Raw genomic sequence first — 113,454 nt, 5'->3', positions numbered from 1 at the left:
GGTGCGGAGGCAGCCACGCCACCGCCGTCCGCGCGGTCGCCGGGACGTCCAGCGGTGCGGGCCCGCCGTCCCGCGCGCCGAACTCCAGCGTGGCCTCCACCCCGAAGTGGTCGGAGATGAACAGTCCGTCCGGGGCCGGGGCGTCCCCGCGCAGCGCGGCCCTCGTCACCCGCGCCCCCGTGGAGCCCAGCAGGATCCGGTCCAGCCGGGCCGCCCGCCCCGTCAGCGAGCCCACCGCGGCCAGCGGGTTGGCCACCGGATCGAAGGTCGGCGTACCGTCCGCCGCACCGTGTACGTCGCTCCAGGCGTCCCGCATGCCGAGCGCGGCCGCCGGCCCCTCGGCCCCGTGGCGGCCGTCGTTGAAGTCGCCGAGCAGCGCCACCGCGGCTTCGATGCCGCCGAGACCCTCGGCGAGCCGCGCCAGTTCGGCATCCCGCCGCACGTGCCCGTTCTCGGTGTGGTCGCTGGTCAGGTGGGTGTTGGCGACGACCAGCGGGCCGGCCGCGGTGTCCACCGTAACGGCGGTGACCGCCTTGTGCGGGCCGAGCAGATGCAGCCCCGCCTCCCGCACCGGCAGCCGGCTCAGCACCAGCAGCCCGCACTCGGCGACGTCCCGGCCGGCCGGATCCGTGCCGAGGGTGTACCCGGCCCGCACCCACTGCTCCGCCAGCAGCATGCGGACCAGCTCGGGCTCGGCCTCCTGCAGCGCGATGACATCGGCGTCGGCGGCCGCCAGATCGGCCAGGAGCAGGGGCCTGCGCCGGGCGGTGGCGATGCGCGGGGCGTCGTACCGGTCCCAGAGCGTGTTCCACGTCAGCAGCCGCACCGCGGCGGGGGCCGCCGCCCCGCTCCGGGGTCCCGGCTCCACGGGCCGCCAGGCGCCGCCGCCCGCGGGATCCCAGGCGTGCGCGGTCCGCGCGCTGAAGAACGGGGCCCGCAGCAGGCGCGGATCGCGCACCCGCCCCGCCGCGGTGACGTCGATCCGGTCCACGCCCGTGGCCCGGTCCCACACCAGCTCGCCGTCGGCTTCGACGAAGAGCACCCGGTGCCAGGGGATGTCGCCGCCGGGCACGAAGGAGGGCAGCGGGACGCGCTTGGGCGGCGCCCCGCGCTGGAGCAGCCCGAGCACGAACCGCGCCGGATCGAACCGGGCGTCCCAGCGGACCTGGTGGTAGAGCTCCTCGCTCGTGCGCATCAGTACTCCCCCCGTCCCGTGACCGGGCCGGCGTCTGTGAGGCCGCCGCCCGTCAGGCCGCCGCCCGTCAGGTCGCTGTCCGCGAGGCCGCCCGCCGTGTCCTCGATGCCGCCGCCCGCACCGATGTACCACGTGCGGTGCGCCTGACCGGCGTACGGCGGGCTGAACCGGTGCAGCTGCGAGGTCAGCACCTGCTGCGGCACCGGATGCGGGCGGACGGCGTTGCGCCGCAGCAGCTCGGCCTCCTCGACCAGCACCACCGCGTGGGTGACCAGCGCGCGCCGGCGCTGGGCGACCGAGCCGGCGAGCCCGCGCTGCTGGTCGGTGAGCGAGGTGGCGTCCCACACCACCGTCCCGCCGCGGGCCAGCGCGGCGTCGAGGCGGTCCAGGCCCTCGCCCAGCACCTCCGCGTTGGCCCGCTGGTCCGCCCGGGAACCCCGGGCGGTGCGCAGGTCGTCAAGACTGACGTACGCGTCCACGCCCGCCAGGCCGCGGCCGAAGGTGCTCTTCCCGCTGCCCGAGGGCCCGCACAGCTGCACCAGCCGGGGAAACGTTCCGTCGCGCCACTGCCACGTCGCCGCCACCGCCTCCTCGACGACGCCGCAGCTGACACCGGGACCCCAGCCGAGCCGCGCGCCCGCGATCCTGCCCTGGCCGAACGCCCGCCGGGCCTCCGCCCAGCAGCGGTCGGCCGCGTCCGCGCCGAGCCCGGCGAAGGGCTCCCGCAGCGCCGCCCGCAAGGACTCCAGCGGATCCGGGCCGCCCAGCAGCCCCGCCTCCTCGGCGCACAGCGCGGACCACTCCACGCACTCCCGCGCCTGCGGATCGTCGGCCAGTGCCCCGGCGAGCGCGTGCAGCACCCCGAGATCGGCCGCCGCGGCCATCCGCACCAGCCCGGCCCGCCGCTCCGCGTCGGGGAACGGCTGCTGCAGGTACGGGTACAGCCCGACCAGGTCGCCGACCCGCCGCGCGAGCCCCATTCCGACCGGCCCCGCCGCGAGCCGCGCCGCGATCCGGGCCCGCGGCTCGTGGCGCAGCACGGCGGCCAGCACACCGGCCAGCCGGTCCTCGCCGGTCCGCCCCGACCCGTCGACACGGGCGGCGACTTCGGCGACCGCGGCCACCTCGTCCGCATCGGCGGCACCGACGCCATCTGCGGCAGCGTCCGCGGGCATCCCGACGGCGGCGGACAACCCGGCCACATCAGGCTCGGCCCCCGAGCGCACCGCCCACAACGGGGCCGCCGGCCCGAGCCCGTTCGGCACGACCTGCGCGAACATCCAGTGCGTACTCGTCTGTACGTGGCCGCCCCGCACCCACTTGGCCAGGCACCGCCCGAAGTCCTCGCGCGCGAAGCCGGCCGCCGTCCGTACGACGTAGCCCTCCTGCCGTGCGGTGTCGAGCTTCAGCTTGCGCAGGGCGCGTTCGTCGAAGGTGCCGCGCCACAGCACGCGCGGGGTGGGCACGCCCAGGCCCCGCAGGAACCGTACCGTCCGGTCCCAGTCAAGGCAGTGGTCCCCGTCCCACACCGAGAACCCGTAGAACCAGCTGTCCAGGTCCTCGTAGGGGATCGAGTGCCGGGCGTACAGGTTCTCCCCGCACACCCGCCAACCGGCTGGGATCCCGGAGCCGATCCGGCCCTGGAGGCCCTTGACCCACGCCCGCGAGGGGTGGTGCGCCGAGTCGAGCGACCGCGCGTGCAGGCCGTCCGCGTAGAGGGTGGTGTTCTCCCCGTCGAGCTTCTCCGTCACGACGACCTCGCGCCCTGCCAGCCCGGCCAGACTCACGGCCCGGACGTCGTCCGCCGCCGCCCCGGGGGACCAGGGCAGATGCGGTGTACGGGGATAGTGGGTGCGCATGATCCGCTCCTGCTCGACGACGGCGTGCCTGGTCACTGTAGGTATCCGGAGCAGACACATCCACCCAATAACCCCGCCGTGCTCCGGGCGATGGCGGGCGCCTGCCGCGCCACATGATTCCGGCCGCTACCGAGGGCTCCAATGCCGTGACGCGGCACACCGGTTGACGCTGATCGTGCCGGTGGAGGCGCGGTTTCCGGGGCAGGTCTCTACCACAGCTGTCACTGAATCAGCCAGGATCCGGACGGTTGACGAGCGTTCGCCGCCCGTTGTCAGTGCGCCGGGATATCGTCCTTTTCAAGTCCCGGAGATCACGATCCTCAAGGGGGATATCCGCCATGACGAACACCGAGAGCAGCAGGCACGAGGGATTCACGGCCGAGGAGCGGGCCGCGATGAAGGATCACGCCCAGGAGCTGAAGACGGCCTCGCGCCGCAGCTCGAAGGCGGACAAGGCGGCGGAAGCGGAGCGGGAGGTGCTCGCGAAGATCGCCGAGATGAAGGAGTCGGACCGGATCCTCGCCGAACGCGTCCACGCCGTCATCGCGGCCAACGCCCCGTCCCTCGCGCCGAAGCTCTGGTACGGGATGCCCTCCTACGCGCGGGACGGCAAGATCATCTGTTTCTTCCAGAGCGCGGAGAAGTTCAAGGCGCGCTATGCGACGCTCGGCTTCAGCGACCAGGCGAAGCTGGACGAGGGCACGATGTGGGCCGCCGGTTTCGCCCTGACCGAGGTGACGGCCGAGGCGGAGGCGCGGATCGCCGCACTCTTGAAGCAGTCGCTGGGCTAGGGCAACAGCCGGGCCCACGGCCGCAGTACGTCACGGCGGCCGGTCGGCGTTCAGGGACTGCCGAGGTCGATGACGTACGCCGCTTCGCGTACCTCCGCATCCGGATGGCGGCGCAGGCTGCGGCAGCGGGATCCCGCCGTGGCGGAGGTGCCGGTCCAGCCGGCCGGCGCACCAGCCGACCAGGTTGCCCACCAAGCCAGGCGAATGCGACACGCACAGACGGGCTGGAGCCGGCACGAGCGACGGACCGAGAGCGGACCCGAGTCCTGAACCATCGGCCTTGATCACGCTGCATAGGATCCCTGGATGGCAATCACCAGTGATCTTCCGCAAGGGCCGAGGGTGGCGATACGTCACGTCCGCCGTCAGGACTACGACGAGCTCACAGCGCTGGCCCAGGAGAGCAGCGAGATGCTTCGCCGCTGGCTCGGTGCTCGCGAGAACACGGTGGAGGCGTTCGAGAGCTACCTTGAGCGGTTTGAACAGCCCACACATGAGGGCTTCGTGATCTGCCTGCACAGCACCGGCGAGATCGTGGGCGGTGTCAACATCAACAACATCGTCAGGGGCACGCTCCAAAGCGGGACCCTGGGCTATACCGCCTATGCCTCCACGACCGGTCACGGCTACATGACGGAAGGGTTGGGGCTCGTGGTCCAGCTCGCCTTCGGCCGGCTGGAACTGCACCGGCTGGAGGCGAACGTCCAGCCGGACAACACCCCCTCGCTGAACCTCATCAGGCGCCTGGGCTTCCAGCGCGAGGGCTACTCGGCCGCTTTCCAGTTCATCAACGGTGAATGGCGGGACCACGAGCGCTGGGCCATCACCGCCGAGACGGCACGCAACCACCGGAGTGAGCGAGAGCACCACAGGGGTTGTGATGGCCCTCTTCACCCTTCGGGCCGCTGAGCCGGCCCGGACCGCGCATGCCCCGGCCAATGCTCCCCCGGGGACGCCAGGCCCCGCCGCCTGCGAGCAGGCCCTCGCGTCGCAGGGTCCCTGATACGCCAGGGGGGTGAACCTTCCTTGTGAGGTGTCCAGGGGAGGGGCGTTTTGATGGGGTGGGTCAGAGGGGCGGCCGTGGTGCTGGTAGTGGCCGGGGCCGCAGGGTGTACTGGCGGCAGCGGCAGCGGCAGCGGCAGCGGCAGCGGCAGCGGCAGCGGCGGGTCGTCCGCTGCCTTGGGGAAGCCGTCGGTTGCGGCGCCACCGCCGCTGGTGATCACGCGAGCAGAGGCCGAGAAGGTCTTCAACCAGTTCGATTGGGAGCGCCGCACCCCGGCAGGGTGGAAGGGGGCTGACGCCCTCACCAAGGTGGCGACCGGTCCGCTGATGGCTGAGTGGAAGGCGGGCGCCGCCATCAGTGCGGTTCGGGGCCCCGCCCCGGACACGCCCAGGCTGGTGAATCCCTCGCGATTCCCGCAGAGCGGGACCAGCCGTCGTACCCGAGGTCTTTCGTCGTGTTCAGCAAGGCGAGCGGGCGGGAGGACGGGCAGGCCACGGCCGTGCACTACTTCCTGCAGGAAGCGCCCGGCGGGGAGTGGAAGGCGGCCGTGGAGACGTGGGCGTCCGTGCATCGCAAGGCGGAGGTGCTCCGCTCGTACTGGACGTACTGGGGAGCCCCGGCAGCGCGGCGAGGTGCGGTGCCGGGCAGCGCGGGCCCGGTAAAGATCCGAATGGCACGCCCTAGCGGCACAAGGCCACGATGGACGGTGACACCGTGCCCCGGGCCGCTTCGCACAGGGGGGTCATGTCGAACGTGCGCTGTGGTGCGGGCCGGGGCTTGGCCGGCGCGGGCCGGCGCTTGCGGGGCTTTGCCGGGGTCGCGCGCTTCGCCGGTTTCGCGGGGCTCGCGGGCTTGGCCCGGCGCGGCCGGTGTGGCTGGTGCGGCTGGTCGGCGGTCGTGGCCGGCCGCCGCGGTACCGAGACGGGTGCCGGCACCGGGTCCGGCTCCGGCGGGGCGGGTTCCGGCCGTGCGGGCTCCGGCCGTGCCGGCTCCGGCGGGGACGGGTCCGGTGGGGTGGGCGACGCCGGCTCCGCCGTCGGGAGCGGACCCAACGGCCATGCAGGGACCGTCGGTTGCCGCGGCAGCGCACGGGCCGCCGCGGGCGCCCAGTGCGGTGCGTCCGGGGGAGCGGCGGGATGCACCGTCACGCATCCGGTGGCCATGACGAGCGCGGCAAGGGTCAGGGGCAGGGCCCGGCGCAGCTGCATCCGCCCACCCTGCCGTACCGGCGCCGCGCGGGCCGAACCCGTCACACGGACGGGTGACCGGACAGCCCGTCAGCCCCGGCTCCACCCCCGCGTCGCCAGACGGAGCGCGTGCTCCACCGGGCCGCGGCGCAGCGGGCTGTCCGCCCAGACCCGCTGCCAGACCCACGTCAGGGCCAGCGCCGCGCCGCTGAACGCGACCCAGGCGGACCAGGACGCGGCGCCGTGGGCCGGGCCGGCCAGCACCAGCGCGTGGACGACGTACGCGCTCAGCGCCATCGCGCCGAGCAGCGTGAGCGGCCGCAGCAGGAGGACGCCCACCCCGTGCCGTGCGGCGAGTGCGCACAGGCCGATGAGGGCGCACCCCACGCCCGCGTTGCCGAGGGTCTCCAGCGGAGTCTGGCTGTAGGGGTCGGCCACCAGCAGCCAGTCCCAGGACGTGCTGGGCACGGCGCCGTACTGCCCGCCCAACACCTCCCGTATGGGGTCGGCGGCGGCCACGGCCTCCGGATGGTGGACGGCTATCGCCTCCAGCAGCCGCTCCCGGGCGCCGAACACGTGGGCGGCGAGCCAGGCGGCGCCGTACCCGGCGACCGCGGCCACCGTGCCCCACACCGCCATCCGCCGGGCCACGGCGCCCTCCCGCACGTCGCAGAGGCGGGCGAGGGCCATCCCGGCCAGGACGTACGGGAAGTAGGTGGCCAGCGGATACGCCCCTGTGAGCAGCAGCTCGCACAGCGCCGTGCCCAGCCCCGACCAACTCGTCAGATCGGTGGCCTCGGGGACCAGACCGCGCCCGGAGGCCTCGTACCCGAACACCGGGCCCAGCAGGAACGACAGCACCGGGCCCGCCACCACCGAGACGCCCGCCACGGCGGTGAGCACCGGGGTGGAGAGCCGGGTGAACGGCTCGGCCACCAGGAAGTACACGGCGAAGAAGGCCAGGATGACCAGGATCCCGGGCCACAACGAGGCCAGCCACAGGCCGAGTACGGCCAGCACGGCGCACCGGATCAACAGCGGACGCCAGCGCTCCGCCCAGCCGTCGGGCCGCTGCGCCGGGTCTTGGCCGCGCTGGGCGAGGACCAGGGAGAAGCCGGCGAGGAGCGTGAAGAGCGCCGGGGCGCGGCCGTCGGCCGCGACGAGCACGTATCCGGCGCCCTCGGGTTGCGGGCTGGGGCCGACGTGCACGGCGAACATGCCGAGGACGGCGAGTCCGCGCACGGCGTCGACCCCGGCCAGCCTGCCGGAACCGCCGGCCTTGGCGGAGCCGCCGGTCTTACCGGTCCCGCCGCCCACGTCCGCGGCTGCCTTGGCCCCCGCTGCCGTAGTCCCCGCCGTCCGTGCTGCCGTTGCGCCCGCGCCCGCGTCCGTGGCCGCCGATGCCCTCGCGTCCGCCCCCTTCACTCCCGCGTCCGTCCCTTTCACTCCCGCCCCCGTTGCCGTCACGTCCGCCACTTCCGTGTGCCCCATGTCCCCATGTCCCCATGTACGTCATGTACGCCGTGCACTCCTGTACTCCGTGTCCCCCGTGCCCCTCACGCGCCGCAGGTCACGTTGTCGCGCGGCGTGTAACGGGTCTTCATCGTCTCCCGCTTGACTTCCTTGCCACTCTGCACGAACACGCGGTCGACGGCCACGTCGAAGCCCTCCAGCGGGGACTGGGGTTCGCACTTCGGGCCGCTGCCGGTGCGGGTCGCCGGCTGCTTGACGTTGGTCCGCGGGCCCTGGACCGCGCGAACCTCCTCGTACTTCTTCGTGCCGAGGAAGGTGATGGTGATCGAGGTGTCCGTGGCCTCGGCCTGGATGTAGAGCGCCTTGCCCGAGTCGTTGGCGAAGCGCAGGTCGAGGCTGCCCCACGCCACGGTGGCCTCGCGGCCCTCGGGGTACCGCTCGATGTAGAAGGAGTGGGCGCCGTACTCGACGGGCTTGACGCCCGCGAAGAACATCGCGTTGAAGACGGTGGTCGCGACGGCCGAGACCCCGCCGCCCGCGGCCTTCTCGTACTGGCCGTTGTTGATGATCAGGCCGTCGACGAAGCCGTTCTCCTTCGTGCGCTCACCGACCGTCCGGTTGAAGCTCCAGGTCTCGCCGGGCTGCACCAGTGAGCCGTTGATCAGCTGGGCGGCCCGCCCGATGTTGGTCGTGCGGTACGCGGCCGGCTCGAAGCTGACCGTGAAGGAGGAGACCTTCTCCTTGATCCCGAGCTGCTCGACGGTGTCCTTGGAGAGCCTGGGAGCGGCGGCCTCGGTGGCGACCTCGCCAGTACGGGCGGACGCGTCGGCCCCGGTCAGCAGCGGCAGCACCGCCGTGCTCAGCGCCTGCTCGGTGACCTTCCGGCCGGCCCTGCCCTCCTCGGCGACCGTGACCCGGCCCGCAGTGTCGAGCCGCAGCCTTGCCTCGGCGGGGCCCGGGGCGGCCTGCCGCAACGGCGCGGCCAGGGCCGGGTCGGCGAGGAGCGCCTTGGCGTCGAGGCCCGGGGCGAGGCGGCCCTGGCCGTCGTCCTTGAGGCTCAGGTGCCGGGAGAGGACGGCGGGGGAGACGGATATGCGCTTGCCGGCGACCGTGAGGGTGACCGGGGCGGACATCGCCGGTTCGGCGAACTCCTGCAGGGCCCGGTCCGTCTCCTGCTGCCCGACCTCCGGCTCGGTCCGCTGTACGGGCAGGGCGAGCGGTTCGCTCCCGGTGCGGAGGTAGCCGGCGCGCAGCGCGCCCAGGGAGCCGTTCACGTCGACGGAGATTCCGGTGACCGGGGGCACCGCCTTGGCCTTGCCCTTCTCGAAGGCGACGGCGCCCTCGCGGGCCGCCTGCCCGGCCTTCTTCCCCAGGGCGTCCAGGGAGCCGCGGGCCGCCTTCTCGTCGAGGCGCACCACCGGCCGCAGGTCGGGATCGCTGGACGCGAAGAGCCGGCCGATCACGGTGAGCGGCCCGGAGCCGGAGCGTGCCGCACGCTCTACGGTCGCCGCGCTGTCCAGGGACAGGCCGAGCGAGGCCGGGTCCGCCTGCTCGGTGCGCTCGCCGATCCGCAGCGCGACCGGGGCCACGGCGGCCGGGCCGAGCTCCCGGTCCAGGGTCTGGCGGGCCTCGGCCCGGCTCATGCCGCCTATGGAGACCCCGCGCACCTTCGTCCCCGGGGCGACGTCCTCGCCGGCCAGGAGCAGCCCGGCGGCGTACAGCCCGCCGGAACAGACGACCGCGGCGCCCGCGGCCACGCCGCCGATACCCGCCGCGGTCCACCGCTTTCCGGTGTCCCGCCGGGTGCCCGTGGGGGAGGGGCGTCGCATGTGGGGGTCTCTCCTCGGTGGCCTCGGGCCCGGTCTGGCGGTGCGGTGCGGTGCGGTGACGTGGTCGGACCGGCGGTTTTCATGCCGCCAGTCCGCCCCTGGAAGGTACCAAGGCCCGCATAACCAGGTAATAAGGAGGTATAGGAATGGCAAAGGCGGGGGCCGGTGCCCCCGGCGCGCGGGTCGCCGTAACCCGGGGGCCGTGCCCGCTGTTGCACAGCCGGCGGGTCCACCCACGGTGAACGGAGTCCGATGCCGCAGCTGACCGACCAGGGCGCGATCGACCGGGCCGCGACGATCGAGGAAGGCGCGACCGAACAGGGCGCCGTCGTGCAGGACGCGGCCGACCCGCCCCTGACCGACGGGGCTGCGATCGGCCGACCCGGGACCGACGGGGCCGCGGCCGACCCGCCCGCGGCCGACACGCCCGGGACCGACCCGCCCGGGACCGACCCGCCCGCGACCGACCCGCCCGCGACCGACCCGCCCGCGGCCGCCCCGACGACCGTCGATCTCGAGCGGGCGGGGACCTGGATGACCCCCGAGGAGTACGGCGCCTCGCGGGCCGCCGTGTGGACCGCTGCCGTCGTCCTCGTCACCGACACCGACGGCCGGGTCCTCGTCCAGAGCGTCGACTACCGTGCGGACCGGCTGCTCCCCGGCGGAGCCGTGGACGCGGGCGAGGCGCCGTCCGCGGCGGCCGCCCGTGAGCTGCGCGAGGAGCTCGGCGTCGACGGCCGCTACCCGCGCGGCCTCGCCGTGGACTGGGTCCCGGCCGACACCCCCGGCTTCCCGCCGGAGATGCGGTTCCCCGGAGAGATCCTGCACGTCTACGACGGCGGCACCTGGACCCCCGACCGGATCGACGCCGTCCGCCTCCCGGACCAGGAGATCACCGGCATCCACTTCGTCGAGCCGGCCGACCTGCCGGCCCTGATGGACGCGGGCGACGCCCGCCGCGCCCTGTCCGCCCTGCGCGCCCGCATCAACGGCGGTGGCACCGCCCTGCTGGAGGACGGCCGGCCCACCACGCCGACCGCCCTCGACCGGCTCGGCGTGCTCCGCACCCGCCGGACCCCGCAACACGGAGCCTGGCACCCCGGTCCGGTCCCCGCGCAGCTGCCCCCGCGGGACCGCTCGGGCTGGCTGTTCGCCCCCGACGGCCGGGTCCTGCTCCTGATCGCCCGCGCCACCGGCGCCGCCCACCTCCCGCCCCCGACGGCCGGATCGACCGCTGGGGCGGTGGTCCCGCTCGGCTACCGGTACGGCGACCGGGTCGCCCACGCCCGCGACGCGGCCCGCCTCACCTGCCTTCCCCCGGCCTCGGACCCCGCGCACGCCCGCCTCCTGGCCACCCCCGAACAGGTCCGCGAACTGAGCGACTGGGGCCCGGCCGGCGCCGACGAAATCGCGGCGGTCCACACGGCCCGCGCCCGCCTCGGCCTCCCCGCCCCCGCCCGCACCCCGCTCACGGAGCTCCCCGAGGAGGGCATCCGATGGTGACCTGTCAGCGGCGCCTCGTACCGTCGCGCGCATGGGATTCACCAGCGCCTGGTCGATCAGCAGCCACGAGGACCCCGTCATCGGGGAGCTCGCCCCGCGGACGGCGGCGGCCATCGAGGCCGACCGGACGTGCCCGCGGGCCCGCCGCCGGTGGGCGGCCTGGCAGCGTGCCCCGCTCCCCGACCACCGCACCTGGTGGGCCGGCACCGCGGCCGACGACGACGCGATCCGCTCCTTCCAGAACCTGACCCGACCGGGCCGTCACGTCGACGACCTGTGCGTCGGCGCCGCCGACCCCGACTTCCACGTCATGGAGGACATCTGGGACCGGCAGCCGGATCCGGCGGCGATGTTCGTGTCCGTACACCGGAAGGAGTATCCGGTCAGCGCGTTGTTCCACGCCCTCGGCCCCGAGCGCGCCGCCCTGCTGCCCGGCTGGTGCGGGAACTTCCTGCTGACCGCCGCCGAAGTGCGGCGGTCGCTGCCGCAGGTGGAGCGGGCCCTGGGCTTCGGACCGGGGGAGCGGGAGCGGGCGGAGCAGCAGGACTGGCTGGACTACGGGGCCCGCGACGAGAGCGTCCTCGACGGCCCGCTGCGCGCCTGGCGGGCCGCCGCGCGGGCAGGGCTCGGCCTGTGCGGGGTGGCGTGCCACGTGTACTGAGCGACGCGGGCCGGTGGTGCGGGCCGGTGGTGCGGGCCTGTGGCGCAGCAGGCGGGCGGTGCGGGCCGGTGGCGTGGGCGGTGCCGGTCGGCGTCCCCGTCCCGGCCCGCGGCCATCGCCGTGACCGGGAAATCCGCCGTCCACGGTCCGCGGTCCCGCAGCATGGGGCCATGAGCGACAGCGCGATCACCTACACCCTGTACATCCAGGCCGATCCCGCCCGGGTCTGGCAGGCACTCACCGAGCCCGCCTTCACCCGCCGGTACTGGGGCCTGAGCTTCGAGACCGATTGGGCGGTGGGCTCGCCGATGGACTGGGTCGAGCGGGGGGCCCGCACCAGCGACCCCGAGCAGGTGGTCCTCGGCTGCGTCCCGGACCGCCTGCTCTCCTACACCTGGCACACCTTCACCTCGCAGTGGGCGGCCTCGGTGGGCGTCGGCGAGGAGCTGCGGGCCGAGCTGGCGAAGGAGCGCCGCACGAAGGTGACGTACGAGATCGAGCCGGTCGGCGACACCCTCGCGCGGCTGACCATCCTGCACGAGGGCTTCGAACCCGGCGGCACCCTGATCGGCATGTGCGGGCGGGCCTGGCCGATGCTCGCGTCGAGTCTCAAGACCCTGCTGGAGACCGGGGCTCCGCTGCCCGAGCCGGAGCACGAGACGGACCAGGGAGCCGGCGGGTACGAGGCCCACGAGTCCCGGCCGGACCGCGGGACGCCCGAGGTCTGAACCACGGCGCGGAGAGCCGGTGCACGCCCCACCACCGGTTGCCGGGAGCCAGGCTCTCCGCGCCTCCCACCACCCCAACTGCCCTGCCCCGGCCCGCACCTGAGATCATGTGTATCGACCACGAATCAGGAGCGCACCCATGGCACTCGAGCACCACCGCGTCGTCATCACCGCCGCCGGCCGCGACTTCGGGCGTACCCTCGCCCTCCGGTTCGCGAGCCGGGGCGCCGAGGTCCACCTGTCCGCCCGCACCCTCGAAGCCGCCGAACGCGTCCGCCAGGAGATCATCGCGCAGGGCCACGACGCCGATCGCGTCCACGCCTTCGCCTGCGACCTCACCGACCCCGCCTCCGTACGGGAGTTCGCCGCCGCGGTGGCGGCCCGCACCGGCCACATCGACGTGCTCGTCAACAACGGTGCCCGCTACCAGCACGGCGCGGACCTGCTGTCCGCCTCCGACGAGGACGTCGTCGACACCCTCGCCTCCGCCGCCACCGGCACCGTCCTGGTCACCAAGGCCTTCCTCCCGCTGCTCCTGGAGTCGGCCAAGCCGGACATCGTCACCATGGTCTCCGGCTGCGGTGAGACCGGCCACCACCGGTCCGACGCGCACAGCGCGTTCTACGCGGCGAAGAGCGCGCAGGCCGGCTTCACCGAGATCCTCTCCCGCCGGCTGCGCGACCAGGGCGTCCGCGTCATCTCCCTGTACCCGCCGGACTTCGACAACCACGACCCGCTGTCGGACTCCTGGGACGGAGCCCCGCGCACGGCGAAGGACCCGCTCACCGCGCAGTCGGTGGTGGACTGCATCTTCTTCGCGATCGGCCAGCCCCGCGACTGCTTCATCAAGTCGTTCTACTTCGAGCAGGTCTGACGGCCATGGGGCAGACCCTGACGGAGATCCTGGACGCGGCGGCCGCGGGACGGTTCCCGCCCCCCGACGGCGGCACGACCGTCGTTCCGCAGGAGAACGGGCGTGACGCGGGTGTCCTCGCCTTCACCGCGCACTCCGTGGTGTTCACCGACGAGGACCCGGACTGGGTGAGATCCACCCTCGCCGCCCTGGACTGCGACGCACTGGCCGCGACCATGAACCCCCGCTTCCTGGCCGCACTGCTGGACCGCACGGGACGCGGCACCGACACGATCGACCTGCTCACCGTGGCCGGCCCGCTGTCCGGCGAGCCCCCGCTGGAGCTCCGGGAGCTGGCCGACCCCGACCACCCCCGCGTACGGCGGGCCCTGAGGCGCCGCGACGACGTACGGGTCTGGTCGGCCGACGGGGGAGTCCTCGTCCTCGGCCGGGGCGTCGCGGGCCGCTGGGAGGCAGCGATCGAGGTGGACGAGGACGTCCGCGCACGCGGGCTGGGCCGGCAACTGGCCCGCGCCGCCCGCCACCTCGTCCCCGACGGGCAGCCGGTCTGGTCCCAGCAGGCCACCGGCAACGCACGCAGCATCCGTGCCTTCCAGGCCGCCGGCTACCGGCCGGTCGGAGCGGAGGCCCTGATGCTGGCCCCCGCACCCTGAGAAATGCCGGCCCCCGCACCCTGAGACCACGGGACGGCAGAGCAGCCGCCCCTACGCCGCGCCGGTCGCCCTGTGGTGGTTCGACCAGCCGGCCACCGCGTGACCTCGTCCGTCCGTCCAGGTCATGGGCAGTCTGCGCCCGGCGTACCGTACGGGCAGGGGCAGTTGACCGCTCGGGCCCGCCCCGCCGGCCCCGGTGCCGGGCCATCGCCCGGGGACGAGGCCGGACGGGGAACACTGCCCGAACGGCCTTTCAGCGCAGGGGGACCCGACGTGTTCAAGGTGGTCTCGTCCGACGGCACGGCTATCGCCTGCGAGCGGCACGGCGACGAGGGCCCGACGCTGGTCCTCGTCGGCGGCACCTTGATGACCCGGGCACGGCACGCACCGCTCGCCTCGCTGCTGGCACGTGACTTCAGCGTCGTCAACTACGACCGCAGGGGCCGCGGTGACAGCGGTGACCACCCCGTCTACGACGTGCAGCGCGAGGTCGACGACCTGGACGCGGTGATCGAGCGGGTGGGCGGGCCCGTGCTGCTCTTCGGGATGTCCTCCGGAGCCGTCCTGGCTCTGGAGGCCGTGGCCAGGGGCAGCGCGGTCTCGGCCCTGGCCCTGTACGAGCCGCCGTTCGTCGTCGACGCGACCCGCCCGCCGCTGCCGGTCGACTACGTCGACCGCATGAAGGCGGTCGTCGCGCGGGGCGACGCGACGCAGGCCCTCGGCTATTTCCTGTCGGTGGGCCTGTCCATGCCGGACGAAGCCATCGCCGGGATGCGGAACACCCCTGTCTGGGCTGCGTGGGAGGCCGCCGCCCCGACCCTTCCCTACGACGGCCAGGTGATGGCCGACACGATGTCCGGCCGGCCGTTGCCCCCGGACCGGTGGCGGCCGGTGAACATACCCGTCCTCGTCGGCCACGGCAGCGCGGGCGAGACGTACATGGCCAACGGGGCGAAAGAGCTTGCCTCCCACGGGGACAACTACACGCTGTGCACCCTCCCCGGCCAGGACCACAACGTCGACCCGCACGCCCTCGCGCCTGTACTGACGGCCTTCTTCACCGGCGTCCAGCGCGACGTGCGGTCCGGATCCGTCGTGGTCCGACCCGGCATCGACCCACGAGTGCCTCGCTAGACCGTCCGTTCAGCGGTGGCCGGCGCCGGCGCCTTGCCGGACTCGGCCCGCAGCAGCTTCTCGCGCACACCGCCGCCCGAGAGGCGGTGCAAGCCGTACGCACCGGGCTTGCGCGCCTCGTCGGCCAGGTGCTTGACGACGCCCTTGCACACGAACTCCTTGAGCTTCGCACCAGGGCGACCGGCGACGTGGAACCAGAGCGCGATGTCGTTCTTGTGGGCGAACTGGAAGATGCCGGCGCGACGGCCCAGGCTGATGCACTGGCCGGCGAACACCTGGTTGAGGGTCGACGGCTGCTCTCCCGCGATCCGGCTGAGCACCGTGTCGGCGGCCCGCGCGCCCAGCGGCATCGCGGCCTGGCAGCTCATCCGCAGCGGCAGGCCGGACGGCGCCGCCGAGTCGCCGGCCGCGACGATGCGTACGTCGTCCACGCTGGTCAGCGTCTCGTCCGTGAGCAGGCGGCCCAGGGCGTCGGTGCTCAGCCCGCTGCGCACGGCCAGGTCCGGCACCCCGAAGCCGGCCGTCCAGACGGTCACGACGCTCGGCAGTTCGCCGCCGCCGCTGAGCCGCACGGCATCGCGGGTCACCGCCGTCACCTTCGTGTCGGGGCCGTCGAGCACGGTCACGCCGAGCCCGGCCAGCCGCTTGGCGACCGCGCGCCGCCCCCGCCGGTGCAGGTACGGGCCGAGCACGCCTCCGCAGACCAGGGTCACGGTGCGGCCCGCCTCGGCCAGTTCGGCGGCGGTCTCGATGCCCGTCGGACCGGCTCCGACCACCGTCACCGCGGCCGTCGCGGGCGCTGCGTCGAGGAGCGGCCGCAGCCGCTGCGCCTCCTCCAGGCTGCCGATCGGGTAGGCGAACGCGGCGGCTCCGGGCACGGCCGGGTCGGCGCTGCCGCTGCCCACCGCGTAGATCAGGTAGTCGTAGGCGACCGTCGGGCCCGACGCCAACTCCACGCCGCGCCCGGCCGCGTCGATCCGGGTCACGGTGTCGACCACCAGCCGGACGCCCTCGTTGAGGACCTCCCGGTAGTCGACCACCGCGTCGTCGGTCCCGCCCACCAGCTGGTGCAGGCGGATCCGCTCGACGAAGGTCCGGCGCGGGTTGACCAGGGTCACCGTCACGTCATCGCGCTGCGTCAGTCGATTGGCCGCCATGACGCCGGCGTACCCGCCGCCGATGACGACCACCTCGGTGTTCTCGCTCATGATCTCTCCCCGTTTCCCTCGTTGTCGGCTGTCGGGCACAAGACACCGACGACCCGGTCCCTGTGACAGGCACGGCCATGTGACCTGCGCCATACCTGGCTCACAAGAGTGCAGTCACTGCACTGATGTGCAATGACTGCATGAAGATATACTCATGGGGTGGGCGGCCGTCAAGGCCCCTGCCCACTCAACCGACTTGGGAGCGACAGGACATGACCAGTGACGATCCGGTCCGCCGCGGCGGACGCGAAGCGCAACGGCGCCGCACCCGGAAGGCGATCGTCGAGGCGGCGGTCCGGCTGAGTGCGGGCGGAGTGACGCCGTCCATCGACGAGATCGCGGTGGCCGCCGACGTGTCCCGCCGCACCGTCTACGTGTATTTCCCGAGCCTCGACCACCTGCTGATCGACGCGACCGCCGGCGCGCTCAACGAGCCCCCGGTCGAGGAGGCGTTGACCGACCCCGCGATCGCCGACGACCCCGCCGCACGGGTCGACGCCCTCATCCGGACGCTGCTGAAGTACTCACCGCAGTCGCTTCCCCTGGGCCGCCGGCTGATCCGGCTGACCGTCGACCCGCCGACGGGCGTGACGGGTGACACCGGGGAGCCGTCCGGCCCGCGCCGGGGCCCCCGCCGGATCGAATGGCTGGAGCAGGCCTGTGCACCGCTCCGCGACACCCTGAGCCAGGAGGAGTTCCGGCGGCTGATCTCGGCCCTGACCATCGTGGTCGGCTGGGAGGCGCAGATCGCCCTGCGCGACGTGCGCGGGCTCGACCCGGAGGCCGAACAGGAGGCCATCACCTGGGCCGCGCGCGCCCTGGTGGAGACGGCGATCAGGGAGCACGAAGCGGGCAGCCCCTAACGGCACCCTGGCCGCCGGTCGTTCACGGCGGTCGTGTGGAATGGGTGCCATGGGGAGAGGGAAGAAGCAGCAGCGGCCTGCCATAGGCATGCCGACCCGGGTCCTGGTCGCGCCGGTGGCGGGCGGTTGGGCGCAGTCGATCGCCGGCGTCGCCTGCGGTCGGCCCGATCCCGCCGTCGCCGACGCCGGGCAGGCCAAGGCCGTCGCGGCCGAGACCGTGACGGCCATCGCCCGGGACCGTCACGGACGGACCGTCGAGATCGCGTGGGAGCCGCTCCCGGGCGGCGCCTGGGTCGGTCACGTCCGCGAAGGCGGCGCCTGGGTCGGTCACGTCCGCGAAGGCGGCGCCCGATGAGCCGAACCGACGCCGACCTGCCGCCCGAACACTGGCGCTACGGCCGCCACTTGGAGTTCCTGGCCCTGGCGCCGGGGGAGAGCGCCGAGGTCGAGGCCGAAGCCGAGGCCGTCGCCGCCGTGCTGCGCGATCCCGACCCGGTGATGGCCGAGAGCGCGGTGGTCACGCACCTCGACCGGCGGGCGGCGCGACTGCTCGCCGACGAGGGGTTCCCCGTCTGGGCCCGCGCCATGGCCGCCGCGCTCGACGGCCGCGCGTTCCCCGAGCGCCGGCTGCGGGAGTGGATCCTGCTCAAGGCCATCACCCGCGACGAGCCCTGGTCCACGGCGGAACTCACCGCCGCCTCCGACTGGTGCCAGCGCACCGCCGCCCAGTCCCTGAACTCCTACGAGGCCCTGAGCCTGCTCGCCACCGACGCCCGCACCCGCCGCGTCCGCAACGCCGCCGCCGAGCGCCTGCGCCGCCGTACCGCGGTCTGACCCGGACGGGTCGCGGCGCCGGCCCCGCCCTGGCGGTCGCGTCCGCTCCGGGCTGCCGGCGTACCCCTGCGCGGCGATCGAGGCCGGGCAGCCGAACGCCCCCGGCACACCACGCGAAGGGCGCTGTACCGGGGGCGTTCGTGACGCGTCAGACGCCGCGGCGGACGCGGGCCGCGCGGCGGGCCTCGGCCTGCTGCCGGGCTTCCAGCGTCTTGCGGGACTCCTTGGCCCGGCCGGGGCGGGTGCCCATGCCGCGGAAACCGAGGTCCGACCCCGAGGGCTTGCCCTTGGCGTCGGTGGGCGCGGAGCCGGCCAGCGGGACCCCGGAGGGGGCCTTCGCGCCGGTGATCCGGCTCAGCGCCGCCTCACCGGAGCGCACCTGCGTGATCGTGGGCCGGACCCGTGCGTCCGCCAGCAGCCGGACCATGTCCCGGCGCTGGTTCGGGGTGACGAGGGTGACGACCCGTCCGGACTCGCCGGCCCGGGCGGTACGGCCGCCGCGGTGCAGGTAGTCCTTGTGGTCGGCGGGCGGGTCGACGTTGACCACGAGGTCGAGGTCGTCGATGTGGATGCCGCGCGCCGCCACGTTGGTCGCGACCAGGACGGTGACGGCCCCGGTCTTGAACTGCGCCAGGGTCCGGGTGCGCTGCGGCTGGGACTTGCCGCTGTGCAGCCCCTCGGCCCGTACGCCCATGGCGCGCAGGTGCTTCACGAACTGGTCGACGCCGTGCTTGGTGTCGAGGAACATCAGCACCCGGTTGTCGCGGGCCGCGATCTCGGTGGCCGCCGAGATCTTGTCGGCCGCGTGGATGTGCAGCACGTGGTGGTCCATCGTGGTCACCGCGCCCGCCTGCGGGTCGACGGAGTGCGAGACCGGGTCCTTCAGGTACGTCCGGACGAGCTGGTCCACGTTGCGGTCCAGGGTCGCCGAGAACAGCATCCGCTGCCCCGCGTGGTGCACCTGGTCCAGGATCTCGGTGACCTGCGGCATGAAGCCCATGTCGCACATCTGGTCGGCCTCGTCGAGCACGGTGATCTTCACCCGCTCCAGGTGCACGTCCCGCCGCCCGACCAGGTCGCTGAGCCGCCCGGGGGTGGCCACCACGATCTCGGCGCCGGTGCGCAGGGCGCTCACCTGCCGGCCGATGGACAGTCCGCCGACCACGGTCGCCATCCGCAGCTTCAGGGCCGCCGCGTACGGATCCAGTGCCTCGGTCACCTGCTGCGCCAGCTCGCGCGTCGGTACGAGGACCAGCGCGAGCGGGCGCTTCGGGTCCGCCTGCTGTCCCGCCGTGCGCGCCAGCATGGCCAGGCCGAAGGCGAGGGTCTTGCCCGAGCCGGTCCGGCCGCGGCCGAGGACGTCCCGGCCGGCCAGGGCGTTCGGGAGCGTCGCGGCCTGGATGGGGAACGGCTCCTTGACCTCCAGGGAGGCCATGGTCTCCACCAGCTCAGAGGGCAGGTCGAGCTCCGCGAACGACGCCACCGGCGGGAGCGCCGGCGCCTTCGGCTGGTGCATCGTGAACTCGCCCTGCGGCCCGATGCTCCGGGGGGTCTTGCCGCCGGACTTGGCTCCGGCCTTGGCACCGCCCTTCACACCGAAGCGTCCATGAACTGACGGGTTCCTCATGCAGGGCCTTTCGAAACGAGGAAGGAGATGGTCAACCGCCCATGGTACCAGTGGGCGCTAAGGCACCTCCGTGTCCAGTTCTCCCGACCGCACCTGCGCGCAGTGGGCCCTGACCTCGACCGCGGCGCGCTCGAACCAGTCGGCGATCACGGCGATCTCGTCGGGCGTGTAGTCCGCGAACAGGGCGCCGAGCCGGTCGTAGAACGGCTGGTAGACCGCGACGACCCGGGCGGCGGCCGCGGGCTCCGCCACCACCCGTACCCGGCGCCGGTCGGCCGGGTCGGGCCGGCGCCGCGCGTAGCCGGCGCGTTCGAGGCGGTTGAGCACCCCGGTGACGGCGCCGGTGGTGAGGTCCACCAGCTCGGCGAGCTCACCGGCGGCCAGGGGGCTGTCGCCCGCTCCCAGAATGTGCCCCAGACAGGTCAGATCCGTGACGTTGAGGCCGAGCCGCTGCGCCACCTCCTGCTGGCCGACGACGCCCAGGGCGACGTACTGGTCCATGCGTGACATCGCCTCCGCGGCCGTGGCCGGGGGGCGGGTCTTGCCCTCCACGCACATACTCCTTAGCATCTAAGTAACTTAGCTCGTGAGATAAAAGGAACCTCTCGTCGAGCCTACTGCCGCACGTCCGAACGGGGAGAACCATGAGCGCGCACGGTCACGTCGACCTCGGCCACACGGTGGCCGGCTGGACCGGTACCACCGTGGCCCTGCTGGGCTTCGCCGGAGCGGGCGTCGCCGTGTGCGCGGCCTGGGCCCCCGGGATCTGGATCGGCCTCGGCGTCGTCGCCGCCGCGGGGATCGTCACCTGGCTGCTGCACCTCGCCGGCTGGGGCAAGCCGAGCGGGCCCCGTCCGGAAGCCGACTGGGACTGGCGGACCCGGGACGCCCTCGCCCGCACGGGGCACGCCGACTGCCTGGGCTGCCGCGTCGGCGGACCGCGCCGGGCCGTGGCGGCGGCCCCTGGGCCCCGGTCCGCCACCCCGTTGCCCGCGGCGGACGTCGGCGGGTGACGTGCGGCTGGAAACCCTCCGGGAGCACTTCGGGGGCACTCTCGGAGGGCCCCGCGAGGAGCGGCTCCCCCGTTTCGCGGACAACACGGCCACAAGTTCGAATGCGCGCCGCGCCCCGGTTGGCCGCGTTCAGCGTGTGCTGTGGGGGACTGTTGGGCAGGATCGAGACGGCCGCGCGTGCGGCCCGCAGTGGAACGTTGTGAAGGATCAGCCAGATGGCAACAGGCATCGTGAAGTGGTTCAACTCGGAGAAGGGGTTCGGCTTCATCCAGCAGGACGACGGCGGCCCTGACGTGTTCGTGCACTTCTCCGCGATCGAGAGCACCGGGTTCAAGTCGCTGGACGAGAACGCGCGCGTCGAGTACCAGGTCACCCAAGGCCCCAAGGGCCCCCAGGCCGAGCGGGTGGTTCCCATCGGGTAGTCCGCTTCACGAGCCACGCCCGTGAAACGAGCCCCGCCGGTGCGTCCGGCGGGGTTTCGTGCGTTCCGGGCCCGGCGGGGTCTTCGCCGCCCCCGTCTACGGGTGCGCGATGGCGCGGTGGAGGGCCAGCAGAAGCAGCCACAGGCGGTCCGCCAGCGCGTCCGGGCTCCCCGGGATGCCGTCGTGCAGCCAGTCCGCGAGGACGCCGGTGAAGGCGGCGGCGACGGCCGAGGCGACGAGCTCCGGGTGCGGGGCGCCCGCCGCCGCGCGCTCGGCGCGGGCGCGGGCGCGCAGCTCCCGGTGGAGGCGGTCGCCGAGCGGGCCGCCGCCGCCCGGCAGGAGCAGCGTCCGGTAGAGCGGTGCGCGCCCGGCGGCGCCCGCCAGGAACTCGGCCAGGGCGGCGGGGGGCCGCGCCGGGGGGAGCGGCGAGGGGCCGGTCTGCCAGGCGTGCAGGGCGTCGACCGCCGCGTGCACCACATCCGCGCACGCGTCCACGGCGAGCCCGGTGAGGTCCTCGTAGTGCAGGTAGAACGTGGCGCGGCCGACGCCCGCCCGGCGGACCACCGCCGACACGCTGACCTCGGCGAGCGGCCGCCCCGCGCACTCGGCCAGCAGGCTTTCGCGCAGCCGTGCCTTGGTCCGGGCCGTGCGCGGGTCCTCCGGACGCGGGTCCTTCCCGCCCTGGCTCACCTCGCGCCGGTCCTCCTCGCGCGGTCCGTGCGGGCTCACGCGGCCAGCAGCGCCGCGCCGAGGGCCAGGGCGCCGGGCAGGGCCTGGGCGACGAGGATCCGGCGGTTGGCGGTCGCCGCCCCGTACACCCCGGCCACGATCACGCAGACCAGGAAGAAGATCTGCGTGGCGAGCGAGTCGATGACCAGCGCCCAGACCAGGCCGGCGGCGAGGAAGCCGTTGTAGAGGCCCTGGTTGGCGGCCAGCGGCGCGGTGAGGCGGGCGGTGTCCGCGTCGAAGCCGGACAGGGCGCGGCCCGGCGGCCGCTGCCACAGGAACATCTCCAGGACCAGGAAGTACACGTGCAGCGCGGCCACGAGGCCGATCAGGATCTGAGCGACCGCATGCATGGCCGTCTCCACTTCTCGGGGGTCGGGGGTCGGGGGGCTGTCCGGGAACGTCACCGGGGATTTCCTGGACAACTGTACAGGAAATCCGACTGTCGGACGGCGCGGATACGCTGGCCCGATGACCGAGCACTCACCCCGGCCGACGCCCGCCGGACTCCTCTACGCGGACTTCGGCACCGGGCGCCACCGAGAGAGCTCCCTGGTCCGGCACGCCCTCGGCAGCACGCACGACGAGGCACTCGTCGCGGGCCTCGCCGGCGGGATCGGCTTCATGTACTTCGTCTTCGAGTACGCCGGCCACCCGCCCCTGCTCACGATCGTGGCGCAGGCCCACCCCGACCCGTGGGCGCGGTCGGCCCTCGACCGGCTCCGCGTCCCCTACGAGGTGGCCCACAGCTCCAAGCCCCGCTGGGACCGGGTGCACGCCGCCCTCGACGCGGGGCGGCCGGTGTTCTGCACGGTCGACCGGTCCGGGCTCCCGTGGCACGAGGACACTCCCGAGATGGCCGGTGCCGATCCGTACACCGTGGTCCTCGCCGGGTACGACGGCGACGTCCTGTACGTCGAGGACGGGGCACCCGCCCCGTACCGGATCGACGCGCAGGAGTTCGGCGCCGCCTGGTCCGGGCACCGCAAGGGCCGCCACCAGATGATCGTGCCCACCGGCCCCGCCACCGGCGCCCCCGACGTCGAGGGGGCCCTGGCCGCCACCGCCGCCCGCCTCACCGGACCGGTGCTGGGCAACAAGTTCGACGTCAACTTCGGCTTCTCCGGGATGGAGAAGCTCGCCGCGCAGCTGCGCGACACCCGCACCAAGACCGGCTGGGAGCGCCGCTTCGGCGCCCCGGAGGCCTTCCTCGCGGGGACCCGCCGGCTGTACGCGTGCCTGGAGGAGGAGTGGACCGCGCCCGGCGCCACCCGGCCGCTGTACGCGGACTTCCTCGACCTCGTCGGGCGGCCGGAGGCGGCCGCCCTGTTCCGTGCGTCGGCCGGGCACTGGTCCCGGCTCGCGGAGCTGGCGCGCGCCGCCGGCCCGGACGTGGACACCGCGGGGCGCCGGGCCCTGTTCGACGAGTGCGCCGGCCTGGTGGACCGCTCCCTGGACCTGGAACGCCGGGCCGTCACCCTGCTCTGAGCCGGGCGGCCCCCCGAGCCGGGCGGACCCTCAGGGGCGGGCGGACCCTCAGAGGTGGGCGTCCAGGAACGCCCGGAACTCCTCGCGCGTCATCGGCCCCGCCTGGCTCGCGACCGCCTCGCCGTCCTTGATGAGCACGGCGGTCGGCGCGCTCGTCACGCCGTAGCGCTTCGTCGGCTCGGGGCACCGGGTCATGTCGGTGCGGACGGCGGTGAACCGCGTCCCGTACTCCTGCGCCAGTTCGCCGACGACCGCGTCCATCGCGCGGCACGCCTCGACGGCCTTGGGCCAGGTGCCGCAGAAGTACGCGAGAACGGGCCCCGTCGTCATCGAGAGGATGAAGTCGAACTCCTGGTTCTCCAGTGGCTGGTGCACCCGACGTGCCATGCGTGTCGCTCCTCGCTCGTGCGCCCCCTCGGTAGGGAGGGCGGCCCCCATCATCGCCGCCGCACGGGGCGACGGCTGCCGGGCCCGTTGTCAGTGGTGCCTGTGAAGCTGATCAGCATGGACGACAGGATGCTCCGGCGCCGGGTCTACGGCGCCGACCACGAGGACCCCGACCCCGGCCCGCGCCAGGGCCATGTCTACGGCGAGCTGGTCGGCGGGCCGCTCGACGGGCTCCTCCTGGACATCACCGGCTGGAGCGCGCCCCAGCTCGCCGAGGAGGCCAGGCTCCCCACGGAGATAGGGCGCTACGGAGCGGGCGGCCGCGCCCACTACCGCCGTCGCGCGGGCGACCCGGGCCACTGGGACTGGACGGGCGACAGCCGCTGAGTGCGACGCCGGGTGGCCGCCTCCGGAAATTCTTCGAAGAATTTCCGGAGAGCCGTCGATCCGGGCGTCTCCCGTTCGACGCAGGGGTGAGAGGCGGGGAGAGTCCCCGCCCTCCGACCGAGGAGTCACCATGCCGCGCTTCCTGACGATGATCCGCATCAACGAGCAGCAACTCTCCCCCGAGACCCCGTTCCCGGCCGATTTCGAGCAGCGGATGGGCGCCCTGCACGAGGAGATCACCAAGGCCGGGGTCATGCTCGACACGGCGGGTCTGCTGCCCACCTCCGAGGGCACCCGGCTCACCTGGTCCGGCGGGAAGGTCAGCTACACCGACGGTCCCTTCACCGAGACCAAGGAGGTCGTCGGCGGCTACTCCCTGAGCCAGTGCAAGGACAAGGCCGAGGCCATCGAGTGGACCCGCCGGTTCCTCGAGATCCACCCGCCGGAGTGGAACGTCAGCGCCGAGGTCCGGGAGATCCAGGAAATGTGATCCCCGCGCGCCCGCGCCGCGTTTGCCCTGCATCGTCACGGCTGCTCTGATGGGTGGCCGTGACGGCAGTGAGTGCGGCCCAGGCGGTCGAAGCGGTGTTCAGGATCGAGTCCGCGCGGATCATCGCCGGTGTCGCCCGTATCGTGCGGGACGTCGGCATCGCGGAGGAGATCGCCCAGGACGCCCTCGTCGCCGCGCTGGAACAGTGGCCCGAGTCGGGCGTCCCGGACCGGCCGGGCGCCTGGCTCACGGCCACCGCCAAGCACCGCGCGATCGACCTCGTCCGCCGCAAGGAGACGTACGCGCGCAAGCTCGCGGAGGTCGGCCGGAGCCTGGAGGACGTACCGCCGCCCGCCGAACCGGCCGAGCTCGCGGACCCTGAGCACATCGACGACGACCTGCTGCGCCTGATCTTCACCTCCTGCCACCCCGTCCTCGCCACGGACGCCCGGATCGCGCTGACCCTGCGCCTGATGGGCGGACTGACGACCCAGGAGATCGCCCGCGCCTTCCTCGCGTCCGAGCCGACCATCGCCCAGCGCATCGTCCGGGCGAAGCGGGCCCTGGCCAAGGCCGGGGTGCCCTTCGAGGTCCCGTACGGCGCCGACCGCGAGACCCGGCTCTCCTCGGTGCTGGAGGTCATCTACCTCGTCTTCAACGAGGGGTACTCGGCCACCGCCGGGGACGACCTCGTCCGCCCCGCCCTGTGCGAGGACGCCCTGCGCCTGGCCCGCGTCCTGGCCGGCCTGATGCCCAAGGAGCCCGAGGTGCACGGCCTCGCCGCGCTGCTGGAGTTCCAGGCGTCCCGGATCGCCACCCGCACCGGCCCCGACGGCGAACCGGTGCTGCTCGCCGACCAGAACCGGGCCCGGTGGAACCGCATGCTCATCGACCGCGGTGCCCGGGCCCTGCGCCAGGCCGGGAACGGCCCGTACTCCGTCCAGGCCGCGATCGCCGGCTGCCACGCGGCGGCGGTCCGCTACGAGGACACGGACTGGCCGAGGATCGCGGCCCTCTACGGGCGGCTCGTCCAGCTGGTCCCGTCACCGGTGGTGGAACTCAACCGGGCGGTCGCGGTCTCGATGGCCGAGGGGCCCGAGGCGGCCCTGCCGCTGGTCGACGCCCTGATGCGGGAACCGGCCCTGCGCTCCTACCACTTGCTGCCGAGCGTACGGGGAGATCTGCTGGAGCGGCTCGGCCGGCCCGGCGAGGCCCGCGCGGAGTTCGAACGCGCGGCCTCGCTCACCCGCAACGAGCAGGAACGCACTCTCCTCCTGCGGCGCGCGGCCCGCCTCTGAGCCGCCTTTGTGCCCCGCGTGCGTGCCCGCCGCCGAGCCCCGGCCCGGGTCAGCCGCGCCGCGCGTACGCGGCCACGTCCAGCGGGGTCCGTACGGGCCGCCTCGGCGCGGTCAGCGCGATGGGCCGGCGGAAACCGCCGGAGCGGGTGATGTCCTGGACCGTCAGGCGCAGCGCCTCCTGGAAGTCGCACATCGTCCGGCGGGCCGCCGGGGTGTCGACGTAGAGGGAGTTCATGTGCATCCCGTCCGCATCCCGCTGGAACCACGAACAGGCCCCGTTGGCGCGCGCCGACCAGACGTGGGTCGCGGGCCGCCAGTCGTCGTGCCGCTCGGCGCCCCGGCACCTGCGCATGTCGATGTACGAGAAGAAGTTCACCGGGTACGGCCAGGCGCGGGCGGCGAACTCCGCGGGCGCCAGCAGCTCCCACGCCCGGACGAACGGCACGTCGACATGGCCGATCATCTCGCTGAAGCCGGCCCGGACCGAGGCCATGACCTGGGCGAAGTCCCGGCCGGGCGAAGCGTCGAACTCGATGGGCATGGTGTTGACGAACCAGCCCACCGAGTCCGTCCAGGCTCCCCGGCCGCGCTCGCTGACCGGCATGAGGCCCCGGTAGACGCCCGGCCCGCCGGCCTCGCGCAGGCACACGGCGACGGAGGCGAGCACCCCCATGAACGGCTTGCCGCCGACCGCCAGGCAGGTCTTCTCGAACACCTCCGTCTCGGCGGCGTCCAGCAGCAGGGAGGCCTCGTTGACGATCGGGTACATGCGCTCCGGCTCGACACCGAGGTCGAGCGGGAAGCGGGGGAAGAACTCGCCGGCCCGTTCGATGAACGACCGCCAGTAGTCCAGTCGTTCGTCACCGGCGTCGATCGACAGGTAGCGGCGGCGCTGCTCGTCGGCGAAGTCGAGGTAGCTGGGGGCGGGCGGCAGTTCGACGTCCTCGCCGCGGCACAGGGACTCGTAGGCGGTCATCACCTCGCGGACGACGATCGGCATCGACATGCCGTCGCACACGATGTGGTCGAAGGCGAGGTAGACGGTCGCGGAGTCCTCGCGGAGCACCGCGCCCATGGTGAACAGGGGCCAGGAGAGGGTGTCGATGCTCCGCTTGAACCGTTCGACGAGGAAGTCGCGCAGCAGGTCGGAGGTGGCGAAGGTGCCCACGTGCTCGGGATCCAGGGCGAGTTCGGCGGGGTCGAAGGGCTCGCAGGACAGTTCCCCGGCCAGACGGAGGAACGCGCACCGCAGGACCTCGTGCCGCCGGACGAAGGAGAGCAGGGACTGGGCCAGGGCCTGTTCGTCCAGCGGGCCGGAGACTTCGAAGGTGACCGCGACCCAGGACGCGACGGGGTCGTCGGCGGCCCGGCTCTCCTCGGCGACGCTGAAGTGCTTGTCCTGGTTGAAGGACGCCTTCCTGCTCGCCGGGTCACCCGTGGGGCCGGCCTCCGCCGCCGTCGACCTGAGCCGCCACTCGACCACCCGGCCGGGTGCCACGTGGTGCATCTCCAGAGGAAACTGCCGCATACCGTCATCCCTTCGCCCCCGAGTCAACCCCCAGGCCCTAACGACCCCCGGCCGGGGGAAGTGACGAAATCACTCGATTCGGACCGGGGGCGCCGCCGGCCGCGGCCCCTACTCGGTGTGCAGGGCCGCCGCGATCGTCATCCGGGCCGCTGACCGGGCGGGAACCAGCGCACCGAGGACGGCGATCGCGACCCCGGCCAGCAGGAGGCCGGTCAACTGAGGCGCGTCCCAGACGTTCTTCATCGACTCCGGGAAGGTGACCACCCCCACGTTGTCCACGACCAGCCGGTGCGCGAGGACGCCGAGGGGGATGCCGAGCAGCCCGCCGGCCGCGCCCACTCCCGCCACCGAGGTCACGGTCATCGCCACGACCTGCCGCGGGGTCATCCCGATCGACTTGAGCATGCCGAGGTCCCGGCGGCGCTCGCGGATGCCCAGGAGGACGGTGTTGAAGACGCCGAGCGACGCGACGGTGCTCAGCAGGACGGTGAACACCGACGAGAAGGTGACGACCGTGGTGGTGGCGGTGTTCCCCGAGTCCGACACCGAGGCGCGCAGCGCGGGGTCGACGGCCTCGGCCGCCTCGGCGTAGGCCCGGGCGTCGGCTCCGGGAGCCAGCCGCACCTCGTACTCGACCGCGTGGGGGTCCGGCACCAGCGGCAGGAGGGTCTCCCAGGAGGCCTCCAGGGCCCGCGCGTTGCCCTCGATGAGCTCGCCCACGATGGTCGCGGAGGTCTGCCTGCCGTTCAGCGCGAGGGTGACCCGGTCACCGAGCCGCAGCCCGTGCTGGGTGAGAAAGGCCGGCCCGGCCATGACCTCGCCGGCCGCCTCGGGCATCCGGCCCTTGGCGAGCTGAGTGGCGTACGAGGCGCTGGTCCCGCGGTAGAAATCGGCGAAGGCGGGCCGGCTCTGCCCGACGAGGGTCACCTGCGCCAGTGCGCGGGCCCGTACCTGCGGCGCACCGGGCAGGGACCGCAGCCGTTCCTCGATCTCGGGGTCGCCGAGCAGGGGAGGGGTCCGGCCGTTGACCGGCCCCCCGGCCTCCACCCTGACCAGGGCGCCGCCGCTCCCGCGTCCGGCCTCGCTGAACGCGAGCATCGTGCTGGTCAGCCCGGTCGCCAGGGTCACCGTGGTGACCCCGAGGACGATGGCCGCCATGGTCAGCAGCGTGCGGCCGGGGCGGGCGAACGGCCGGCCCAGGCCCATGCTGACCGGGCGCGGCAGCCGGCTGCCGCCGAGGACGCGCTGGACACGCAGCCCGCGGCCCGTCCGGGGGGCGCTGCCCGCGCTGATCGCCCGGGCCGCCGACAGCCGGTGCGCCCGCAGCGCGGGGACCAGCGCGGTGAGCAGGACGAGCGCGGGCATGCCCAGCAGGCAGACGACCGACACCCACGCGCCGACGCCGCCGACGGCGGCCCGTCCCGTCTCGATGCCGGAGAACGCGACCCTGAGGATGGGCTCGGCCAGCGCGTTGCCGAGCAGGGTGCCGAGGGCGGAACCGACGACCGCGGGCACGGCCATCATCATCAGGTACACGGCGACCACCTGGTTCGGGGTGAAACCGAGGGCCTTGAGCACGCCGATGTGCCGGTACCCGGAGACGACCGCCCCGCTGACGACGTTCCCGACGATCAGGGCGGAGACCAGGAGGCCGAGGACACCGAAGAGTGTCATGAAGGGGACATAGGCGTCGGCCAGGGACGAGAAGGCGCTCCTCAGGTCGAGGTGGGTGTGCACGCTGATCCGCGCGCCCTCGGGCAGCCCGGCGGTCGCTCTCGCCAGTGCGGAGTCCAGCTGCGCGTCGGTGGAGGAGTCCTCGAAGCGGTAGAGCATCTGCGCGGTGGCCGGACGCATCGCGGCCATCTGCTCCGGCGCGACCCAGGCGTCCGCGGACTTGCTCATGGCGGCCGCGAAACCGACGACGGTCAGCGGCGCGGATCCGGGGACCTCCAGCCTGGTTCCCAGCAGTTCCGGACCGGGGGAGCCGCCGGAGGGCCAGCCGACCGTGATCTCGCCGGGCGCGGACGCCCAGCGGCCCTCCAGGACCTCGACGCGGTCCACCGGGCCGCCCGGGTCCGCCCGGCCCACCACCGTGAGGGAGCCGCCCGGCATCCAGAGCCAGCCCTCGGGGACGTCCACGACGCTCTGCCCGAACGGCCCCGCGGCGGCCGTCACCCCGGCCCGCCCGGCGGTCCGCGCCAGCTGCTCCGGCGAGGCTTTCGCCGTGTCGAAGGCTGCCACGGTGTGCGGGCCGCGCTGGGCGGCGTACGCCTTGTCGAAGGGGCTGGTGGCGACGTCGAGCAGCCCCAGTGCGAGCAGGACGGTCGTGGTCGAGCAGAGCACGACCAGTCCGATGACGAAGGTCTGGAGCCTGCGGCGCTTCACGGCCGCGCGCGAGGCCCGCCACACGGCGCTCACGCGGTCGCCTCCAGTGCGCTCTGCCGGGCGACCCGGCCGTCGGCGACCTCGACCAGGCGACTGGCGCAGCGGGTGGCCAGGTGCGGGTCGTGCGTGACGATCAGCAGTGTCTGGCCGATCTGGTTGAGGTCGATGAGCAGGTCCATCACCTGTTCGCCCGAGCGGCTGTCGAGGGCTCCGGTCGGCTCGTCCGCCAGCAGCAGTGCCGGACGGTTCATCAAGGACCGTGCCACGGCGACGCGTTGGCGCTCGCCGCCGCTCAGCGTCGCCGGATAGTTGTTCCGGCGGTCGGCGACGCCGAGCTCGTCGAGGAGCTCCAGGGCTCGGCGGCGCGCCTGCCGGGCGGGGGTTCCGGTCAACTGGGCGGCCAGCGCCACGTTGTCGAGGGCCGGCAGGTCGTCGATGAGGTTGAAGAACTGGAAGATCATGCCGATGTGCCGGCGCCGGAACAGCGCCAGTCCGGTCTCGTTCAGCCGGCCCAGGTCCTGGCCCTGCACCTCGACGGTGCCCGCCGTCGGCCGGTCCAGCCCGGCCACCATGTTGAGCAGCGTGGACTTGCCGCAGCCGGAGGGGCCCATCACGGCCACTGCGTCACCCGCCCGGATCTCCAGGGACAGGCCGTCCAGGGCCTTCGCGTCGCCGTACTCCTTGTGCACCCCGTCCAGTCGTACGACGACCTGCCGCGCACTGTCGTGATCAGTTGTCATGGTCCGAACCTAAAGTGGAGCCCGCGGACGGTGCGTCAGTCCCCGGATGTAAAGGCCGGGGCAGGTCATCCCGGGGATGTACGCAGCCCGTCCGGCAGAATGTCACCGAGGCACACGGGATGGGGAGTTGAGGGTGGGGCTGATCATCGCCGTCGTCGCGGCCTGCCTGTCCGCGGCCGCGGCCGGCGGGCTCGGCGTGGCCCTGCTGCGCGCCCGGCGCGGTCACCGGGCGGCGATCGAGGAGCGCGGCTGGCTGCTGGAGCGGGAGCGCGAGAGCGCGGCCCGTACCGCCGTCGACGCCGAACGGGCCAGGATCGCGGCCGAGCTCCACGACATCGTCAGCCACAACGTGAGCCTGATGGTGGTTCAGGCCGGGGCCGCCCGCGAGGTGCTGGGCACGATGCCGGAGGAGGCGTCGGCGGCGATGGGCGCCGTGGAGCAGGCCGGGCGGAACACCATGACCGAACTGCGGCACCTGCTGGGCCTGCTCGCACCCGCCCAGGACGGCGCGGACGAGCCGTACGAGCCGTCCGCACCGCACGGGGGCGGGGGTGGGGCCGGCACCGGGTCCGTGGCCGCCCGGCTGTCGCCGCAGCCGAGCCTCGCCAGGCTCAGCGCGCTGATCGACCGGTTCTCCTTCGCCGGCCTGCCGGTGGAGGTGCGGATGTCCGGCGACCCGCGCCCGCTCCCGGCCGGGATCGACGTCACGGCGTACCGGATCATCCAGGAGGCGCTGACCAACGCGCTCAAACACGGACACGGAGGGAAGACCGAGGTGACGGTGCGGTACGCGGAACACGCGCTGCGCGTGGAGGTGCTCAACGGCGGACCGAGCGTGCTGACGGGAGGCGCGCCGGGACCCCGGCCCGCCGGCGGCGGGACCGGGCCGAAGGCCGAGGGCGCCGGCCGCGGACTGCTCGGCCTGCGCGAACGCGTCGCCGTCTACGGAGGTGACCTCGATGCCCGCCGCCGCCTCGGCGGCGGCTACCGGGTGCGCGCCCGCCTCCCCCTGGACCGGCCGTGAGCACGCCCGACGGGCCGGGGCCGGGGCCCGGACCCGAGCCCGCGCCCGCCGAGCCCGCGCCCGCCGAGCCCGTGCCCGCCGCGCCGGTGCCCCGGGTGGTCATCGCCGACGACCAGGACCTGGTCCGCACAGGCTTCCGGCTGATCCTGACGGCCCGCGGGATCGACGTGGTCGGTGTGGCCGCCGACGGGGTGGAGGCGGTCGCGGCGGTGCGCCGGCTGCGTCCGGACGTGGTCCTGCTCGACATCCGGATGCCGAACATGGACGGCCTGGAAGCCGCCCGGCGCATCCTCGCCGAAGCCCCGTACTGCCGGGTGATCATGCTGACCACCTTCGACCTCGACCAGTACGTGTACGCCGCCCTGGCCGCCGGGGCCAGCGGCTTCCTGCTCAAGGACGTCACCCCCGCACACCTTGCCGCCGCCGTCCGGCTGGTCGGCACGGGCGACGCGCTGCTCTCCCCGTCGATCACCCGTCGCCTGGTGGAGCGCTGCGCACCGGGCGCGGCCGACCGGGACCGAGCCCGGACGGCCGGCACCCACCGGGAGCTGGCCGCCCTGACCCCGCGCGAACGCGAGGTGCTGACCCTGATGGGCCACGGCCGCTCCAACGCCGAACTGGCCCGGGACCTGACGCTCAGCGAGGCCACGGTGAAGACCCACGTGGCCCGCATCTTCGCGAAGCTGTCCCTGCGCGACCGGGCCCAGGCCGTGGTGCTCGCCTACGAGACGGGCCTGGTGACCCCGGGCTCGGTCGGCCCTTGCGCTCGTTCAGCACGTGCTCCGGAGCCGGGCGGGTGACCGGTCCGTAGGCCCGTGCCCCGCAGCAGCGGCTCCGGCGTCGCCGCTCCCCGTCTCGCCGGCCGTCAGGGCACCAGCTCCGCCATCACGGCGCGCGGCAGCGAGGGGTTGCCGGCGGCCGCCTCGACCACCTGCGGGTCGTCGTCGGTGAGCAGCTCGACGACGACCGCCGCGGGGAGCGCCGGATGGGCGGCGGCGTGGATCCGCGCCCTCTTGTCGGCCAGGCAGGGCAGGAGCGCCTCGGCGGTCGCGTTCGGGTGCGTGGCGATCTCCCGCAGCGCCCGCCGCACCGGCGGATCGTGCCGGGCCAACTCCGCCAGCAGGCCCGCGGACGCGTCCGGGTTGGCCGCGACCCGCGCGAGGACCTGTACGCCGTGCCGCGTGACCATGGCCCGCAGCTGCTGCTGCGTCAGCCCCGGGTGCGGGGCGACGGCCTTGACCACCGAGGCGTCCGGATCGGCGGCCAGGGCGTCGCGGAGCTCGGGCGGCAGATCGTGCCGGTGTGCCACGACCATCCGCAGGGGCGCGTGCGCCGACCCGGCCGCCTCCGCGAGCTCCGCCGGAGGGGCGGAGGCGAACCGGGGCAGTGCCTCCGCGCCGAGGCGGGTGGTGGCGGTCAGCTGCGTCAACACGTCGAGCGTCACGTGGGGATGGTGCGCCACGGCGCGCCGTATCCCGTGCTCGCTGTCGGCGGCCAGGACGCGGATCACCTCCGGTCCGATGCCCGGGTTCCGCGCGAGCGTGGACCGTACCCCGGGCGAGGGGTCCTCGGCGAGGCGTGCGTACGCGTGCGGCGGCAGGTCGGTCCGCTCGGCCAGGGCCCACCTCAGCAGCATCGAGGGATGGTCCGCGAAGGCCACCACGGCCTCCGGGGGAGTGACCGGATTCTCCAGGGCCCGTTGCCATGTCGCGTGGACGGTCGAGCCGTGCGTCCCGTCGCACTCGGCGCCGGACGGCAGATCGCAGTCGGCGTCAGGGCAGTACGGATCATGGGTGAAGGGGATCTCCCGGCTGTCGCAGACCAGGCAGGACCGGGCCGGCGGCACGCCGTGGCCGGTGATCAGCGCGGCCAGCGCGGCCGGCGGCACGGCCTCGTTGTAGGCCACCGCCCGACGGACCTCGGCGTGCTGATGCCGTGCGAGGCGGGCCGCCACCGGCGCGGAGGTCGTCCCCAGCGCGAGTTCGGCGGCCACGCCGACGTCCGGGTCGGCGGCCAGGGATGCTTCGACCTCTGGGGGCAGCCCGGGGCAGGAGGCGAGCCTCAGCCGGACGCACGGGTCGGCGTCCGCGGCGAACCGGCGGGCCCATTCCGGGAGGCCCCGGCCCTCGTCGAGGAGAGCGAGGGCCACGACCGGCCACACCGCCGGGTCGACGTCGGCGGCGGTCAGGTGCCCGTGCCGGGCGAGCTGCACGGCAGTGTCCTCGTCGCGCGCGGCCAGGGCCGCCACCTGGGCGGGGCCGAGGTCGGCGCGTTCGGCCAGGTTCCTGACCAGCGTGGAGACGAGATGGTCGGAGGGGTCGAAGAAGTCGGTCGGGCCGGGCGTCGCCACGGCCAGCGCGATCAGCCGGTCGACCAGCTCGGGCGGCAGCGCGGGGTTGGCGGCGAGGCCGCACAGGAGGCTGTTCACGGGCGGACTCCGGTCCGGGTCGAGGCGGCGGCTGTCACGGCCTCGGCCAGCGCCGCGGCGTACGGGTTCGCGCGGCGCCGGCGCGGCAGGACCAGGCCGATGTGCCGGGCGGGACGCGGGGGTTCGACGCGGACCACGGTCGGCGCCGGGGCCTCGGCCAGTGCGACCTGGGGGACGAGGGAGACGCCGACGCCCGCCGCGACCAGGGTCTGCGCGAAGAAGTAGTCCGTGGTGGAGGCCGCCACCCGGAGGTCCAAGCCGGCGAGGTCCGCGTATCGGCGCAGGAAGGCCTCCGTCTTGAGGCAGCCCAGCACCCAGCGGTCGGCTGCGAGTTCGGCCAGGTCCACCGAGGTCCGGCCGGCGAGGCGGTGCCCGCGGGGCAGGACCAGCCACAGCGGATCCTCCATCAGGGGCATCCAGTCGAGCCCCGGGCGCCCGCCCGGACGCACGGGCGCCGGCCCGTCGAAGTGGTAGGTCAGCGCGAGGTCGGCCGCGCCGCCGCGCACCATGGGGACGGCTTCCTCCGGCTCGCCCTCCCGCACCGTCAGCTCCACCTCCGGATGCGCGGCCACGAACCGGGACAGCGCCGCGGGCAGCAGGTGCCGGCCCCCACTGGTGAAGGTGGCGACCGTCAGGCGCGGCCGCTCCTCGGTCAGCCGGTCGATCTCCCTGCGGACCTGGTCCAGTTCGGCGGAGATGGCCTCCGCCGCCTCCACCAGCAGCCGGCCGGGCTCGGTGAGCGTGACCCCGCGGGTGCTGCGCACCGCGACCGGGTGGCCGAGCGTGCGCTCCAGCACCGCGATGTGCTGGGAGACGGCCGACGGGGTCAACAGCAGGGCCGCGGCCGCCTTGTTGAAGCTGCCGTGCTGGGACACCGCCCGCAGGACCCGCAGCCGCTGCACATCGATCATCGGTTTTCCTTAACACCCGTTCAGCAGGCCGTCAGTTCCGCTGGGGACCCTACAGCGGCAGAGTCGCGGGCATGAAGCGGATATTGGTCATCGGCGGCAGCCGGTATTTCGGAAAGACCCTGGTCACCCGGGTACGCGACGCGGGGCACGAGGTCACGGTCCTCAACCGGGGCTCCAGTGCGCCGCCGCCCGGCGTGGGCCACCTCGTCGCGGACCGGGACGACGAGGAAGGGCTGCGGGCGGCGCTGGGCCCGCGCGCCTTCGACGTGGTCGTCGACCAGGTCTGCTACACGCCGCTCCAGGCCGCCGTCGCCCGGCGGGTGTTCACCGGGCGGACCGGGCGCTATGTGATGACCTCGACGATGGAGGTGTACGACCCGGCGACGCTCCCCGCGCCGTCCGCCGCCCCGTCCGCTGCCGCGACCACCGCCGCGGCCCCCGTTACGGGCGCGGCCCTCGTCAGGCGCGCGGCCCCCGTCACCGAGGCGGATCTCGACCCCCGGCGCCTGCCGCCCGCCGGGCCGGGCCCGCACCCGCACGGCCCGGCGTACGCCTATGCCGAGGGGAAGCGGCAGGCCGAGGCCGTCTTCCTGCGCGAACCCGCCTTCCCGTACGTGTCCGTGCGGAGCGCGCACGTCCTCGGCGGCGGCCGGGCGGAGTTCACCGGGCGGCTGGCGCACTACGTGGAGCGGATCGGCGCCGGCACCCCGGTCGCCGTCCACGAGTCCCCGTACGCCACCTCGTTCATCCACCACCGGGAGCTGGCGGACTTCCTGCACTGGACGGCGGAGCAGAGCTTCACCGGGCCCGTCAACGCGGCCTCGCACGGCGCGCCGGACGTCATCGCGCTCTGCGAGGCGGTCGCCGGGCAGGTCGGGCGGCGGCCGCGGTACCGGCTCGTCGGACAGGGCGAGGCCGCCTCGCCGTTCTCCTTCGACCGTGCCTACGCCATGGACAACGGCCGGGCCGCCGCCCTGGGCTTCGGGTTCGGCCGGGTCGCGGACTGGCTGCCCGGGGCGATCGCCGAGACCCGGCGCGCCGCCTGACGGGGTCACTGGTCGCCGACGCGCCGCTCCAAAGGGGTTGCTACCGACGAGTTGCTCACACTGAAGGTCACGCTGCCGGCCCGGTAGCGGTCGTCGGACCACTCGATCGGGCGGCCGGTCGCCGTCGCGGAGACGTGCCGCTGGCGCAGCAGCGGGCTGCCGCGCCGGATCTCCAGCAGCCGGGCGTCCTCGCTGCCCGCCGGGAGGGCGTCGATGAGGTGCTCACCGTAGTGGGCGACGATTCCGGAGCCCTCGGCCAGGCTGTCCATGACGGACCGGCAGTCCGCCGGCAGCGCCTCGACGGCCGCCGCGACCCAGTCGGCGTACGCGGTCCGCTCCACCATGGTGGGTTCCCCGTCGAGCAGACGCAGCCGCAGAACGGCCAGGATCTGCGTACCGGGCGCCAGCGCGAGCCGGTCCGCCTCCTCGGTCGTCGCGGGCCGGCGGGTCCGCGACAGGAAGCGGCCGGCGGCCCGGTGCCCGAGCCCCTCGGCCCACTGGGCGAAGCTGTTCAGCTCGCCGAAGCTGTGCCGGCGCTCCCTGCGCAGGACGATCCGCCGCGCGCCCTGCCGGGAACCGATCAGCCCCTCCGCCGCGAGCGTGGCGACCGCCTGGCGGACCGTCCCGCGCGAGGCGGACCAGCGCGCCGCCAGATCGCTCTCCGAGGGCAGGTGCGCCCCCACCGGGAGCTCGCCCGAGAGGATCTCGCGGCGCAGCGCCTCGGCGATCTCCAGGTATCGGACGGTGCCCGCGCCCGTGCCCGCGCCCGTGCCTCCGCCCCCGGTCGTGCTCGTGTTCATGCCGTTCGTCCCCTGTCCGCCGTGGCCGGCGTAGCGGTGCCGGAATCGCTGTGCACCGGTCTCCCATGATCATTCCAACAGGTTCTGTCACGGCTTCTTCCGGTCATTCTCGTCTCTTCGTCGAGCCGTGCTCCAGCGGACGGGCGCCGTTCACCGTCCGTACAGCGAGTCCGGGCGAACTGGAGCCAACTTGTTCAGACAAGTGAACCCACCCTCGTCTCCGGGAGAGACCGTGCTCAGATCCTCCGCCCGTCGCGGTGCGGCCGTTCTGCTCAGCGCCGCCGTCCTCACCACGCTCAGCGCGTGTGGTGCCGCACCCGACCAGAAGTCCGGTGGCGCCGACGGCGCCAAGAACGGCGTGCAGCCGGGCGCCGCGACCTCGGTGGCCGACTTCGGCTCCATGGAGGCCCTCGCCGCCGCCGCGCAGAAGGAGGGCGAGCTGAACGTGATCGCGCTCCCGCCGGACTGGGCGAACTACGGCGAGATCATCAAGGCCTTCGAGGCCAAGTACAAGATCAAGGTGAACAGCGAGAACCCGGACGCCTCCAGCGCCGACGAGATCGCCGCCGTCAAGTCCCGCCAGGGCCAGAAGCGCGCCCCCGACGTACTGGACCTCGGCATCGCCTTCGCCCGCAGCGGCGCCGCCGAGAACCTCTTCGCCCCGTACAAGGTCACCGCCTGGGACAAGATCCCCGTCACCCAGAAGGACGCCGACGCCCGCTGGTACAACGACTACGGCGGCTACGTCTCCATCGGCTGCGACGCGGCCCGCATCCCCACCTGCCCGAAGACCTTCGCCGATCTCCTCAAGCCCGAGTACAAGGGCAAGGTCGCCCTCAACGGCAACCCCACCAAGTCCGGTTCGGCCTTCGGCGGCGTGTATGCGGCCGCCCTCGCCAACAAGGGCTCCTTCGCGGACATCCAGCCCGGCATCGACTTCTTCGGGCAGCTGAAGAAGAACGGGAACTTCATCCCGGTCGAGTCCACCCCGGCCACCGTCGAGAAGGGCGAGACGCCCATCTCCATCGACTGGGACTACCTGAACGCCGGCTACGCCCAGCAGTTCAAGGGCAAGGGCGTCGACTGGAAGGTCACCGTCCCCGCCGACGGCGTCTTCGCCCAGTACTACTCGCAGGCCATCAACAAGGACGCCCCGCACCCGGCGGCCGCCCGCCTGTGGATGGAGTTCCTCTACAGCGGCGAGGGCCAGAACCTCTGGCTCAAGGGCTACGCCCGCCCGGTGCTGCTGCCCGCCATGACCGAGGACGGCACCGCCGACAAGGACGCCGTCGCCAAGCTCCCGCAGGTGCAGGGCACCCCGGCTTTCCCGGTCTCCGCGGAGCTCGACCGGGCCAAGGCAACCCTCGCCGAGAAGTGGGACAAGGCCCTCTCCTGATGCCCACCTCAGACTCCCGCGCCGCCGGCGGCACCCGCCGCCGGCGGCGCGGTCCGCGCACCTGGCTCGCGGCCCTCCCGCTCCTCGTCTTCACCGGGCTCTGCTTCGGCATCCCGCTCGGCGCCATGGCCTTCGGCGCGGTCACCCGCACCGACCCGGCGGGCGGCGCCACCCGGCTGACCGGGGAACACCTCGCGCGCTCGCTGCAGGGCCCGTACCTGGGCTCGCTCATCGGCAGCGTCCAGCTCTCCGCCCTCACCGCACTCGTCGGCGGCGTCCTGGGCGTCGTGATCGCCCAGGCCGTGGTCACGTCCCGCTCCAAGGGCCTGCGCAGTGCGGCCCTGACCGCCTCGGGAGTGCTGGCCAACTTCGGCGGCGTGCCCCTCGCGTTCGCGTTCATCGCCACCGTCGGTATCTCCGGAGTCGTCACCCAGCTCGCCGACCTCGCGGACCTCGGCTGGAACCTCTACTCCTTCACCGGCCTCACCGTGGTCTACCTGTACTTCCTGATCCCGCTGATGGTGCTGGTGATCGCCCCGGCGCTGGACGGACTGCGCCCGCAGTGGCGCGAGGCCGCCCAGAGCAGCGGGGCCACCGGATGGCAGTTCTGGCGCCATGTCGGCCTGCCCGTGCTCGCTCCGTCCCTCCTCGGCGGGTTCGTACTGCTCTTCGGCACCGCCTTCGCCGCCCACGCCACGGCCGCGGCCCTCGTCGGCGGCTCCGTACCCCTGGTCACGCTCAAGATCGCGGACGCGCTGTCCGGGAACGTGCTCACCGGCCAGGAGAACGTGGCGCTCGCCCTCGGCCTCGACATGATCCTGATCGCCGGCCTGGTCATGGCGGTCTACCTGCCCCTCCAGCGACGGAGCGCCCGATGGCTGCGATGACCCCGACCACCCCGGCCACTCCCGCCACCCCGGCCACTCCCGCCACCCCGGCCACTCCCGCCACCCAGACCACTCCGGCCGCACCGTACGCTGCCGGGAGCGCCCCGGACACCGAGGCACCCGGCCGGTCGTCCTCGGCCCGGCGCCCCCGGCCCGGGATCTGGCGCGGAGCCGTCCTCGCCCTGGCCGGCGCCTACTTCCTGGTCCCGCTCCTCGCCTCGTTCGTCTTCACCGTGCACGTGCCCGGCCAGGGGATCACCTTCGAGGCGTACACCGCACTGCTCTCCGCCGACGGGTTCACCGAGAGCCTGCTGCTCTCCCTCGGCCTCGCCGCCGCGACCATCGCGCTGTCGCTGCTGCTCGCCGTGCCCGCGCTGGTGGCCGTACGCATCGGCTCGCCGCGGCTGCGCCCGGTCGTCGAGGTGATGTGCATGCTGCCGCTGGTGGTACCGCCGATCGCCCTGGTCACCGGCATCACCACCGTGCTGCGCTGGGGACCGGAACACCTGTCGCGGACCCCGCTCTACCAGACCTTCATCGCCGTCCAGAACGAGAAGTTCCCCGTCGTCCTGGTCTTCGCCTACACGGTCCTCGCGCTCCCCTTCGTCTACCGCTCGCTCGACGCGGGCCTGCGCGCCGTCGACGTGCCGACCCTGGTCGAGGCCGCCCGAAGCTGCGGCGCGAGCTGGCCGTACGTCGTCCTGCGCGTGCTGCTGCCGAACCTGCGGGCCTCGCTCGCCGGCGCCGCCTTCCTCACCCTGGCCCTGGTGCTCGGCGAGTTCACCATCGCCTCCCTCCTCGGGTTCCAGCCCTTCGCGGTGTGGATCGTCTCGATCTCCGGAGCCCAGGCCCGCATGTCGGTGGCCGTCTCCATCCTCAGCCTGCTGATCACCTGGCTGCTGCTGATCGCCCTCTCCCGGGCCGGGACCACCCCCTCCACGACCGCGGCCGCACCCGCCACCACCTCCCGCAAGGAGTCCTGACCCCATGCCCACCACGCCCACCACCCCTCCCGCGGCCGGGAAGCCGGCCGACTCCGCCGAGTCCGGGGGCGCGCGCCTCGAATTCCGCGGCCTGCGCAGGGCGTTCGGAACCACCGTCGCCCTCGACGGGCTCGACCTGACCGTCGAACCCGGCGAACTCATCGCCCTGCTCGGCCCGTCGGGCTGCGGCAAGACCACCGCCCTGCGCGTCGTCGCCGGATTCGAGCAGCCCGACTCCGGCGAGGTCCTCGTCGACGGACAGGACATCACCCGCGTCCCGGCCAACCGCCGGGACGCCGGAATGGTCTTCCAGTCGTACAGCCTCTTCCCCAACCTCAGCGCCTGCGACAACGTCGCCTTCGGTCTGCGGGTGCGCAAGGTGGGGGCCGCGCAGCGCCGCGAGCGGGCCGCCGAACTCCTCGACCTGGTCGGCCTCCCGGACCACGGCGACCGCTACCCGCACCAGATGTCCGGCGGCCAGCAGCAGCGCGTCGCGCTCGCCCGCGCCCTGGCCCTGCGCCCGCGCGTGCTCCTGCTCGACGAGCCGCTCTCCGCGCTGGACGCCAAGGTGCGGTCGAACCTGCGCGAGGAGATCCGCCGCCTCCAGCTCTCCCTCGGCATCACCACCGTGTTCGTCACCCACGACCAGGAGGAGGCGCTGTCGATGGCCGACCGGGTCGCCGTCCTCAACGCCGGGAAGCTGGAGCAGTGCGCCGCCCCGGCCGAGCTGTACGACCGGCCCGCGACCCCCTTCGTCGCCGAGTTCGTCGGCACCATGAACCGGCTGCCCGGCCGGCTCGCCGACTCCGGCCTGGTGGAGGTGGCGGGAGCCCGCCTGCCGGTGGACGGCCCGGTGCCGTCCACGCCGGACGTGGAGGTCCTCGTACGCCCCGAGAACGTGACGGCGACCGCCGACGCCTCGGGCACGGCCACCGTGGTCTCCGCCTCCTTCTTCGGCTCCGTGACCCGGCTCCACCTGGAACTGCCGGGCGGGGTGCCGGTCAAGGCGGACCTGCCCTCGCGGGACGCGGGAACCCTCGTGCCGGGCGCGCGGGCCGCCGTGGGCCTGGCCGAGCGGCCGGTGCTCGTCGTGGCCAGGTCCGTGTGAGCGCCCTCGCCGCGGTCCTGTTCGACATGGACGGCACCCTGGTCGACACCGAGGTGCTGTGGTGGCGGGCCACCGAGGAGGTGGCCGACGGCCTCGGCCACCGGCTGGCCGACGCGGACGCGCCCGAGGTGGTCGGCCGCGCGGTGCAGGACACCGCCGCGCACCTCGTACGGGTCTCGGGAGGGGGAGACCCGTACGAGGTGGCGGCCGCGCTCACCGACCGCTTTCACCGCCGCGTGGAGGCGGGAGCGCCGATGCGGCCCGGTGCCCAGCGGCTGCTGACCGCCCTGGCGGCCGAAGGCGTGCCCTTCGCCCTGGTCAGCGCGTCGCCCCGGGTGGTCGTGGACTCGGTGGTCGGGGGCTCGCTGGCCCATGTCCCCTTCGCCTTCACCCTGTCCGCAGACGACACCACGCGGACGAAGCCGCACCCGGACCCCTACCGGGCGGCCGCCGGGCGGCTGGGCCTCGTACCGCAGGCGTGCGTGGCGGTGGAGGACTCGCCGGACGGCGCCGCCTCCGCGGAGGCGGCCGGCTGCGGGGTCCTGGTGGTCCCGTCGCTGCTGCCGGTGCCGCGGTCACCGCTGCGGACCTTCGCGGACTCCCTGGAACACGTCACCGTGACCGGCCTGCGCGCCTGCCTGGAGACGCCTCGCGCCTAGAGGGCTTCTAGGCCGCCAGGCCGAGGATCTCCAGGATGCCCTCCGCGTAGGCGGCGGTTCCCGATCCCGGGGCGGTGGCCAGTTCGCGGCGGAAGCCGTCCACGCCGGTGCGGACGAAGGCGGCGCACTGCCCGTGCAGCCCCGCCTCGTGGGTGCCGCCGTCGTCCACCGTGCACAGCAGCGCCAGCAGGGTCCACAGCAGGGCCTCGCGGGTCGCCCGCCGGGGCGGCTGCACCAACCACACGGCCATCAGCACGGCGCACACCGCGGGTGCGGGCGGCTTCAGGTGCTGCGCGAAGAAGACGTGGCCCTCCAGCGCGCGGAACGCGGAGGGGTGCCCCTCGGCGGCATCCCGCACGGCGTCCACCAGATGCCCCGCGGAATGACCGCAGCCGCACTCGATCGACTCCCAGTCGTGCCGCGCGATCTCCGCCTCCACCGAGTCCGGAACCAACGGGTTGCGCGGTACCGCGCTCTGGCGCCGCACTGCATACGGCCGATTCTCGCTCCCCCTCATGGGGCACAGTATGGGCCCCGGCCCCACGGCTCGGCGAGGGGGGTCGGAACCGGATCACCCGAGTGGCCGTCTGAGACCCCGTGTGGATGAAACGAAGAGTGCTCGCCCTGCTGATCGCCCTGCTCGCGACCCAGGTGGGCTCGCTGATCAGCCCCGCGTACGCGTGCGGCTGCGGGGCCATGGTCCCCGGCGGCCAGTCCCGGATCGGGGTGGACCGTGAGACCTCCGTGGTGCGCTGGGACGGCCGTACGGAGCAGATCGTCATGCGGTTCACCGTCGGCGGGGACGCGCAGCGGGCCGCCTGGATCATGCCGGTGCCGGGGCGGGCCACGGTCGAGCTGGGCGACGGGAACATGTTCGGCGAGCTGAGCGAGATGACCCGGCCCGAGCGCAGGACCCGCAGCTACTTCTGGCCCCGGAACGGCGACTGGCCCTTCGCCTCGAAGGTCGGGGACAGCGCGGGCGCCGCGCCGGGCCGCACGCCGTCGGCGGTCGGTGTCGTCGGCCGCGAGCAGCTCGGCGACTTCGACGTCGCACGGCTCACCGCCACCGACCCGCAGGCCCTGAAGAACTGGCTGGAGAGCAACGGCTTCACGCTCCCCGACCGCCTCGCCGCCGAGGTCAAGCCGTACGTCGACCAGAAGTGGGAGTACGTGGCGGTACGGCTCGCCCCCCGGCAGGAGGGCAAGGTGCTGCGCGGCGACCTGGACCCGCTGAAGATCCGCTTCGAGAGCGAGCGGCTGGTCTACCCGATGCGGCTGTCCCGGATGGCGAAGACGCCGCAGTCGCTCGGCCTGTACGTGCTGGCCGACCACCGCATGGAGCCCGCCTCCCCGATCGGCGGCTCCGCGCCGAAGGTGACCTTCGCCGGGACCATCCACCCCAAGGACGGCTCGCTCGCGGAACTCGCGGGCGGCGAACCGGTGTTCCTCACGGCCATCGACCAGGAGTTCCCGGAGCCCGCGCGCATCGACGCCGACCACGAACTGCGCGCCACCGCCCAGGACACTCCGTACCGCAGGGCCGTCTACCGCAACGAGCTGCTCACGGTCTGGGACGGCATCCCCGTGTGGCTCCTGACGGTGTCGGGCGTCTTGGTGGCGCTGGCGGCGTCCTGCTTCGCGGTGATCCGCCGCCGCCGCGGCCGTCGCAGGCCGAGCCCCGGTCAGGCGGCCTGAGGCGGGCGGGTGGTGGTGTCCGGCCTCACGGTGAGGGGGCGGTGTTCTTGTCGAGGACGAGGTCGGCTGACCAGGCTTCACCGAACTTGGTCTGCTTCCCGTCGGCGGTGAGGGAGTACACGCCCTCCAGCGGAACCTTCTCACCCGGTGCGGAGGACTGGAGGATGTCGCAGACGTCGGCGACCGACTCGACCGGCGTGTCCTTCATGGCCGTCAGCACGTCCCCGGTGCCCAGCGGGACCTTCCCCGCCGGAGAGTTCGTCCTGGCGTTGATGACGAACACCCCTGTCACTCCGCTGTCGATGAGCCTCTTCTGGGCGGCTTCCGCCTTGGTCGCGTCCTTCTCCTCGAAGTACAGGCCGAGTTCGGGGTCGTCCAGCCCTACGATGGTCCAGCCGGGGTCGTTCTGGACGACTCCTCCGGCCAGGGTGTCGAGGATGGGCCGGGCGTGGTCGCTGCTGATGGCGTAGAACTGCCCCTGCGTGGCGCCGGTGACGGTCAGGGCGTTGATCCCGACGACCTTCCCCTGGCCGTCGAGCAGCGGGCCACCGGAGTTGCCCGGGTTGACGGTCGCCGAGTGCTGGATCGTGGAGGGATAACGCGGGAACGAGGTCGACGGCTCGGCGTTCACGACGTTCGGGTTCTGCACCGAGCCGGCCGTGTACACGACCTTCTGGCTGGTTTCGCTGATCCCCACGGGGTAGCCCAGTGCGGTGACGGTGTCGGCCACCTCGAGTTCCTTGCTCTCGCCGAACTCCAGGGACTTCAGGTCGGGCGGCTTCGAGGTGAACGTCAGGACCGCCAGGTCCGCGCAGGGGTCGATGCCGACCACCCGCACCGGCGCCGGCGGCTGTTCCCCGACCTTGACCTTCAGGGAGGGCTCGCCCTGCACGACGTGGGCATTGGTGGCGATGAGCCCCTTCTCCGCGTCGTAGATGAAGCCGGTTCCCTCGCCGTACTTCCCCAGGACCTGAACGGTGGCCGGAGCCGCCCGCTCGTAGATCTTCTTGGGGTCCATGTCGTCGGCGAACGCCGCCGGGCCCGCCATGACCCCGAGTACCACGGTCGCGGCAGCCAGGACTACGCCGCTGGGCTGCACCTTCATGCGCCCGCCACCTTCCCGAGGATGGATCCCCTCTTTCAGGCTAATCCCGCGGTCCCGAGGTGTCCTGGCAAGCCCGGAGCGACCGCCACGCCGGCCTTCTACGAGGCGACGGGCCGGCGGAACAGAGCCGTCCAGAGGAAGGACTCGCCGAAGAGCGGGGACTCGGCTGCCTCGTCGTTCATGCGGCGCAGCTCGACCTCGGTCAGGTCGCTGAAGATCGCGCGCAGGGACTCCGGCGTGTAGGCGAGCCCGCCCTGGAGGCCGGCCTCACGGTAGAAGGCCTCGTCGGGCAGCTCGGATCCCATCGCGCCCGCCGCGAAGCAGGTGAGCGCCAAGTGGCCGCCGGGGGCGAGGGCCCGTTCGAGGAGGGCGAGGTAGCTGATGCGGCGGTGGGGCGGTATGTGGTGGAAGCAGCCCGAGTCGTGGATGAGGTCGTACGGGCCGCTCAGCGTGGTCGCGGCGAGGGCGAAGGCATCGCCTTGGTGGAACCGGACATCGGCTCCCGCCTCGCGGGCCCGCTCCTCGGCCCAGGCGATGGCCGCCGCAGACAGGTCGACGGCGTCCACCTCGAAGCCCGCGGAGGCGAGGCGCAGCGCGTTGCGGCCGGGTCCGCACCCCAGGTCGAGGGCGCGGCCCGGGGAGATCAGGCCGCGGTCGAGGTACGAGACCAGGTTCTCGTCCGGCTTCGACACGAAGAACGGCACCGGCTTCGAGCGGTCCGCGTAGAAGCCGTCCCACCAGGAGGCGCCGTCGGCCGTCCAGCGGTCGGCCTCCGGTGCGAAGAGGCCGTCCAGGAGCCTCAGTACGTCGTCCACCGTGCGTATGTTCCGGTCCATCCGGCCCCCTCCCGTGATCACGATCCTATCTCGCGGCCGGACGGAAGGAATCGAACACGACCCGTATCCGATCCCTCGATTCCTTGAATCCACCGCAGTGCTGACGGCCCGTTCGCGCCTGCTCCTGGGCACCGGCCGGTGGCCCCGTCCCGGTGCGGACGGAGTGTGAATAGGGTGACCCCATGTCTGTCACGTTGAGCTCCGCGAAGGCCTCTGCCGCACTCCGCAGGTCGGCGCGGGTTTCCGCCGAGTTGCTGGTGGTCCTGGTCATGGCGGCGGCGGCCCTGTGGGTCCTGAGCCGGATGTGGTCGGTCGTCTGGCCGCTCATAGTCGCCATGTTCCTCACCACCCTGACCTGGCCCCTGGCCGCATTGCTGCGCCGGCGGGGGTGGCGGCCCGCCCTGGCCGCCACCGTGGTGACCGTGGGGTTCCTCCTGGTGGCCGCGGGCGTCGTGGCGCTGATCGCCGTGCCCGTGGCCTCCCAGTCGGGCGAACTGGTCGAAGGCGTGGCCGAGGGCATCCAACGGCTGCGCGAGTGGGCGGCCGGGCCGCCGCTGAACATCGGCGACGACCAGATCACCGGCGCCTTCGACGCCGCGACGGCCCGCCTCCAGAACAGCATCGGCAGCGCGGTCTCCACCGTCGTCACGGGGGTGGGTACCGTCTTCAGCGGCCTGGTCACCGCCGTGCTGTCGCTCTTCCTGATGTTCTTCTTCCTCAAGGACGGCCCCCGCTTCCTGCCGTGGCTCACCCGCCAACTCCCCGGCCGGCTCGCCGTCGACATCCCGGTCGTGGCCGAGCGCAGTTGGCAGACCCTGGGCTCGTTCGTCCGGTCCCAGGCCTTCGTCGGCCTCCTCGACGCCGTGTTCATCGGCCTGGGCCTGTGGATCGTGGGCGTGCCCCTGGTGCTGCCGCTGGCCGTTCTGACCTTCGTCTCCGCCTTCGTGCCGATCGTGGGAGCCCTGTTCGCCGGTCTGGTGGCGGTGCTCATCACGCTGGTGTCGAACGGCCTGACGGACGCGCTGATCGTGCTGGCCATCATCGTCGGCGTGCAGCAGCTCGAAGGAAACGTGTTCCAGCCGATGATCCAGAGCCGCAGTCTCGGTCTCCACGCGACGGTGATCCTGCTGGCGGTCACGCTGGGCGGCAGCCTGGCCGGCGTCGTGGGCAGCCTGCTGGCCGTACCGGTGGCCGCACTCGTCGCCGTCGTCTGGAACTACCTGCGCGACCAGCTCAGCGAACCACCGCACGAGCCGGAGCCCGACGAACGGCTGCCCACAGCTCCTGCCCCGTCATAGGACCGCGCCGCGGGGTCACCGCGGGGTCACCGCGAGGGCGAGCACCGTCACGTCGGCGGTGAGCACTAGGTTCCCCGTTGGGGTCTTTGTCGTTTTCGGACAGTGTGATGGGAATTCAGGTCGTTGTGTCCGAAGGGCCTCCGCGGGCGGGGCGGCGTTGTCGCACGCTGGAGCGGATCCGCGTCCCGGTCGGGGCGGGGGCACCGGGACGCACAGGGGGAACGTGATGGGGGTACGCGCGTGGACACGCGGATCGGCGGCCGTGGCGGGGGCCGCGCTGCTGGCCGGCGTGGCGTCGGGGCCGGCGAGCGGCGCGGAGCAGTGGCGGCCCAGGCCGGGGACCCTGTACATCTCCGACATCCGCCTCGGGGACGGGATCGGGTGGTACGCCGCTCCGGTCCAGCGGGGCTGGGGCCAGGAGCACGCATGCCTGGACGACTGGTCGGTACAGCCTCCCGAGGTGAACGTCTGGCACCGGGACTTCACGACCTCGGAGACCGCCTCCGCCCAGCAGAAGGTGGTGGTCTTCGCGACCGAGGCAGAGGCCATCGCGTTCGCGGACGCGGCCCGGCTGAACTTCGCCGACTGCCCGCGCCGCCAGAACGAGCCCGGTACGACCGCGACGGGCCATGACCACGGTGCGGTGGACGTGGAGGAGGGCGCCACGCTCCAGGGCATGTACACCTTCGACGCCGATGCCCAGGAGCGTCCCCACATGAACTACCTGTGGGGCGTGGGCCGTGACGGGGACACCGTCACGCTGGTCAACTGGTGGAGCTACTGGGGCGACCCGCCGGTGCAGGCATGGAAGAACATCCTCCGGACCGGGGTGAACAAACTGTACTGACCGAGGGACGGGGTGCCGGTGCCGGTGCCGGTGCCGGTGCCGGGCAGGAGCACCTGTGCCTGCCCGGCACCCGCGGGGGCGTCAGAGCGGTCGGGGCGGCTGGGTGCGCCAGAACGCGCACTGGTGGTCCGCCCCGAACGACGTGGTCGTCCGCGTGGCCGTGGGGTGGAGGGTGAGGACCGCGGAGGCGCCGGCTCCGGCCGCGGGCCACGGGGTCTGTCCCGCCACGACGGGGGCGCCGAAGCGGGCGAACGCCGCCCAGTGGCGCTTCATCCGGTTGCCGAGCGCGACCTGCACCGGGGTCAGCGGACGCTCGCCCATGGTGAAGTCGTGCAGATACGCCAGCTCCGCGCTGTGGGCGTTCGACTCGTCCAGGCCCGGCACCTGAGCGCCCGCGAGCGTCGGCGACCGGGGGTCGTCGAACTCGTAGACGTACGTCGGCACCTGGGAGGCGAAGAGCTGCGCCGTCCACGCCGTGTGGCAGGCGAAGGTCGAGTCCGTCATGACCGCCGACAGCGCCAGATACGGCGAGCCGTGGTCCGCGACCGGATAGCGGGCGAGCACCTCGGGTCCCGCGGCCCCGTACCCCGCCAGGATCTGCGCCGTGTACTGCTCGGCCGTCAGATGGGGCTGTGTCAGGGCGACGAAGAAGCGGGCTTCGGAGCGGGTGCTCCCGATCAGGACCGGCACCTTGTTCCACGCGCCGCTCCCGATGGCCTGTGCGGGGGCCAGCGGCAGCAGCCCGTCGCCCGACGCCGGACCCGGCGTGGGCAGCGTACGGGCCGCCTCGACCAGCGCCGCTCCGGAGGCGGCACGCAGGCAGGCGGCCACCTCCGCCCCGGCGGTGCATCCCGCACGCGCGGCGAAGGACCGCGCCTGCCCCTCGGCGCTCGCGCTGTCGGGCGTACGGAGCAGGGTGCACGGGCCGCTCTGCAGCACGGCCCGGTGGAACAGGCCCGCGGCCGACGGGGCGGCCAGCAGCGCGCAGACGGAGCCGCTGCCCGCGGACTGCCCGGAGATCGTGACGTTGGCCGGATTCCCGCCGAACGCGCCGATGTTCTGCCGGGTCCACTGCAGCGCCGCGAGCTGGTCCATCAGCCCGAAGGACCCGGAGCGCGGGTCGTTCTCCCGGCCCAGCTCGGGAAGAGCCAGATAACCGAGCTGCCCCAGCCGGTAGTTGATGCTGACGACCACGCTCTGGGTGAGGTCGGCCATGGTGCGCCCGCCGAACTGGGTGCCCGTGCCCTGGCTGTACGCGCCTCCGTGCATCCAGAGGACCACCGGGAGCCGGGCTCCCGGGCGGGCCGTCCTCGGCCGGTACACGTCCAGGTAGAGGCAGTCCTCGCTGACGGCCTGCGGATCGCTCAGGCCGAACGGCGAGAACTGCAGGCAGGCGGGGGCCTGTCGGACGGCGTCGCGCACGCCGTTCCAGCGGGGCGGCGGCTGAGGCGCCCGCAGCCGTGCGTCCCCGACCGGGGGAGCGGCGTAGGGGACACCGAGGAACTCCTGGGCCCCGTCCTGTGATTGGCCGCGCAGGGCGCCCTGCGCGACGGTGACCACCGGGCGCGGTGATCCGCCGGAGGCCGTCGCCGTCGCCGTCGCCGTCGCCGTCGCCGTCGCCGTCGCCGTCGCCGTCGCCGTCGCCGTCGCCGTCGCCGTCGCCGTCGCCGTCGCCGTCGCCGTCGCCGTCGCCGTCGCCGTCGCCGTCGCCGTCGTCGGCGCCGCCGAGACGAGGAGAGCCGCCAGCCCGAGGGCCGTACCGAGCAGGGATCTTGGGGATCTTGCCGAAGGCAGCCGGTTCCCGGGCCTCTTCATCCGTCCTCCTGGAGTCGTGCCGGTTCGTGCGGGGTCGTGCCGGGTCGTGCCGGGTCGTGCCGGGTCGTTCCCGGTCCCGACCGGCCGGGGCGGGGCGGTGGCGCGGTGCACCGCGCCGCCCCGCCCCGCCCCGGCCGGTGCCCGGGTCCTACGGGCGGAGCCCGGCGAGCAGGGCGGAGGTCACGGCGTGGTCCGCCGGGCCGGTGTTCCAGTCCGGGTTCATCGGGCTGACGGCGATCCGGCCGGCGCTCACGGCTTCGACGTCACCGCCCTTGGCGGCGGGCTGCAGGTCCACCTTCACGGTGATCTTCCAGGTGCCGTCGCCCGCGTCGGTGAAGTCCGGTTCGAGGAAGTTCTGCGGATCCTGGAAGGTCGCGGCCACCCCGGCGGCCTTGCCCGTGCCGTCCGCGCCGACGACCGGGTGGTTGACGTTCAGGCCGACGCCCTTGGGCAGCAGCGGACCGGACCGGGCCCGCGCCCGCAGCCGGTCGATCAGCTTGACCGCGAAGTCGACCGTGGGCCCCATGGCGTTGACCGTGGTGACCGGGTCGGGCGCGCTCAGGCCGCCGGTGCTCAGCGCGATGGCCGGTACGCCGGACTCCAGCGCGGTGACGGCGCCGCCGACCGTACCGGAGTGGGTGGCGAGCCCGGCGACGTTCGGGCCGAAGTTGGTGCCGGAGACGACCAGGTCGGGGGCGGCGCCGGCGAAGACCTCGGACAGTCCGAAGGCGACGGAGTCGCCCGGAGTGCCGTCGACGGCCCAGACCTTCGGCTCGGGGTGCTTCACCGTGATCGTGGGGGCGTTCATCATCTTCGTGCCGGTGCCGCTCTGGTTGGTGAGCGGGGCGACGATCGTGACGTCGTGTCCGGCGGCGGTCAGCCGCTCGAAGGCCTTGCGGATGCCCGGCGCGTTGTATCCGTCGTCGTTGGTGAGCAGGATCCGCAACGGGCCGGCGGGCGCGGCCGCCGGCGTCGCGGAGGGCGCGGTCTGCGGCGAGGCGACCGCCGGTGCGGTGCCGGCCAGGGCCGGCGTGCACAGCATCAGGGCGGCCAGCGGCAGAACTCGCTTGCGTCTCACAGAGTGCTCCTTCAGAGGGGAGGGAGATGAGGGTGAGTGGGGTGGTGAGCCGGCGGGCGCGCGACCCTCGGCGTGCGCCCGCCGGAGTTCCGGCCGGGCCCGTCCCGCGGGACGGACCCGGGGGAGTGGGATCAGCGCACGCTGCGGATCGGGAGGATGGCGAGCGCGCCGATCAGGGAGAGGACACCGCCGGCCAGGAAGAGCGGGGTGTAGCCGCCCAGCGCGGTGACGATGGCCGAGGCGACGAAGGGGGCGATGATCTGCGGTCCCGCGTTCGCGATGTTGAGGACGCCCATGTCGCGGGCGGCGTCCTCGGCCCGCGGGAGGACGAGGGTGACGAGCGCGGTGTCGACGGCCATGAAGCATCCGAAGGCGAGGCCGTTGAGCGCGCTGAAGACGAGCATGCCGGTCCAGGTCGGGCTGACCACGGGGACCACCATGACGAGCCCGGCGAGGGCGGCCGATACGCCGACGAACACCTTGCGCCGGTTCCAGCGGTCGGACAGCAGACCGCCCAGCACGGTGGAGACGGCCATCGCGACCATCGACACCGGGGTGAGCACGGCCATCGCGGCGGGCGGGGTGAGTCCGGCGGGCAGCGCGATGTGGTCGCCGAGGATGTACAGCTGGTAGCCGATGACGGAGAAGTAGCCGAGGACCATCAGGGCCCGGCCGATGAAGGCCCACCGGAAGTCGTGGTTGGCCAACGCCGAGAGGAATGCGGCCAGTTGGGCGCGCTTGGGTGCGGCCGGCGCGTCGGCGGCGGGCCCGGTGCGCGGGATGTCCCGGCAGAAGCCGGTGAGCAGCAGCGCGGACACGGCGACGATCGCACCGAGGACGAGGTAGCCGGTGCGCAGGTGTTCCGCGGTCTGGGAGGCGACGAGCACGCCGACCGTGCCGCCGATGGGCAGGCCGAGCCCCACCAGCGCGGACGCGGTGCCGCGGCGGGTGGCGGCGACCCGGTCGGGCACGATCGCGGTGACCGCGGCCTGATAGACGTTCATGGTGGCCTGGATCAGGCACCAGCCGATGCCGACGAGCAGCGCGGTGGTCACGTTGCCGAGGAAGGCCAGGCCGGCGAGCGAGGCCAGGGCGCCGCCCAGGATCCAGGGGTTGCGGCGCCCGCTGCGGTCGGAGAGGGCGCCGGCGATCGGATTGAAGGCGGTGGCGAAGATCGCGCTGATGCCGCCGATCAGGCCCAGGACGGCGACCTTGTCATCGGGGGCGATCGCGGCGATCTGCGTGGGCAGCAGCACGGAGCCGACACCCATGTAGACCGCCATCAACGCGGAGTTGGCGACCAGCAGCAGGGGCAGGAGCCCACGCTGGCGGGCGGGTTCCGGAATCGGGGGGACGGTCGGATCGGCTACTTCGTGCGTGGCCATGACGACTCCTCGGGGGACGGAGCGGGGAGGTGGCGTGCGTGGGGGAGGGGGCGCGCCGCGAGCGGACGCCGGGCGGCGTCGTCACCGGGAGGTGCGGCGGCCTGACGCGGATTTACTTGATGTTGTTACACGTGTCACCAAGTGCGCTGGAGACTGTGTAGCACCCATTTCCGGGCTCCGCCAGAGCCTGAGCCGGGTCGTTGCGCAGATCGTGACCGACGCCGGCTGCGGTGGGGCAAGACGTGTAACCACCGTCTGACGGTCACTGTGCAGGGTCGATGTGTCGAAAAACCCTCTTGCACTTGTGGCGGCCGTCACGCATCGGCAATACTCCGTGCCGCACCGCGACGACCTCGTCGCCGGAGGGCGTCCTGCCCCGGCGGTGGCGGCGGTCGCTCCTTCTGCGGGCCGTGCGCTCCCCGACGCATCCCGCTCCCCTGCGCTCCCCGGCGCGTCCTGCTTCCGTGTGCCCCGGCATCCCCCGTTCCCGTGCGCTTCCCCGTCGCGCCCCGTTCCCGTGTGCCCCACCGCACCTCGGTCCCGTGTGCCTCGCCGCGCCCGTTCCCGAGTGCCCCGCCCTACCCCGTTCCCGAGTGCTCCCCGCTCCCGTGCCTGCTCTCCGCGTGCCCCACCGCCTGGGGAGACGACCGTGAAAGGCCCGCCATGTTCCCCTCACCCTCCCTCGTGCCGCCGCCACGCCCGCCTCACCCGGCCCTCCCGCCCCGGCACCACCTGCCGGCGGCTCCGCCGCGCCATGCGCTCGCCCTCGGGATCAGCCTCCTGCTCCTGTCGCTGCTGGTCGGACTGCTGCTCCGGCTGGACCCGCAGCCCTTCTTCCAGGGGCTCGACGACCGCTGGGCGGCCGCGGTGAACGATTCCTCCGCCGCGGCGTCCGGCGGATCCGACGGACTCGGCGGGTTCACCATCGTTCTCGACCGGCTCGGCGGCCCGCTCGGCATGATCCTGCCGCTCCTGCTGATCGGCTGCCTCTGCGTCTACGGACGCTGGCGCTCGGGGCTGTTCGTCTTCGCGGCGACCGTCGTCGCCAACGTCGTCGTGCTCCTGCCCCTCAAGCAGCTGGCCGACCGCCCTCGCCCGCCGCACCCGTGGGTCCTGGTCAACGACGGTTCGTACCCCTCCGGCCAGGTGTTCAGCGCGGTGACCCTCGTGATCGTGGCTGCGGTGGTGGTGTTCCCGCCCCGTGCGCGACGCTGGTGGTGGGCGTTCGGCGCCTCGTACGTCCTCGCCATGATGGGGAGCCGGACCTGGCTGCACGCCCAGTGGCTCAGTGACACCCTCGCCGGCGCCCTCGTCGGCGTCGGAACCTGCCTCGTGCTGTGGCGGGTCTTCGCGCCGTTGCTGGAGGCGGAGTCGGAGCGCATGGCCTCGAACAGCCTGTGGCTGTGAGGTGCGGCCCCGAGTGTCCGCGTATAGCGATGCGTTGACGATCGACAATTTCACGCCATAATCTCAGGTGTCGACGTGCATCCGGTGCGCGGCAGGCAGGAAGGAACGGCACATGCCCCACTCCCCAGGCCAGGACCAGACGGTGGTGGATCTCCCCGCAGGGCGCCTGCGCGGCGCGAGCGAGGGCGGCGTGGCCGTCTTCCGCGCCGTGCCCTACGCCGCGCCTCCGATCGGTGACCTGCGCTGGAGGCCCGCGCAGCCGCACGCCGGGTGGAGCGGTACGCGGGACGCCACCGCCGACGGCCCGAGCGCCCCGCAGATGTACCGCGAAGGCGGCGACCCCGTGCTCGGCGGGCACGGGTCGCCCCCCTTCGACGAGGACTGCCTGACCCTGAACGTCTGGACGCCCGCCGCCGACGGCGCCCGCCGCCCGGTGCTCGTCTGGATCCACGGCGGAGGCTTCGTGTCGGGCTCCGGCTCGCTGCCCGGCTACTCGGGCGAGACCTTCGCGCGCGACGGCGACCTCGTGGTGGTCAGCATCAACTACCGCATCGGGCCGCTGGGTTACCTGTACACCGACGAGGGTGACGACGGCGACGAGGGTGGCAACCACTGGCTCACCGACCAGCTCGCCGCCCTGCGCTGGGTGAAGGAGAACATCGCCTCCCTCGGCGGCGACCCGGACCGCATCACGGTCGCCGGCCAGTCGGGCGGCGCGGTCTCCACCGCCGCGCTCGCCGGACATCCGCAGGCCCAGGGCCTGATCCGGCGGGTGATCCTGCAGAGTCCGCCCTTCGGCCTGGACCTCCCCGACCCGGACGCCTACCTGGAGCGCACCGCCGCCTTTCTCGAGCTGGCGGGCGCCAAGGACCTGGCGGAACTGCGCGCGCTGCCCTGGCAGGAGCTGATCGGGGCGGGCGCCGGACTGTTCGCGCAGACCATGCGGTGGGGGTACTGGCCCACGCCCTTCCTGCCCGTGATCGACGGGGTCACCCTCCGCAGCCACCCGGCGCAGGCCCTGCTGGACGGAGCGGCGGCCGGCATCGACGTCATGATCGGCTGGACGCGGGAAGAGGCGAACTTCGGCTTCGCCCTCGACGAGGGCTACGCCGCGGCGACCCGGGAGCAGGTGACCGACCGCATCGCGGACACGTTCGGGAGCGCGGCCGCCGCCGGTGTCTACGCGGCGTACGAGCGGGCCCGGCCCGGCGCCGGGCCCGCCGACGTCCTGATGGACCTGATCACGGACGAGCTCTTCCGGGTGCCGGCCGTCCGGCTGGCCGAGGCCAGGGCCGAGTCGGGCAGCCCGGTGTGGGCCTACCAGTTCGACCTTCCCACGCCCGCGTACGAGGGCCGGCTCGGCGCCGCGCACTGCCTCGAACTCCCCTTCGTCTTCGACAACTTCGACCAGTGGGCGCACGCGCCCTTCCTGGCCGGGCTCCGTCCCGCCGTCCGAGACGGCCTCGCGTACGCCATGCACCGCGCCTGGATCGCCTTCGTCCGCACCGGCGACCCGAACCATCCGGACCTGCCGCAGTGGCGGCGCTACGACACGCAGTCGCGCACCACGATGCGCTTCGACTCGGTCGTGACGGCCCTCGACGACCTCGCCGGCGCCTCCCGGCTGCTGCACGGTCCCGCCCGCACGTCCGGGCACGCCTCCGCTCCCTTGATTTAACTCGTGTAACCTGAAAAGGAAGGAGCAACCGAGCAGCAACCCGAGCAGAAGGAGCGTCGAGGGACGTCATGGCCAAAGACATACACGTCCCCGCATCCATCACCAGCGCCGACGTGGCCCGCCTCGCCGGGGTCTCGCGCGCCACGGTGTCCTTCGTCCTGAACGACACCCAGGGCCACCGGGTCAGCGCGAGCACCCGCGCCCGGGTGCTCGACGCGGCCAGGCAACTCGGCTACGTCCCGCACGCCGCCGCCCGGTCCCTGCGCGCCGGCCGCAGCAACCTCGTCCTGATGCCCGCGTCGATCTCCGCGGTCGGCCGCCTCGTCAGCGACTGGGTCGACGACCTGCACAGCGAGCTCGACCGGTTCGGCTACACGGCCGTGCTCCACGCGGGCCGCTTCGCCGACCCCGTGGACGCCGCCCGGGCCTGGGCCGAACTGCGCCCCGCGGCCGTCGTCGCGCTGGACGGCGACCGCTTCACCGCCCAGGCCGCCGAGGTTCTGGGCCGCGCCGGCGTGCGCGGCCTGCTGGCCTTCGCGACCCACCCCGTCGAGGGCGTGCACACCATCGGCTTCGACCACACCCACATCGGCGCCACCGCGGCCGAGCACCTTATCGCCCGCGGCCGGACCAGGATCGGCGTCGTCATGCCCCAGGAGCGCGGCCTCGGCACCCTCGCCGAGCCGCGCCTCGCGGGCGCCGAGTCGGTCGCGGCCCGGCACATGGCGACCGTCACCCCGGTGGAGATGGCCTACACCCGCGAGTCCGCGGCAGCGCTCGCCCGGCGCTGGCGGAGCCTGGGCCTGGACGCCGTCTTCACCTACAACGACGAGTACGCCGCGCTGCTGCTGCACGCGCTTCGGGCCGAGGGCATCGTCGTACCGGACGACGTCGCCCTCGTCGGCTGCGACGACCTCGTCCTCTCCGCCCTCCAGCAGCCCGCGCTCACCACGGTCCGGCTGGACATGCCGTCGGCCGCGCGGATCGCCAACGCCGTGCACGAGCTGATCGAGACCGGGACGGCGACGCCGGTGCAGGCCGTGGAAGCCGTCCTGGTCCAGCGACTGTCCTCCTGAGACCGGCCGAGTACGCGTCCTGAGGGGCCGGGGGACACAGCGTCCCCCGGCCCCTCAGGCGGCTCGGACCGCGGCCGTCATCCGCCGTCGGTCACCGCCGCGCCGGCGCCCGCGGCCGCCCCCCGACGGTCGTGGGCGCGGCGTTCGTGGGTCCGTACGCGTTCCCGGGCGAGCGCCGGGTGGAAGAGCCACCACACCAGCAGGCCCGCCCCCGCGCCCGCGGCGGCTCCGGCCGCCGTGTCGCTGATCCAGTGCGCGTGCAGCCAGGTACGGCTCCACATCATGGCCAGCGTGAACACCGCGCCCCCGAGCCACCACGCCCGCCGCCGGGCGGCCGGGACCAGCAGCGCCCCGACGACGATGACGAGGAGCGCCGCCGTGGCCGCGTGCCCGGACGGGAACGAGCCGTGGTCGACGCGGACCAGCGGGTCGGCCGGGCGCGGGCGGTCCACCAGGTGCTTGAGGCTCTGCACGACGAGCATGTTGCCGCCGAAGTAGACGGTGAGCAGGAAGCCGACCGAAGCCCAGCGCCTGCGGACGAGCAGCAGGATCAGCAGGGAGAGCGGCACGAGCGCGCCGACCGGGCCGCCGAACCAGTCCAGGGCCGTGGCGGCGGCCCGGTAGAGCCCCTCGTGGGGACCGCCCATCCAGACCAGCCAGCGCTCGTCCAGTTCCTGGAAGGGCGGATCCGCGACATCGGAGCGGACGACGAGGGCCGACAGCCCGGCGGCCCCCAGGAGCAGGAGACCCGCCAGGAGGCGGCCGGGGCCGCGGGCCGCCTCGGAGGCGGACGCGGCGCGGCGCTCGCTCCTGCGGGGCCCGTCGGGTCCGTCAGGTCCGTCGGGCCGGTCAGGTCCGCCGGCTGTGCCGGGCCCGTCGGCCCTGTCGGCCCTGTCGGCTCTGTCGGGTCTGTCGTACGGGGTGGTGGCGGGATTGCCGGACATGGCTGCCTCTCGCGGCCGCGGGAGGGCCCGCGGCCGTGTGTGCTCTGGAGGGAACGGGGGCGCGGCCGGGGCCGCGCCCCCGCGGCGGTACGAGAACGGGGGACCGGGACGTGGCCGGGCCCCGCGCGGAGGAGTGTCCTGTGGATCGGGCCGGGTGCGTGCGGCCCGGTCCCGGGGCCTCTCCCCGGGCCTATCTCAGGGCCTGCCCCCGTCCCTGATGCGGCCCGTTCTGCGGGGCACCCCCGAGGTGCCCGGCCAGGAAGGCGACGCTCTCCTCGACGATCGCCGGGATGTCCGGGGAGCCGAGGAAGATGTGGTCCGCGCCCTCGACGGGCTGCAGGACGACCTCGCCCCCGGCGCTCCTCAGGGCCGCGGCGAGGACCTCGCTCTGGCTGTACGGGACCAGGCCGTCCCGGGTCCCGTGTACGAGGAGGAACGGCGGCGGGTTCGAGCCGTCGGCGTACGTCACCGGGCTCGCGGCCCGCGCCGCCTCCGGCCGCTCGGCCACGGAAGCGCCGAGCAGGGCCTCGTAGGGGTCGGGGAACTCCAGGCCGGAGGCCATGGGCGGCATGGGGTGCCCGGCCAGCGCGACCAGGTCGGAGACGCCGTACCAGTCGACGACCGCGAGGACCCCGGTCTCGCCCGAGGTGACGCCCTGAGTCCCCTCCAGCGCCGCGCCGCCCGGGCCGTCCGGCCTGGTGAGGCCGGCGAGCGCGGCCAGGTGGCCGCCCGCGGACTCGCCCCAGACGCCGATCCGGTCCGGGTCGATGCCGAGGACGTCGGCGAACGCGCGGACGTAGCGGATCGCGGCCTTCACGTCGTGCAGCTGCGCGGGGAAGGGCGCTTCCAGGCTGTGCCGGTAGTCGATGGAGACGAGCGCGAGCCCGGCGCCCAGCACCGCCCCGTGCAGCAGGGCGGCGGGCACGGTCGGCGGCGGGTAGCGGCGGTCGCCGTCCAGCCAGCCGCCGCCGTGGATCCAGACGACCGCGGGGAACGGTCCTTCGCCGGCGGGCACCTGGACGTCCAGCAGCCGGGGGCGGTAGCCGGGGGTGGTCGCGTAGGTGACCCCGTCGAAGCGGCGCACGCCGTCCGCGCCCGTCACGGGCGGAACGGGTGACTGGTACGGCGGTGGCGGCCAGGTCATGTCGGCGAGGTCGAACGCGGCCGGGGGAGATTGCGTCATTGCGGCCCTTCCAATGCGGCGGATACCCGGCGGGGCGGGTGCAGGCTTCGCGTCCTTTGTCCGAAATGCTTGCGCGAGCCGCCGGGGGAGGCGTAGCTTGTTACACGTGTAATCAAGGACTTTAGCGACGCGTTTCCGCTGACCACAAGCCCACAGGCGATCCGACTTCAGGATCGGTGACACGAGCTACCCCAGTGGTCGCGCCGCCTTCCCCCTCCGGGAGCACGTCATGCTCACCATCACCGGCAGTTCCGCGATTCCCGTGGTCCGGAGCTTCGCCCACTGGGTCACCGACCCCGGCGCGGAGAGCGTTCCGCAAGTCAGGGCTCGTGTGCGCGCCGCGCTCGAAGGCTGGCGGGTTCCCTGTGGGGCGGCGGACGTCCTGCTGCTGGCCGTGAGTGAGCTCGTCGGCAACGTCGTCCGGCACGCGAGCGCCGGCCGCATGCGGGTCGGGATGGCGGCCGGCGGGGGCTGGCTCCGACTGGAGGTCACCGACCGGGGTGTCGGTCTGCCGCGACTGCCCGCCCCCCGATCCGGGATCGACCCGGAATCCGAGGACGGGCGCGGACTGCTGATCGTGCAGCTGATGACGGCGGAGCTGGGCGGAGAACTCTCCGTCGTGGCCCATGAGTTCGGGAAATCGGTCCGGGTGTGCGTCCCCCTGGCCTGAGTCGGGTCGGGGGTGGCGGGAGGCGTCGTGAGGGGGTGCTCCGCCTCGCAGGATATTGCGAGATGTTGACGGACGCCAAATATTCGACATACGTTGCTCCCATCTCCCCGCTGCTGCCTGATTGAGGTGCCGCCCCATGGAGCTCTCCCCTTCCGCGCACGCCGATTCCTTCTGCAGGGACCGACTGCCGCCCTTCTCCCTCTGGCCCGAACTCCACTTCGAACTACCGGAGTTGGATTACCCGGACCGACTCAACTGTGCTGGGCGCCTGCTCGACGACGCCGTCGAGCTCCACGGCCCCGACCGCCCCTGTCTGCTCACTCCGACCGAGCGCTGGACCTACGGCGAACTGCAACACCGCGCCAACCAGGTCGCCCAGGTCCTCACCGAGGACTTCGGCCTCCGGCCCGGCAACCGCGTCCTGCTGCGCGGCCCCAACAACCCCTGGCTCGTGGCCGCGTGGTTCGGCGTGCTGAAGGCCGGTGGCGTCGCCGTCACCACCATGCCGCTGCTGCGCGCCTCCGAACTCGCCGAGCTCACCGACATCAGCCGGCCCACGGTCGCCGTGTGCGACCACCGCTATGTGGAGGACCTCGACGCGAACCGCCGGCCCGGCCTGCCGGACCTGCCGGACCTGCCGGTCCTCGCCTACGGAGGTCCCGGGGCGACGGACCTGACCGCGCGCTGCGCGGCCAAGGACGGCCGGTTCACCACCGTGGTCACGGCCGCGGACGACGTGGCGCTGATCGCCTTCACCTCCGGTACGACCGGCCGTCCCAAGGCGACCCTGCACTTCCACCGCGACGTCCTGGCCAACGCGGACACGTTCTCCCGGCACGTCCTCAAACCCCGCCCGGACGACGTCTTCACCGGCACACCGCCACTCGCCTTCACTTTCGGGCTCGGCGGTCTGGTGGTCTTCCCCCTCCACGCCGGGGCCGCGACCCTGCTGATCGAGCAGGCGGCCCCACTGCAGCTGGCCGAGCTCGTCGCGGCCCACGGAGTGACCGTGCTCTTCACGGCGCCCACGGCCTACCGCGCGATCATGGAGGCCGGGGCGGCGGACCGGCTCGCGGGGCTGCGCCGCTGCGTGTCCGCCGGGGAACCGCTCCCGGCCGCGGTGTGGCACGAGTTCCACGCCGCCACCGGCCTGCGCATCATCGACGGCATCGGCGCCACCGAGATGCTCCACGTCTTCATCTCGGCGGCCGACGAGGACATCCGGCCCGGCTCCACCGGCCGACCCGTTCCCGGCTACCGCGCCGCCGTCGTCGACGAGCACGGCGACCCCGTCCCCGACGGGCAGCCCGGCCTGCTCGCGGTCACGGGTCCCACCGGCTGCCGCTACCTGGCGGACCCGCGCCAGACCTCGTACGTCAGGAACGGCTGGAACATCACCGGCGACACCTACGTCCGCGACGCGGAGGGCTACTTCTGGTACGTCGCCCGCAGCGACGACATGATCGTCTCCTCCGGCTACAACATCGCGGGCCCCGAGGTCGAGAAGGCCCTCGTCGCCCATCCCCACGTCGAGGAGTGCGCGGTCGTCGGAGCCCCGGACGAGCGGCGCGGCATGCTGGTCAAGGCCTACGTCGTCCTGGGCGCCGGCGTCCCGGCGTCCGAGGCGACCGTCCGCGAGCTGCAGACCCACGTCAAGCGGACCATCGCCCCGTACAAGTACCCGCGCGCCGTCGAATTCGTCACGGAACTCCCGCGCACCGGCACCGGAAAGCTGCGGCGCGGCGAACTGCGCGAGCGCGCCCGCGTTGACGCATCGCCCGCCGGGCCGGGCACGTCGTCCGGGCCGGGCACAGCCTCCGGGCCGGATTCCGGACCGCCCGGCGGACCGGCCGCACCGCCGTCAGCGCCGCCCACCGCGCCCGGGCCGGCCACACCGCCCGAGCTGCCCAGCGTCGTCGTCGAGCGCCGCGTCGAGTGGACCGACACCGACGCCGCCGGGCACTACCACCACTCCACCGTCGTGCGCTGGGTCGAGGCGGCCGAGGCCGTCCTGCTCCACCGCCTGGGCCTGTCCCACCTGTTCGGAAGCACCCCCCGGGTCCACTTCGAGGCCGACTACCGGGCACGGCTCTGGTTCGGGGACGCGGTGCGCACCGAACTGAAGGTCGTCAAGGTCGGCTCGGCCTCCCTGCACTACGCCTTCACCGTGCGCAGCGAACGGGGCGTGGAGGCGGCCACCGGCCGCATGGTCATCGCCCACTCGGCCGCCCACGCGACCGGTGCGACCCCCTGGCCCGCCGACGTGCGCGAGCTGCTGGGCACGGCGGGACCGCAGACACCCGAACTACTCACCATCGCCGCATCACCCGGAGGTACGCCGTGCGCGTCGCAGTCATAGGAGGAGGGCCCGGCGGACTGTACTTCGCGGCCCTGACCAAGCAGCTCTCCCCGCACTGGGAGGTGACCGTCTGGGAACGCAACGCCCCCGACGACACCTTCGGCTTCGGGGTCGTCTTCTCCGACGAGACGCTCGACGGCATCGCCCAGGCCGACCGCGAGATCCACGAGGCCATGTCCGCGGAGTTCGCCCGCTGGGCCGACATCGACGTCCGCTACCGGGGCACCACCCTCACCTCGGGCGGCCATGGCTTTGCCGCCCTCGGACGCCGGCACCTGCTGCGGATCCTCCAGGAGCGCTGCGCCGCGCTGGAGGTGGACGTCCGCTACCGCACCCAGGCCCCGCCCGCCGCCGAACTCGCCGTGTCGTACGACCTGGTGGTGGCCTGCGACGGCGTACGGTCGGCCACCCGCGCCGCCTACGCCGACACGTTCGGCACCGACCTCGACGAGCGCGCCGGCCGCTACATGTGGCTCGGCACGGACAAGGTCTTCGAAGCCTTCACCTTCATCGTCGACGAGCAGGACTTCGGCACCCTCCAGGTGCACGCGTACCCCTACGACTCCACCCGCTCCACCTTCATCGTGGAGATGGAGGAGGAGGCGTGGCGGCGCGCCGGCTTCGAGGAGTTCGCCGACCGCGGCCATCCGCCGGGCACCAGCGACGAGGAGAGCATCCGGCGCTGCGAGGAACTCCTCGCGGGCCACCTCGACGGCCACCGGCTCCTCCCCAACAACTCCAAGTGGCTCCGCTTCACCACGGTCCGCAACCGCACCTGGCGGCACGAGAACGTCGTCCTCCTCGGGGACGCCGCCCACACCGCGCACTTCTCCATCGGCTCCGGCACCAAGCTCGCCATGGAGGACGCCCTCGTCCTCGCCGCCAGCCTGCACGAACACCCGGACGTGCCGACCGCGCTCGCCGCGTACGAGGACGAGCGCAGGCCGGTGGTGGAGTCCACCCAGCGCGCGGCCCAGGCCAGCCTGGAGTGGTTCGAGCACATCGACCGGTACACCGGCCAGGACCCGCACCAGTTCGCCTTCAACCTCCTCACCCGCAGCCGCCGCGTCACCTACGACAACCTGCGCCTGCGCGACGAGGGGTTCACCAGCGCGGTCAACCGCTCCTCGACCGTGCCCCCGATGTTCCGCCCCTACCCGCTCGGCGGACTGCTGCTGCGCAACCGGGTCGTCGTCCCGCCCACCGCGCTGCACACCGCGCGTGACGGCGTCCCCGGCGACTTCGACCTGGTCCACCTCAGCACGCAGGCCCTCGGCGGCGCGGGCCTGGTCCTCGCCGGGATGACGTCCGTCAGCGCCGACGGCCGGGCCACCCCCGGCTGCCCCGGCCTGTGGACCGACGGACAGGAAGCGGCCTGGCGGCGCATCACGGACTTCGTCCACGGCCAGTCCGACACCTGCCTCGGCATCCAGCTGACGCACGCCGGCCGCCGCGCCGCCGCCCGCGACGGGCAGCCGATCGCCGCTTCGGCGCTGGCCTGGGACGAGCGGAGCCCGGTGCCGCGCGAGGCCGACCGGGCCGACATGGACGCCGTCGTACGGGACTTCGTGAGCGCGGCCCGGCGCGCCGACCGGGCGGGCTTCGACGTGCTGGAACTCCAGTACGGGCACGGGCACCTGCTCTCCGGCTTCCTGTCGCCGCTGACCAACCTGCGGACGGACGAGTACGGGGGAGACCTGGACGGAAGGCTGCGGCTGCCGCTCGAAGTGCTGCGCGCCGTACGGGAGGTGTGGCCGGCCGGCAAGGCCCTGCTCGTGCGGATCTCCGCCGCCGACTGGGCCGAGGGCGGCACCAGCGAGGCCGACGCCGTCGCCATCGCCCGCGCGCTCGCCGAGGCCGGCGCCGACGCCGTCGACGTCTCCACCGGCGAGGTCGTCGCCCACGAGCAGCCCCGCTACGGCCGCAGCTACCAGACCCCGTACGCCGACCTCATCCGCAACGCCACCGGGGTCCCCACCATCGCCGTCGGCGCGATCTCCACGTACGACGACGTGAACTCGATCATCCTGGCGGGCCGGGCGGACCTGTGCGGCGTCGGCCGCGCCCAGCTCCACGACCCGCTGTGGACCCTGCACGCGGCCGCCGCCCAGGGCTACCAGGGCCCTGCCGCGCCCTGGGCGCGCGCCTGGCGGGCGGGCAGCGGCCGGCCCCCGTCGGCCCGGACCGACCGGATCCCGCCCCGCCTCGAACTGCTGCGGCAGCCCGCCGCGTCCGCCCACCGCCGCTGGCTGCCGCGCGCCGCCGCCCCGGCGCCCGCTCCCGTCCCCCGATAGCCGGAGGTTCCCATGCCCATGGACAGGGAGAACCTGCCCCGATTCACGGCGGCGGCCGTCCAGGCCGCACCCGTCTACCTCGACCCCGCCGCCACCGTCGGCAAGGCCGTCGCCCTGATCGCCGAGGCCGCCGCCCACGGAGCCGAACTCGTCGTCTTCCCCGAGGTGTTCGTCCCCGGCTACCCCTACTGGAACTGGACGATGAACCCGGTCCAGGGCTCGCCCTGGTTCGAGCGCCTCCAGCGGGCCTCGGTCGATCTGCCCGGCCCGCACGTCGACGCCCTGCGCGCGGCGGCCCGCCGGCACGGGATCGTCCTCGTCATCGGGGTCAACGAGCGCGCCCCGCACAGCCTCGGCGTCCTCTACAACACCCTGCTGACCATCGGACCCGACGGCGCCCTCCTCGGCGTCCACCGCAAACTGGTGCCGACCTGGGCCGAGAAGCTCACCTGGACCGGCGGGGACGGCAGCTCGCTCGTCGTCCACGACACACCCGTCGGCCCCCTCGGGGCGCTCGCCTGCGGCGAGAACACCAACACCCTGGCCCGCTTCACCCTCCTCGCGCAGGGCGAACTCGTCCATGCCTCCTGCTACATCGCCCTGCCCGTCGCCCCCGCCGACTACGACATGGCCGACGCCATCGCCGTCCGCACCGCCGCCCACAGCTTCGAGGGCAAGGTCTTCTCCGTCGTCGCCTGCTCCACCGTCTCCCCGGAGATCGTCGACCTGCTCGCCGGGGACGACGAGGAACTGCGCAAGCAGTTCACCCGTCCCCGCAGCGCGCTGTCCGGCATCTTCGGCCCCGACGGCCGCCCGGTCACCGAGCCCCTCGTGGACGACGAGGGGATCGTCTACGGCGAGATCGACCTCGCCCGGTGCATCCAGCCCAAGCAGATGCACGACATCACCGGGCACTACAACCGTTTCGACATCTTCCGCCTCGAAGTCGACAACCGCCCCCGGCTGCCCGTGACCTTCACCGTGCCCCCGGCCCCCTTCACCGACAGCGCCGCCCCTGAGGAGGACGTATGACCAGCGAGCAGGACGACTCGATGCTCGGCCGCGCCCGGGTGTCCGACACCCCCGAACTCACCGCGTACTACGACGAGCTCGGCGCCCTCGACGCGGGCGCCCTGTGGACCGTGGCCAACGACATCGAGCCCTGGTACCCGCAGCCCCGCTCCGTGCCCGTGCTGTGGCGCTACGACGAGCTGCGCCCCCACGTCCTCAAGGCCCTCGGCCTGGTCAAGGGCGACGACGCCGGCCGCCGGGTCGTGATGCTCGTCAACCCGGGCCGCAAGGACGTCAGCGCCGCCGCCGGACTCCTCTACACCGGACTCCAGATCATGGGCCCCGGCGAGGCCCTGACCGCCCACCGCCACCAGGCCGCGGCCCTGCGCTTTGTCCACGAGGGCACCGGCGCCTGGACGATCGTCGACGGCCAGAAGCTGAAGGTCGGTCCCCGCGACTTCGCCATCACCCCGAACGGCACCTGGCACGAGCACGGCAACGACGCCGACGACGCACCGGTCATATGGCAGGACGGACTCGACATCCCGCTGGTCAACGCCTTGGACGCCGGGTTCTACGAGGTCCACCCCGAGCTGTACCAGACCCCGGGGAAGGTCATCAACTCCTCGGTCCTGACCTACGGAGCGAACCTGTTGCCGTACGGAGTGGAGAAGTGGACCCGGCCGTACTCGCCGCTGCTCGCCTACCCCTGGGAGCCCACGTACGAGGCCCTGCGCGGCCTCGCCCAGGCCACCGAGGGGTCCCCGTACGACGGGGTCATCGCGGAGTACACCAACCCGGTGACGGGCGGTCCGGTCATGCCCACCATGGGCGCCCACATGCAGTTGCTGCGCCCCGGCCAGGCCACCCTCGCCCACCGCCACACCGGCTCGGTGATCTACACGGCCGCCAAGGGCCGCGGGGTCTCGGTCATCGCCGGACGGCGCTTCGAGTGGAAGCAGGGCGACATCTTCTGCGTCCCGTCCTGGGCCTGGCACGAGCACCACAATCTCGACCAGACCGAGGACGCCTGCCTCTTCTCCTTCAACGACTTCCCCGTCATGCGCTCGCTCGGTTTCCACCGGGAAGAGGCGTACGCCGACCACGGCGGGCACCAGCCCGTCACCGCCGCCTGACCCACGAGGAGCCCCAGCATGCGCTTGCTGACCTTCACCACCAGTGCCACCGGAGCCGCCGGCGCCACGGAACGCCTGGGCGTCGAGGCCGACGGCCTCGTCCTCGACCTGGCGGTCCTGGCCGACCACGCGGGCGTACGCATCCCGCACGACCTGCTCTCCTTCGTCCAGGCCGGCCCGGCCGCGCAGGAAGCGGCCCGCCGGCTGCTCGCCGCCGACCCCGCAGGACCGCTCGCCGGCGCCGTCCACCGGCGGGAGGACGTGACCCTGCGCGCCCCGCTGCGCCCCGGCAAGATCATCGGCGTCGGCCTCAACTACATCGAGCACGTCGAGGAGTCCAGCCGCAGCCTCGACACCGACAAGGACCTGCCGCCGCGCCCGGTGCTTTTCGGCAAGCCCGCCACCGCCGTCACCGGCCCCGGACAGCCGATCCTGCACAACGCCGACCTGACCACCCAGCTGGACTGGGAGTGCGAACTCGCCGTCGTCATCGGCCGCACCGCCTTCCGGGTGAGCGAGGAGGACGCGTACGACCACATCTTCGGCTTCAGCATCCTCAACGACATCAGCGCCCGCGACCAGCGCCGGTCCGGCCAGTGGTTCTTCTCCAAGGGCCAGGACTCCTACGCCCCCTTCGGCCCGGTGATCGTGACCCGCGACGAGATCCGCGACCCCATGGCCCTCGACCTCTCGCTGCGCGTCAACGGCGTCACCAAGCAGAAGTCGAACACCCGTCACATGCTCTTCCCCATCGCCCGCCTCATCGCCGACATCAGCTCGGGCATGACCCTGGAGCCCGGCGATGTCATCGCGACGGGCTCGCCCTCCGGCGTCGGCGCCGGCATGGTCCCGCCCGAGTTCCTGCACCCCGGTGACACCGTCGAAGCCACGGTCGAAGGCATCGGCACCCTGACCAACCCCGTCGTCGACGCCCGCTGAGGAGTACCCGTGTCACCCCGCACCTACCGCATCGGCCAGATCGTGCCGAGCTCCAACGTCACCATGGAAACCGAAGTCCCCGCCATCCTCCGGGCCCGCCAGGCCATCGCACCGGACGAGCGCTTCACCTTCCACTCCAGCCGGATGCGCATGACCCACGTGACCCCCGAGCAGCTCAAGGCCATGGACGCCGACTCCGACCGCTGCGCCGTGGAACTCTCCGACGCGCGCGTCGACGTACTCGGCTACGCCTGCCTGGTGGCCATCATGAGCATGGGCCTCGGCTACCACCGGACCTCGGAGCAGCGCCTGCACACCCGCACCGCCGAGAACGGCGCGCCCGCCCCCGTCGTCACCAGCGCCGGAGCCCTCGTCCACGGCCTGCACACCATCGGCGCCAAGAAGATCGCGCTGCTGGCTCCCTACATGCGCCCGCTCACGCAGACCGTCGTGGACTACCTCACGCACGAGGGCATCGAGGTCCTCGACCACCAGGCCCTCGAGATCCCGGACAACCTGGAGGTCGCCGCCCACGACCCGGCCCGCCTGCCGGGCCTGGCACGGGCCCTCGACTACGCCGACGCGGACGCGGTCGTGCTCTCGGCCTGCGTGCAGATGCCGTCCCTGGGCGCCATCGAGGAGGCCGAACAGCTGCTGGGCAAGCCGGTGGTGTCCGCGGCGGTCTGCACCGCCCATCAGATGCTCCGGGCCCTGGACCTGGACGCCGTGGCCCCGGGGGCGGGCCACCTGCTGTCGGGCACGTACGCCCGGGCCCCACTGCCCGGGTAGCGGTCGACACGACCTAGCGCAGCGGCGGCAGCGTGTACGTCGGGATCGACGGGTCGTTCGGGTCGAAGGGGGTCGGCTTCCAGTCCATCGTCGGGACGTGGGAGGGCGCCGGAGGCGGGGTGGGGCCCCGGTGCGGGTTCTGCGGGACCTTCGGCGAACCCGCCGTGCTCCGCTTCGGTGCCGGCTCCGATCCACGGCCGGCCGAGGCCTTCGGCTGCGCCGCCGGGGGCGCAGCCGAGACGGAGGGCTCCGGGGCCGCCGGCTGCGAGTCCGCGGGGGACGGCGAGGCCGTCGCCGGGTCGGTGCTCGCGGTCGGCGTCGCCGGCTTCTCCGCGGCCGGCGGGGCGCCGCCGGCCGCGGCGCCGGAACAGCCGCTCAGCAACAGGCCGCCCACCAGCACCACGGCCACGGCTCCTGGCACTCTGCCGCCGGCGCCCACACCCACCACCCACCGATCCCGCGTCGTTCATACGTTCAACGCGCGGATCGTAGCTCAGCCCCGCGCGCCCGATCCCGGCAGGATGATCGTGACCCCGCGCCGCCGCCCCGCCAGTCGCCGAAGGCCGCGAGAGCCAGCCGCTGGGCCACCGCCGGGAAGCCGTTGGCGGAGGAGGAGGTGCCCATCGCGTAGACCGCGCGCCGGTTGAGGTCCCTGGAGGCGAAGGCGCGGCTCCGTCGTAGCCGGGCAGGTACGGCCTGCGGCGTTCGATCGCCTCGGCCGGGGAGTGGCCGGGGCGCCCTGGAAGTCGTGGGGCAGGCCGCTGGTGTGGTTGAGCAACTGCCGCACGCTGATCGGTTCCTCGAACCGGCTCTCGGCGGTCAGGGGCAGGGTCCGAGGAACGGCGCCTGGGAAGACTCCACTCGGGAAACGGTGATCAAGTCCCTGCGAGCTTCTCCGCCCGGACCGTCCCGGTTCGACCGGGATCTCCCGCTCCGAACCTGAACCTATCCTGACATCGCGTCAGGGAAGCCGGGCGGGCGCCGCCCGCGCGGGCCCTCGCCCCGTACGAGGTGTCGCTGTACTGACGATCCACCCGGACCGATCCACCCGTACCGGTGCACCACGATGCCGACCGGGTCATCCCGGTCGGCATCGTACGGAACAGGACCGTTCGGCCCTGGGAGTGACATCGGCGGCGGCTCCAGCGCTGAAGGGCATGAGTCGCCCTTCCGACCGCGACCACGACCCTGCCCCGACATCCGACGTCGCGTCTCCCGATCCCCAGAGGCCACCACGCATGCACCCACCACTCGGTACCCCGGAACAGGACACGATGGAGCTCTTCCTCGGTGATGTGGGTGCACCCGCTGCGGCGCCGGAGACGCCGGCCCCGGCCGCCGCAGCGGCCCCGGTATTCGTGGATACGTCGGGGCGCAGACAGCGCCGGGTGCGCCGCTGGGGGTACCTGCTGGTGGTACCGGCCGTCGCCTACGTCGTCCTGCTCATCAGCACCCTGCTTGGCGGCCCCACCATCCACTCGCCGTTCCTCCCCTCGGCCCAGGCTCCGCACACCCCCGTACCCGAAAGCACGGCCGGCACCCGCACCGGCGGCCCGTCCGCCCCTGGCGCGGCGAATGGCAGCCCGCGCCCCACCCCGGCAGCCTCGCGCAGCGGTGCGTCCTCGCCGGCCGCCACGACCGTGACCGGCGGCGCGACGCCCGGCACCGGACCCGGCCCGAAGGCCACGACCGGACCGGCGCACCCGGCCCAGTCGCCTCCCGGCGGGGGGCGGGGTCGCGCCACCGAGCCGCCGGGCCAGGGCGGTGGCAAGCCCACCGGGCGGCCCTGAGGCCGACAGGCCCGGCGCGGCCCACGCCACCGCACCGCATCACATAGCAATGCACCGCACCACACCGCACCGCACAACGCAGCAGGCAGGAAGACTCACCCCTTGTCGAAGAACCGTCGCCGCCGACCCCGCGGCAGGCACAGCTCCGTACGCAACGTCCCCCTGCGCACCCACTGGCTGCTGCTGACCACCCTCGTGCTCACCCTCTCGGCGGCGCTGCTCCTCCAGGGCTACACCCAGCACCTGTTCGACTCCACCCCCGACGCGGCTCCCCGTGAGCGGGGTCCGGGGACCTCCGTACCGGAGACGATCGCCTCCGGCGGGCCGGTGATCGAGGGGGCGGCCGGCCGCACCGCCGCCCCGGCGGCCCGCACGATCGCCCTGACCTTCGACGACGGACCCGACCCCGTCTGGACCCCGAAGATCCTCGACGTGCTGCGCCGCAACGACGTGCGCGCGACCTTCTTCACGGTCGGCACCCGGGTCGCCGAGAACCCCGACCTCGCCCGCCGGATCGTCGACGAGGGCCACCAGATCGGCCTGCACAGTTTCACCCACACCGATCTCGGCGCCGCGTCCGCGTGGCGGCGTTCGCTGGAACTGCGCGAGACCCAGCTCGTCATCGCCGGAGCCACCGGCGTCACCACACCACTGCTCCGCCCGCCGTACTCCTCCACCAACAAGGCTCTCGGCGACGCCGACTGGAGCGCCGCCGTCCAAGCGGGGAAGGAGGGGTACCTGACCGTCCTGACGACCCTGGACAGCCAGGACTGGCGACGCCCGGGCGTCGAGACGATCGTCGCCGCCGCCACCCCGAAGGACACCGCCGGGCAGATCCTGCTGCTGCACGACGCGGGCGGGGACCGCACGCAGACGGTCGCCGCGCTCGAACAGCTCGTGCCGCGGCTGAAGGCGTCCGGCTGGACGTTCGCCACCGTGGGCGACGCGGTCGCCCTCCCCAAGGCCGTCCAGCCGGCCGAGACCGCGGACCGGTGGCAGGGCCTCGCCCTCATCACCGCGATCCGCACCAGCGACTGGATCCTCGAAGCCCTCTCGTGGCTGCTGTGGGCGGCGGGCGCCATCAGTCTGTCGCGTGCGATCGCCGTCTTCGTCGCCGCCAGGCGGCACGTGCGGATGCGCCGCCGGCCCTGGGGCGCTCCGGTCACCGAACCCGTGAGCGTCATCGTCCCCGCCTACAACGAGAGCGCCGGCATCGAGGCGGCCGTCCGTTCCCTGGTGGCCTCCGACCACCAGGTCGAGGTCATCGTCGTCGACGACGGATCCACGGACGGCACGGCCGAGATCGTCGAGGCCCTCGGGCTGCCCGGCGTACGGGTCATCCGGCAGCAGAACGCCGGAAAACCGGCCGCCCTCAACACGGGTATCGCCGCGGCCTCCTGCAACCTGCTCGTCATGGTCGACGGCGACACCGTCTTCGAGCCGGACGCCGTTCGCATGATCGTCCAACCCTTCTCCCACCGCCGGGTGGGCGCGGTCTCCGGCAACGCCAAGGTGGTCAACCGGGGTGGGCTGCTCGGACGCTGGCAGCACATCGAGTACGTCGTCGGCTTCAACCTCGACCGCCGCCTGTTCGACCTCGCCGAGTGCATGCCCACGGTCCCCGGTGCCGTCGGCGCGTTCCGCCGCGAGGCACTGTTGCGGGTCGGCGGCGTCAGCGACACCACGCTGGCCGAGGACACCGATCTCACCATGGCCCTGTGCCGGGACGGCTGGCGCGTCGTCTACGAAGAGCGGGCCATGGCCTGGACCGAAGCTCCCGCCTCGCTCGGTGCCCTGTGGAAGCAGCGCTACCGGTGGTGCTACGGCACCCTCCAGGCCATGTGGAAGCACCGGGGTGCCCTCACTCAGCGGGGGCAGGCCGGCAAGCTCGGCAGGCGCGGTCTGGTCTACCTGCTGATGTTCCAGGTTCTGCTGCCCCTGCTCGCGCCCGTCGTGGACGTCTTCGCCGTCTACGGCCTGGTCTTCCTCGACCCCGTGCGCATCCTCGGCCTGTGGACGGCGTTCCTGCTCCTCCAGGCCTTGATGGGTCTGTACGCGTTCCGCCTGGACGGGGAGCGGCCGGGACCGCTGTGGAGCCTGCCCCTGCAGCAGTTCGTCTACCGCCAGCTCATGTATCTCGTCGTGATCCAGTCGGTCTTCACCGCCATCGCGGGCTCCCGCCTGCGCTGGCAGCGGATGGAGCGTTACGGCAGTCTCCAGGTGCCCGCCACCCCGTCCGAGCGGCTGCCCGACCACGCGTTCGCGCCTGAGGCCCCGCCGGCCCCCGAGCCCTGGGCCGGTACCGGGGCCGTGCCGTACCGAGGTCACGGCGCGGACCCCGCCTGGGCGTCCCGTCCCTCCGCGCCGATCCCGCCCAGCCCGCAGAACCACATCTGGCCCTCGCACGACCACCGGGACCTGTAGACGCCGGCTCGGAAGCCGTCACGGCGCGCCCTCCCCGGCCCTGGCGAGGGACAGCACCCCCACGCAGATCAGCGCGATGCCCAGCAGCTGGGGGAGCAGCCACCAGTCCGACCGCAGGTGTTCCTCGTACAGGACCACGCCCAGAGCGACGCTGACACTCGCGTCGCCGAGCGTCAGCGCGGGCTGCGAGGCGACCAGCGGACCGCCCTGCATGGCGTGCTCCAGCAGCAGGAGGGCGCAGATGCCGCTCACGCCGAAGGCGTACGTCTCCCAGGTGGTCAGGAACGCGCCGACGCCGCCGTCGTCGAGGACGTGCACCGCGGACTTCATCAGGGCGGCCGTGAGCGCGTAGCAGACGGCGGTGGCCGCGCCGAGGCAGCCGGCCCGCGCACGGCCGGGCGGGCGGCGCAGTCCGGCCACGGCCAGGACGGCGACGACGACGGCGCACGCCGCCAGGGCCACCACCCACCGCTCGGGCGGCACGTCCGTACGGTTGCCCGCGGGCGAGGCGGCCACCAGCGCGACCCCGAGTCCCGCCACCACCCCCGCCACGGCCAGCCACAACGCCCCCGGCAGCCGCTGCCGCGCCACCAGCGAGGCGATCAGCAGCGCGAGCGGCAGCTCCAGCACGAACAGCGGCTGTACGAGGGCCAGCGCGCCCGTGGCCAGCGCCGCGGCCTGTCCGACGCCGGCGGCGATCACGGCCAGGATCCCGCCGATCCACACCGGCCGCCGCAGCAGGTCGAGGACCAGACCGAAGCGGAAGCCGTCGCTCTGCGGGACGGTGAGCGCGGCCCGCCGCTGGAGCACGGTGGCGAGCGCGTTGCTGAGCGCCGCGAACAGCGCGAAGAGGACCGGCAGGACGACGCCCATGCCCCGATCCTCACCGCGCCCGCCGCCCGTCCGCGCCACGAAACCGGGCCGCGGGCGTCGCGCCCGGTGCATTCGCCCGTCCGGACCTGCTGTTCGCCTTGTCCGGAGCGGCCGTCCGCCCGTCGGTACCTGCCGGACGGTGGTCAGGCCCGCTCGGCGGCCCGGCGCAGGGTCAGTGCCGCGAGGGCCTCAGGGGCGCCGGACTGGCCGCGGATGCCGGGGAAGGCATTGACGTCCACGATCAGCGGAGTCCCGCCGCCGGTGTCGATGATGTCCACGCCGTACACGTCCAGCGCGAACACCGCGCCCACCTCGTGCACCAGGCCGGCCCATCCGGCGGGCAGTTCGTCCAGGGACAGCGGCAGGTCGGGGCCACGCCCTCCGGGCGAGAGTTCGGAGCGGCGCCGGGCCGCGAAGATCTGATCCCCGACGGCCCACAGTTTGTGGTCCCAGCCGTTGTTGGCCGCGTACTCCTGCACCACGACCGGCTCGCGCGGCCAGGCCCGCGCCAACTCCCGCAGCCCGGCGTCGTCGTCGGCGCGCGCGACAAGATCGCCCCGGCGGCTGCGCAGGCTCTTGACCACCACGGGGGCGCGCAGCCGCGTCCCGGACGCCCACGCCGCGAGGGAGCCGACCATGCGGGTGGCCGCGAATGGCAGCCCGGCCCGCAGGGCGAGCTCCGCCATCTCCGTCCGGTCCTGGCACAGCGCGGTGGCCGCCGCGGAGTTCAGCACGGCCGCGCCCCGCCCTTCCAGCGACCGTGCGAGCTCCAGGGCGTGTGGCGTCCGCGACTTCAGCAGGTACACATCGGCCGGGGGCAGGGTGGTGTCCCCGGGCGTGCGCGGATCGAGCGCCTCGACGGTGTGCTCCGGAGCCAGCAGCGCGGTGGCGGCCGCGAGCAGCGGATGCCCGGGTTCCGGGGTGATCAGTCCGACCCTCATACCGCTTCACCCGCTGCGGCCGGAACCTGCGCCGGAATCGACAGCGGCAGCGCGTACGGCCGCGGCGCGATCACCGGCGGCGGCGCCGAGCCGCCCGCCCGCGCCAGGTCCAGGACCGCGCGGGCCACCCGCCCCGCCGCGTCCGGCACCTGACGGAAGCTCGGGAAGTCGTTCACGTCGACCACGACGGGACCGTCCGGGCCCAGCAGCACGTCCACCCCGTACAGGTCCAGCCCGTACACGGCCCCCACCTGGGCGGCGATCGCCGCCACCTCGGACGACAGCGGCACGCGCCGCTCCCGCACCGAGGGGTCCGGGTGCAGCGGGGAGCAGCGCTCGGTCGCGAAGAGCTCGCCGCCGACCCCGTACACCTTGATGTCCGTGCCCGAGTTGGGCACGTACGGCTGGGCGATGAGCATGCCCTCGCCCGCGAGCTCGGGGAGCATCGACTCCAGCCGCTCCGGCGAGGACACCAGGTGCACGGCCCGGCCGGAACTGCCGTCGGCGGGCTTGACGACGAGCGGGTACTCCGCCGCCGGTATCTCCCGGAGCAGTTCGGGGCAGGCCACCGCGTACGTGGGCGGCAGCGGCAGTCCCCGGCCGCGCCCGATGGCGGCGGCCAGTGCCTTGTCCCGTACGCCCCGGATCGACCGGGCGTCGTTGACCGTGGTCATCCCGGCCGCCGCGGCGGCTTCGAGGAGCGTCAGCCCCGGGCCGCCGGAGACCGTTTTGAGCACCCAGGCGTCGTGCGCACCCGCGTCCACGGCCTCGGTCATGCGCAGCAGCGAGCCGCCCGGCCGCACCACGTCCACCCGGTGCCCCCACGCGGTCAGCTGCCCGATCACCTCGTTCGGCATGCCGTCGTGGCGGTAGTGCTCCTCCACCAGGAAGCAGAGCCTCATCGACCTTCCCCAAATTCCCCGGACGTCCGCCGATTCCGTCCGGCGAGTTGTGACGTCACAGGATGTCATGGACCGCAATGTGATGATCGGTCCGGCTGTGGGCTTCCTTGTTACGCTGCCCGCTTTGGATCTTCGGGGGAGGGATCGGGGCATGGGCGATCAGTGGACGGGGCTGCTGCACGGGCTGGCATCGAACGAGGCCGCACCGGCGGACGTGCTGCTGCGGCTGCTCGGCCACGAAGACGAGTGGCTGCGGCGAGCGGTTGCGAAGCGCGCGGTTCTGCCGCAAGAGGTGATCGAGGCCGTTCTGGTCCACCCGGACCGCCACGTCCGGATGGCCCTCGCCGAGAACGGCAGCGTCGACCCCGGCCAGCGCGCCCGGCTGGTCGACGACCCGGCCCCGTCGGTCCACCTCACCCTCGCGCACGGCCCCCTGGCCTACCGGCGGCGGGTGGCCCCGCTGCCCGACCGGGCGTACGAGCGGCTGCTGGCGCACCCCCGCGGCCTGGTGGGCCACGAACTGGTCGTGTGGGGCGCTCCACCCGCCCACATCCTGGCGGGTCTCGCGCACCACGGGCACCCGGCGTTCCGCAGTGCGGCCTGCCGGGTCTGGGACCGGCTCGCGGACGAGGCACGTGAGCGGCTCCTCCACGACGAGGACCCGGACGTCCGGCAGGCCGCCGCCCTGCAGGTCTGCCATGAGGACGAGGAGCGGACCACCTGGCTGGCCGGTCGACTGGGGGACGGATGGCCGGGGGTGTCCGAGGTTCTGGCGAGGGGCCGGCTCACCCGGGAACTCGCCGAACGCGTGGTCGCGGAGGGCGAACGGCTCGCGGCGATCGCCGGCAACCCCTCGCTCCCGTCCGACCTGGTGGCGCGGCTGGCCGTCGACCCCGACCCGCGGGTCCGGCTCCAGGTCTCCGCCCGCCCCGAACTGAGCGAGTCCCAGCGCGCCGCCATCGACTACACGGTCGGTGCCGAGGACCGGCTGTCCACCCTCGACTGGGTGTGGGAGCGCCGCGAGGACGCCGCGTTCCTGCGGCGGTGCGCCCAGTCCGCGCACACCTGGCTGCGGCGCAGCGCCGCGGTCTGCCCCGGCCTGCCGGCCGACGCCGTCGAACTGCTCGCGCGGGACGAGGACTTCGCCGTACGGCTGCTGCTCGCCGAGTTCCACCCGGAACCGCCGCCCGAGCTGCTCCTCGACCTCTACCTGAACGGCACCCACCGCGCCGTGGGCATGCTGGTCACCCGGCCGGGCTTCCCCGCCGCCGGGCTCGCCGCGCGCCTCGGCGACTCCCCGGACCCGAGGGGCCGGCGCCTGGCCCTGCGCGACCCCGGTCTGGAGCCGGAGCTCCTGGACCGGCTCAGCCGGGACCCGGAGACGCGCGCGGACGCCGGCCGGGACCCGCGGCTCCCCGTGGCCCGGATCCGCGCACTGCTCGCCGATCCCGACCGGGACGCGGCGGCGGCCGCAGCGGCCAACCCGGCGCTTCCCGCCGGGGACATGCGCCGCCTGCTCGACCGCGCCGGGGTGCCGGAAATCCCGGTGAATGATCGGACAATCGACTGCTAGGTTGATCACGTGCCGAAGCTGAATCAGATCATCGCAGTGGAAAAGGGCGTCAAGTCCAAGTCCCTCCAGGAGCTCACGCAGGCTCACCACGACGTCCAGAAGCCCGCCCTGCTGGCCGGCATCTCCCGGACCTACCAGCCCAAGGACGAGGAGGGCGAGCAGTTGCCGCCCGAGTCCACCCGGGTGCAGGTCAAGGCCGAGGACGTGCTGCGGGCGACGGCGGGGACCCTGACGCGGCTGTTCGACGTGACGGCGACCAAGGACTGGGCGAACCGCAGTGCGGCCGCCGACGTCGTCGTGGACGGGACGGTCCTGCTGGCGCAGGTGCCCGTGCCCTACCTGCTCTTCCTCGAGAAGCAGCTCACCGACATGAACACCTTCGTGCGGAAGCTGCCGGTGCTGGACGCCTCCGAGTCCTGGAACCTGGACCCGTCCACGGACTCCTGGAAGACGGACCCCGTGCGCACGATCCGCACCAAGAAGGTCCCGCGCAACCACGTCAAGGCCGAGGCCACCGAGAAGCACCCGGCGCAGGTCGAGGTCTACTACGAGGACGTCCCGGTCGGGTACTGGACGACCGTGAAGTTCTCCGGTGCGCTGCCGGCCCGCAGGGTGAACGAGCTGCTCGACCGCGTGGAGAAGCTCCAGCAGGCCGTCAAGTTCGCCCGCGAGGAGGCCAACAGCGCCGAGGTCACCGACCAGCGGGTCGGCGACGCGGTGTTCGGCTACCTGTTCAGGTAGCCCCGAAATCTCCCTCTGTATGTCTGCAGGGGGTGCGCGAGAGCGCAAGCTGAAACTGATGTTGAAGCTGAACTGGGGTGTCAGTTGGGGGTTCGAATCCCTCCCCCGGCATTGCGTGCCGGGGTGGCCCAAGCTGGTAGAGGCGGCCCCGTAAATCTCAGATTCTCGCTCCAGTCTCAGTATTCGCCGCCGAACACCGGATCGACCGAGCGTGGACGATCATCGATGGATGGGGGTTCAAGTCCCCTCTGTGCCTCTTCTCGTGGCGCGGTAGTTCAAAGGTAGAACACGTCGATCTCAGAATGATCCGCGACTCTTAAACGTGCCGGTGTGCGCAATTGGGTGGCACACAGGAGCCCGGGAGCTGGATATGCTCCCGGGCTCCGTCACGTTCCGGCTCGGGCTCGGAGGTCAGACCGGTACGGACACGAACGTCCTGCCCGCCTCGTTCTCGACCAGGATCGCCTTCACGTCCGCCTGGTCCACGGCCGCCGAACCGTCCAGCGACGCCCCCTTGGACTCACCGGTCTGGTTGCCCGTGACCCAGCCGCCGGCGGTGGTGCGCGTGCCGTCCTTGGAGACCACGACCAGCCGGCACCGCTCGCCCGGCGGCACTCCCGTGACCGCCGCGTTGACCCGCACCCACTTCGCGGCCGGCGTCATCCGCACGGTCATCCGCGCGCCCGTGCCCGGATCCGTCGCCGAGGCCACCTTGCTGTTCTTGGGCGGCAGCGAGGGGTCCGCCGTAGCCGTCGGGGACGGTGGCGGGGGCAGCGCGACGGGCCCCGAATCGGCGGTGCCCAGCTGCGTACCGGCGAAGAACACGGCCGCCAGCGAGGCAGCCACGGCCAGTCCCGCGAGCCCGGCGCGCCGACGCTGTTCACCGGCCCGCTCACCGCGCATCTGCCGCAGGGTGCGCTGGAGCAGCAGGTCACCTCCCTGCGGCGGGCCGTCGAGGAACGCCTCCTCGGGAACCTCGCCCAGTGCCGCTTCCATCTCGCGCAACGCGGCCACCTCCTCCCGGCACTGCACGCACCCGCTCACGTGTTCCTCGATCCGGCGGACCTCCTCGGCGTCCAGGACGCCGAGCACGTACGGGCCGAGCAGTTGCTCCTCGTGCCGCTGCCGGTTCATGCCACCACCTCACGCAGTCCGGCGGGCTGCTGGGGCGGCCTGCCCGATCGTTTGTCTTCTCTGAAGCTGCTGTCCTTGAAGCCGTCGCTCTTGAAAACGTCGCGCAGCGCCTTGAGCGCGTAGTGCGAGCGCGATTTGACCGTCCCTGCCGGAATGCCGAGGCTGTCGGCGGCCTCCGCGACGCTGAGCTGCCGGTAGTACAACTCCTTGAGGACGTCCCGGTGCTCCGGCGACAGCTGGTCGAGGGCGCCCAGGACCGTCATGCTGTCCACCACGGAGTCGGCGTGGTCCGCCTCCACCGGGGGAGCGGCGGCGGACCCGGAGACCTCCGGCGGCCGGGCGGCCTTGGCCCGGTAGCGGTCGGTGATGATGTTGCGGGCCACGGTGAGCAGCCAGCCGCGCACCGAACCCTTCCCGTTGACCAGGACTTCGGAATGCCGCCAGGCCCGGATGAGCGTCTCCTGGACGACGTCCTCGGCGGCGGCCCGGTCCCCGGTCAGCCGGGTGGCGTACGCGAGCAGGGCGTGGCCGTGCTCCTCGTACACCGATTTGATCAGTGCCTCGTCGGTCGAGCCCCGCCGAGCGCGGGGCCACAGTGGTCCGGCCATCTCACCCTCTCCGTCTTCCTCGCTTGCGTGGTGCGGTCGGAACACGTGAACAGGGGTGCTTCCGGTTCACGTGACCTGTGTCACTCAGTTCCGGCAGGCGCGGCCCTCGTTGAGGCAGCCGACCACCGCGGCCATCCGGCGCTCGGTCATCGCGTTCACGAACATCGCGTGGTCCGTCTTGGGGCTGTGCCGCTGCTCGGGGAAGGAGTCGATCGCCACGGGCACGCCCGCGGGGACCTCGTAGGCGAGGGAGACCCGCAGTTCGGGCACCGGGAAGGTGTTGGCGGGGCAGACGCCGTTCGCGGCGGGGAAGCGCAGGTGCGAGCGGTGCCCGGCGCCGGCGGTGTCGAGGCCGTTCCAGCAGCTGGGAAAGATCAGGGTGCGGGTCACGCGGTCGCCCTCGGGGCAGCGCGGATAGCGGGTGGTGGACCGGTCGGGGAAGCTGGAACATCCCCAGCGGGCGCGGACGTCGGCGTCGCTGTCCGCGGTGTGGGCGACGGCGTCGCCCGTCATCCCGCGCAGGAAGCGGGGCATCGCCACCACCTTGCTCACCGGACTGCCGCGGAACTCCACCAGGACCGAGGCCTCGGGCAGGATCGCGCCCGCGTTCCCATGCCCCGCCGCGCGCTCGTGCGGGCGCGTGCCCGGCCGGTCCAGGCGCCGCAGGACGGGCCAGTAGTACGTCGACCGGTCGCCGCCCGCACAGCTCGTGGCGGCCGCGTCCAGGGAGGCGTCGGTCGACATCGCGTCCGTGGAGAGGTTGCCCACGTACGCGTGCGTGTGGTGGGCGCCGGAGCGCAGGCCGGGCGAGACCACCAGATTGTCCTCGTTGTAGTGGCCCTGCTCGTTGCGGCCGCACTCGACCACCATCGAGCCGGGCGAGGAGTCGGCCCGCGCGGCGGGCGCGCGGGCGGGAGCCGGGACGCGCGGAACGTCACGTATGTCCACGTAGTCGGACGGCGCCGGACCGCCGGCCGCCGACCCCGTGTGAGGAGCGGTTGCCCGCGAAGCCCCCAGCACGGCGGCGGCCAGCCCGGCCCCCAGGACCAGGCAGATGACAAGAGTGAGCAGGCGGCGTTCTTTACCCATGGCGGTCACGGTTGCCGGTGGCGACGCCGTCGTCAACCTGGCATCCGCATGGCGGGCGCCGCCCCGCCGCCCACCTGCCGCGGAAGGGGCCCGGGTTGTCCGTGCGGGTGCTTGTCCGCCCGTGTGACGACCGCGCAGAGTGGGCCGTATGACATCACCCGTGACACCCGCCGTGACACCTGCCGAGCTCCTGCACGCATTCGCCCGCACCCGCGCCTCGCTCGACGGCGGCGAGGTCACCTTCTGGTGGACCGGCGACGTCCACTCCTGGGCCCCGGGCGAGCCCTACCAGCGCCTCTTCGGCTTCGAAGGGCTCAACGTCGCCCGCCTCGTGGCGGACGAGGAGACCGGCGGCTACCAGCTCCTCTCCAGGGAAGCCGCGTTCTACCTGGACCCCCGGACCCGGGACATCATGGAGACCTGGCAGGACAAGCCGGTGATCCACGTCTGGAACGACCCGGCCAACCAGAAACTGCGGCCCTTCCCGATCCCCGTGACGGATCTGGGCGACCAGATCTGTTTCAGCCTGGAGATCCCGCTGGCCTACCCCTCGCCCCTGCCGGTCGCGGAGTACCCGGCCCACTCGGCCGACGACACCTACCGCGCGCTGGAACTCTTCCAGTTCTTCGCACCCGCGACCGCGCTGACCACCGACGCGGTGAGCGTGCCCTCGACGATGTCCTGGACCCGGATGTCCCCGTGGCTGCCCTGGATGGAACAGGGCTCGCGCCCCGGCGGCCTCACCTTCCACTGCCGCGGCCGCAAGCTCGACACCTACGCGCAGGTCCCCGAGCGCACCCGCGCGTACATCGCCGACCGCCACCCCGAATTCGCCCACGCCCCGGAGAAGTGGAGCGAGCCGAACGAGACCAGCTGGACGTACTTCCGCAAGCTCTTCCCGCCGCGCTGAAGGGCGCCCGGCGGTGACGGACGCGGCGCCGCGCGGAAGCGGAACCGCCTGGTCACAGCCCCGCCGAGGGACCCCCCGGGGGAGCGGCGGGGGCGGACAAGGGTTTTCCCCGTATCGAGTTCATCCCCGTGTTGCCTACTGTCTGCCCACCGGCGATCTTCCCCAGGCCGAACGGCACACACGCCAACCCCACATGGCGTGAGGCCGCCACCGCCCGGGGAAGAGCCGGGACCGCCGTTGCCCTGCCCCACCGTCGAGGCCGGGTCAACGTGGCGCGCGGCGGCGGCCGGGGCGAGTTCGACCACCTCGCTCCCGGCCCCGTGGCCGCCGGAACCTCCCACACTGCACCGACCGGCCGCTCCGGCCTGCCCGGAAACGGCCCTCGAAGGGGAACACGTGCACGCTTCCAGACGTCGGCTCATATCCGTGGTGGCCATGTCCGTCACCCTGCTCGCCGGATCCGCCACCGCCTCCGTGGCCGTGGCCGTAGAGACCCCCGGCGCGGCCCCCGCCGCCACGATCGCCGCCACCGCGCCGGTCGAGAACCTCATCGTCGGGTACAAGTCCTCGGCGACCGAGGCCAGCTCGAACACGGCAGCCGCCGACGACGCCACCGCCAAGGGCAAGAAGGCCGGCAAGAAGGCGAAGTTCGACCGCCGCCTCGGCACCGGAGCGGCCCTGGTCAACCTCGGCGGGACCGTGGCCCCGGCCGACGCGGCCGACGTGATGGCCCAGTTCCGCGCCGACCCGGACGTCGCCTACGTCGAGCCGGACACCCGCGCCTACGCCCAGGCCGTCACCCCGAACGACACCGAGTACGCCAAGCAGTGGGACCTCTTCGAGCCCACCGCCGGCATGAACGTCCCCGCCGCCTGGGACAAGACCACCGGCTCCGGCGTCACCGTCGCCGTGATCGACACCGGCTACGTCGCGCACTCGGACCTCGCCGCGAACATCGTCGCGGGCTACGACTTCATCTCCAGCTCCGCCGACGCCCGCGACGGCAACGGGCGCGACAACAACCCCGCGGACCAGGGTGACTGGAACGCCACCGACGGCGAGTGCGGCCTCGGCTCCAAGGCGAGCACCTCCTCCTGGCACGGCACCCACGTGGCGGGCACCATCGCCGCGGCCACGAGCAACTCCAAGGGCATCGCCGGCATCGCCTACGGTGCGAAGGTCCAGCCCGTCCGCGTGCTCGGCAAGTGCGGCGGCGCCACCTCGGACATCGTCGACGCCATCACCTGGGCCTCCGGCGGCTCCGTGGCCGGTGTCCCGGCCAACGCCACCCCGGCCAAGGTCATCAACATGAGCCTCGGCGGCTCGGGCGCCTGCGGCACCAGCTACCAGAACGCCATCAACGCCGCCGTCGCCCGCGGTACGACCGTCGTCGTCGCCGCCGGCAACAGCAACGCGAACGCGGCGAGCTTCTCGCCCGCCAGCTGCAACAACGTGATCAACGTCGCCGCGAGCAACCGTGCGGGCGACCGCTCGTACTACTCCAACTACGGCACGGTCATCGACGTCGCCGCCCCGGGCGGTGAGACCCGCCGCGCCACGGACACGCCCGGCACCGTCACCACCCCCGAGAACGCGATCCTCTCCACCCTGAACGCGGGCACCACGACGCCCGGCGCCGAGAACTACAAGCCCTACCAGGGCACCAGCATGGCCGCCCCGCACGTCGCGGGTCTCGCCGCGCTGCTGAAGTCGGCGAACTCCGCGCTGACCCCGGCGCAGATCGAGTCGGCGATCAAGACGAACGCCCGCCCGCTGGCCGGCACCTGCACCGGCGGCTGCGGCACCGGTCTGGCCGACGCCGCCGCCACCGTGGCCGCCGTCACCTCGACCCCGCCCACCCCGGGGTTCGAGAACACCGCGGACGTCGCCATCGGTGACAACACCACCGTGGAGAGCCCGATCACCGTCACCGGCGTCACCGGCAACGCGCCGGCCGCCCTCAAGGTGGGTGTGAACATCGTGCACACCTACATCGGTGACCTGAAGGTCGACCTGATCGCCCCCGACGGCACCGTCTACACGGTGCACAACCGGGCCGGCGGCAGCACGGACAACATCAACCAGGTCTTCACCGTGAACGCCTCCTCCGAGGTCGCCAACGGCACCTGGAAGCTGCGGGTCAACGACAACGCCGGCGGCGACACCGGCAAGATCGACTCCTGGAACCTCGGCTTCTGAGCCGAATCCGCCCGGCCTGCGATCCCACCCGCCGACGCGGCGTGACGGATCGATAGTACGGACCAAATGAGCCCTCGGACCTGCTGGTACACCTCGTACCGGCAGGTCCGAAGGGTTTTCCCGGAACCGGACTGATTTCTGCGTCACAATCGGGGCCCGCCCGCCATCCGACCTCGTATTGTCGCCTCTCACAGGAAGGGCACAGGAGCTGGGGACCGAGAGGCTGGTGGCTGTGCGTGGTGGCGGCGACGGGGCACGCTGACACAAGCGTCGGACACGATGAACTGATCAAGGCGGTCGACCGCGCGCTGACCACGCACGGCCGGGCGCTGTTGACCGGACCCGCCGGCGCGGGCAAGACCGAGGTCGTCCGCGCCGTCGCGGCGGCGGCCGAAGCGCGCCGCGAGACCGTGCTGCGCCTCGCCCCCGAGGCCGCCGACCAGTGGATACCCGAGGCCTCGGCCGCCGCCCTGCTCGCCTCCGTCCCCCGCGCCGGACTGGAACAGCTCTCCGGCCCCCAGCGCACCGCCATCGCCCTCCTGCGCCGCGAGACCGACGCCCCCCGCGCCGGCCGCGACCACGTCGCGCTGCGCCTCGCCGTCGTCGAAGTGCTCCGTACGCTCGCCGCCGGCCACCCCGTCCTGCTCGTCCTCGACAACGCCCAGTGGCTCGACGCCGAGAGCACCGACCTGCTCCGCTTCGCGCTGCGCCTCACCCCGCCCGGCGTCCGGGTGCTCGTCGCCGAATGCGTCCAGGGCGGAGCCCCCGTGGGCGACCTCCTGTGCGGTCCCGATGTCCCCGCGATACGCGTGCCCCCGCTCGGCGCCGACGAAGTCGCCGAACTCCTCGTGTGCCACGGCCTCCCGGCCCGCCTCGCCGGCCGCATCCACCAGGCCAGCGGGGGCAACCCGCGCCTCGCCCTGGCCCTCGGCCACTCCCTCGCCGAGGCCGCCGAGGCCCGCGACTGCAGCGCCCATCACGCCGACCCCCTGCCCGTCTCCGGGCAGGCCCGCGAGGTGGCCCGCAGGCTCCTCGCCGGGGTCCCCGCGCAGGCCCGCCGCACGCTGCTGCTCGCGGCCCTGGCCGCCCGCCCCACCACCTCCGTCCTGCGCCGGGCCGGGCGCCCCGACGCCGAGGCCGAGCTGGCCGAGGCGGAACGGGCCGGGCTGGTCAGGGTGGGGGAGGACGGCGGCGTGGAGTTCACCGCCGGCGCCCTGCCCACCGCGCTCGCGGCCGACGCGGGCTGGCCCGAACGCGCCGCCGGACACGCGGCGTTGGCCGACGCCGTCGACGACCCCGTGCAGGCCGTACGCCACCGGGCGCTGGCCGTGGACACCCCCGACCAGTGGCTCGCGGCGGAGATCACCGAGGCCGCCGCGGTCTGCCGCCGCCGGGGCCAGCGCGCGCTCGCCGCCGAACTGGGCCTGCTCGCCGCCGAACGCACGCCGTCCTGGCTGGCCGGCGAGGAACTGGCCCGTCTCGTCACGGCCGCCGAGGACGCCGGCTGGGCCGGCCGCGCCGACCTCGCGCGGCGCGCCACCCGGGCCGTCCTGGCCCGCGACGCCTCGCCCGCCGACCGGGTACGGGCCCGGCTCGCCGTGATCGACGCCGCCGGGCAGGCCCTCGGCGCCCTCGACGAGACCTTCGCCTACGCCATGGACGACGCCGCCGGGGACCCCGCGCTCCAGGCCGCCGTCCAGCTGCGGATCGCCACGAAGCACAACCTCAGCGACGGCGACCCCGTCCGCTCCCGCGACGCCGCCGCCGCGGCCGGAGCCCTCGCGGCCCTCGGCGGCGACCAGACGGCCGAGGCCATGGCCCTGACCGTACGGGCCCGCATGGGCCGCATCCTCGGCGACGCCGGCGCCGAGGAGATCCTGGCCGAGGCACTGGCCCTGCCCGCCCCCGAGGTTCCGCTCGGCATGCGCAACGCACCGCAGTACCTCGCCGTCCGGCACGCACTCTTCGACGACCGCCTCGCCGACGCCCGCGGACAGCTGATGGTGCTGCTGCCGGCCGTGCAGCGCACCGGTTCCGCCGAGGACGTCTTCGAGGTGCTGCGCAGCCTCACTGAGGTGGAACTGCGCAGCGGCCGGTGCGAGGCCGCCTCCGCCCACGCCCGCAGGGCCCTGGAGCTGACGATCGGGGCAGGCCTGTCGCCCGGCCCCGCCTGGTACGTCGCCGCGATGGCCGAGGCCATGGGCGGCAGCTTCGCGCGCGCCGCCGGCTACGCCCGGCGAGGCATCCAGGCCTCGCAGGAGGAGCACGACCAGGTCTTCCTCTCCCGCAGCCTGCACGCGCTCGGCCTGGTCGAACTGGCCACGGGAGAGGCGGCGAAAGCGGTCGCCACGCTGCGCCGCGTCGCCGAACTGGAGGCCGCGCAGCAGGTGGTGGACCCCTCGATCCTGCGCTGGCACGGGGAGCTCGCCGAGGCCCTGATCGCCGCGGACGCGCCCGGCGAGGCCGCCGAGCTGCTCGCCTCCGTCCGTACGGTCGCCCTCGGGCTCGGCCGCACCGGCGTCGTCGCCGCCCTCGACCGGGCCTGGGGCCTGTGCCTGTCCGCACAGGGCGAGGCCGACCAGGCCGTCCGGCTGCTGGAGGCCACGGCGCAGCGCTTCGACGACCTGCTGCTGCCGCTGGAGCGCGGCCGTACGCTGCTCGCCCTCGCCCGGGTGGAGCGCCGCCGGCGCCGGCGCGCGCCGGCCCGGGCGGCGCTCGGGGCCGCGGCGGAGGTGTTCGAACGGGCCGGGGCCGTCCCCTGGACGGAACTCGCCAGGGAACCGGCTCCCGGTGAGGCGGGCGGTGTGCAGGTGTCGGCGGCCGCGGCCCTGACCGAGGCCGAGACCCGTCTCGCGCTGCTGGTCAGCCAGGGTGCCAGCAACCAGGAGGCCGCCGCGAAGCTGTTCCTCAGCGTCAAGACGGTGGAGGCGCGGCTGACCCGCATCTACCAGAAGCTCGACGTCCGCTCACGGGCCCAGCTGGCCACCGCCCTGCGCACCGGCTGACCGCCCGGCGCTCAGCAGCCGAGGTTGTTCCCGGGGGTCACCCCCAGCAGCTGTGTGAAGCTCTGGTACTTCGAGATCCGGCTCTGGACCTGGGCGGGGTTTCCGCCGTTGCACTCCAGGGAGCCGTTGATGGAGCGGATGGTCTCGCCGAAGCCCGCGCCGTTGACCATGGCGGCGTGGGCGGTCATCGTGCCCGGGCCGTTCTGCGTGTTCCAGTACCAGAGCGCCGTCTTCATGGCGACGGCCGGATCCTGCTCCACGAGGTACGGGTTGCCCAGGAGGTTGATGCCCAGCGCGTCACCGGCCGCCTTGTAGTTGAAGTTCCAGCTGAGCTGGATGGGCCCGCGGCCGTAGTACGCGGCCTGGCCCGCCGGACAGCCGTACGGCTGGCTCGCGTCGCAGTAGTGGGGGTAGTTGGCGGTGTTCTGCTCCACGATGTGCACGAGCCCGCCCGTCTCGTGCGAGACGTTCGCGAGGAAGGCCGCGGCCTCCCGGCGCTTCGTGGTGTCGTCGCCGGTCTTGGCGAAACCGGGGTACGCGGACAGCGCCGCGACCAGGCCGTTGTAGGTGTAGAAGGGGTTCCGGTTCGGGAACATCTGCTGGAACTGGGCCTCGGAGACCACGAATCCGGACGGGTTGCCCGGATCCGGGTCCTGGCCCCCGCCGCCGCAGGCGCCCTGGTCCGACCAGACGCCCCACTGACCGGTGGTGCCGGGCGTCTCGCCCTGGGTCCACCATTTCGCCTGCCAGTTGCGTCCGCCGTACGAGGCGCTCATCCCGTTCGTGTAGACGGCGGAGGAGGCCCAGGCGCCGGCGCAGGGGGCCGCGGCGGAGGCGGGGGAGGAGGGGAGGGCCATGACGAGGCCGAGGGTGGCGGCCGCGGCGGCGACCAGCGAGAGGGCGCGGCGACGAAGCGCACGTTTCACGTAACTACTCCTTCAGTGGGGGGAATTGCCGTGGGGGGAGGCAACTGCGCCCACTGAAGCGAAATGGTCTGAACCTGTCAAGGTCTAGACCAAATGAAAAGCGCCGGTGCCACGCGTGACGCGTGACACCGGCGCGTGATTCGGTCGATCAGCTGCCGGCGGAGAGGTTGCCGGAGAGGACCGGGATGTTGCTGAGGATGTGCGAGAGCGGCTCGTCACCCTTGGCCTGGGTGGAGTTCTCGGTGCACTGCTGGTTCTGCGGGCTGGACAGGACGTTGACGTCCTGGATGCCGAGCTTGAGCGCGTGGAGGATCCCCTGGGCGTTGACCTTGGCCGGCAGGCCGATGCAGAGCTTGTTCAGGGAGCCCTGGACGGCGCTGAGCTGCGGGCTCATCTTGCCGTGGGTCTCCTGGTTGCCGTAGATCTGCGCGGCGTGGTTGCCGTTCACCGTGCTGACGCCGTTGTCGTTGCCGATGGCCATCGCCGGGGAGGCGATCGCTGCGCCCGCGCCGAGCACAGAGGCGGTGGCGGCGGCGGTGGCCATGAACTTCTTCAACATGTGGGGGATCCTTCTGTCGCGCTGTCGCAGGAGATTGCGGCCCTCGGCGGGATGCGCTGATCAACTGTCGGCGGCGCCCAGGGGTTATCCCCACTCACCCGGGTGGCGCAACGGCGGCCTCGGGGCGGAGCCGCCCGGTCCCGCCGCCGCGACGGCGAGACTGAGCTCCTCGTGCCCGAGGGTCAGCCGGTCTTGCGGCGGACCTTCTTGTTCTTGCCGCCGGGGCCGCTGCTGGAACCCTGGACCTTCGCCCGGCTCTGGTGAGCCTGCTGGGACTGGGCGTTCGCGGCGTTGCGCTCCAGGGCCTCCCGGAACTTGCGCTTGGCCGCATCGGCCGGAGATTCGTCCTGCGGGGTGTCTGTTTCGTCAGCCATTTGTCCTCCTGGGGTGATCAAGCCGTTTCAGTCTGTCAGGTGGCGTGCGTGCTGACCAGCGAGTTCCCTCATACTCCAAGGGTGGCTTGGAGAGGTCATAAGTTTTGTTTATGGGGTCATAAAGTGAGACCGGGTGCTGGGTTAGGCTTGCCTTCGTTTAGGGTTCCCATTGATCCACCTTGCCGTCGCTCGAAGGGAACACCTGCCATGCCTCGCCCTCTGCGGGTAGCAATCGTCGGAGCCGGCCCCGCCGGCATCTACGCCGCCGACGCGCTGCTGAAGTCCGAGGCCGCCGTCGAGCCCGGAGTGTCGATCGACCTCTTCGAGCGGATGCCGGCGCCCTTCGGCCTGATCCGTTACGGCGTCGCTCCCGACCACCCGCGGATCAAGGGCATCATCACGGCCCTGCACCAGGTGCTCGACAAGCCGCAGGTCCGCCTCTTCGGCAACGTCGACTACCCGAACGACATCAGCCTCGACGAGCTGCAGTCCTTCTACGACGCCGTGATCTTCTCCACCGGCGCCACGGCCGACCGCGCGCTGACCATTCCGGGCGTCGAGCTCGACGGTTCCCACGGCGCCGCCGACTTCGTGTCCTGGTACGACGGCCACCCGGACGTTCCGCGCACCTGGCCGCTGGAGGCCGAGAAGGTCGCCGTGCTCGGCGTCGGCAACGTCGCCCTCGACGTCGCGCGCATCCTGGCGAAGACGGCCGACGAGCTGCTGCCGACCGAGATCCCGGCGAACGTCTACGACGGCCTCAAGGCGAACAAGGCGCTCGAGGTGCACGTCTTCGGCCGTCGCGGTCCGGCCCAGGCGAAGTTCAGCCCCATGGAGCTCCGTGAGCTGGACCACTCGCCCACCATCGAGGTCATCGTCAACCCCGAGGACATCGACTACGACGAGGGCTCCATAGCCACCCGCCGTGCCAACAAGCAGGCCGACATGGTCGCCAAAACCCTGGAGAACTGGGCGATCCGGGACATCGGTGAGCGGCCGCACAAGCTGTTCCTGCACTTCTTCGAGTCGCCCACGGAGATCCTCGGCGAGGACGGCAAGGTCGTCGGGCTGCGGACCGAGCGCACCGAGCTCGACGGCACCGGCAACGTCAAGGGCACCGGAAACTTCACCGACTGGGACGTCCAGTCCGTCTACCGGGCCGTGGGCTACCTCTCCGACGAGCTGCCCAAGCTTCCCTGGGACGTCGAATCCGGCACGGTCCCGGACGAGGGCGGCCGCGTGATCGAGGCCGGCAGCCACCTGCAGTCGACGTACGTCACCGGCTGGATCCGGCGCGGTCCGGTCGGCCTGATCGGCCACACCAAGGGCGACGCGAACGAGACGGTCGCGAACCTGCTCGCCGACCACGCGGAGGGCCGCCTGAGCGCGCCGGCCACGCCGGCGCCCGAGGCCGTCGAGGCCTTCCTCGCCGAGCGCAGCGTGCGCTACACGACGTGGGAGGGCTGGCACCGCCTCGACGCGGCCGAGAAGGCCCTCGGTGAGCCCCAGGGCCGCGAGCGCGTGAAGATCGTCGAGCGCGAGGACATGCTCGACGCGAGCGGAGCGTAGCGAGAGGTGAGGGGCCGGGACCCGGACGGGGTCCCGGCCCCTCCGCGTGCACCGGGCACCGCCCGGGTCCCGCGTACGGGTGATGGGCGCCCCGGGGCGGAATGCGGTGCGGCCGACGGGAGTTGGTACCAGCGCGAGACCTGATCCCGGATGCACTGGAGAAGCTCATGAAGATCGGCATCATCGGCGCGGGCAACATCGGCGGCAACCTCACCCGCCGGCTCACGGCCCTCGGGCACGACGTCTCCGTGGCGAATTCGCGCGGCCCCGAGACCCTGACCGCCCTCGCCGAGGAGACCGGCGCCACTCCCGTCACCGTGCCCGAAGCGGCGCGCGGTGCCGAGATCGTCGTGGTCACCATCCCCTTCAAGAACGTGCCGGACCTGCCCGCCGGCCTCTTCGACGAGGCCGCCGAGGACTTCACGGTCATCGACACCGGCAACTACTACCCGCAAGTGCGCGACGGCCGGATCGCGGGGGTCGAGGACGAGGGCCTGACCGAGAGCCGCTGGACCGAGCGGCAGCTCGGACACCCCGTGATCAAGGCCTTCAACGGCACCTACGCCCAGGACATCCTCGACCGGCACCGCCCGGCGGGCGCGCCGGACCGGATCGCACTGCCGGTCGCGGGCGACGACGCGGCGGGCAAGAAGGCCGTCCGCGCCCTCATCGAGGAACTCGGCTTCGACACCGTCGACGCCGGCGGCCTCGACGACTCCTGGCGCCAGCAGCCCGACACCCCCGTCTACGGCCTCCGGGAAGGCGTCGACGCAGTCACCAAGGCCCTCGCCGAAGCCTCCCCGGTCCGCAAGGAGGCCTTCCGGGGCTGACCGGCCGCGCCGGGCGGTCCCTCAGGAGTCCGGGCCCCGCTCCAGCGCGCCCCGTACGAAGGCCGCCTGACCGGCGTGCTGCAGGTCGTCGGCCAGCACGCTGACCAGGCGCACCCCGAGGGTGACCGGCGGATCCCAGCGTTCGTCGACCACCCGCTCCAGGTCGCCGGCGGCGAGGCCCCGGACGAAGCGCACGGTCTGCTCGTGCACCGCGTCGTAGTACCCGAGGAGCTGCTCGCCCGATTCGACCCGGACGGTGCCGGCCTGTCGCGCCGAGTGGCCGTACCCGGTCGACCCGGCGGGCAGCGGCAGGGCGAACCGGTGCGCCCAGCCCCCGGCCCGCCACACCTGCTCCAGGTCGGCCGCGTCCGCGATGTGGTCGTCCTGGATCCGGGTCAGGTGCCAGACCAGCCAGGTGATCGAGTTCGCCCCCGGGTCGACGCGCGCGTTGAGCCGCTCCGCAGGGACCCCGTCCACGACCTCGTGCACGATCTCCCGGATGCGTCCGAACCCGTCGGTGATGACGTCCGTAGCCTTCATGCACCCACCATGCAAGGCCCGGCGGCCCGCCCGCCGCGAGCGACACGCGGTGGGCCGGCCGCCGGGCGGTGGGTCGGGGCGATGGCGGGTGGTGGGTGGCGGGTGGTGGATCGGTCGGGTGGTCAGCCGGTGGCCGCGGCCGGCGCGCCGACCGCGCCCTGTTCCGCGGCCGCGGGCGCGGCTGCGGGCCGCCCCGCCGTCGCCCCGGAGGCCGGCTCGTCCGCCGCGGGCCGTCCGGAAGCCGACGCCACGGTGCCGTGCCCGCCCCGCAGGCCGAGCCGGCTGATCACCGCGACCAGCGCGAAGGCCACGGCCCCGATCCCGAAGGTGAGGGTGAACCCGGACTCGGCGGGCAGCGGCGGGACCCCGGCCGGCAGGTGCTCGATGGTGCGGGAGGCGAGGATCGTGGTGACGACGGCGCTGCCGATCGCACTGCCGGTGGAGCGGGAGATCGAGTTGATGCCGTTGGCGATGCCGCTCTGGTGGTGCGGGACGCTGGACATGATCACGGCGGGCATGGCGGCGTAGCCGAAACTGACCGCCGCGCCGACGACCAGGCCGGCGCCGATCACCGAGAGGCTGTGCTGGTGGTCCAGTGCGAGCCAGGCGAAGCCGGCCGCGCCGAGCGCGGCGGCCAGGCCCAGGGCGACGCGGGGACCGCGGTGGCGCACGATCTGCCCGCCCACCGGGGAGGCGAGCAGTGAGACGATGGCGCCGGGCAGCAGGAACTGCACGGAGGCGCGCAGGATCGACGCGTCGAAGCCGAAGCCGGTGAGTTCCCGGGGCATCTGGACGAGGTACGAGACGCCCAGGAAGTTCGCGAACATGCCGAAGCCGACGAGGATGCCGGCCAGGTTGGCCATGAGCACCGGGCGGTGGACGAACATCCGCATGTCGACCAGCGGCTCGCGGACCTTGCGCTCGACGAGCACCCAGACGGCGGCCATGACGGCCGCGCCGGCGAAGGAGCCCAGCGTACGGGCGGAGGCCCAGCCCCACTCGTGGCCCTGGGAGATCGGCAGCAGGAGCAGCAGCAGCGCGATGCCGAGGGTCAGCGCGCCCAGGAAGTCGGTGCGCCCGCCCGTCTTGTGCCGGGTCGCGGGGACCAGGACGACGACCGCGAGCAGGGCGAGGGCCGCGAAGCCGGTCGCCATCCAGAAGGCGTTGCGGTAGTCCGCGTCCGGCCCGGAGGTGAGCAGTCCGGTCGCGACGAGCGCGAGGCCGCTGCCGAACGCGAGCGTGCCGCTGACCAGCGCCATGGCGCCCGGCAGCTTCTGCGGCCGGACCTCCTCGCGCAGGACCGAGAGGGCCAGCGGGAAGATCGCGGTGGCGGCTCCCTGAAGGACACGGCCCAGGATCAGCACCGGCAGCGAGGAGGCCAGCGCGGTGATGACGGAGCCGGCCACCATGACGCCGAGCACGGCCACCAGGGTCGGCTTCTTGCCGTGCTGGTCGCCGAAGCGTCCCAGGAGCGGGGTGAAGACGGCCGCCGACAGCAGGGTCGCGGTGGTCACCCAGCTCACGTTCGCGGTCGAGGTGCCGAGGTCGTCGCGGATCAGGCCGAGGATCGGGACCGGCAGGGTCTGCATCATCGACACGACCATGGCGGCGAGGCTCAGGGCGAAGACGACGACCGTCTCGTTCCGGTGCCCGGAGGCCGGGGCGGCGGGGGAGGGGGAGCTCATGGCTGGGGGGACCTTCTTCGTGTTTCGGAGCTGAAGAGCTTCGGAACGCAGATGTTTGACGTCATCAAGTAACTCGATCGACGGTAGACGTCGATAGTTAAGGTGGTCAAGTAAATAATTGATAATGTCAAACATCCTGAGTACCCTCCAGGTATGCACGACACCGCCACGCACACTCCCACCAAGCTCCAGCTGCTGGAGCTGCTCGCCGCCATCGGCACCGCCCAATGGCGCGAGTTCGCGGCCGCCGCCGCGCAGCACGGTCTGACCTCCACCCAGGCCCGCGTCCTCGCCCAGCTCGACGGCCCCGTTCCCATGCGCGCCCTCGCCGCCCTGCTGGTGTGCGACGCCTCGAACGTGACCGGCATCGTCGACCGCCTGGAGGCCCGCGACCTGGTGCGCCGGGAACCGGCCCCCGCCGACCGCCGCGTCAAGAACGTCGTGGCCACGGACGCGGGCCGCGAGGTCATCCGCCGGGTGCGGGAGGAGATGCAGGCGATGCACGGCGCGCTGGACACCCTCGACGAGGCCGAGAGCGCGACGCTCTACGCACTGCTGGGCCGCCTGCGCCCCTCGATGGAGAAGGGCGCCTGAGAGCGGTGGGCACGCCGAGCGGAAGCGGGGTCCGGATCCTGCGGGCAGCCGACCGTACCGCCGCCGTCTGGAAGAACGGCGGGGGAGTCACTCGCGAGATCGCGGCCTGGCCCGAGGGCGCCGGCATGGACGACTTCGGCTGGCGGGTGAGCCTGGCCGAGGTCGCGGCGGACGGGCCCTTCTCGGCCTTCCCCGGGATCGGACGCACCCTGACCCTGGCCGAGGGCGCGGGCATGGACCTCACGGTGGGGGGCGTACGCCGTCTCGTGGACGAGCGGTTCGCGCCGCAGGACTTCCCCGGGGACGAGCCCACCGACTGCCGGCTCCTTGCCGGTCCCGTCGTGAACTTCAACGTGATGTACCGCAGGGGCGCCGTGCAGGCGCGGACCGCTGTCGTACGGGGCCGGCCGGCCCTCGCGGTCCTTCCGGGCGAGACCCTGCTGGTGGTCGCCTTGGAGGGACCGGCGGTCCTCGAACGGCCCGGCGGCGCCGGCTCCCCGCAGGACCTGGCCCCGTACGACGCGGCCCTGGTGACGGGACCGCTCGACTGCCTCGTACGCACGACCGGACGCGCGGCGGTCGTACGGTTCGCGCCGACCCCTTCCTAGGGCGTGTCTTTCGGATTTTGCCCGGCGCGGGTTCCTAGCGCGGGCGGGTGCCCAGCTTCACCCACTTCGCCGTGCTGGGCACGCCCTTCGCGTCGAGCAGGAAGAGCATGTAGTACCCGGGCGGGGCGTCGGCCGCGCTCGGCGGGGTCCGCAGCCCGATCGCGGAGCCGCGGGCGCCGGTGAGCCGGAGGTCCAGGTGGCGCTGGCTGGTGTTCACCGAGTGGGTGACGGTCGTCGGCGCCAGCAGCACGGCGCGCGCGACGTCCCTCGGGGTCGAGCTGGTGACCTGGAAGGCCGTGTCGTAGCCGAGGTCGCCCGCCGGAACCCGGTTGAGCGCCGGCCGGGGGCCCCGGTTCAGGTAGGCGGGCTCGTACAGCTCGATGCTGCCGTCCATCCCGTCCCTGATGTCGGGGTCGTTGGCGATCTGCTGCAGCTCGTCGCCGGTGACCATCATCCGGCCGTCCGGCAGGATCAGGGCGTTGGAGTGGTAGCCGCGGGGCAGCCGCTGGGCCGGCCCGAGCGTCCAGCGGCCGCGCGCGTCGCGCAGCTCGATCTGCCGGTACTTCAGGTCCGCCTCGGGATTGAACGGCCCGTTGCCGTAGTCCCGGGTGTCCAGGGCGCCGTTCACGGTGATCAGCGTGCCGTCCGGCAGGATCAGCGTCCCGTCCTGGGTGCGGCCGAAGGCCCTCGGCTCCTCGATGCTCCAGCGGCCGCCGGACAGCCGGTACGTGTGCGGGTCGCGCGGGTCTCCGCCGAGCACCAGCACGGAGTCCGGGCCCCGGAAGCCGGCCGGCAGCGGCACGGCCGAACCGTAGCCCCGGAAGTCGGCGGGCCGCCGCGGCAGGTCGGTGCGCAGGTCCTTGACCGGGTCGAACAGCCACTGCTGATCGGCGTCGCGGCCGAGCCCGTAGATCATTCCGTCCCGCAGCGAGAAGAGGTGCGGATAGTCGTTGCGGAACGGGGCGTCCGACCGGAGCCGCTCCGAGGCGACGCTCACCGGGATGTCGAACGGCCGCCAGGGCACGGGACGCCCGAGCGCGGGGAAGCGCTCCACCACCGGAGTGGGCGTGCCCGTACCGCGCTCGGACTGGCCGGACATGATGATCTGCCGGCCGTCCGCCCCGGTCACGACCGAGGGGTACCAGCGGCCCACGGCCATGTCGCGGTTGCGGAACCACTTCTCCGTCCACGGGTCGAACACGAAGGACAGCTTGGCGCCGCTGCCGCCCTTTCCGCCGACGTTGCCGCCGAAGACCCCGACCATCCCGTTGGGCAGGTAGGAGTGCCCGGCGCAGAAGAAGGGGGCCGGGCGCGGGGCGTAGGTGCCGTCGGGCATCAGCACCGCGGGCGGCTCCACGTTCTTGAAGGCGCGGGCCCCGGTGCCCTTGGCCGGGTCCCAGAGGTAGGCGCGGCCCGCGTTCGTGCGGCCGATCGTGTTCGTGGGCCCGGTCTCCTTCGTGGGATCGGCCTCCACGCGTTCGAAGGAGAAGAGCAACACCTTGCCCGTCGGCAGCTGGGCCACGTGGACGCCGAAGTCGGGCGACGGGAAGAACTCCGCGAACCGGCCGGAGCGCGCCGCGTCGAACCCCGCGTTGACCTTGCGCTGGGACTCCTGCAGGGAGGAGAGGCTCGCCGTGCGCTTCGTCTGCGGGTACCCCTGGGTGCCCTCGGCCGCCCGGCGCAGCTTGGCGTGCGTGCGGGCGTGGTCCTCGCCGAGCGCGGCGGCCTCGTCGCCGGTGTGGTGGGCCGCGGCGAAGGCCGGCGCGGGCCCGGCCACCGTGACGGCCAGGGCCGTGGCGAGCGCCAGCGCCGACAGGACGGCGGACCGTGGTGCGCGGGACATGGGACTCCTCACCGCAGGGGGCCCGGCGCCCCGGCCGGCTCCCGAACCCGCTGATTGCCTGAAGGATCCCGCCGATGGTAGGGACGAACCAGGACATTCGTCCGGCGCGACTCGGTGCACCGCGCCTCCTGCGGCCGATCGGCGGAGCGGTGGGGGCCGGTTGATCGTTTCTGCGGTGAATCGTTTCGGCCAACGAGGTGAGACCGCGCACCCGTCGGCCGTCCGAGGCACCCGCGGACGGCTATTCATGTCGATGTGATCAAGTCGCTCCGTACCGGATTCACCGCAGCCGCCGTGACCGCAACGCTCGTCACGCTCACCCCCACGGCCGGGGCCAGCGCCTCGGCCCCCCTCGACGAAGTGACCGTGGACGTCGCCACCGTGAACGGATCGGGCTGCCGCCCAGGCAGCGCCACCGTCGCCGTGGCGCCGGACAACTCGGCCTTCACCGTCACCTACAGCGAGTACCTGGCCCAGGCCGGCGGCGGCGCCCCCGCCGTCGAGGGCCGCAAGAACTGTCTCCTCTCCCTCCAAGTGCACGTCCCCCAGGGCTACACCTACGCCGTGGCCCAGGTCGACTACCGGGGCTTCGGCAGCCTGCAGGAGGGCGCGATCGGCACGCAGAAGGCCAGCTACTACTTCCAGGGCATGAGCCAGACCGCCCAGCGCACGCACCGGTTCAACGGCCACCTCGACGACAACTGGCAGGCGACCGACACCACGGGCATCGAGGCCCTGGTGTTCGCACCCTGCGGCGAACAGCGCAACTTCAACATCAACACCGAGCTGCGCGCGGAAGTGGGCACCTCCGACCCGTCGCAGACCAGCTTCATGGCCCTCGACTCGACGGACGGCAGCATCAACAGCGTCTACCACTTCTCCTGGAAGAAGTGCCCCGCGCGCTGACCCGGGAAGGCTCTTCCCCCTACGCCGGGGCCCGCCGTCGCGCGGGCCCCGGCTGCCGCGTCCGCAGGCCGCGTCAGGCCGACGCGCGCCGGACCAGCGCCGTCTCGGTGATCACAGGACCAGGAACGAAGCCCCCGTCCGGACCGTCGTTCAGGGTGCGCATCAGCAGCCGCGCCATCAGGCGCCCCATCCCCTCGATGTCCTGACGCACCGTCGTCAGCGGCGGCTCGGCGCTCTCCGCCACCGGCTCCGCGTCGTCGAAGCCCACCAGCGCCACGTCCCCGGGTACCGTCCGGCCGTGCTCCTGCAGCACCCGCAGCGCGCCGGTCGCCATCAGGTCGTTCCCGGCGAAGACGGCGTCTATCCCGGCGTCGAGGGCCAGCAGTTCGGCCATCGCGCGGGCCCCGCCCGCCGCCGTGAAGTCCCCTTCGGCGAACAGCTCGGGAACGGTGTCCGGGAGCACGTCCCGGTAGCCGCTCAGCCGGTCGAGCGCCGAGGTCTGGTCGAGCGGGCCGGAGATGTGCGCGATCCGCCGCCGGCCCTGGGCGAGCAGGTACCGTACGGCCTCCCGCGCGCCCCCGCGGTTGTCCGCGTCGACATAGGTCACGCCGCCCTTCTCGCCGGGGCCGGCGGTCCAGTCGGGGCGGCCGCCGTAGACCGTGGGCATGCCGATGCGGCGGGTGATGGCGGGCAGCGGATCGTCGGTGTGCAGGGAGAAGGCGAGCGCCCCGTCGACGTGGCCGCCGGCCAGGTAGCGCTCGATCCGGTCGTAGTCGCCCCGGTCCTCCACCAGCAGCAGGACCAGTTGGGTGTCGTGGGCGGTCAACTCCTTGCTGATGCCCCGGACCTGACGGGAGAAGAAGGGATCCGAGAAGATCCGGACCTCGGGCTCGGCGATGATCACCGCGACGGCCCCGGTGCGCCGGGTCACCAGGGTGCGGGCCGCGGGGTTGGGGACGTACCCCAGGTCCCGGATCGCCTCGCGCACCCGTTCCGCCAGGTGCGCCCGCACACCGTCGCCGCCGTTGACCACTCGGGAGGCGGTGGCCCGGGAGACCCCGGCGTGTGCTGCGACGGCCTCCAGGGTGGGACGGTTGCCGGGGCGGGGTTCGGGCACGGGTGTTCCTCCAGGGTGTCCAGGGACGGGGCGGCATCGCCGGACAGCAGGGTAACCGTTACGCCCGCTTCACACCCTGCCCCTCAGACGGCCCGGGGCAGCGGCCGCTGCGGCGAGCCGGAGTACGCACCGAGCTGGCGGACGAGGCCGGCGGGATCTCGGTGGCGGCCGACGAGATCACGGACATGGCCCGCGACCATCCGGACATCGCGAAGGCCCTCGTCGCCCTCCACCACCGCTACCGCGACGCGGCCGAGCAGGCCGCGGCCCTCGCACCGCCCGGCGACTCGGCGGCCCTGGTCCGCACCGAACCGCACGACGAGGTACGGGACTTCTTCTACGCGCACCACAACCACTTCGACGCGCTCGACACACCGAGGCGGAGTCCACCGCCCGGGACCTGGGCGCCGGATCGGTCTCCCGTACCGCCGGGCACCTCGCACACGCGCTCTCGGCCCGCCACGGCGTGACGGTGCTGGAGGCGGCCCCCGAGCAGGCGCCGGACGCCCGGCGGTTCGACGCCGAGCGCGGCCTGCTCTTCCTGTCCCCGTGGCTCACCGACGCGCAGCGCGCCTTCCAGCTCGCGACGCAGCTGGCGCTGCTCGGGCACCGGCCCCTGATCGACTCCCTCGTGACCGGGCCGATTTCGACTCCGCCGAGTCCGGGGGCCTGGCGAGGATCGGGCTGGCCGACTACTTCGCCGGCGCCGTCCTCATGCCCTACGGCGCCTTCCTGGCGGCGGCCGAGGACCTGCGCTACGACATCGAGCTGCTCCAGGCCCGCTTCGGCGTCGGCTTCGAGACCGTCTGCCACCGGCTCAGCACCCTGCAGCGCACCGGACAGCGCGGGGTGCCCTTCTCGTTCCTGCGCGCCGACCGGGCGGGGAACATCTCCAAACGCCAGTCCGCGACCGACTTCCACTTCTCGCGCCTCGGCGGCACCTGTCCCCTGTGGACCGTCTACGAGGCCTTCTCGGCCCCCGGCCGGATCCTCACGCAGGTCGCCGAGATGCCCGACGGGAAGAAGTACTTCTGGATCGCCCGGATCGTCACCCGGGGCGGCCACCGCGGCCACGGACACCGAGCCCGCCGGGCCGAGTTCGCCGTGGCGCTCGGCTGCGAACTCCGGCACGCCGGCCGTCTCGTCTACGCCGAGGGCGTCGCCGTCGCCGACCCGCGGGCGGCCACCCCGATCGGTCTGGGCTGCCGGATCTGCGAGCGCCGCGACTGCGCCCAGCGGGCGCGGCCGCCGGCCGGGGGCCGCCTGGCGGTGGACCCCGACCGGCGCACCTACGTGCCGTACCCGGTCTTCGGGGACGCCTGAGCCGGCGCCCGGCGGCCGGCGCCCGGCGGCAGGCCTCCGGCCCCTGGCCCCGTCGCCCCCGAAGGCTCAGCCGTGGACGAAGTGCGGCGGGCGCTTGTCCACGAACGCGGACATGCCCTCCTTCTGGTCGGCCGTGGCGAACACCGCGTGGAAGAGGCGGCGTTCGAAGCGGACGCCTTCCGCGAGGGTGGTCTCGAAGGCCCGGTTCACGGCCTCCTTGGCCATCATCGCGACCGGCTTCGACATCCCGGCGACGGTCTCGGCCACGGAGAGGGCCTCGGCGAGCAGCTCCCCGGCGGGGACGATCCGGGAGACGAGCCCGGCACGTTCGGCCTCCTCGGCGCCCATGGTGCGGCCCGTCAGACAGAGTTCCATCGCCTTGGCCTTGCCCACGGCCCGGGTGAGGCGCTGCGATCCGCCGATCCCGGGGATCACGCCGAGCCGGATCTCGGGCTGCCCGAACTTCGCGGTGTCGGCGGCGAGCAGGATGTCGCAGAGCATCGCGAGCTCGCAGCCGCCGCCCAGGGCGTAGCCGGAGACCGCCGCGACCGTGGGCGTCCGTACCTGGCCGAGCCGGTCCCAGGCGGTGAACCAGTCGCTGAGGTACATGTCCATGTAGCCCTGCGGCCGTATCTCCTTGATGTCGGCGCCCGCGGCGAAGGCCTTCGCGGAGCCCGTCAGGACGATGCAGCCGACCTCCGGGTCCCGGTCCAGTTGCTCCGCGGCGGCCACCACCTCGGTCATGACCTGCAGGTTGAGGGCGTTGAGGGCCTCCGGCCGGTTGAGGGTGAGCACGGCCACCCGCCCCTTGCGTTCCAGCAGGATGGTCTCGTAGGCCGTGGGGGCGCTCATGCGGGTGTTCCGTTCTGCGGTCGGAGGGTGCGGACGATGGCCGAGAAGTCCAGGCCGGCGCCCTCCCCCTCGGCGAATGCGGCGTACATGGCGGCTGCCTTGAGGCCCAGGGGGGCGTCCACGCCGCCGGCCCGCAGGGCGTTCGCTGCCAGGGTGAGGTCCTTGGCCATCAGGGGCGCGGCGAAGCCGGGCCGGTACTCGCGGTTGGCGGGGCTGGCCGGAACGGGTCCGGGCACGGGGCAGTTGACGGTGAGCGCCCAGCACTGGCCGGAGGCGGTGGAGGCCACGTCGTAGAGGGCCTGGTGGTCCAGGCCGAGGCTCTCGGCTAGGACGAAGGCCTCGCTGACCCCGATCATCGAGACGGCGAGGATCATGTTGTTGCAGATCTTCGCGGCCTGCCCGGCGCCCGCCGCGCCGCAGTGCACGGCCTTCTTGCCCATGGCGGAGAGCAGGGGCTGCGCCGCCGCGAACTCGGCGGCGCCGCCGCCCGCCATGAAGGTGAGGCTCGCGGCCTGTGCGCCCACCACCCCGCCCGAGACGGGCGCGTCGAGGGACCGGTGGCCGGCCGCCACGGCGGCCTCGTGCGCCGCGCGCGCGTCGGCCACGTCGATGGTGGAGCAGTCGACGAACAGGGTTCCGGGCCGCGCTGCCGCCAGCAGCCCGTCCTCCCGGTACAGGGCGAGGACGTGCCTGCCCGCCGGGAGCATGGTGATCACCACATCGGCGTCGGCGGCCGCCGACGCGGCCGACCCGGCCGGCTCCACCCCCGTCGCCGCGGCGGCGCCCAGGAGCTCCGGCACCAGGTCGAAGCCGAGGACGCGGTAGCCGGCCTTCACCAGGTTGGCCGCCATCGGGCCACCCATGTGGCCCAGTCCGACGAACGCCACGGTACTGCTCACCAGGGCACCTCCTGAGTCGAATCGGTGGCGGCGAGGCGCAGTTCGCGCGCGCCGAGCGGGGCGAAGAACCGTTCCACGTCCGCCGTGCCGACCTCGGCGAGGGTGGGCGGGGTCCAGTGCGGGGTGCGGTCCTTGTCGATCACCTGGGCGCGGATGCCCTCCACCAGGTCGGGGGAGGCCAGAGCCGCGCAGGAGACCCGGTACTCCTGCTCCAGGACCCTTTCCAGCGGGCCCAGATCGCGTGCCCGGCGCAGCGCGGCCAGGGTGACCTTCAGTGCCGTGGGCGATTTCGCCGCCAGGGCGGCCGCGGCCTCCTTTGCGCCGGGGACGCCGGTGGCGAGCAGCCGCCGGACGATCTCCTCGACCGTGTCCGCCGCGTAGCACGCGTCGATCCACGCGCGGGCGGCGGCGAGGTCACCGGGCGGCGGCGTTTGCACCCGCGCGCCGAGGCCCTCGTGTACGGAGGTCCGCGCGAGGTCGGCGGCCAGTGCGGGGAGCTCCGCCGCGGGGACGAAGTGGTCCGCGAGCCCGCACAGCAGGGCGTCGGCCGCCCCGACCGGCGTACCGGTCAGGGCCAGGTGGGTGCCCAGTTCGCCCGGGGCCAGCCCGAGCAGGTAGGTTCCGCCGACGTCGGGGACGAAGCCGATGCCCGTCTCGGGCATGGCGACGCGGGAGCGTTCGGTGACGATCCGGACGCTGCCGTGGGCCGAGACCCCGACGCCGCCGCCCATGACGATGCCGTCCATCAGGGCCACGTACGGCTTGGGGTAGCGGGCGATGCGGGCGTTGAGCCGGTACTCGTCGCGCCAGAAGTCCGCGGAGGCGCTGCCGCCCGTGCGGGCATCCTCGTGGATCGAGCGGATGTCGCCCCCGGCGCACAGGCCGCGTTCACCGGCGCCCTCGATGACGACGGTCTCGACGGCCGGGTCGTGCTGCCAGGCGGTGAGCGCCTCGTCGATGCGGAGCACCATGGCGTGGCTGAGGGCGTTGAGCGCCTTGGGGCGGTTGAGGGTGAGGTACGCGGCGTGGCCCTCGGTGCGCAGCAGGACGTGGTCGCGGTCTTCGTGGGGTGCGTGGGGTGCGTGGGTCATCGCAGGGTCTCCGTGAGTCCGCGGGCGACGATGACCCGCATGATCTCGTTGGTGCCTTCCAGGATCTGATGGACGCGCAGGTCGCGGACGATCTTCTCGATGCCGTATTCGCCGAGGTAGCCGTATCCGCCGTGGAGCTGCAGAGCCCGGTCGGCGACGGTGTAGCCGGTGTCGGTGGCGAAACGCTTGGCCATCGCGCACAGCCGGGGGGCCAGCGGATCGTCCGAGTCGAGGGCCTCGGCGGCCTGCCGGACCAGCGCGCGGGCGGCGGCCAGTTCGGTGGCCATGTCCGCGAGCCTGAACTGCAGCGCCTGGGCGTCCAGGAGCCGCCCTCCGAAGGCCTCGCGGTCGGCGAGGTGGACCAGGCTGCGGTCCAGGGCGCTCTGGGCGCCGCCGAGCGAGCAGGCGGCGATGCCGAGCCGGCCGCCGTTGAGGCCGTTCATGGCGATGCGGAAGCCGTCGCCCTCGGCGCCGAGCCGGCGGTCGGCGGGGATGCGCACGCCGTCGAGGACGACCTGGCGGGTGGGCTGCGCGTTCCAGCCCATCTTGTGCTCGTTGGGGCCGAAGGAGACCCCGGGGTCCTCGCGTGCGACGACGAACGCCGAGATCCCGCCGGGCCCGCTCTCGCCGGTGCGGGCCATGACGATGTAGACCCCGGCGGCCCCGGCGCCGGAGATGAACTGCTTGACGCCGGTCAGCACGTAGTGGTCGCCGTTCCGCTCGGCGCGGGTGCGCAAGGCTCCCGCGTCGGAGCCGGCCCCGGGTTCGGTGAGGCAGTAGCTGCCCAGGGAGTCGGCCGAGCACAGGCCCGGCAGCCAGCGGCGGCGCTGCGCGGCGTCCCCGTAGCGGTCGATCATCCAGGCGACCATGTTGTGGATGGAGAGGTAGCCGGCGATGGACGGGCAGCCGGTGGCCAAGGTCTCGAAGACGAGGACGCCGTCGGCGCGGCCGAGCCCCGAACCGCCGTGCTCCTCCCGCACGTAGACGCCGCCGAGACCGAGGACCGCGGCCCGGCGGATGACCTCGACGGGGAAGTGCTTGTCCCGGTCCCAGGCGACGGCGTACGGGGCCAGGTGCTCCTGGGCGAAGTCGAGGGTGACCTCGGCGAGGGCGAGCTGGTCCTCGGTGAGGGTGGTCACGGCGCTCATCCCATCGTCGGGATCGTGAAGCTCGCGCCCTCCTTGGCCCCGGAGGGCCAGCGCGAGGTGACGGTCTTGGTCCGGGTGTAGAAGCGGATGGAGTCCGGTCCGTGCTGGTTCAGATCCCCGAAACCGGACCGCTTCCAGCCGCCGAAGGTGTGGTACGCCACCGGGACGGGGATCGGCACGTTGACGCCGACCATGCCGGCGCCCACCCGGCGGGTGAAGTCGCGGGCGGTGTCGCCGTCGCGGGTGAAGATCGCGACGCCGTTGCCGTACGGGTGCTCGGTGGGCAGGCGCAGTGCCTCCTCGTAGTCGGCGGCCCGTACGACGGACAGCACCGGCCCGAAGATCTCCTCCCGGTAGATCCGCATCGAGGGGGTGACCCGGTCGAAGAGGGTGGCGCCGGCGAAGTAGCCGTTCTCGTGCCCGGCCAGGGTGAACCCGCGTCCGTCGACGACGAGTTCGGCTCCCTCGGTGGCGCCGATGCCCACGTAGCGGTTGACCCGGTCGAGCGCGTCACGGCTCACCAGCGGCCCGAAGTCTGCCTCGGGGTCGTCGGAGCGGCCGACGCGCAGGGTGGCGATGCGCTCCTTCAGCTTGGCCACCAGCGCGTCCGCGGTCTCCTCGCCGACGGGGACGGCCACGGCGATGGCCATGCAGCGCTCGCCGGCCGACCCGTATCCGGCGCCGATGAGCGCCTCCACGGCCTGGTCGAGATCGGCGTCCGGCATCACGATCATGTGGTTCTTGGCGCCGCCGAAGCACTGGGCGCGCTTGCCGTGGGCGGCGGCGGTGGCGTAGATGTGCGCGGCGATCGGGGTGGAGCCGACGAAGCCGAGGGCCTGCACGCGGGGGTCTTCGAGGAGGGTGTCGACGGCCTCCTTGCCGCCGTTGACCACGTTGAGCACGCCGGGCGGCAGGCCGGCTTCCAGGAAGAGCTCGGCGAGCCGCAGCGGTACGGACGGGTCCCGTTCCGAGGGCTTCAGGATGAAGGAGTTGCCGCAGGCCAGAGCCGGTGCGGCCTGCCACAGCGGGATCATCGCCGGGAAGTTGAAGGGGGTGATCCCGGCGACCACGCCGAGCGGCGCGCGCAGGGAGTGCACGTCGATGCCCGTGCCCGCGTTGTCGGTGAACTCCCCCTTCAGCAGGTGCGGGACGCCGGCGGCGAACTCGACCACCTCCAGGCCGCGTTGCAGGTCACCGTGCGCGTCGGCGACGGTCTTGCCGTGCTCGGCCGACAGCATGCGGGCGAGGGAGTCCCGCTCGCCCTCGACCAGTTGGAGGAAGCGCAGCAGCACGCGCGAGCGGCGCTGCGGGTTCCACTGGCCCCAATCCGCCTGCGCCTCCTCGGCGTTCGCGATGGCCGCCTCGGTGTCGGCGCGCCCGGCGAGCGGGACGCGGGCCTGGACGGTGCCGGTGTTGGGGTCGTACACGTCGGCGAAGAGTCCGGATGTTCCGGTGGTGTGCTTGCCGCCGATGAAATGGGTGAGTTCACGGACCATGGGTGCCTGCTCTCGTCAGGTTGGATCCGGGGATGGCACGGCGGACCGGCGAACGCGCCCGGTGGGGTGCGCCGCTGGGGAAGGCCGTGAGAACTACGAGCGTGCGCAGGTGTGCGCGCGCTCCGCCGGATCACCAGGGTCCTGGGTACAAACCGGTGCCATGCGTGTCTGCTCCATCCTCGTGGACAACACGGAACGTTCCGCGGCCGGTATCCTGACTCCCGGATCACCGCGTGCCGCCCGCCTTCCCGACAGACCTCGTCAGTGGCGTGTGGATGGCAGCACACTCCCCGGTCACAGTGGCGGGACCGTGCCGGTTTCTCACCGGCTTCCCTGCACCGCGGACCTTGTGCGGCGAACATATAGTTGGACGTCCTAGTAAGTCCAGACCCCCCTGCCGCGCGCCGGCGTCCGTCAGCCGTGGGCCGGGGCGGAGTTCCTGGTCACCGGGTACGGGATGAAAGTGCTGCTGTTCTCGTCGACGGCCAGGACCCGGCCGAGCGGCGGGACGGCCCGCTGCGGGCAGTCGAGGCGTTCGCAGAGCCTGCAGCCCATGCCGATGGGCGTGGCCGCCGCCGTGTTGTCGAGGTCGAGCCCGTCGGCGTACACGAGCCGGGAGGCGTGCCGGATCTCGCATCCGAGCCCGATCGCGAAGGTCTTGCCGGGCTCGCCCCAGCCGCCGCGGTGGCGGGTGACGGCGCGGGCGGTCCACAGGAACCGCTGCCCGTCGGGCATGGCGGCGACCTGGACGTGGATGCGACCGGGCGCGGCGAAGGCCTCGTACACGTTCCACAGCGGGCAGGTGCCGCCCGCGCGGGAGAAGTGGAATCCGGTGGCGGACTGCCGCTTGGACATGTTCCCGGCCCGGTCCACCCGGACGAAGGAGAAGGGAACCCCGCGCAGCCTGGGCCGTTGCAGGGTGCTGAGGCGGTGGCAGACCGTCTCGTAGCCGATCCCGAAGTGGTCGGTGAGCCGCTCGATGTCGTAGCGGAACTCCTCCGCGGCGGTGTGGAAGGCCGTGTACGGGAGGATGAGCGCGGCCGCGAAGTAGTTGGCGATGCCGATCCGCGCGAGGGCGTGCACGGGGGAGCCGGGCGGGAAGTCCTCGGTGGCCAGCCGGTCCAGTTCGGCCCCGTACTCGATCAGCGCCAGCTGCGTGGCCATCCGGAACGCCTGCTGGCCCGGCCGCAGCCGGTTCGACAGGTGCAGGACCCGGGCGGTCGCGTCGTAGTGGTGCAGCCGGTCGGAATCCGGGGCGGTCCTGACGCCGTGCCGATCGGACAGCCGGCGGGTCAGGGCGCGGATGACGTCACCGGGGCGGATGCCGATCTCGCGGGCGAGGGCTTCGGCCGCCAGATCGGTCTCGTGCAGGTAGTTCTGCCGCCGGTAGAAGAACTCGCGGATCTCCTCGTGGGGCGAGCGGGGTGCGTCCGTCACCGCGTCCCGGCCGTCGGCGGCGTCGGCGAGGCGCTCGGCCAGGAGCTGGCCGCGCCGGCCCAGGTCCAGCAGGACCGAGGCGACGGCAGGCATCCGGGTGGCCAGTTCGGCCAGGTCGGAGGGGGAGACGCGGGCCTCGGCGACCTCCTTGGCGAGCGCCTCGCGCAGGTCCGCGACCAGGCGGCTGGTGTCGCGCTCCGAGAAGAACCCCGGATCGACCCCGAACGCCTCGGTGAGGCGCAGCAGCACGGGGACGGTCAGCGGCCGGGAGTCGTGCTCCATCTGGTTGAGGTAGCTGGGGGAGATGGCCAGCACCCGTGCCAGGTCGGCCTGGGTCATCCGCCGCTCCTCGCGGAGCCGCCGCAGCCGCGCTCCCGCGTACGTCTTGCTCACCGCACTCCTCCACCGTTGGCATGCGTCAATGCGTCGTCAGGGTACGTGGACCTTCGCCGCCGAGGAGCTTCGCAACCTTGGCAATTTCGGCTCCGAAGATTCGCAAAGCTTGGCAGATGTACTTCCTTGTTGGCACTCGGTGTCAGTGCCAGAGTCGGTCCTGCGGTCAGCCGGACCCGGCAGCCGAGGTGGACTTCCAGGCCCGATTCACGCCCTGATTTCGGTGTCCCCGGCCGTTCCGCCCGGCGGCTCGGCAGCATTGCTCAGCTTCGGCCTGCAGCCGGGTTCGGCGGCCGCATCTCCCGAACAGGCACAGAGTGCCAATGCGCAGCAGTCAATGCCCCGCTCATTGGCAAGACAAGCGACGGATGGAAACGGTGACGGTCATGGCAACGGCGAACACGACGGCGGCGGCCGAGCAGCTCAAGCAGCGGTGGGCCGACGATCCTCGGTGGGCGGGCATCGAGCGCACCTACACGGCCGAGGACGTGGTGCGGCTCTCCGGCAGCGTCCGCGAGGAGCACACCCTGGCCCGGCGCGGCGCCGAACGACTGTGGCGCCAGCTGCACGAACGCGACTACATCCACGCCCTCGGCGCGCTGACCGGCGGTCAGGCCGTCCAGCAGGTCCGGGCCGGCCTCCAGGCCATCTACCTCTCCGGCTGGCAGGTCGCCGCCGACGCCAACCAGGCGGGCCACACCTACCCGGACCAGAGCCTGTACCCGGTCAACTCGGTCCCGCAGGTGGTGCGCCGGATCAACAACGCGCTGCTGCGCGCCGACCAGATCGCCACCGCCGAGGGCGGCACGACCAGTTCGATTGACGGGGGGACCGACTGGCTGGCGCCGATCGTCGCCGACGCCGAGGCCGGCTTCGGCGGCCCGCTCAACGCCTTCGAACTGACCAAGGCGATGATCGCGGCGGGCGCGGCCGGCATCCACTACGAGGACCAGCTCGCCTCCGAGAAGAAGTGCGGCCACCTCGGCGGCAAGGTCCTCGTCCCCACCTCCCAGCACATCCGCACCCTCAACGCGGCCCGCCTCGCCGCCGACATCGCCGACGTCCCCACCCTGGTCATCGCCCGCACGGACGCCCTCGCCGCGAACCTGCTGACCAGCGACGTCGACGAGCGCGACGCGCGGTTCGCCACCGGCGAGCGCACCGCCGAGGGCTTCTACCGGGTGCAGAACGGCATGGCGCCGGTCATCGCCCGCGGCCTCGCCTACGCCCCGTACGCGGACCTGATCTGGGTCGAGACCGGCACCCCGGACCTCGCCCAGGCCCGCGAGTTCGCCGAGGCGATCCACGCGCGGTACCCGGACCAGATGCTCGCCTACAACTGCTCGCCGTCCTTCAACTGGAAGGCGGCGCTGGACGACGACGAGATCGCCAAGTTCCAGCGGGAGCTGGGCGCGATGGGCTACCGCTTCCAGTTCATCACCCTCGCCGGCTTCCACTCCCTCAACCACGGCATGTTCGACCTCGCCCGCGGTTACGCCGAGCAGGGCATGACCGCCTACGTCGACCTCCAGGAGCGCGAGTTCGCCGCCCAGGCGCAGGGCTTCACGGCCGTCAAGCACCAGCGCGAGGTCGGCACCGGCTACTTCGACCTGGTCTCCACCGCCGTCAACCCGGCCTCCTCCACCACCGCGCTCTCCGGCTCCACCGAGGAAGAGCAGTTCCACTAGTCCGCGCCGTCAGTCCTGCCGGCCATGGCCCGCCGGGTGCCCGAGGGACTTCCCCTCGGGCACCCACCGCCCCCGCTGAGGAGAACCGCATGTCCCTCTCGCCTCTGACCAGCAGTGTCCGGGTTCTCGGCGCACCGGGTGAGCGCCACGAGGAGATCCTGACACCCGAGGCCCTGGAGTTCATCGGCCGGCTCGACGCCGCGTTCGCCGACCGCCGCCTGGAGATCCTCAAGGAGCGCCGCCGCCGCTCGGGCCACCTGGCCGGCGGCACCCCGCTCGACTTCCCGCTTGCCACCCGCGCGCTGCGCGAGGACCCCCACTGGCGGGTCGCGCCGCCCGCACCCGGCCTCACCGACCGCAGGGTCGAGATCACCGGCCCGCCGGAGCGCCGGATGGCCGTCAACGCCCTCAACTCCGGCGCCAAGGTCTGGATGGCCGACTTCGAGGACGCCACCGCCCCCACCTGGACCAACATCGTCGGCGGCCAGCTCACCCTGCTCGACGCCGTCGAACGGCGCATCGACTTCACCACCCCCGAGGGCAAGGAGTACCGCCTCGGGACCGACCTCGCGACCGTCATGGTGCGCCCGCGCGGCTGGCACCTGACCGAGGAGCACCTGGAGATCGACGGCCGGCCCGTGTCCGCCTCGCTCGTCGACTTCGGCCTGTACTTCTTCCACTGCGCGCGGCGCCAGATCGACGCCGGGTACGGCCCGTACTTCTACCTCCCCAAGCTGGAGAACCGGTACGAGGCCCGCCTGTGGAACGACGTCTTCCTCCACGCGCAGGAACTCCTCGGCATCCCCCGCGGCACGGTCCGCGCCACCGTCCTCATCGAGACGATCACCGCCGCCTTCGAGATGGAGGAGATCCTCTACGAGCTGCGCGAACACAGCGCGGGACTGAACGCGGGCCGCTGGGACTACCTCTTCAGCCTGATCAAGACCTTCGGCCACCGCACCGACTTCCAGCTGCCCGACCGGGCCAAGGTCACCATGACGGCCCCCTTCATGCGCGCCTACACCGAACTGCTCGTCCGCACCTGTCACCGGCGCGGCGCCCACGCGATCGGCGGCATGGCCGCCCACGTCCCCAGCCGCGACGCGGGGGCCAACGCCGCCGCCCTCGCGAAGGTCCGCCTCGACAAGGAGCGGGAGGCCGAGGACGGCTTCGACGGCTCCTGGGTCGCCCACCCCGGGCTGGTGCCCGTCTGCCGCGAGGTCTTCGACGGAGTCCTGGGCGACCGGCCGCACCAGACCGACCGGATGCGCGAGGACGTCGAGGTCACGGCCGCCGACCTGCTGTCCGTACGCCGGATCGGCATGCCCCCGACCCGGGAGGGCGTCCGCTCGAACGTCGCCGTGGCCCTGCGCTACTTCGACGCCTGGCTGCGCGGCAGCGGCGCCGTCGCCCTGTACGGCCTGATGGAGGACGCCGCGACCGCGGAGATCGCCCGCGTCCAGATCTGGCAGTGGCTGCGCCACGACCGGGTCGACCGGGGGACCGTGACCGACCTCCTGGACGCCGAATGCACGGCGCTGCAGGACGAGGACCCGCAGGCGCTCGCGGCCGAAGCCCGGGAGGTCTTCGTGGACACCGCCCTGTCGGTCCGGCTCCCGGCCTTCTTCACCCCCGAGGCCTACACCCGCCACCTCGTCCGCCGCGCCGACGCGCGGGTGAACGCGTGAGCGCCCCCGTGCGGCCGGCGGCACGCATCCAGCGCGTCGGGGTCGTCGGCGGCGGCCAGATGGGCGCGGGCATCGCCGAGGTGTGCGCCCGCGCCGGGCTCGACACCGTAGTCGCCGAGTCGGACGCCGCCGCCGCCCGGGCCGCCCGGGAGCGTGTCGCCGTCTCCCTGGAACGCGCCGTCCAGCGGGGCAAACTGGACCGGATCTCCGCCGAGGACGCCCTCGCCCGGCTCGTCTTCACCGGCGACCTGGAGGACCTCGCCGACCGCCGGCTCGTCATCGAGGCCGTCACGGAGAACCCCGAGGCCAAGGTGGACGTCTTCACCCGCCTCGACAAGATCGTGGAGGATCCGGAGGCGATCCTCGCCACGAACACCTCCGCGATCCCGGTCATGCGGCTCGGCATGGCCACCGGCCGGGCGGACCGGGTGGTGGGCCTGCACTTCTTCAACCCGGTCCCCGTCCTGCCCCTCGTGGAGGTCGTGTCCTCCCTCCACACCTCGCAGGACACCCTCGCCGTCGTCGAGGCCTTCGCCCGCGACACCCTGGGCAAGACGACCGTCCGCTCCCAGGACCGGGCCGGTTTCGTCGTCAACGCCCTGCTGGTCCCCTACCTCCTCGCCGCCATCCGGATGGCCGAGTCCGGGTTCGCCAGTGCCGAGGACGTGGACGCCGGAATGGAACTGGGCTGCGCCCACCCGATGGGACCGCTCAAGCTCGCCGACCTGATCGGCCTGGACACGGTCGAGGCGATCGCCGAGTCGCTGTACCAGGAGTTCAAGGAACCCCTGTACGCGCCGCCCCCGCTGCTCCGGCGGATGGTGCAGGCGGGTCTGCTCGGCCGCAAGAGCGGCCGCGGGTTCCACACGTACGGCCGGGGCTGAGGGGCCCCGGCAGGTCTCCAGGGCAGAGGGTGCGCCGGAGACGCGGGAAAGCGGCGCGGGTGGGGCGAGTGGTGTCGCCACATCCGCGCCGCACCCGTGCCCCGCGCCCCGTGCCGTGTCCCGTCCCTCCCGTCCGAGGACAGGGACCCGGCGGGCCGCGATCCGCTCAGTGCCCGAAGCCGAACCAGTTGACATTCACGAAGTCGGCGGGCCGGCCGCTGGTGAAGGTCAGGTAGACGTCGTGCGTGCCCGTGACCGCGGTGAGGTTCGCGGGGACGGTGCGCCAGCTCTGCCACCCGCCGGTGCCCGCGATCGAGAAGCTCCCGACCGGCGCCGAGGTCCGGCTGCCGAGCCGTACCTCGACGAGCCCGCTGACCCCGCCGGCCGCGCCGCTCGCCACCCGCCCGTAGAACTGCCTCGCCGGTGTGGAACCGAAGTCGACGCCCCTGAACAGCGCCCAGTCGCCGTTGCCGATCGTCGTGATGTCCTGGCCGCCGCCGGTGTCCGCGGTGGTCTCCTTGACCACGCCCGCCTGGCCGTCGTACGACTCGGCCTGGATCGCGGTGTACGCGTCGCGGTTGCCGGGCGGCGGGGTGGTCGGGGGCGTCGTGGGAGGCGTCGTCGGCGGTGTGGTGGGCGGTGTGGTGGGCGGGGTCGTGCCTCCGGTCGACCGGAGGACGGACACGTAGTCGACGACCATGGGATGGCCGGGCTCGGTGCCCGCGTCGGGACCGCCGCCGAAGGCGTCGGGGAAGCCACCGCCCATGGCCACGTTGAGGATGATGAAGTAGCCGTGGTTCGTGGCGTTGGTCCAGGTGGCCGCGTCCACCTGGTTCGCCCGCACGGTGTGGAAGGTGATGCCGTCGACGGAGAAGCGCATCTCCTCGACCGCGGTCGAGCGGTCCCACTCCACGGCGTAGGTGTGGAAGCCGGCCTGGCAGCTCGTGCCCGGGCACACCTGCTGTCCGCCGATGCCGGACGTCTCGTTGCAGGGGCCGCCGGGGCTCGTGCCGCAGTGCAGGGTGGCCCAGACGGTGTTGATGCCCTGGACGTTCTCCAGGATGTCGATCTCACCGATGCCGGGCCAGTTCCACCAGTTGCCCCGGTAGGGGGTGCCGAGCATCCAGAACGCCGGCCAGTAGCCCTTGGCCGCCGGGCCGGTCACGTTCGGCATCTGGATGCGCGCCTCGGTGCGGAGCGTGCCGCCCGCCGGGGGCTGGAAGTCGTCCCGCCGGGTCTCGATGCGGCCGGACGTCCAGTTGCCGGCGGCGTCCCGCCGCGGCGTGATGCGCAGGTTGCCCGCGCCGTCGAGGGAGACGTTGGACGGGTCGGCGGTCATCGTCTCGATCTCGCCGGTACCGAAGTTGGCGGGTCCGCCCGGGTAGCTGGTGCCGGTGGTGTACTGCCAGTCGGCGGTGTTCACCCCGGATCCGGCGGGTCCGTCGAAGTCGTCCAGGAACACCCGGGACCAGCCGGCCGGTGCGGGGGGAGCCGCGGCGTTCGCGGGCAGGGTGACGCCGGCGGCGGCCGCCGCGACCACGGCGATCGTGCTCAGCGCGGCCAGGACGGCCCGCCGGACCGTGGGTCGCCTACTGCCGGATATCTCACGCATGGATGCCCTCTCTGAAGCGCGGATGGAGCGCGGTGCGGGGGAGGAGCCAAGGGTCGTCGTTCCGAGAGCCACCGTCTTGAGAGCGCTCTCAAGACGGCGGCCGCTGGACACTGTGCTCCGCGCCCTCGCGGGCGTCAAGAGATGGAACCGGGAAAGGGCTTGTGGCGAGAGGGAGTTCAACCAGTGAACGCGGGTCGCCGAGAATCGCCGAGCGCCGCCGCGATCCCGCCGCCGCGATCCCGCCGCCGCGATCCCGCCGCCGGGAACCCGGCGGCGGTGGACGGCGGTTTCACCCGTGCGGCCCAATCCGCCGCGCCTCAACGCTGCGGGCCGAGCACCTCCTCGGCACCGGGGAGGTCGTGGACGGACGCCGCCGTCCCGGTCAGCGGCAGCAGCCCGGCCAGCGGGCACGGCACGGGCGTCGTCTCGTGGTCGACCTCCCACTGGCCGACCACGTTCCCGCCCGCGTGGTCCACGGTGCAGACGGCGTACAGGTGGCCGGAGCAGCCCCGGCAGAGCAGGGACCGGTGGCCGGTCACGGCCGGTCCGGCGGGAGCGCCGGGGCCGCGGGAACGGCGCGGACCGAACTGCGGACCGAACTGCGGCCCGAACCGCGGCCCGAACTCCGCCCGGAGCACGGCGCGGAGGAGCGGACCGCGTTCTTCGCCGGCGTGCCGGGTCCGCCGCGCGCTTGTAGCGTCGGTCGCGACAGGAGTCCTGGTGATCCGACAGGAGTCCCCCGGCCGGTTCGCGCATGCGGAACACGTCCCGTCAGCGCGCCGTGCCATCCGTGTGCCGCCCGCGTTGGCGCCGAACCGGTCCGCCCCTCTCGACGCGACTGGGCGCACGCGCAGCCCCCGTGAGAGAGGCCGTGCCGATGTCGAACGATGTCCCGATAGCGAGCCTGCTGCGTGTGGAGAGGGGCATGGCCGCCCCTGAGGAACTGGCCGCGATCGCAGTCATCATCGCGTGTTACGCCCATCGGACCTCCCGCGACCGTGACCGTGAGCACGACGCCACGAGCGGCGCCGGCTCCGGGTCCGGCCGCCGCCGCACCGTCCGGTCGGACGCCGGCTGCTGGGCAGGCTGCTGGGCCTGCCGCTGAACCCCTTCCGCCGGCCGCACGCACGGCCGGCGGAAGGGGGGACGAGGTGGTCACGCCCGGCGCAGCACCGTCGAGAGGACCTCGTACAGGGTCGCGCGGGGATCGGCCACGGCGCCCTCGGAGCGCCACGCGACGAACCCGTCCGGCCGTACGAGCACGGCGCCCTCGGCGTTCATCCGGTGGACCTCGGTCCAGTCGGCGTCGCCCTCCTGGACCAGGTCCGCGTCCGGACCGGAGCCGATGGTGTAGGCGTCCAGCCGCGCCGGCAGTTCCTCGGCCACCTGCTCCGCGGCCTCCTGCCACGGCGTTCCCGCGCCGCTGAGCAGCACGAACGAGCATTCGTACAGGTCCAGGGTGGAGACCCGCTCACCGGCCCTGGTCAGCCACATGTGCGGGGCCCGGGTCCCGGTGGCGCCGGTCATCTTCAGCGTCTCCGGGATGACGGGCCGCCCGGGCTCGGCGCCCACGAGCGCGCCCTGCGGGTAGCAGTAGCCCATCGCCGTGGTGAGGACACCGCTGCCCGGCCCGCCGCCCATGGTGGGCGGCGGCGCGTACCCGGGGTGGCTGTGTTCCGCCGAACGGGCCGACGCCCGCTCGCTGGTGGCCCGGGCGACCGGCAGCCGCTCGGCCTCGTAGGTGTCGAGCAGCTCCATGCCGGCCGACCCCTCCAGCACCGCGGCGATCTTCCACGCCAGGTTGTGCGCGTCCTGGATGCCCGTGTTGGAGCCGAAGGCGCCGGTGGGGCACATCTCGTGGGCCGCGTCACCGGCCAGGAACACCCGGCCGGCCGAGTACCGTTCGGCCACCCGTTCGGCGGCATGCCACGGCGCCTTGCCGCCGATCTGCACGTCCAGGTCGGGTACGCCGATCGCCTCGCGGATCTGCTTCACGCACCGCTCGTCGGTGAAGTCCTCCAGGGTCTCGCCCTGGTCCGGGTGCCACGGGGCGTGGAAGACCCACTGGGTCTGGTTGTCCACCGGCAGCAGCGCCCCGTCCGCTCCCGGCCGCATCAGGTAGCAGACGAT

General features: G+C 73.2%; 101 protein-coding genes, 2 pseudogenes and 1 riboswitch (2 of these 104 only partly in view). Of the genes and pseudogenes, 56 read left to right on the top strand and 47 right to left on the bottom strand.

Features of this window, described 5'->3' with window-relative positions; genetic code table 11:
- Positions 1–1,195 carry the beginning of a poly(A) polymerase gene (locus tag OG534_RS02790; RefSeq protein WP_326586467.1) on the bottom strand. Its footprint begins 1,742 nt before the window's first position, so only the first 1,195 of its 2,937 coding nucleotides appear in the window; it begins with the start codon at positions 1,193–1,195; its stop codon lies beyond the left edge, outside the window.
- The gene (locus OG534_RS02785; protein WP_326593438.1) at positions 1,195–3,054 is read right to left on the bottom strand and encodes an RNA ligase family protein; all 1,860 of its coding nucleotides are present in this window, start codon (positions 3,052–3,054) and stop codon (positions 1,195–1,197) included. Before OG534_RS02785 ends, OG534_RS02790 begins: the two co-directional genes overlap by 1 nt.
- A gap of 338 nt (positions 3,055–3,392) precedes the next feature.
- On the opposite strand from OG534_RS02785, the gene OG534_RS02780 reads away from it, so the two are divergent.
- The gene (locus OG534_RS02780; protein WP_326586466.1) at positions 3,393–3,845 is read left to right on the top strand and encodes an iron chaperone; all 453 of its coding nucleotides are present in this window, start codon (positions 3,393–3,395) and stop codon (positions 3,843–3,845) included.
- A 306-nt stretch (positions 3,846–4,151) separates the two neighbouring features.
- Positions 4,152–4,754 (top strand): GNAT family N-acetyltransferase, encoded by a 603-nt coding sequence (locus tag OG534_RS02775; protein ID WP_326586465.1) that lies wholly within the window; start codon positions 4,152–4,154, stop codon positions 4,752–4,754.
- Positions 4,755–6,125: 1,371 nt separating this feature from the next.
- Here OG534_RS02775 and OG534_RS02770 read toward each other — a convergent pair.
- Both OG534_RS02770 and OG534_RS02765 read right to left on the bottom strand, forming a co-directional pair.
- Positions 6,126–7,352: a heparan-alpha-glucosaminide N-acetyltransferase domain-containing protein gene (locus tag OG534_RS02770; RefSeq protein WP_326586464.1), complete on the bottom strand. Its 1,227-nt coding sequence runs from the start codon at positions 7,350–7,352 to the stop codon at positions 6,126–6,128.
- A 239-nt stretch (positions 7,353–7,591) separates the two neighbouring features.
- A complete protein-coding gene (locus OG534_RS02765) occupies positions 7,592–9,337 on the bottom strand; it encodes a VanW family protein (protein WP_326586463.1) in 1,746 nt (581 codons plus the stop codon).
- Between the two features lie 252 nt (positions 9,338–9,589).
- On the opposite strand from OG534_RS02765, the gene OG534_RS02760 reads away from it, so the two are divergent.
- The 6 genes from OG534_RS02760 to OG534_RS02735 all read left to right on the top strand — a co-directional run bounded on the left by OG534_RS02760 (position 9,590) and on the right by OG534_RS02735 (position 14,890).
- Positions 9,590–10,840 (top strand): NUDIX hydrolase, encoded by a 1,251-nt coding sequence (locus OG534_RS02760; RefSeq protein ID WP_326586462.1) that lies wholly within the window; start codon positions 9,590–9,592, stop codon positions 10,838–10,840.
- 31 nt (positions 10,841–10,871) lie between these two features.
- Positions 10,872–11,501: a hypothetical protein gene (locus OG534_RS02755; protein WP_326586461.1), complete on the top strand. Its 630-nt coding sequence runs from the start codon at positions 10,872–10,874 to the stop codon at positions 11,499–11,501.
- A 170-nt stretch (positions 11,502–11,671) separates the two neighbouring features.
- Entirely contained in the window at positions 11,672–12,229 is a 558-nt protein-coding gene (locus OG534_RS02750; RefSeq protein ID WP_326586460.1) for an SRPBCC domain-containing protein, read from the top strand.
- A 139-nt stretch (positions 12,230–12,368) separates the two neighbouring features.
- A complete protein-coding gene (locus tag OG534_RS02745) occupies positions 12,369–13,103 on the top strand; it encodes an SDR family oxidoreductase (RefSeq protein WP_326586459.1) in 735 nt (244 codons plus the stop codon).
- A gap of 5 nt (positions 13,104–13,108) precedes the next feature.
- A complete protein-coding gene (locus tag OG534_RS02740) occupies positions 13,109–13,756 on the top strand; it encodes a GNAT family N-acetyltransferase (protein ID WP_326586458.1) in 648 nt (215 codons plus the stop codon).
- 273 nt (positions 13,757–14,029) lie between these two features.
- Positions 14,030–14,890, top strand: coding sequence for an alpha/beta fold hydrolase (locus tag OG534_RS02735; RefSeq protein WP_326586457.1), 861 nt, complete (start codon positions 14,030–14,032; stop codon positions 14,888–14,890).
- Here OG534_RS02735 and OG534_RS02730 read toward each other — a convergent pair.
- Positions 14,887–16,098, bottom strand: coding sequence for an NAD(P)/FAD-dependent oxidoreductase (locus OG534_RS02730; RefSeq protein ID WP_326586456.1), 1,212 nt, complete (start codon positions 16,096–16,098; stop codon positions 14,887–14,889). The genes OG534_RS02735 and OG534_RS02730 overlap by 4 nt on opposite strands.
- Before the next feature lie 212 nt (positions 16,099–16,310).
- Here OG534_RS02730 and OG534_RS02725 point away from each other — a divergent pair, with 212 nt between their 5' ends.
- The 3 genes from OG534_RS02725 to OG534_RS02715 are packed head-to-tail and all read left to right on the top strand — an operon-like array spanning position 16,311 to position 17,795.
- Positions 16,311–16,961 carry a TetR/AcrR family transcriptional regulator gene (locus OG534_RS02725; protein WP_326586455.1) on the top strand — a complete coding sequence of 217 codons (651 nt, stop codon included), beginning with the start codon at positions 16,311–16,313 and terminating at the stop codon, positions 16,959–16,961.
- A gap of 49 nt (positions 16,962–17,010) precedes the next feature.
- Entirely contained in the window at positions 17,011–17,316 is a 306-nt protein-coding gene (locus OG534_RS02720; RefSeq protein ID WP_326586454.1) for a hypothetical protein, read from the top strand.
- On the top strand, positions 17,313–17,795 hold the full coding sequence (locus tag OG534_RS02715) for a hypothetical protein (protein WP_326586453.1): 483 nt from the start codon (positions 17,313–17,315) through the stop codon (positions 17,793–17,795). Before OG534_RS02720 ends, OG534_RS02715 begins: the two co-directional genes overlap by 4 nt.
- Before the next feature lie 148 nt (positions 17,796–17,943).
- On the opposite strand, the gene OG534_RS02710 is transcribed toward OG534_RS02715, so the two are convergent.
- Both OG534_RS02710 and OG534_RS02705 read right to left on the bottom strand, forming a co-directional pair.
- Positions 17,944–19,422, bottom strand: coding sequence for a DEAD/DEAH box helicase (locus tag OG534_RS02710; RefSeq protein ID WP_385149465.1), 1,479 nt, complete (start codon positions 19,420–19,422; stop codon positions 17,944–17,946).
- Between the two features lie 57 nt (positions 19,423–19,479).
- Positions 19,480–19,974 (bottom strand): MarR family transcriptional regulator, encoded by a 495-nt coding sequence (locus OG534_RS02705; protein ID WP_326586452.1) that lies wholly within the window; start codon positions 19,972–19,974, stop codon positions 19,480–19,482.
- 92 nt (positions 19,975–20,066) lie between these two features.
- Here OG534_RS02705 and OG534_RS02700 point away from each other — a divergent pair, with 92 nt between their 5' ends.
- Together OG534_RS02700 and OG534_RS02695 are read left to right on the top strand one after the other, a co-directional pair.
- A complete protein-coding gene (locus OG534_RS02700) occupies positions 20,067–20,435 on the top strand; it encodes an HGxxPAAW family protein (protein ID WP_326586451.1) in 369 nt (122 codons plus the stop codon).
- A gap of 215 nt (positions 20,436–20,650) precedes the next feature.
- Complete coding sequence (locus OG534_RS02695; protein WP_326586450.1) at positions 20,651–20,857, top strand: cold-shock protein; 207 nt, start codon at positions 20,651–20,653, stop codon at positions 20,855–20,857.
- Positions 20,858–20,953: 96 nt separating this feature from the next.
- Here OG534_RS02695 and OG534_RS02690 read toward each other — a convergent pair whose 3' ends face one another.
- Positions 20,954–21,547 carry a TetR/AcrR family transcriptional regulator gene (locus OG534_RS02690; RefSeq protein WP_326593435.1) on the bottom strand — a complete coding sequence of 198 codons (594 nt, stop codon included), beginning with the start codon at positions 21,545–21,547 and terminating at the stop codon, positions 20,954–20,956.
- Positions 21,548–21,582: 35 nt separating this feature from the next.
- Positions 21,583–21,936 carry a DUF1304 domain-containing protein gene (locus tag OG534_RS02685; protein ID WP_326586449.1) on the bottom strand — a complete coding sequence of 118 codons (354 nt, stop codon included), beginning with the start codon at positions 21,934–21,936 and terminating at the stop codon, positions 21,583–21,585.
- A gap of 118 nt (positions 21,937–22,054) precedes the next feature.
- On the opposite strand from OG534_RS02685, the gene OG534_RS02680 reads away from it, so the two are divergent.
- On the top strand, positions 22,055–23,071 hold the full coding sequence (locus OG534_RS02680; RefSeq protein WP_326586447.1) for a BtrH N-terminal domain-containing protein: 1,017 nt from the start codon (positions 22,055–22,057) through the stop codon (positions 23,069–23,071).
- A 48-nt stretch (positions 23,072–23,119) separates the two neighbouring features.
- Here OG534_RS02680 and OG534_RS02675 read toward each other — a convergent pair whose 3' ends face one another.
- Positions 23,120–23,458, bottom strand: a complete 339-nt coding sequence (locus OG534_RS02675; protein WP_326586446.1) for a thioredoxin family protein — start codon at positions 23,456–23,458, stop codon at positions 23,120–23,122.
- 117 nt (positions 23,459–23,575) lie between these two features.
- Here OG534_RS02675 and OG534_RS02670 point away from each other — a divergent pair, with 117 nt between their 5' ends.
- From OG534_RS02670 to OG534_RS02660, 3 genes are all read left to right on the top strand, one after another.
- Positions 23,576–23,845 carry a hypothetical protein gene (locus OG534_RS02670; protein ID WP_326586445.1) on the top strand — a complete coding sequence of 90 codons (270 nt, stop codon included), beginning with the start codon at positions 23,576–23,578 and terminating at the stop codon, positions 23,843–23,845.
- Between the two features lie 130 nt (positions 23,846–23,975).
- Positions 23,976–24,335, top strand: coding sequence for a YciI family protein (locus OG534_RS02665; protein WP_326586444.1), 360 nt, complete (start codon positions 23,976–23,978; stop codon positions 24,333–24,335).
- A gap of 68 nt (positions 24,336–24,403) precedes the next feature.
- On the top strand, positions 24,404–25,633 hold the full coding sequence (locus OG534_RS02660; protein ID WP_326593434.1) for an RNA polymerase sigma factor: 1,230 nt from the start codon (positions 24,404–24,406) through the stop codon (positions 25,631–25,633).
- 49 nt (positions 25,634–25,682) lie between these two features.
- Here the strand turns inward: OG534_RS02660 and OG534_RS02655 are convergent, their stop codons facing one another.
- From OG534_RS02655 to OG534_RS02645, 3 genes are all read right to left on the bottom strand, one after another.
- The gene (locus OG534_RS02655) at positions 25,683–27,161 is read right to left on the bottom strand and encodes a condensation domain-containing protein (protein ID WP_326586443.1); all 1,479 of its coding nucleotides are present in this window, start codon (positions 27,159–27,161) and stop codon (positions 25,683–25,685) included.
- Between the two features lie 108 nt (positions 27,162–27,269).
- Complete coding sequence (locus tag OG534_RS02650) at positions 27,270–29,579, bottom strand: FtsX-like permease family protein (RefSeq protein WP_326586442.1); 2,310 nt, start codon at positions 29,577–29,579, stop codon at positions 27,270–27,272.
- Positions 29,576–30,286 carry an ABC transporter ATP-binding protein gene (locus OG534_RS02645; RefSeq protein WP_326586441.1) on the bottom strand — a complete coding sequence of 237 codons (711 nt, stop codon included), beginning with the start codon at positions 30,284–30,286 and terminating at the stop codon, positions 29,576–29,578. The genes OG534_RS02650 and OG534_RS02645 overlap by 4 nt, the downstream gene beginning before the upstream one ends.
- A gap of 133 nt (positions 30,287–30,419) precedes the next feature.
- Between OG534_RS02645 and OG534_RS02640 the strand changes: the two genes are divergently transcribed.
- Positions 30,420–31,310 (top strand): sensor histidine kinase, encoded by an 891-nt coding sequence (locus OG534_RS02640; RefSeq protein WP_326586440.1) that lies wholly within the window; start codon positions 30,420–30,422, stop codon positions 31,308–31,310.
- A 71-nt stretch (positions 31,311–31,381) separates the two neighbouring features.
- The gene (locus tag OG534_RS02635; RefSeq protein ID WP_326593432.1) at positions 31,382–32,110 is read left to right on the top strand and encodes a response regulator transcription factor; all 729 of its coding nucleotides are present in this window, start codon (positions 31,382–31,384) and stop codon (positions 32,108–32,110) included.
- Positions 32,111–32,175: 65 nt separating this feature from the next.
- Here OG534_RS02635 and OG534_RS02630 read toward each other — a convergent pair whose 3' ends face one another.
- Together OG534_RS02630 and OG534_RS02625 are read right to left on the bottom strand one after the other, a co-directional pair.
- Positions 32,176–33,738: a hypothetical protein gene (locus OG534_RS02630; RefSeq protein WP_326586439.1), complete on the bottom strand. Its 1,563-nt coding sequence runs from the start codon at positions 33,736–33,738 to the stop codon at positions 32,176–32,178.
- Positions 33,735–34,649 carry a LysR family transcriptional regulator gene (locus OG534_RS02625; RefSeq protein ID WP_326586438.1) on the bottom strand — a complete coding sequence of 305 codons (915 nt, stop codon included), beginning with the start codon at positions 34,647–34,649 and terminating at the stop codon, positions 33,735–33,737. Before OG534_RS02625 ends, OG534_RS02630 begins: the two co-directional genes overlap by 4 nt.
- Before the next feature lie 71 nt (positions 34,650–34,720).
- Here OG534_RS02625 and OG534_RS02620 point away from each other — a divergent pair, with 71 nt between their 5' ends.
- Complete coding sequence (locus OG534_RS02620) at positions 34,721–35,695, top strand: NAD-dependent epimerase/dehydratase family protein (RefSeq protein ID WP_326586437.1); 975 nt, start codon at positions 34,721–34,723, stop codon at positions 35,693–35,695.
- A gap of 5 nt (positions 35,696–35,700) precedes the next feature.
- Here OG534_RS02620 and OG534_RS02615 read toward each other — a convergent pair whose 3' ends face one another.
- Positions 35,701–36,495: a GntR family transcriptional regulator gene (locus tag OG534_RS02615; RefSeq protein ID WP_326586436.1), complete on the bottom strand. Its 795-nt coding sequence runs from the start codon at positions 36,493–36,495 to the stop codon at positions 35,701–35,703.
- A 232-nt stretch (positions 36,496–36,727) separates the two neighbouring features.
- On the opposite strand from OG534_RS02615, the gene OG534_RS02610 reads away from it, so the two are divergent.
- From OG534_RS02610 to OG534_RS02590, 5 genes are read left to right on the top strand one after another with little or no spacing between them, the layout of a single operon-like run.
- Positions 36,728–37,891 carry an ABC transporter substrate-binding protein gene (locus OG534_RS02610; RefSeq protein WP_385149415.1) on the top strand — a complete coding sequence of 388 codons (1,164 nt, stop codon included), beginning with the start codon at positions 36,728–36,730 and terminating at the stop codon, positions 37,889–37,891.
- Positions 37,891–38,778: an ABC transporter permease gene (locus OG534_RS02605; protein ID WP_326586435.1), complete on the top strand. Its 888-nt coding sequence runs from the start codon at positions 37,891–37,893 to the stop codon at positions 38,776–38,778. Before OG534_RS02610 ends, OG534_RS02605 begins: the two co-directional genes overlap by 1 nt.
- Positions 38,766–39,761 (top strand): ABC transporter permease, encoded by a 996-nt coding sequence (locus OG534_RS02600; protein ID WP_326586434.1) that lies wholly within the window; start codon positions 38,766–38,768, stop codon positions 39,759–39,761. Before OG534_RS02605 ends, OG534_RS02600 begins: the two co-directional genes overlap by 13 nt.
- 4 nt (positions 39,762–39,765) lie before the next feature.
- Positions 39,766–40,869, top strand: coding sequence for an ABC transporter ATP-binding protein (locus OG534_RS02595; RefSeq protein WP_326586433.1), 1,104 nt, complete (start codon positions 39,766–39,768; stop codon positions 40,867–40,869).
- Positions 40,866–41,528 carry an HAD family hydrolase gene (locus OG534_RS02590; RefSeq protein WP_326586432.1) on the top strand — a complete coding sequence of 221 codons (663 nt, stop codon included), beginning with the start codon at positions 40,866–40,868 and terminating at the stop codon, positions 41,526–41,528. The genes OG534_RS02595 and OG534_RS02590 overlap by 4 nt, the downstream gene beginning before the upstream one ends.
- 7 nt (positions 41,529–41,535) lie before the next feature.
- Here OG534_RS02590 and OG534_RS02585 read toward each other — a convergent pair whose 3' ends face one another.
- Positions 41,536–42,045 (bottom strand): hypothetical protein, encoded by a 510-nt coding sequence (locus tag OG534_RS02585; protein ID WP_326586431.1) that lies wholly within the window; start codon positions 42,043–42,045, stop codon positions 41,536–41,538.
- Between the two features lie 86 nt (positions 42,046–42,131).
- On the opposite strand from OG534_RS02585, the gene OG534_RS02580 reads away from it, so the two are divergent.
- Positions 42,132–43,223, top strand: coding sequence for a DUF2330 domain-containing protein (locus OG534_RS02580; RefSeq protein WP_326586430.1), 1,092 nt, complete (start codon positions 42,132–42,134; stop codon positions 43,221–43,223).
- 25 nt (positions 43,224–43,248) lie between these two features.
- On the opposite strand, the gene OG534_RS02575 is transcribed toward OG534_RS02580, so the two are convergent.
- Together OG534_RS02575 and OG534_RS02570 are read right to left on the bottom strand one after the other, a co-directional pair.
- Positions 43,249–44,328 carry a S1C family serine protease gene (locus OG534_RS02575; protein ID WP_326586429.1) on the bottom strand — a complete coding sequence of 360 codons (1,080 nt, stop codon included), beginning with the start codon at positions 44,326–44,328 and terminating at the stop codon, positions 43,249–43,251.
- A 98-nt stretch (positions 44,329–44,426) separates the two neighbouring features.
- Positions 44,427–45,164 carry a class I SAM-dependent methyltransferase gene (locus OG534_RS02570; protein ID WP_326586428.1) on the bottom strand — a complete coding sequence of 246 codons (738 nt, stop codon included), beginning with the start codon at positions 45,162–45,164 and terminating at the stop codon, positions 44,427–44,429.
- 182 nt (positions 45,165–45,346) lie between these two features.
- Between OG534_RS02570 and OG534_RS02565 the strand changes: the two genes are divergently transcribed.
- Both OG534_RS02565 and OG534_RS02560 read left to right on the top strand, forming a co-directional pair.
- The gene (locus OG534_RS02565; protein ID WP_326586427.1) at positions 45,347–46,462 is read left to right on the top strand and encodes an AI-2E family transporter; all 1,116 of its coding nucleotides are present in this window, start codon (positions 45,347–45,349) and stop codon (positions 46,460–46,462) included.
- 226 nt (positions 46,463–46,688) lie between these two features.
- Positions 46,689–47,309, top strand: coding sequence for a hypothetical protein (locus OG534_RS02560; protein WP_326586426.1), 621 nt, complete (start codon positions 46,689–46,691; stop codon positions 47,307–47,309).
- Positions 47,310–47,390: 81 nt separating this feature from the next.
- Here the strand turns inward: OG534_RS02560 and OG534_RS02555 are convergent, their stop codons facing one another.
- The 3 genes from OG534_RS02555 to OG534_RS02545 form a co-directional block, all read right to left on the bottom strand.
- Positions 47,391–49,124, bottom strand: a complete 1,734-nt coding sequence (locus OG534_RS02555; RefSeq protein WP_326586425.1) for a carboxylesterase/lipase family protein — start codon at positions 49,122–49,124, stop codon at positions 47,391–47,393.
- A 148-nt stretch (positions 49,125–49,272) separates the two neighbouring features.
- Positions 49,273–50,202 (bottom strand): 5'/3'-nucleotidase SurE, encoded by a 930-nt coding sequence (surE, locus tag OG534_RS02550; protein ID WP_326586424.1) that lies wholly within the window; start codon positions 50,200–50,202, stop codon positions 49,273–49,275.
- A gap of 131 nt (positions 50,203–50,333) precedes the next feature.
- Positions 50,334–51,587, bottom strand: coding sequence for an MFS transporter (locus OG534_RS02545; RefSeq protein WP_326586423.1), 1,254 nt, complete (start codon positions 51,585–51,587; stop codon positions 50,334–50,336).
- Positions 51,588–52,250: 663 nt separating this feature from the next.
- Here OG534_RS02545 and OG534_RS02540 point away from each other — a divergent pair.
- The 3 genes from OG534_RS02540 (at position 52,251) to OG534_RS02530 (ending at position 55,748) form a co-directional block, all read left to right on the top strand.
- A complete protein-coding gene (locus OG534_RS02540) occupies positions 52,251–52,994 on the top strand; it encodes a phosphatase PAP2 family protein (protein WP_326586422.1) in 744 nt (247 codons plus the stop codon).
- Positions 52,995–53,106: 112 nt separating this feature from the next.
- Positions 53,107–54,672, top strand: a complete 1,566-nt coding sequence (locus OG534_RS02535) for a carboxylesterase/lipase family protein (RefSeq protein WP_326586421.1) — start codon at positions 53,107–53,109, stop codon at positions 54,670–54,672.
- 68 nt (positions 54,673–54,740) lie between these two features.
- Entirely contained in the window at positions 54,741–55,748 is a 1,008-nt protein-coding gene (locus tag OG534_RS02530) for a LacI family DNA-binding transcriptional regulator (RefSeq protein WP_326586420.1), read from the top strand.
- A 77-nt stretch (positions 55,749–55,825) separates the two neighbouring features.
- On the opposite strand, the gene OG534_RS02525 is transcribed toward OG534_RS02530, so the two are convergent.
- Both OG534_RS02525 and OG534_RS02520 read right to left on the bottom strand, forming a co-directional pair.
- A complete protein-coding gene (locus OG534_RS02525) occupies positions 55,826–56,692 on the bottom strand; it encodes a phosphatase PAP2 family protein (RefSeq protein ID WP_326586419.1) in 867 nt (288 codons plus the stop codon).
- 190 nt (positions 56,693–56,882) lie between these two features.
- Positions 56,883–57,875: an alpha/beta hydrolase gene (locus tag OG534_RS02520; protein ID WP_326586418.1), complete on the bottom strand. Its 993-nt coding sequence runs from the start codon at positions 57,873–57,875 to the stop codon at positions 56,883–56,885.
- Positions 57,876–58,104: 229 nt separating this feature from the next.
- Between OG534_RS02520 and OG534_RS02515 the strand changes: the two genes are divergently transcribed.
- The 8 genes and pseudogenes from OG534_RS02515 (at position 58,105) to OG534_RS02480 (ending at position 67,073) form a co-directional block, all read left to right on the top strand.
- Positions 58,105–58,545: an ATP-binding protein gene (locus OG534_RS02515; protein WP_326586417.1), complete on the top strand. Its 441-nt coding sequence runs from the start codon at positions 58,105–58,107 to the stop codon at positions 58,543–58,545.
- Positions 58,546–58,681: 136 nt separating this feature from the next.
- Positions 58,682–60,301, top strand: a pseudogene (locus OG534_RS02510) (AMP-binding protein); the annotation flags it as partial.
- A 225-nt stretch (positions 60,302–60,526) separates the two neighbouring features.
- Positions 60,527–60,904, top strand: a complete 378-nt coding sequence (locus OG534_RS38630; RefSeq protein ID WP_442807207.1) for an acyl-CoA thioesterase — start codon at positions 60,527–60,529, stop codon at positions 60,902–60,904.
- Positions 60,886–63,198 (top strand): oxidoreductase, encoded by a 2,313-nt coding sequence (locus tag OG534_RS02500; protein WP_326586416.1) that lies wholly within the window; start codon positions 60,886–60,888, stop codon positions 63,196–63,198. Before OG534_RS38630 ends, OG534_RS02500 begins: the two co-directional genes overlap by 19 nt.
- Positions 63,199–63,210: 12 nt before the next feature.
- Positions 63,211–64,230, top strand: a complete 1,020-nt coding sequence (locus tag OG534_RS02495; RefSeq protein ID WP_326586415.1) for a carbon-nitrogen hydrolase family protein — start codon at positions 63,211–63,213, stop codon at positions 64,228–64,230.
- A complete protein-coding gene (locus tag OG534_RS02490; RefSeq protein ID WP_326586414.1) occupies positions 64,227–65,345 on the top strand; it encodes a cupin domain-containing protein in 1,119 nt (372 codons plus the stop codon). Before OG534_RS02495 ends, OG534_RS02490 begins: the two co-directional genes overlap by 4 nt.
- A gap of 18 nt (positions 65,346–65,363) precedes the next feature.
- Positions 65,364–66,284 (top strand): fumarylacetoacetate hydrolase family protein, encoded by a 921-nt coding sequence (locus tag OG534_RS02485; RefSeq protein WP_326586413.1) that lies wholly within the window; start codon positions 65,364–65,366, stop codon positions 66,282–66,284.
- Positions 66,285–66,347: 63 nt separating this feature from the next.
- The gene (locus tag OG534_RS02480) at positions 66,348–67,073 is read left to right on the top strand and encodes a maleate cis-trans isomerase family protein (protein WP_326593428.1); all 726 of its coding nucleotides are present in this window, start codon (positions 66,348–66,350) and stop codon (positions 67,071–67,073) included.
- 13 nt (positions 67,074–67,086) lie between these two features.
- On the opposite strand, the gene OG534_RS02475 is transcribed toward OG534_RS02480, so the two are convergent.
- Positions 67,087–67,482 carry a hypothetical protein gene (locus OG534_RS02475; protein WP_326586412.1) on the bottom strand — a complete coding sequence of 132 codons (396 nt, stop codon included), beginning with the start codon at positions 67,480–67,482 and terminating at the stop codon, positions 67,087–67,089.
- Positions 67,483–68,311: 829 nt separating this feature from the next.
- Between OG534_RS02475 and OG534_RS02470 the strand changes: the two genes are divergently transcribed.
- On the top strand, positions 68,312–68,863 hold the full coding sequence (locus OG534_RS02470) for a hypothetical protein (RefSeq protein ID WP_326586411.1): 552 nt from the start codon (positions 68,312–68,314) through the stop codon (positions 68,861–68,863).
- A 102-nt stretch (positions 68,864–68,965) separates the two neighbouring features.
- Positions 68,966–71,287: a bifunctional polysaccharide deacetylase/glycosyltransferase family 2 protein gene (locus OG534_RS02465; protein ID WP_326586410.1), complete on the top strand. Its 2,322-nt coding sequence runs from the start codon at positions 68,966–68,968 to the stop codon at positions 71,285–71,287.
- 18 nt (positions 71,288–71,305) lie between these two features.
- Here OG534_RS02465 and OG534_RS02460 read toward each other — a convergent pair whose 3' ends face one another.
- The 3 genes from OG534_RS02460 to OG534_RS02450 form a co-directional block, all read right to left on the bottom strand.
- Positions 71,306–72,160 (bottom strand): DMT family transporter, encoded by an 855-nt coding sequence (locus OG534_RS02460; protein WP_326586409.1) that lies wholly within the window; start codon positions 72,158–72,160, stop codon positions 71,306–71,308.
- A gap of 143 nt (positions 72,161–72,303) precedes the next feature.
- Positions 72,304–73,101, bottom strand: coding sequence for an ATP-grasp domain-containing protein (locus OG534_RS02455; protein ID WP_326586408.1), 798 nt, complete (start codon positions 73,099–73,101; stop codon positions 72,304–72,306).
- On the bottom strand, positions 73,098–74,003 hold the full coding sequence (locus OG534_RS02450) for an ATP-grasp domain-containing protein (protein WP_326586407.1): 906 nt from the start codon (positions 74,001–74,003) through the stop codon (positions 73,098–73,100). The genes OG534_RS02455 and OG534_RS02450 overlap by 4 nt, the downstream gene beginning before the upstream one ends.
- A 151-nt stretch (positions 74,004–74,154) precedes the next feature.
- Between OG534_RS02450 and OG534_RS02445 the strand changes: the two genes are divergently transcribed.
- Together OG534_RS02445 and OG534_RS02440 are read left to right on the top strand one after the other, a co-directional pair.
- A complete protein-coding gene (locus OG534_RS02445; protein WP_326586406.1) occupies positions 74,155–75,576 on the top strand; it encodes a hypothetical protein in 1,422 nt (473 codons plus the stop codon).
- A gap of 9 nt (positions 75,577–75,585) precedes the next feature.
- A complete protein-coding gene (locus OG534_RS02440) occupies positions 75,586–76,317 on the top strand; it encodes a DUF7873 family protein (protein ID WP_326586405.1) in 732 nt (243 codons plus the stop codon).
- A gap of 411 nt (positions 76,318–76,728) precedes the next feature.
- Here the strand turns inward: OG534_RS02440 and OG534_RS02435 are convergent, their stop codons facing one another.
- From OG534_RS02435 to OG534_RS02425, 3 genes are all read right to left on the bottom strand, one after another.
- Entirely contained in the window at positions 76,729–77,451 is a 723-nt protein-coding gene (locus tag OG534_RS02435; protein ID WP_326586404.1) for an anti-sigma factor, read from the bottom strand.
- Positions 77,448–78,059 carry a sigma-70 family RNA polymerase sigma factor gene (locus OG534_RS02430; protein ID WP_326586403.1) on the bottom strand — a complete coding sequence of 204 codons (612 nt, stop codon included), beginning with the start codon at positions 78,057–78,059 and terminating at the stop codon, positions 77,448–77,450. Before OG534_RS02430 ends, OG534_RS02435 begins: the two co-directional genes overlap by 4 nt.
- A gap of 84 nt (positions 78,060–78,143) precedes the next feature.
- Positions 78,144–79,148, bottom strand: coding sequence for a DUF1996 domain-containing protein (locus OG534_RS02425; RefSeq protein ID WP_326586402.1), 1,005 nt, complete (start codon positions 79,146–79,148; stop codon positions 78,144–78,146).
- 148 nt (positions 79,149–79,296) lie between these two features.
- Here OG534_RS02425 and OG534_RS02420 point away from each other — a divergent pair, with 148 nt between their 5' ends.
- The 3 genes from OG534_RS02420 (at position 79,297) to OG534_RS02410 (ending at position 85,262) form a co-directional block, all read left to right on the top strand.
- Entirely contained in the window at positions 79,297–80,058 is a 762-nt protein-coding gene (locus tag OG534_RS02420) for a DUF1838 family protein (RefSeq protein ID WP_326586401.1), read from the top strand.
- 435 nt (positions 80,059–80,493) lie between these two features.
- Complete coding sequence (locus tag OG534_RS02415) at positions 80,494–82,257, top strand: S8 family peptidase (protein ID WP_326593426.1); 1,764 nt, start codon at positions 80,494–80,496, stop codon at positions 82,255–82,257.
- A gap of 236 nt (positions 82,258–82,493) precedes the next feature.
- Positions 82,494–85,262: a helix-turn-helix transcriptional regulator gene (locus OG534_RS02410; RefSeq protein ID WP_326586400.1), complete on the top strand. Its 2,769-nt coding sequence runs from the start codon at positions 82,494–82,496 to the stop codon at positions 85,260–85,262.
- A gap of 11 nt (positions 85,263–85,273) precedes the next feature.
- Here the strand turns inward: OG534_RS02410 and OG534_RS02405 are convergent, their stop codons facing one another.
- From OG534_RS02405 to OG534_RS02395, 3 genes are all read right to left on the bottom strand, one after another.
- The gene (locus tag OG534_RS02405) at positions 85,274–86,119 is read right to left on the bottom strand and encodes a glycoside hydrolase family 19 protein (RefSeq protein WP_326593425.1); all 846 of its coding nucleotides are present in this window, start codon (positions 86,117–86,119) and stop codon (positions 85,274–85,276) included.
- A 217-nt stretch (positions 86,120–86,336) separates the two neighbouring features.
- The gene (locus OG534_RS02400) at positions 86,337–86,747 is read right to left on the bottom strand and encodes a rodlin (protein ID WP_326586399.1); all 411 of its coding nucleotides are present in this window, start codon (positions 86,745–86,747) and stop codon (positions 86,337–86,339) included.
- 182 nt (positions 86,748–86,929) lie between these two features.
- Positions 86,930–87,121 (bottom strand): DUF5302 domain-containing protein, encoded by a 192-nt coding sequence (locus tag OG534_RS02395; RefSeq protein ID WP_326586398.1) that lies wholly within the window; start codon positions 87,119–87,121, stop codon positions 86,930–86,932.
- A 207-nt stretch (positions 87,122–87,328) separates the two neighbouring features.
- On the opposite strand from OG534_RS02395, the gene OG534_RS02390 reads away from it, so the two are divergent.
- Together OG534_RS02390 and OG534_RS02385 are read left to right on the top strand one after the other, a co-directional pair.
- A complete protein-coding gene (locus OG534_RS02390) occupies positions 87,329–88,690 on the top strand; it encodes an FAD-dependent oxidoreductase (RefSeq protein ID WP_326586397.1) in 1,362 nt (453 codons plus the stop codon).
- A gap of 167 nt (positions 88,691–88,857) precedes the next feature.
- Positions 88,858–89,520, top strand: a complete 663-nt coding sequence (locus tag OG534_RS02385; RefSeq protein WP_442807024.1) for an NADPH-dependent F420 reductase — start codon at positions 88,858–88,860, stop codon at positions 89,518–89,520.
- A gap of 21 nt (positions 89,521–89,541) precedes the next feature.
- On the opposite strand, the gene OG534_RS02380 is transcribed toward OG534_RS02385, so the two are convergent.
- Entirely contained in the window at positions 89,542–90,060 is a 519-nt protein-coding gene (locus tag OG534_RS02380) for a mycothiol transferase (RefSeq protein ID WP_326586395.1), read from the bottom strand.
- A 122-nt stretch (positions 90,061–90,182) separates the two neighbouring features.
- Positions 90,183–91,745, bottom strand: coding sequence for an MFS transporter (locus tag OG534_RS02375; RefSeq protein ID WP_326586394.1), 1,563 nt, complete (start codon positions 91,743–91,745; stop codon positions 90,183–90,185).
- A gap of 153 nt (positions 91,746–91,898) precedes the next feature.
- Between OG534_RS02375 and OG534_RS02370 the strand changes: the two genes are divergently transcribed.
- Together OG534_RS02370 and OG534_RS02365 are read left to right on the top strand one after the other, a co-directional pair.
- The gene (locus tag OG534_RS02370) at positions 91,899–92,339 is read left to right on the top strand and encodes a MarR family winged helix-turn-helix transcriptional regulator (RefSeq protein WP_326586393.1); all 441 of its coding nucleotides are present in this window, start codon (positions 91,899–91,901) and stop codon (positions 92,337–92,339) included.
- 5 nt (positions 92,340–92,344) lie between these two features.
- Positions 92,345–92,947: a HutD/Ves family protein gene (locus OG534_RS02365; protein ID WP_326586392.1), complete on the top strand. Its 603-nt coding sequence runs from the start codon at positions 92,345–92,347 to the stop codon at positions 92,945–92,947.
- A gap of 34 nt (positions 92,948–92,981) precedes the next feature.
- Here the strand turns inward: OG534_RS02365 and OG534_RS02360 are convergent, their stop codons facing one another.
- On the bottom strand, positions 92,982–94,790 hold the full coding sequence (locus tag OG534_RS02360) for a galactose oxidase-like domain-containing protein (protein WP_326586391.1): 1,809 nt from the start codon (positions 94,788–94,790) through the stop codon (positions 92,982–92,984).
- A gap of 255 nt (positions 94,791–95,045) precedes the next feature.
- On the opposite strand from OG534_RS02360, the gene OG534_RS02355 reads away from it, so the two are divergent.
- Positions 95,046–95,696, top strand: a complete 651-nt coding sequence (locus OG534_RS02355) for a DUF4360 domain-containing protein (protein WP_326586390.1) — start codon at positions 95,046–95,048, stop codon at positions 95,694–95,696.
- A gap of 73 nt (positions 95,697–95,769) precedes the next feature.
- Here OG534_RS02355 and OG534_RS02350 read toward each other — a convergent pair whose 3' ends face one another.
- Positions 95,770–96,813 (bottom strand): LacI family DNA-binding transcriptional regulator, encoded by a 1,044-nt coding sequence (locus OG534_RS02350; protein ID WP_326586389.1) that lies wholly within the window; start codon positions 96,811–96,813, stop codon positions 95,770–95,772.
- A gap of 116 nt (positions 96,814–96,929) precedes the next feature.
- Between OG534_RS02350 and OG534_RS02345 the strand changes: the two are divergent.
- A pseudogene (locus OG534_RS02345) lies at positions 96,930–98,136 on the top strand (helix-turn-helix domain-containing protein); the annotation flags it as partial.
- A gap of 66 nt (positions 98,137–98,202) precedes the next feature.
- On the opposite strand, the gene OG534_RS02340 reads toward OG534_RS02345, so the two are convergent.
- From OG534_RS02340 to OG534_RS02315, 6 genes are all read right to left on the bottom strand, one after another.
- Positions 98,203–98,988: an enoyl-CoA hydratase gene (locus OG534_RS02340; protein WP_326586388.1), complete on the bottom strand. Its 786-nt coding sequence runs from the start codon at positions 98,986–98,988 to the stop codon at positions 98,203–98,205.
- A complete protein-coding gene (gene mmsB / locus OG534_RS02335) occupies positions 98,985–99,887 on the bottom strand; it encodes a 3-hydroxyisobutyrate dehydrogenase (RefSeq protein WP_326586387.1) in 903 nt (300 codons plus the stop codon). The genes OG534_RS02340 and mmsB overlap by 4 nt, the downstream gene beginning before the upstream one ends.
- Positions 99,884–100,978 (bottom strand): enoyl-CoA hydratase/isomerase family protein, encoded by a 1,095-nt coding sequence (locus OG534_RS02330; protein WP_326586386.1) that lies wholly within the window; start codon positions 100,976–100,978, stop codon positions 99,884–99,886. Before OG534_RS02330 ends, mmsB begins: the two co-directional genes overlap by 4 nt.
- Positions 100,975–102,126: an acyl-CoA dehydrogenase family protein gene (locus OG534_RS02325; RefSeq protein WP_326586385.1), complete on the bottom strand. Its 1,152-nt coding sequence runs from the start codon at positions 102,124–102,126 to the stop codon at positions 100,975–100,977. The genes OG534_RS02330 and OG534_RS02325 overlap by 4 nt, the downstream gene beginning before the upstream one ends.
- Entirely contained in the window at positions 102,123–103,622 is a 1,500-nt protein-coding gene (locus OG534_RS02320) for a CoA-acylating methylmalonate-semialdehyde dehydrogenase (protein ID WP_326586384.1), read from the bottom strand. Before OG534_RS02320 ends, OG534_RS02325 begins: the two co-directional genes overlap by 4 nt.
- Positions 103,623–103,809: 187 nt before the next feature.
- Positions 103,810–103,980, bottom strand: a riboswitch (cobalamin riboswitch).
- Between the two features lie 56 nt (positions 103,981–104,036).
- Positions 104,037–105,452 carry a short-chain fatty acyl-CoA regulator family protein gene (locus OG534_RS02315; protein WP_326586383.1) on the bottom strand — a complete coding sequence of 472 codons (1,416 nt, stop codon included), beginning with the start codon at positions 105,450–105,452 and terminating at the stop codon, positions 104,037–104,039.
- A gap of 386 nt (positions 105,453–105,838) precedes the next feature.
- On the opposite strand from OG534_RS02315, the gene aceA reads away from it, so the two are divergent.
- From aceA to OG534_RS02300, 3 genes are all read left to right on the top strand, one after another.
- Entirely contained in the window at positions 105,839–107,140 is a 1,302-nt protein-coding gene (aceA, locus tag OG534_RS02310) for an isocitrate lyase (RefSeq protein WP_326586382.1), read from the top strand.
- Between the two features lie 89 nt (positions 107,141–107,229).
- Positions 107,230–108,828 (top strand): malate synthase A, encoded by a 1,599-nt coding sequence (gene aceB, locus OG534_RS02305; protein WP_326586381.1) that lies wholly within the window; start codon positions 107,230–107,232, stop codon positions 108,826–108,828.
- Entirely contained in the window at positions 108,825–109,712 is an 888-nt protein-coding gene (locus OG534_RS02300) for a 3-hydroxybutyryl-CoA dehydrogenase (RefSeq protein WP_326586380.1), read from the top strand. The genes aceB and OG534_RS02300 overlap by 4 nt, the downstream gene beginning before the upstream one ends.
- Positions 109,713–109,878: 166 nt before the next feature.
- Here OG534_RS02300 and OG534_RS02295 read toward each other — a convergent pair whose 3' ends face one another.
- Positions 109,879–111,324: a glycoside hydrolase family 16 protein gene (locus OG534_RS02295; protein ID WP_326586379.1), complete on the bottom strand. Its 1,446-nt coding sequence runs from the start codon at positions 111,322–111,324 to the stop codon at positions 109,879–109,881.
- Between the two features lie 317 nt (positions 111,325–111,641).
- Positions 111,642–111,962: a hypothetical protein gene (locus OG534_RS02290; protein ID WP_326586378.1), complete on the bottom strand. Its 321-nt coding sequence runs from the start codon at positions 111,960–111,962 to the stop codon at positions 111,642–111,644.
- A gap of 116 nt (positions 111,963–112,078) precedes the next feature.
- On the opposite strand from OG534_RS02290, the gene OG534_RS02285 reads away from it, so the two are divergent.
- Complete coding sequence (locus tag OG534_RS02285) at positions 112,079–112,429, top strand: acyl-CoA carboxylase epsilon subunit (RefSeq protein WP_326586377.1); 351 nt, start codon at positions 112,079–112,081, stop codon at positions 112,427–112,429.
- Positions 112,430–112,479: 50 nt separating this feature from the next.
- Here OG534_RS02285 and OG534_RS02280 read toward each other — a convergent pair whose 3' ends face one another.
- On the bottom strand, positions 112,480–113,454 hold the 3' portion of the coding sequence (locus OG534_RS02280; protein WP_326586376.1) for an FAD-dependent oxidoreductase. It continues 660 nt past the right edge of the window; only the last 975 of its 1,635 coding nucleotides appear in the window; its start codon lies beyond the right edge, outside the window; it ends in the stop codon at positions 112,480–112,482.

Source organism: Streptomyces sp. NBC_01294, assembly GCF_035917235.1.
Taxonomy (GTDB): Bacteria; Actinomycetota; Actinomycetes; order Streptomycetales; family Streptomycetaceae; genus Streptomyces; species Streptomyces caledonius.
The sequence above is the reverse complement of the archived record's forward strand: the minus strand, read 5'-3'. Positions and strand labels throughout refer to the sequence as shown.

Coding starts and splice junctions, on each gene's coding strand:
- OG534_RS02395 (WP_326586398.1), bottom strand. CDS start 87,121: ATGGCTGACGAAACAGACACCCCGCAGGACGAATCTCCGGCCGATGCG.
- OG534_RS02765 (WP_326586463.1), bottom strand. CDS start 9,337: ATGCGACGCCCCTCCCCCACGGGCACCCGGCGGGACACCGGAAAGCGG.
- OG534_RS02515 (WP_326586417.1), top strand. CDS start 58,105: ATGCTCACCATCACCGGCAGTTCCGCGATTCCCGTGGTCCGGAGCTTC.
- OG534_RS02435 (WP_326586404.1), bottom strand. CDS start 77,451: ATGAACCGGCAGCGGCACGAGGAGCAACTGCTCGGCCCGTACGTGCTC.
- OG534_RS02375 (WP_326586394.1), bottom strand. CDS start 91,745: ATGAGCTCCCCCTCCCCCGCCGCCCCGGCCTCCGGGCACCGGAACGAG.
- OG534_RS02360 (WP_326586391.1), bottom strand. CDS start 94,790: ATGTCCCGCGCACCACGGTCCGCCGTCCTGTCGGCGCTGGCGCTCGCC.
- OG534_RS02700 (WP_326586451.1), top strand. CDS start 20,067: ATGAGCGCGCACGGTCACGTCGACCTCGGCCACACGGTGGCCGGCTGG.
- OG534_RS02380 (WP_326586395.1), bottom strand. CDS start 90,060: ATGAAGGCTACGGACGTCATCACCGACGGGTTCGGACGCATCCGGGAG.
- OG534_RS02740 (WP_326586458.1), top strand. CDS start 13,109: ATGGGGCAGACCCTGACGGAGATCCTGGACGCGGCGGCCGCGGGACGG.
- OG534_RS02405 (WP_326593425.1), bottom strand. CDS start 86,119: ATGGCCCTCCCCTCCTCCCCCGCCTCCGCCGCGGCCCCCTGCGCCGGC.
- OG534_RS02545 (WP_326586423.1), bottom strand. CDS start 51,587: ATGGCCACGCACGAAGTAGCCGATCCGACCGTCCCCCCGATTCCGGAA.
- OG534_RS02400 (WP_326586399.1), bottom strand. CDS start 86,747: ATGTTGAAGAAGTTCATGGCCACCGCCGCCGCCACCGCCTCTGTGCTC.
- OG534_RS02620 (WP_326586437.1), top strand. CDS start 34,721: ATGAAGCGGATATTGGTCATCGGCGGCAGCCGGTATTTCGGAAAGACC.
- OG534_RS02295 (WP_326586379.1), bottom strand. CDS start 111,324: ATGCGTGAGATATCCGGCAGTAGGCGACCCACGGTCCGGCGGGCCGTC.
- OG534_RS02425 (WP_326586402.1), bottom strand. CDS start 79,148: ATGGGTAAAGAACGCCGCCTGCTCACTCTTGTCATCTGCCTGGTCCTG.
- OG534_RS02420 (WP_326586401.1), top strand. CDS start 79,297: ATGACATCACCCGTGACACCCGCCGTGACACCTGCCGAGCTCCTGCAC.
- OG534_RS02285 (WP_326586377.1), top strand. CDS start 112,079: ATGCGGAACACGTCCCGTCAGCGCGCCGTGCCATCCGTGTGCCGCCCG.
- OG534_RS02680 (WP_326586447.1), top strand. CDS start 22,055: ATGACCGAGCACTCACCCCGGCCGACGCCCGCCGGACTCCTCTACGCG.
- OG534_RS02685 (WP_326586449.1), bottom strand. CDS start 21,936: ATGCATGCGGTCGCTCAGATCCTGATCGGCCTCGTGGCCGCGCTGCAC.
- OG534_RS02490 (WP_326586414.1), top strand. CDS start 64,227: ATGACCAGCGAGCAGGACGACTCGATGCTCGGCCGCGCCCGGGTGTCC.
- OG534_RS02445 (WP_326586406.1), top strand. CDS start 74,155: ATGGGCGATCAGTGGACGGGGCTGCTGCACGGGCTGGCATCGAACGAG.
- OG534_RS02485 (WP_326586413.1), top strand. CDS start 65,364: ATGCGCTTGCTGACCTTCACCACCAGTGCCACCGGAGCCGCCGGCGCC.
- OG534_RS02655 (WP_326586443.1), bottom strand. CDS start 27,161: ATGCGGCAGTTTCCTCTGGAGATGCACCACGTGGCACCCGGCCGGGTG.
- OG534_RS02535 (WP_326586421.1), top strand. CDS start 53,107: ATGCCCCACTCCCCAGGCCAGGACCAGACGGTGGTGGATCTCCCCGCA.
- OG534_RS02730 (WP_326586456.1), bottom strand. CDS start 16,098: ATGAGCGAGAACACCGAGGTGGTCGTCATCGGCGGCGGGTACGCCGGC.
- OG534_RS02570 (WP_326586428.1), bottom strand. CDS start 45,164: ATGGACCGGAACATACGCACGGTGGACGACGTACTGAGGCTCCTGGAC.
- OG534_RS02785 (WP_326593438.1), bottom strand. CDS start 3,054: ATGCGCACCCACTATCCCCGTACACCGCATCTGCCCTGGTCCCCCGGG.
- OG534_RS02725 (WP_326586455.1), top strand. CDS start 16,311: ATGACCAGTGACGATCCGGTCCGCCGCGGCGGACGCGAAGCGCAACGG.
- OG534_RS02615 (WP_326586436.1), bottom strand. CDS start 36,495: ATGAACACGAGCACGACCGGGGGCGGAGGCACGGGCGCGGGCACGGGC.
- OG534_RS02385 (WP_442807024.1), top strand. CDS start 88,858: ATGAAGATCGGCATCATCGGCGCGGGCAACATCGGCGGCAACCTCACC.
- OG534_RS02450 (WP_326586407.1), bottom strand. CDS start 74,003: ATGAGGCTCTGCTTCCTGGTGGAGGAGCACTACCGCCACGACGGCATG.
- OG534_RS02330 (WP_326586386.1), bottom strand. CDS start 100,978: ATGACCCACGCACCCCACGCACCCCACGAAGACCGCGACCACGTCCTG.
- OG534_RS02480 (WP_326593428.1), top strand. CDS start 66,348: ATGGAAACCGAAGTCCCCGCCATCCTCCGGGCCCGCCAGGCCATCGCA.
- OG534_RS02750 (WP_326586460.1), top strand. CDS start 11,672: ATGAGCGACAGCGCGATCACCTACACCCTGTACATCCAGGCCGATCCC.
- OG534_RS02760 (WP_326586462.1), top strand. CDS start 9,590: ATGCCGCAGCTGACCGACCAGGGCGCGATCGACCGGGCCGCGACGATC.
- OG534_RS02675 (WP_326586446.1), bottom strand. CDS start 23,458: ATGGCACGTCGGGTGCACCAGCCACTGGAGAACCAGGAGTTCGACTTC.
- OG534_RS02565 (WP_326586427.1), top strand. CDS start 45,347: ATGTCTGTCACGTTGAGCTCCGCGAAGGCCTCTGCCGCACTCCGCAGG.
- OG534_RS02755 (WP_326586461.1), top strand. CDS start 10,872: ATGGGATTCACCAGCGCCTGGTCGATCAGCAGCCACGAGGACCCCGTC.
- OG534_RS02415 (WP_326593426.1), top strand. CDS start 80,494: ATGTCCGTCACCCTGCTCGCCGGATCCGCCACCGCCTCCGTGGCCGTG.
- OG534_RS02670 (WP_326586445.1), top strand. CDS start 23,576: ATGGACGACAGGATGCTCCGGCGCCGGGTCTACGGCGCCGACCACGAG.
- OG534_RS02340 (WP_326586388.1), bottom strand. CDS start 98,988: ATGAGCGCCCCCACGGCCTACGAGACCATCCTGCTGGAACGCAAGGGG.
- OG534_RS02325 (WP_326586385.1), bottom strand. CDS start 102,126: ATGAGCGCCGTGACCACCCTCACCGAGGACCAGCTCGCCCTCGCCGAG.
- OG534_RS02370 (WP_326586393.1), top strand. CDS start 91,899: ATGCACGACACCGCCACGCACACTCCCACCAAGCTCCAGCTGCTGGAG.
- OG534_RS02390 (WP_326586397.1), top strand. CDS start 87,329: ATGCCTCGCCCTCTGCGGGTAGCAATCGTCGGAGCCGGCCCCGCCGGC.
- OG534_RS02605 (WP_326586435.1), top strand. CDS start 37,891: ATGCCCACCTCAGACTCCCGCGCCGCCGGCGGCACCCGCCGCCGGCGG.
- OG534_RS02430 (WP_326586403.1), bottom strand. CDS start 78,059: ATGGCCGGACCACTGTGGCCCCGCGCTCGGCGGGGCTCGACCGACGAG.
- OG534_RS02555 (WP_326586425.1), bottom strand. CDS start 49,124: ATGAAGAGGCCCGGGAACCGGCTGCCTTCGGCAAGATCCCCAAGATCC.
- OG534_RS02665 (WP_326586444.1), top strand. CDS start 23,976: ATGCCGCGCTTCCTGACGATGATCCGCATCAACGAGCAGCAACTCTCC.
- OG534_RS02585 (WP_326586431.1), bottom strand. CDS start 42,045: ATGAGGGGGAGCGAGAATCGGCCGTATGCAGTGCGGCGCCAGAGCGCG.
- OG534_RS02600 (WP_326586434.1), top strand. CDS start 38,766: ATGGCTGCGATGACCCCGACCACCCCGGCCACTCCCGCCACCCCGGCC.
- OG534_RS02710 (WP_385149465.1), bottom strand. CDS start 19,422: ATGAGGAACCCGTCAGTTCATGGACGCTTCGGTGTGAAGGGCGGTGCC.
- OG534_RS02495 (WP_326586415.1), top strand. CDS start 63,211: ATGCCCATGGACAGGGAGAACCTGCCCCGATTCACGGCGGCGGCCGTC.
- OG534_RS02580 (WP_326586430.1), top strand. CDS start 42,132: ATGAAACGAAGAGTGCTCGCCCTGCTGATCGCCCTGCTCGCGACCCAG.
- OG534_RS02780 (WP_326586466.1), top strand. CDS start 3,393: ATGACGAACACCGAGAGCAGCAGGCACGAGGGATTCACGGCCGAGGAG.
- OG534_RS02695 (WP_326586450.1), top strand. CDS start 20,651: ATGGCAACAGGCATCGTGAAGTGGTTCAACTCGGAGAAGGGGTTCGGC.
- OG534_RS02540 (WP_326586422.1), top strand. CDS start 52,251: ATGTTCCCCTCACCCTCCCTCGTGCCGCCGCCACGCCCGCCTCACCCG.
- OG534_RS02715 (WP_326586453.1), top strand. CDS start 17,313: ATGAGCCGAACCGACGCCGACCTGCCGCCCGAACACTGGCGCTACGGC.
- OG534_RS02525 (WP_326586419.1), bottom strand. CDS start 56,692: ATGTCCGGCAATCCCGCCACCACCCCGTACGACAGACCCGACAGAGCC.
- OG534_RS02470 (WP_326586411.1), top strand. CDS start 68,312: ATGCACCCACCACTCGGTACCCCGGAACAGGACACGATGGAGCTCTTC.
- OG534_RS02455 (WP_326586408.1), bottom strand. CDS start 73,101: ATGAGGGTCGGACTGATCACCCCGGAACCCGGGCATCCGCTGCTCGCG.
- OG534_RS02320 (WP_326586384.1), bottom strand. CDS start 103,622: ATGGTCCGTGAACTCACCCATTTCATCGGCGGCAAGCACACCACCGGA.
- OG534_RS02520 (WP_326586418.1), bottom strand. CDS start 57,875: ATGACGCAATCTCCCCCGGCCGCGTTCGACCTCGCCGACATGACCTGG.
- OG534_RS02575 (WP_326586429.1), bottom strand. CDS start 44,328: ATGAAGGTGCAGCCCAGCGGCGTAGTCCTGGCTGCCGCGACCGTGGTA.
- OG534_RS02625 (WP_326586438.1), bottom strand. CDS start 34,649: ATGATCGATGTGCAGCGGCTGCGGGTCCTGCGGGCGGTGTCCCAGCAC.
- OG534_RS02775 (WP_326586465.1), top strand. CDS start 4,152: ATGGCAATCACCAGTGATCTTCCGCAAGGGCCGAGGGTGGCGATACGT.
- OG534_RS02720 (WP_326586454.1), top strand. CDS start 17,011: ATGGGGAGAGGGAAGAAGCAGCAGCGGCCTGCCATAGGCATGCCGACC.
- OG534_RS02460 (WP_326586409.1), bottom strand. CDS start 72,160: ATGGGCGTCGTCCTGCCGGTCCTCTTCGCGCTGTTCGCGGCGCTCAGC.
- OG534_RS02595 (WP_326586433.1), top strand. CDS start 39,766: ATGCCCACCACGCCCACCACCCCTCCCGCGGCCGGGAAGCCGGCCGAC.
- OG534_RS02530 (WP_326586420.1), top strand. CDS start 54,741: ATGGCCAAAGACATACACGTCCCCGCATCCATCACCAGCGCCGACGTG.
- OG534_RS02645 (WP_326586441.1), bottom strand. CDS start 30,286: ATGACAACTGATCACGACAGTGCGCGGCAGGTCGTCGTACGACTGGAC.
- OG534_RS02745 (WP_326586459.1), top strand. CDS start 12,369: ATGGCACTCGAGCACCACCGCGTCGTCATCACCGCCGCCGGCCGCGAC.
- aceB (WP_326586381.1), top strand. CDS start 107,230: ATGTCCCTCTCGCCTCTGACCAGCAGTGTCCGGGTTCTCGGCGCACCG.
- OG534_RS02560 (WP_326586426.1), top strand. CDS start 46,689: ATGGGGGTACGCGCGTGGACACGCGGATCGGCGGCCGTGGCGGGGGCC.
- aceA (WP_326586382.1), top strand. CDS start 105,839: ATGGCAACGGCGAACACGACGGCGGCGGCCGAGCAGCTCAAGCAGCGG.